The sequence below is a fragment of the Treponema saccharophilum DSM 2985 genome (assembly GCF_000255555.1).
GTDB classification, from domain to species: domain Bacteria; phylum Spirochaetota; class Spirochaetia; order Treponematales; family Treponemataceae; genus Treponema_D; species Treponema_D saccharophilum.
The window spans coordinates 1-97006 of the sequence record NZ_AGRW01000036.1; the positions used below are offsets into that span (position 1 = coordinate 1).

Consider the following 97006-nt stretch of genomic DNA (forward strand, 5'->3'; position numbering starts at 1 on the left):
ACAACAGAAAGGAATTATCCAAAGTATGTCCGTAAAGGAATGTCTTGATAACTCTGTGATGGAAAACTGGTTCGGAATAATGAAGTCTGAACTGCTATATCCAAATAAATATTCAGATGCTGAGGTTTTCAAAAGGGATTTAATCGATTACATTGATTATTATAACAACAGACGGATTAAGTTAAAATTAAAAGGACTCAGCCCTGTTGAATACAGAACTAAGTCCTTTAAGTCCGTTAGTTAAAGTGTCCAATAATTGGGGTACACTTCACCACGGATGAGTTTTTTTTCCAAGGGACGGGGTGTATATGAGTCGGTTCCGCACTGATTGCGCGGGCGGCTTTTTTTTCAGAGGGATGGATGGGCTAATTCAGCAAGTAGCCTGCGCCTGCGTTTTCTTCTGCATTCGTCTTCACCTCATCCGCTGTTACGGCGGTGTAGGTGTAGACATTCAGAGAGCTGAACAAAGCGGAATCGGCTGCAGATATATTACTTGTCGAAGAAACCTTTTCTCCGGAGTTTCCGCTCGCATGGAGAACTGGAGTAGAATCTCCGGACGCTGCATTGAACGAGTATTTGCAGCCGGAGCCGAAATAGTTGTTCTCCGCATACACAATCGCGTTCTTTCTAGCATTGACGCAAGACTGTGAAGAATATGGAGAGCCTGACGTTGTGTAATAGTTGTTCAAAACATGAATCTTTGTGTTTCTGACCATAGGCAGGCGCTGACCGCAGTTCTCGAAATAGTTTCCTATCAAAGAGACAAAACGCTTCGTGTTGTCTCCGTCCGAATCAGAAGAGCCGATGAGCATTGTCTTGTCGTGGTTCTTGAAGTGGCAGTTTGAGACGGTTATGTTTGTGGAATCACCCTTCATGTCGCAGAGACCGTCGAAAATCTGCCACTTCTCTTTAGTCGTGTTTGTCGTTTTTTCAAGAGTTATCGTGTCTTCAAAAGTACAGTGGTCAATCCAAATGTTCGAGCTACTTCCCTGAATGCAGATGCCGTCCCACTGGGCGTTGTAGCCGTCACCTGATTCATGGTGCGGGAACGGGTCGCATGGGTCTTGAATCGTAAGATTGCGGATTATGATGTTCTTCTTTCCGCTAATCTGAATCGAACCGCCTCGGATTCCACAGTTCTCGTCCTTTCCGATGAGTGTCGTTCCGTCTTTTGAAATCGTAACTTTAATGAGGTTTCCGTATGCTGCATTCAACGTCCTCAAATCATCGTACAAAGAACTATTTGCAGAACTTGATTTTCCATCTTCTGTAGTTGTAGAACATGCCTTTGTGTATTTATCAACCCAGTCGGCATAGTCAGAATATGCTGAAACAGTCGAGTGCACGAAAGAATCCAGCGCAGTTGGAGCCGTCGACATTGAAGTACTTCCGCTTTCCCACAGTTTCCCCTCGCTCATGTCAATCATGCCGTCGATGATGATGACTCCGCCATTCGAAAGGGCAGAAAGAAGCTCCTCGCGGGTCGTTACGGTGGTTCCGCCGGAAGTTGAGTAGTCTGTGCTAAGGCTGGCGTATCCCACAGGCTTGTCCGTCAACGAAAGTTTCGGTGCCGTCGAGAACGTCACCGTCTTCTCGCCTTTCACGGAGACGGTTCCCCATGTGGCGGTCACGGTCACTTTTACGCTGTCTCCTTCCGACGCGCTGTCGCGCACGGACAGCTCAACGCTCTCCCCTTTCGTCGCGCTTAGCGACGCGCAGATGTCCGACGAAAGGCTCCATGAATATGAGATTTCAGGTTTTCCTGTTTTTTTCGGTGCTGCGGTCAACGTCGCGCTTTGACCAATGAGGACTTTCTCGTTTCCGCTTATCGACACACCCGTAAGGGAATCGATGTCACTGTCGCTTGAATTATCCGAAGCACATCCGGCAAACACGAGCGCCGAAATCAAAGCGGCTTTCAAAGCCGTCCGCAAAAAAATACCCATAAAACCCTCCGTTCTTATCAAAAAGGCAGCTTCGGGAACCGCGGACGGAATGCCCGCGTCCATGCGTCCCAAAAAGAATTCTGACATTTTATAGAAAACGCCCGCACTCTCCTTTACCCATTTCATCCAAGAATTTGAAAAAAAGCGACCAAACGCGGAATATGAAATTCATTCTCAAATTTATTGACATTTTCCGTTCATATCGGTAATTTGATAACAGTTATCAAATTTAGGAAAGAGGAAAAATTCCATGATAAAGGCGGCGTACAAGACAAGGCAGCAGGAACTTCTGCTGTCGTTCCTTTCCGAGAGGAAGGGGCATTTCACGGCGGAAGATGTCCGGAACCATTTTGCCGGGAAGGAGACGCCGCTCGGAATCGCGACGATATACCGCCAGCTCGAGCGGCTTGTCGCGGACGGGACGCTCGTAAAATACTACATCGACGAGCATTCCGCGGCATGTTTCGAGTACACGGGCGAGAAAAACGACGAAGAAAGCCGGATGCATTTCCACATAAAGTGCGAGAAATGCGGCGCGCTCATCCACCTCGACTGTTCCGAGCTAGACCATCTGCAGAGCCACCTGAAGGAGCACCACGGGATAACGCTCAACCCGCTGAGGACGGTTTTCTACGGGACATGCGGAAAATGCATGGAGAGCGAGGAATGACTATTTTTAATAGAAGAAACTTCACGATTTTTGCGGCTGCCGTCGCGCTCGCATCGGTTCTTTCGATTCTGTCGCTCGAAATCGTCCACGCGAAGCACGACTGCTCGGGCGCCGGGTGCGGAATCTGCCTCGCGCTCAAAACGGCGAGGGCTTCGCTCCGCACGATGTGCGCATCCTCGTCGGCGGCTCTCCTGATTGCGGCACGATTCCGTCATGAGGAAAAAACGCGCACGGCGGAAAAAAACGCGCAGACGCGAACGCTCATCACGGAAAAAATCAAGCTCTCCGACTGAAAACAATCCGCAAGCGGAACATTTTCAGAAAAACCACGCCCCTGTCCGGAAAACGCGCCGGCATGCAAAATACATGTTTCGGCTTCGCTCGACAAGGCATCATTTTTTTGGATGCCCCCGGCGCTTTTTGCCAGCATTTCAGCGGACGGGGTCAAAATCAAAACGGAGAAAAAAATGAAGAAATCTCAGAAAAAGAAGCCCGTCGTCCTTATCACAGGATACCTCGGGTCGGGAAAGACGACGCTCCTCAACAACCTCCTCAGGCAGGAGAAAAGGCAGGTCGCGCTCATAGTGAACGACATGGGAAGCATCAACGTCGATGCGGAAATCCTCAAGAAGCAAGGGGCGGCGGTCGCGCAGGCCGCGATGTACGAGCTTCAGAACGGCTGCATCTGCTGCACGCTCCGCGACGAGTTCATCGAGCAGATGGAGAAGATTTCGCAGGCGAACACGGCGCAGGCGGTTTTCGTGGAGGCGTCGGGTATAAGCGACCCGGGCGCGATTGCGGCGAGTTTCCTTGCGTACGAGGACGAGAACCCCGACACGAACGTATATTTAAGCTCGATAATAACCGTCGTCGATGCCGACAGGATTCACCGCGAATTCCTCACGAACCTCGAAAAATACAGGAGCGACAGGAGCGGCGAGACTGACGAGAACGGGCTCGGCGCACAGGACATCACGACGCTGATTGTCGACCAGATTGAATTCTGCAACAGGATTGTCCTCAACAAGTGCGACCTCCTCGACGAGGAGAAAATCGCGGCGGTCGAGAAGGTAATCCGCGACTTCCAGCCGAAAGCCCCGATAATGCGCGCGGTGAACGGAACCGTGGAGCCTGACGACATCCTCACCGACGAGCCGTTCGACTTCGAGCAGGTGGACTCGTCATCGGCAATCCAGAAGGCGATAAACAGCCTCAACGGGACAAAAGGCTGCACCGACGAATACGGAATCTCCTCGTTCGTCTTCGAGGAGCGACGCCCGTTCAACAGGGAGAAATTTATGTCGTTCATCCGCGAGCGATATCCGGAGCAGCTCATCCGCGCGAAGGGATACATCTGGTTCAGCGACGCGGACGCGGACGTGCAGCTTTTCGAGCAGGCGGGAAGGAATTCGTCGGTCACGGAAGTCTCGTATTGGATTGACGCGCTTTCCGACGAGCAGAAAAAAGCCGTCCTCGAGGAGAATCCCGACGTCAGGGAAAACTGGGACGCGGAATTCGGCGACAGGGAAAACCAGATTGTGTTCATCGGAAAGGGATACGACCACGAGGCGATACGGAGCGCGCTCCTCGGCTGCCTCGACGGGAAAGAAAGCGCATAAATCAGGACGAACGGAAACAAAATGGCTCTGTCAGATTTTTCGGCGGACACACGATTTCCGGTGCCATCCCGAACTTGATTCGGAATCTGCGCGCGCCAGCCAAGCTTTCTCACGAAAGCCGCTCAGCGTGGCAAAATCCAAATCAACCGTTTTTTCAGGCAGAGAGAACAAAATAAGGAAGGTCAAAAAAATGAGAATAAACAAGGCATTCATCGCGGCGCTCATGTCGCTCGCGGCAGCAGCGGTTCCGGCATCGGCAAAGACGAAGGTCGTGACGACCATCTTCCCGGAATACGACTGGGCACGGCAAATTATCGGCGACAAGGAAAAGGAGTCGGAGCTCACGCTCCTTCTGTCGAACGGCTCCGACCTGCACAGCTACCAGCCGTCCGCGAAGGACATCGCGAAAATCTCCGACGCGGACGTGTTCGTGTACGTCGGCGGCGAGAGCGACGGATGGGTCAAGAACGCGCTCAGGAACGTGCGCAACAAGAACATGCAGGTGGTGAACCTGCTCGACGTCCTCGGCGACAAGGTAAAGGCGGAGGAAATCGTCGACGGAATGGAGCATGAGCACGAGCACGAGGAGCACGAGCACAGCCACGGAAAGGAAGTCTCGACGTTCGACGACAAGGACGTCAAGGACCGCGCGCTTTCCGACTGGGCAGGCGAATGGAAGTCCCCGTACAAATACCTTCTCGAAGGAAAGCTCGACGAGGCATGGGAGGAGAAGGCGGAATCCGGGAAAATGAGCGCGGAAGAGTACAAGGAATACTACAAGACCGGATACAAGACGGACATCGACTCAGTTTCGATAAGCGGCGACACGATAAAATACGTATACGACAACGGGAAAACCGCAAGCGCGAAATACAAATACGTCGGGTTCTACGTGCAGAACTGGTCGTCTGGAACGAAAGCGGCGATGTACCGGTTCGAGAGCACAGACAAAAAATCACCGGCGCCCGCGTTCGTCGAATTCAACGACCACATGATTGAGAGCGCGAAGGCGGAGCATTTCCACATCCGGATGAGCGACGAGAGCTTCGACGCAATCGAGGACCCGGAAAAATACTGGCCGACGTTCTTTCCCGCGGACATGGACGCCGAGGAAATCTGCGACCATCTTGCGGGACACGAGCATCATCATCATCACGACGAGGAGATGGACGAGCACGTATGGCTCTCGCTCAAGAACGCGGAGATTTTCTGCTCGGCAATTGCGGACGCGCTCTGCAAGGCGGACCCGAAAAACGCGCCGTCGTACAAGTCGAACCTCGCCGCGTACGAGAAGAATCTTTCCGCGCTCGACAAGAAATTCGAGGACGCAGTAAAGGGCGCGAAGACGAAAACGATTCTCTTCGGCGACCGCTTCCCGTTCCGCTATCTTGTTGACGACTACGGGCTTTCATACTATGCGGCGTTCACCGGCTGCTCGGCGGAATCAGAGGCGAGCTTCAAGACCATCGCGTTCCTTGCGGGAAAAGTCGACGAGCTGAACCTCGGCAGCGTCTGCCAGATTGAGAGCGGAAACGGAAAAATCGCGAGAACGATAATAAAAACAAGCAAGAACAAGAACGCAAAAATCCTCACGCTCGACTCTATGCAGTCGACGACAAAAAAGCAGATAAATAAGGGCGCGACATACCTCGGCGCGATGGAGGAAAACCTCAAAGTGCTAAAGGAAGCGCTCGGGAAATAAGGAGCAGACAGAGCTGAAACAAGTCCATGCGCGCGGCGGGAAACTGCCGCGCGTTTTTTTTCATCCGAGTATGCCGAGCTTCACAAGCCCGTCGTATATGAGCTGGATTGAGAGCGCGGCAAGGATAAGCCCCATTATCTTCTCCAGGACGAACATTCCCGTCGTCCCGATTCTGCGCACGAGCATCGCGCCGAATTTCATGACGAAATACTGTATCGCAAGGCAGAACGCGAGGGCGGCGAGAAGCATTGCCGCGCGCACGAACGAGAACACCCCGTTCGCCATGGTGAAAATGACGGTCGTTATCATTCCGGGCCCCGCTATCATCGGAATCGCGAGCGGAAAAACTGCGAGCATCATCGAATCCTGTGGTTCCGTTCCGGAAGCAGGCGTCGAGCGGCTTCTCGGCTTGCTCTGAATCATCTCGTACGAAATCGTGAAGAAGAGGATTCCGCCGGAAATGTAGAACGCGCCGGGCGTTATCCCGAAGAACGAAAGAAGGAACCTGCCGAAAATACCGAAAACGATGAGGACGAACGCGGCGACGAGAATCGCCTTCCGCAAAATGCCCAGGCGCATTCTGTCGTCAAGCCCGCCGGTGACGGAGCAGAACGCGGGGATGTTGCCGAGAGGATCCATGATGATGATGAACGTCAGGCACATCCGCAAAAATTCATTTATGTAAGACATGGGCGCGATTGTATACGATTTTCATGAAACATTCCATTTTGCCCGCTTCGAAAGACGCATGGGGCGGGAAAATCAGTCGCGGGTCGCGGCGGAGGAGCCCGTCACGGGAATCTGCTCGCCGAGGTAGACGGGCTTCGCGCGGGAAACGACGTCGATGACGGCTTTCACGCGGGCGAGGCTTTCACGAATTTCCCATACGATTTTTGCGCGGCGCGGAAGCCGGTTCAGTTCGGGAGCGACATACGCGACGGCATCAAGCCCGAGGGCGCGCGCGATGAAAACGCACCGCGCGGCATGGAACGGCTGGGTGACGATTACGGCATCGCGTACGCAGAAAACGTCTCGCGCGCGGTACATCGTGTCGTACGTGGAAAATCCCGCATGGTCGAGGAAAACGTCGCCGTCGGAAATTCCGTGGACTTTTTTCATGTACGAGAGGGCGGAATTCACCTCGTCGTAATCCTTCCTCCCGTGGTCGCCGGAGACGATGATTTTCTCCGCCCTCCCCGCCTCCATAAGCGAGACGGCGCCCTCAATCCTGTCCCGGAAAACGAACGAGACCCTTCCGTTTCTCGCGCCCGCACCGGGAACGACGGCAGTGTACTTCGGCGGGACATCGGCGACGGAACGGAACACAAACGGGCGCGCCGAAAGGACGACGAACGCGTTCGCAGCCGCAACAAAAAGGAAAGCCGCCGCGCACGCGGAAAAAAACGCGGCGAAAAAAGTCCTTGCCCTCATAATTTTTCTCCCCAACAAAAAAAATCCCGCCACCCCCGAAGTGCATTTCATCGCCCCATCAGAGGAAACGGCGGGAATTCGTCTTCAAAAGCGGGGAAGAATCCCCGCTCTGATGGAATCGCCTTTTTTCAGGACGAAACCTACTTCTCAAGCCTGCCGTACATCACGTACCAGTAGCCGTACGGAGAATGCCACGTGTTCTTGAGGTTCGTCTTCTGCATCCAGATTTCGTTGTAGTACGCAATCGGAGCCATCGCAGAATCGTTCAGGAGCACCTGCTCCGCCTGATGGAGGTAGTCGTAGTGCTTGGCGACATCAGTCGTCGATTTCGCGAGGGAGACGAGGCTGTCGAATTCGGCAGAAGAATACTTTCCGTCGTTGTTTCCGTTGTTCGTCTCAAGAAGGTTTATCATGTTCGACGGGTCGTCCCAGTCATACACCCATCCGTTCCGCGCGGTGTCGAAGTTTCCGGAGCGGCGGTCCGCGGTGACAGTCTTCCATTCCTGGATGTTGACGTTCATCGTCAGCCCAAGCTCGCGCCACGCCGCCTGGAGGTATTCCGCGACAGCCTTATGGTAGAGAGCGTCGTTCGTGAGGTACTCGAACGTCGGGAATCCCTCTCCGTTCGGATATCCGGCCTCGGCGAGGAGCGCCTTCGCCTTCGCAAGGTCAGACGCGTAATCGTCGATGTTGAACTTGTCGCCGTACTTCTGCCTCGTCACGTCCTCGAAAGAGGAGCCGGGCGTCGCGTCGGAGATTCCGGGTCCGACGAAGTTCTTCGCGGGCGCGTATGTCGACTGCATGATTGTCGTCGCGACGTGCTTGCGGTCGATTGCGAGGGAGAGCGCCTGGCGAACGCGCGGATCGTCGAACGGCTTCTTCTGCACGTTGAACGTGACGTAGTACGTTCCCATTATCGGCTCGACGAAGAATTCGGGGTTTCCGCGCAATGACGGAATCTCCTCTGTCGGAACGTCCTTTATGAGCTGGATTTCGTCCTGGTTGTAAGCGGTGAAAGAAGTGTTCGCGTCCTCGATGAGATGCCAGACAATCTTGTCGAACGTGATGTTCGCGGCGTCCCAATAGTAGGGGTTCTTCGAGAACACAATCTGCGCGCCGTCGGTGAATTCCGTCATGTAGTACGGTCCGTCCGTGACGTAGCTCTCGGGCTTGGTCGCCCAACCGTCTCCGGCAGCCTCGATTGTCTTCTTCTGCACGGGAACCAAAGTCGCGAACGCCGCAATCTTGTCGAAGTAGACGCAGGGGTTGACGAGCTTGATGACGAACGTCTGCGCGTCGGGGGCAGAAACGCCGAGCTTTTCGAGATCGCCCTTCGATGCTTCCTCGTAGCCGACGACGATGTTCATAAGGTCGTATCCGTACGGAGCCGCAGTCATCGGATCGACGACGCGCCTCCATGAGTAGACGAAATCCTCAGCCGTAAGCGGGCTTCCGTCAGACCACTTGAGCCCGTCGCGGAGATGGAACGTCCACGTAAGGCCGTCCTCGGACTGCTCCCATTTGTCGGCGAGGGCAGCGACGATGTTGTTGTCGCGGTCGAACTTAAGAAGCCCCTCGAACGCATGGATAATCATATTCGCGCCGTCAACCGCGCTGTTGAGCGCGGGGTCGATTGTCTCGGGTGACGGCCCAACCTGAATATGCAGGACGGACTCGTTCGAAGCCGCCTGCTCCTTCTTCTCGTTGCAGGAGAAAAGAACTCCAGACAACGCCAACGCAGAAACCAACAATGCCAGTTTCTTCATAATTATGAAAACTCCCCGGGAATGCAGAAGCATCCCCTGAAAAAGAATACCGAATCGGAACGCGCGCCCTAGTTGAGCTTGTCGAGATGGTGGCAGGCAGCCCAATGGCCGCTCGCCACTTCCTTGAACGCGGGCTTCTGCTCGGCGCATTGCGCGTCGGCATACGGGCACCTCGTCCTGAACGGGCATCCAGACGGCGGGTTCACGGGAGACGGAACGTCACCCTCAAGGATTATGCGCTTGTTCGCGCGGGCAGTTTTTGGGTCGGCGATTGGAACGGCGGAGATAAGCGAGCGCGTGTACGGATGGAGCGAGTGGAATATAAGCTCGTCGGCATCCGCCATCTCAACCATATGCCCGAGGTACATGACGCCAATCCTGCTCGATATGTGGTTGACGACGGAAAGGTCGTGCGCGATGAACAGATAGGTCAAATCGCGCTCCTTCTGCAAATCCTCGAACATGTTCACGACCTGCGCCTGAATCGAGACGTCGAGCGCGGACACCGGCTCGTCGCAGACAATGAATTTCGGGTTGACGGCAAGAGCGCGCGCGATTCCGATTCTCTGACGCTGGCCGCCCGAGAATTCGTGCGGGTAGCGGTTCGCGTGCTCGCTGTTCAGCCCCACCGTCGAAAGGAGCGAGATAATCTTCTCGCGCCGCTCCGCCTTGCTCGAATAGAGCTTGTGTATGTCGAGCGCCTCCCCGACGATGTCGCCGACGGTCATTCTCGGGTCGAGCGATGCGTACGGATCCTGGAACACAATCTGCATCTTCCTGCGGTACGGCCGCATGTCGGCGCGTATTCCCTTCTCGCTGTCGAAAATGACCTCGCCGTCATACGTTATCTTTCCGGCAGTCGGCTCCGTAAGGCGGAGAATCGAGCGTCCGGTCGTCGTCTTTCCGCATCCAGACTCGCCGACAAGACCGAACGTCTCGCCCTTCTTGATGAAGAAACTCACGTCATCGACGGCATGGACAACTTTCTTGCTTCCCGCCACGGGAAAATATTGCTTCAAATGCTCAATTTCGAGCAGGTTCTCGCTCATTGTTTCTCTCCTGCTGCATGCAAAACAAAAATGCAAAAGCAGCCTTTTGTACCTTTTTTATCGAATAATCAGTAGGCATGTCCGACAAATCCGCCGGTGCGCCCGGAACCGCAAAAGAAACTGAATCCCGGGCAGCGATTTTCGAGACGACATTCCCGAGCTGTCTTATTTTTCGGGATTTCCCGCCTCCACTTTCGCGTCCGCGCTTCCGAGCATAGCCGCCTTCTGCTCAAGCCAGCACCTGCCGTAGTGAACGTTCTCCCCGACGGCAGCACCGCCGAGAGACTCGTACTCGTTGCGCACGGGCGGGCGTTCAAGACAGATTTTCATGCAGTTCGCGCAGCGGGGCGCGAAGCAGCATCCCTTCGGGCGGTTGAGCAAATCGACGGGCTGCCCCTCAATCGGGACGAGCTTCGAATAATCCTTCTCGTGGAATTTCGGTATCGAGCGGAGAAGACCGCGCGTGTATTCGTGCTGGGGGTTGTAGAAAATATCGTCGGTCGTCCCGTACTCGACAATCTCGCCGGCATACATTACGGCGATGTGGTCGCACATGCTCGCGACGACACCGAGGTCGTGCGTAATCATGATGATTCCCATCCCGAGCTTCCGCTTCAGCTCCTGCATCAGCTCAAGAATCTGCGCCTGAATCGTAACGTCGAGCGCCGTCGTCGGCTCGTCGGCGATGAGAAGTTTCGGCTCGCACGCAAGGGCAATAGCAATCATCACGCGCTGCCTCATTCCGCCGGAAAGCTCGTGCGGGTACTGCTTGAGGCGCTTGTCCGGCTCGTTTATGCCGACGAGGGTGAGCAGCTCCCGGGCGCGGTCGGTCGCCTCGGCCCCCTTCTTGTCGGTGTGGAGCTTTATCGCCTCCTCAATCTGGTTTCCGATTGTCCAGACGGGGTTCAGGCTCGTCATCGGGTCCTGGAAGATGATGCTCACTTCCTTCCCGCGGATATGGCGGAGCTCCTTCTCGCTCATTTTGTCGATGCGGTGACCATTGAACGTGACCGTCCCGTCCATTATTCTTCCGTTCTCCGCCGTCAGCCCCATAATCGAATAGGCGGTCACGGATTTTCCGCTGCCGGACTCGCCGACTATGCCGAGCACCTCGCCCTCGCGCATGTGGAGGGTGACGTCGTTCAGCGCGCGAACCTCCCCCGCAGGAGTGAAGAAGGAAAGCTTCTCGTGCTGTATGTCAACCAGATAGTTTTTGTTTTCGTCTGCCATATGTTAATCCTATACGTTTTTTCTCGCCGCGAACGCGCGGCATCCGTCAGCTCTTGAGCTTCGGGTCGAACGCGTCGCGGAGACCGTCCCCGAGAAGGTTGAAGCTCAGGATGATGATGAAGATGAGGAAAGCCGGCGCAAAAAGCTTCTCCGGGAACGTGAGGAACCCGTTGAGAGCAGCCGACGCGAGAGAGCCGAGCGACGGCATCGGCGCCTGGACGCCAAGCCCGAGGAACGAGAGGAACGACTCCGTGAAAATCGACGACGGAATCTGGAGCGTCGTCGTGACGATGAGCGTTCCGATGCAGTTCGTGATGAGGTGCTTTCCGATTATGCGCCTCTTCCGCGCGCCGAGCGCCTTTGCCGCGGTGACGTACTCGTTCTGCTTGAGAATCATAATCTGCGAGCGGACGATTCGCGCCATGCCGACCCAATAAAGGAGCGCGAACACGATGAACATCGAGACCATGTTCGGGCCGAGAAGCTGAATCCAGCCGAAACCGGGCAGCGCGCCCAAAGAGCGGAGCGGGAATTTCAGCGTCTGCGCGAGCAGGATGATTATGAGGACATCGGGAACCGTATAGATGATGTCGACGATTCTCATCATCACCAAATCGATGATGCCGCCGAAATAGCCGGCAACCGCGCCGTAGAGCGAGCCAATCATGAGGATGAGTATCGACGCGACGATGCCGACCATGAGCGAGACCCGCCCGCCGACCATGACGCGGATAGCGTAGTCGCGCCCGTTCTGGTCGGTGCCGAGAAGATGCGGGAAGACGGACTCGCCCGCCTCAATCGCGGCAATCTCGGTCTTCGAATACTCCATCGGGCCGAGGCGCTCGCTTCCCTTGACCTGCTGCTCATACTTGTAGGGATAGAACATCGGCACGAAAAAGCAGAGCACGACGATGAAAAGCACGATCGCAAGCGCGGACATCGCAATCTTGTTCTTGCGGAACCTTCGTATCCCGTCCTTCCAGAAGCTGACGGACTCGCGCATGACGACGAGAGATTCCTTCTCCTCCGCCGAAGCCGGAACGAAATCGCTGACGTCCAGCTGGAGGCTCAGAATGTTCTTTTTGTTTTCCATAATTTTTGAGGCTCCTTACTTCAACTTGATTCTCGGGTCAACGACGGCATACGCGACATCGACGACGACGTTCATGAAAATGACGAAAACCGCGAGGAATATCGTCGTCCCCATTATCATCGGGTAGTCGCGGGACGTTATCGCGCCGACGAATTCGGAGCCGAGCCCCGGAATGTTGAAAATCTTTTCGATTATGAAACTGCCCGTCATGAGGGAAGCGAGAAGCGGGCCAAGGTATGTCACGACAGGAAGGATGGCGTTTCTGAGCGCGTGCTTGAAAATCGATTTGAAAGTGCTGACGCCCTTCGCGCGGGCCGTCCTCATGTAATCCTGCCCCATAACGTCGAGCATGGAGCTTCGCATGAGGCGCGCTATGTAGAACGTCGGGTAGAGCGCGAGCGCGACGACGGGCATTATGTAGCTCTGCGGATTGTTGAGCCCCAGCGACGGAAGCAGCTTGAGCTTCGTCGAAAAAACGTACATAAGAAGCGTCGAAGAAAGGAAGCTCGGGATTGCGATTCCGGCAGTCGAAAGGACGACGAGCGCGTTGTCTATCGCCTTACCGCGCTTGAACGCAGCAACCGCCCCCAGCGGAACGCCGACGAAAACCGCGAACACCATCGCAAGGCCGCCGAGGCGCGCGCTGACGGGGAATTTCGTGGAGATTATCTCGGAAACGGTGCGGCCGCGCTTCTTTAGCGACAGCCCAAGGTCCCCTTTCGCCAATCCCGTCATGTAGGTAATGTACTGTTTGCCAAGCGGCTTGTCCAAACCGTACTTTGCCTCCATAGCCGCCTGAGCTTGCGGCGTAACTGCTTTTTCCGAGAGGAACGGACCTCCGGGAACCATGTTCATGATAAAGAACGTGAGCGTTGCAACGAGATACGCCGTCACAATGGCGGTCAGCACCCGTTTCACTACATATTTTAGCATATGCTGTACCTCAAAAAAAAACGCGACAATCTGCTGTCGCGTCCTTGCTTTTTCGTTCTGAAATTATCTGTTTTATAACAAAATGTCAATATGTTTAATACAATAGACCTTCCCGCTCCGGACGGAAAAGCAAAGATTTTCTGATTTTTGGGAAATGCTGTGGTAGACTTATTCCTGCTTTACAAAAAACCGGCGCGCGGAACGGATTTCCGGCAGGCGTATGCTTTTTTATTAAGGAGGATTTTCCATGGATATTTCGGATTCGGTCAAGTATGTCGGCGTGGATGACAACTCAATAGACCTTTTCGAGGGGCAGTTCGAGGTTCCGCTCGGGATGTCGTACAACTCGTACGTCGTCATAGACGAGAAGACGGCGGTGATGGACAGCGTCGATGCGAATTTCGGGGAGGAATGGCTTTCGAAAGTGGAGTCGGCGCTTGGCGGAAGAAAAGCCGACTACCTTGTCGTCCAGCACATGGAGATGGACCACTCGTCGAACGTGCTCGCGTTCGCGGAAAAATACCCCGATGCAAAAATCGTCGCGTCGAAAGTCGCGTTCACGATGATGAAGAACATGTTCGGGACGGATTTTCCCGGACGGCAGATAGTCGCCGCGGAAGGCTCAGAGCTCAAGCTCGGAAAAAAGACGCTCGCATTCATAGCGGCGCCGAACGTCCACTGGCCGGAAGTCGTGATGACCGCGATAAAGGAGGACGGAATCCTGTTCAGCGCGGACGCGTTCGGGAAATTCGGCGCATACGGAGCCGAGGAGCCTGAAGGATGGTCATGCGAGGCGCGGCGGTACTACTTCGGCATCGTCGGAAAATTCGGCGCGAACGTCCAGTCCGTCATGGAAAAAATAAAGCCGCTCGGAATCGGCACGATTTGCCCGCTCCACGGCCCAGTCCTCACGGGGAACGATGCCGTGGAAGCCGTGCGGCTCTACGGGATATGGTCCAGCTACGAGGCGGAGAGCGACGGCGTTGCGGTTTTCTACACGTCCGTCTACGGGCACACGAAAAAAGCGGCCGAAAGCCTCGCGGAAAAGCTCCGCGCGCGCGGATGCCCGAAAGTCGCGCTGAACGACCTTGCGAGGGAGGACCCGTTCGAATGCGTCGAGGACGCCTTCCGGTACGGCAAGCTCGTCCTCGCATCGACGACATACAACGGAGGCGTGTTCCCCGCGATGAGGGAATTCATCGAGCGGCTGTGCGAGCGCGGGTTCAGGAACAGGACAATCGCATTTGTCGAGAACGGGAGCTGGGCGCCCGCAGCCGCGCGGACGATGGCCTCCCTCCTCGAAGGATGCAAGGACATCACGATAATCGGGGAGAAAGCGACGATAAAGATTTCCCCGACTGCGGAAACGGACTCGATGCTCGACGCAATCGCCGACGCGATGACGAAATGACGCGGCGCCCCCGCGGAGCGGACGACTCCCGGGGGCGATTCCACCCCGCAAGCTGCATTCGGAAGCGTCTTTTTTTTTCATTTTTCCGCCCATTTTGAGGCATTGTTTAAAATTATATTCATAAAAGGCTCACAAATTTCTGCGTTTTAGTGATATAATCATCAATCGTATTTCAACCTTTCACCAAGGAGCCTCACACATGCCAATGAAAAGCATAAAACTCAAGCTAGTCCTTGCAAATGTAGGACTTATCGTCTTTTCCGCACTTCTCATAACGCTGCCTATCATAATGATACAGTACAGCTCGAAGATGGAGGAGACGAACGACGACGCGGAGGACAAGATTCTTCAGGGGAACCTCAAGATATCGAATTTCCTGAACGAGCCTATAACGATAATAAACAACGTCAGCTGCTACCTGAAATCGCATGAAGACAACCAAGAATCCATCGAGAATTTCTTCGAATACCTTCTGAAGGGCAAAGACACGTTCTCGGAGCTTTATTATTCGGGCGCGGTTCCCGTAAAGGACGGCGGATTCTTCTGGGCGAACGACCGCTGGGCGCCGCCCTCCGATTACGACCAGACGACGCGCGCATGGTACAAGGCAGGACGGCAGACGGCGAACGGAAAAATCTCGATTTCCGACCCGTACCTCGACAGCGTGACGAATTCGATGGTCGCGGCGCTCTCGACAAGCATCAACAGGAACGGCGAATTCTGCGGGGTAGCCGCAATCGACATTCAGCTTGACGAGCTCAACGAGCTCGTCGCCCCGATAAAGCTCTCCCGCAGCGGAAAATCGTTCCTCCTCGACAGGTCGGGGAAATACGTCACGAACCCGGACACGAGCCTCCTCATGAAAGCGAATTTCTTCGAGGAATTCGACCTCCAGAAATTCCAGGGGAACATAACGGTCGGGAAAACGTTCTTCACCGCGAACGACGGGAAAGGGCGCTATTTCGCCGCGCGCGGAATTTCGGACGAGAGCGGATGGATTTTCGTGACGATTGGACCGAGGCACGAGCTTTTCGAGAATCTCCAGAAGAACATCATCGCAATACTCTTCCTCTCTCTTGTCTCTGTCGGCATCGGACTTCTCATCGCGTTCATCATCGCGCACACAATCGTAAGGCCTATCACCATCGTCAAGGACACGATAATCGGAATCGCGGAGGGAAACGCCGACCTCACCAAGAGAATCAAGTCCTCAAGCAACGACGAGATAGGAATCCTCGTCGCGGGATTCAACAAATTCTCCGAGAAGCTCCAGAACATCATCGGCGACGTCAAGCACTCGAAGGAATCTCTCATCGACGCGGGAAACGACCTCTCGGACAGCTCCCATGCGGCGGCAAGCGCGATAACGGAGATTCTCGCGAACATCGAAAGCATGCATTCCCAGATAAACAACCAGCACAACAGCGTCACGGAGACGGCGGGCGCGGTCAACGAGATTGCGTCAAACATCGAGTCGCTCGAGAGGATGATAGACAACCAGTCGCAGAGCGTCAGCCAGGCGAGCGCGGCAGTCGAGGAGATGATTGGGAACATCCGCTCGGTGAACAACTCCGTCGAGAAGATGGCGGACTCGTTCACGGAGCTTGAGGAGACGGCGCGCAACGGAATCTCGAAGCAGACGGCGATGAACCAGCGCATCGAGCAGATTGAGAGCCAGTCGCAGATGCTCCAGGAAGCGAACCAGGCGATAGCGTCAATCGCGGAGCAGACGAACCTCCTCGCGATGAACGCGGCAATCGAGGCGGCGCATGCAGGAGAGGCAGGAAAGGGCTTCAGCGTCGTCGCTGACGAAATCAGAAAGCTTTCCGAGACGTCGCAGGAGCAGTCGATGACAATCGGCGAGCAGCTCAACGCAATCCGCGAGTCGATAACGACGGTCGTAGGCGCATCGGAGCAGTCGAGCCAGGCGTTCGGCTCCGTGTCGGACAAAATCCAGGAGACGGACCAGCTCGTCAGGCAGATAAAGGCCGCGATGATTGAGCAGATGGAAGGCTCGCAGCAGATAAGCGACGCCCTCCACACGATGAACGACAGCACAATCGAAGTCCACTCGGCATCGGCGGAGATGAGCGAGGGCAACAAAGCAATTCTCGAGGAGGTCAAGAACCTCCAGAACGCGACGACCCTCATGAAGGGCAGCATGGAGGAGATGTCAATCGGAGCGCAGAAAATCAACGAGTGCGGAACGACGCTCGGCGATGTCTCCGGAAAGATGAGCGACTCCATAAAAGCAATCGGAAGCCAGATAGACCAGTTCAAAGTCTGAGCCTCATGCGGAAAGATGCGCGCGGGATTTTCCCGCGCGTTTTTTTTTCTGGGGAATTCTTAAAAAACGCGCGTTCCTGTATACTCTGCGGCTCAGGAGAAAAACATGGAAGATTTTTACAGGATGCTCTGCGCGAAGCTGTCCGCGCTTGTCGATGGGGAGAGAAATCCCGTTCCGAACATGGCAAACGCGGCCGCCCTCCTCTTCCAGGATTTGGAGCGGATAAACTGGGCGGGATTCTACACAATGACGGACGGGGGATACCTTCTTCTCGCCCCGTTCCAGGGGAAACCCGCATGCATACAGATTCCGTTCGGGAAAGGCGTGTGCGGAACCGCGGCAGAAACGGACTCGACGCAGCTTGTCGACGACGTCCACTCGTTCAGCGGGCACATCGCATGCGACGCGGCCTCCCGCTCAGAGATTGTAGTTCCCATACACGGCAGGGACGGGAGCGTCGTCGCAGTCCTCGACATCGACAGCCCCGAAACGGCGCGTTTCACCAAGGAAGACAAGGCGGGGCTTGAGGAAGTCGCCCGGATAATGGAAAAAGCCTGCGACTGGCACTAAATCCCGCGGAAAAACGGATTCGTCCGAGTTTATTTGTGATATAGTGTCACCATGAACGACATCAGCCATGTATTCACATTCTGGGAAGACCTTACGGAAAAGGAGCGCGCATCGCTTTCCGATGCGGTAAGGACCGAGCGATACGAGAAGGGAACCCTCATCCACCAGTCGGAAAACGGCTGCAAGGGCGTAATGGCAGTGACGAAAGGCTCGCTCAGGGTCTACTGCGTCTCCGACGAAGGAAGGGAAGTTACGCTCTACCGCGTGGAGGCGGGGGACATCTGCGTTCTTTCTGCGTCATGCCTCATGGAATCGATTGTGTTCGACGTGCTGATAGAAGCCGAGGACGACACCGAAGTCCTCGTCATCCCGCCGCACGCCCTCCACAAAATCGAGGAGCAGAACCCGCGCGCGAGCCTTTTCGTCTACAAGAACGCCACGGAAAAATTCTCGGAAGTGCTCTGGACGCTCCAGAGCCTGCTGTTCATGAAAATCGACCAGCGACTTGCCAGGTACATCCGCGACGAGGCGAAGCGGAAGGGCAGCAGCATAATCCAGACAACGCACGAGGAGCTTGCGAGGCAAATCGGAAGCGTCAGGGAAGTCGTGACGAAAACGCTGAAATACCTCGCGGACGAAGGCGCCGTGGCGCTCGGGCGGGGGAAAATCGAGATAACGGACGAGCAGAAGCTCCGCCGTTTCTGCTGACGCCCCCGCCTTTTTCACGAAGCACGAGGAAGTCTCAGTTCGCTGAGGGCGCGCCTTCCGAACCGCTTCCATCGTCCGCGAAGCTTCCGAGATATTTCTCGACGACGCGGCGCGCGAATTCGCTGTTCGCGGGAAGCGCTTTCTTTATCTCCGAATCGGGAACGAACATAAGGACATAGACCGTTCCGTCGTCGCCGATAAAACGGTCGGCGCGGATAATCCCCGCGATTTTCACCGACGCGACCGCCGACTGGAAATCCTTCAGCTCCTGCGAGCTTTCGCCGTCGGCGCCCGCCGCAACAGATTCCTGCTGGGCTATCGCGTTGACTTCCTGCTTTATGTAGAACGCAATCTGCGCCTTTCCGTCCAAATCAGCAGCAGTCGTCGATGATTTCACGTCGGCATACTTTGCCTCGCCGGAAGCGAAATACCCCTCCTCGTCGACAGGCCCCCTCCAGTAATAGCCGTTCTTGTTGTAGCGGCTCTTGAACTGCTGGCCTACCCAGCTCGGAAGCCCCATCTCCTCATTCTGCTTGAACGCGGCCGTATCGCGCGCATCCCCCGTCGGCTTCGTCGCGCAGCCGGCAAACGTCCCGAGCAGCACGGCGGAAAAAACTGCACCAATAATTTTTTTCATAAAACCCCCATATATTTTTCTCCAAAACCGGAAACGGAATTGGCTGTTGACCTAATTCATCTGGGCCATGGCGCCGACGACAGCCCCTCCAATCCATGTCAGCACGGAAACGGGAACCGTCACGACCGTCCCCACAAGCCCCGCGACGGCAGCGGTCGAGGCGGCATCGGCGGCGGCGGAACAGGAAACGGACATCTTGTTCCCGAACACCTGCGTCTCGACTGGAATTATCTCCTCGCCGTCGGCACGCGACAGGACAGAAACATCCCTGTCGAACCTGTCCACGGTAATGACGTTGCTCGTAAACGGAATGTGATATTCGGGATAATACTGAATTCTGTTCGCCTCCCGAGCCGCCGCCGCGGTCTCCTTCGCCTTCCTGTAATCGGGCATTTTCCAGTACGCGTTCCCGTACACCACGGCGCTGTATCCGCCGGAAAAATTGTACAGCGCGTAACCGGCGCATTTCAGTGCATTCCACGCGGAGGCCCCGGCGATGACGAACGGCTTGCCGAGAAACGAATAGAGAATGAACCCCACGTCGGGCGTGCTTTCCACCCTGACGCGCTCGGATTCCTTCACGGAACGGAAAAACTGACCGGGCGCGTTTTTTTCGGGAGCGAAACCCACGCGGCTCGCCACGGCGCCCGGCATTTCCGGCACGTCCTGGGCGGCGCACTCTTCGTCGTCTTCCTGCCGTTCCTCATCGAAAGCGGAGAACGACTCCTCGCTCAGCGTCTTTTCGTCGCGCATGAGGATATCCGTCCCCGACACGAGCCAGCCATCCCTGTACAGCCGGCTGCTCGCCTTCGTATACACGCGCGTGCTCGTGCAGGAGCACGCAACGACAGGAAAAAGGACGGCGAATGCAAAAATTTTCATGCGGTTCATGGCAATCTCCAAATAATGCGGCGCGCGTTCGGAAGCGAAGCCTCCGAAAAAGTGTAACACTTTTTCGCGCAATCAACAAATTGTCAGGGAACCGGACTTTCCTGCGACGGCGGAAAAAATTCCGCGTTGTGTGACTTAATCACATACGGCGAACAGAAAAAAAGCTAGAATCCCGAAGAAAACGAAAATCAATTCTGGAGGTTGAGCGATGGCGAACCGTAAAACGGCCTTCGTGGACGTCTCGCATTGCGCGGCATGCGGCGCATGCGCGGCAGTATGCCCGAGAGGGGCGATTTCAGTCATCGGAGGATGCTTCGCGCAGGTGGATTCGGAAAAATGCGTCGGGTGCGGTCTTTGCGCGAGGACATGCCCGGCAGGAACGATAACGGCATCATATGCGGGAGGCAGGTCGTGAAGCAGAAAAAATGGTACAGCAGGCTTTGGATATGGTCCATCGCGTATTTCGCGCTCGGGTTCTTCAACATACTCTTCGCGTGGCTCGGGCTTCTCGATTTTCTCATCCCGCTCGTCATCGCAGCGGCGGGCGGTGGAAAATGGTTCTGCAACAACATGTGCGGGCGCGGGCAGCTTTTCAACGTGCTCGGCTCGTCGCTCAAGATTTCCCGCGGGAAGCCGACGCCAAAAGCGATATCGTCGAGGGCATTCCGGCTCGCTTTCCTTGCGTTCTTCCTTACGATGTTCGCTGCGATGGTCTTCCAGACGTACCTTGTCGCAAGCGGAGCCGAATCGCTAAGGCAGGCGATAAAGCTGCTGTGGACGTTCCGCGTCCCGTGGTCTTTCGCATACCAGCCGGGAATTATTCCGGAAGGTTTCGAATGGATTGCGCAGTTCGCGTTCGGATTCTACAGCATGATGCTGACCTCCACGATAATCGGGCTTGTCTTCATGGCGGCGTACAGGCCGAGAAGCTGGTGCACGTTCTGCCCGATGGGAACGATGACGCAGGAAATATGCAGGCTGAAAGCAGGAGCGAAAAAGCCGCACGACGGCAAATAGACGGGAGAAGCCGGTTTTTCCCGACTTCCCCGTCAAAAAGGCGCGCCCTCCGGCCTAGCGGAGCTGGGTGCGGCCAATCTCGTTCTCCATGCGCCATTTTATGCATCGGTTGAGATAATCGACGTAATCGGCGTTGCGGCACATCCCCTTCCCCTCGATGTCCGATATCTTCGCGACATCCTGGCCGTTGCATTTGACGACCTTCATGACGATGTTGAGCGCGGGAACGTCCGTGTCGTTGGAAAGGAACGTCCCGATTCCGAACGCGACGCGGCAGCGTGAGCTGAATTTGTCGTGGAGCGCAGTCGCCCGCCCGAAGTCGAGGCTGTCGGAGAAAAGCAGCGTCTTCGTAATCGGGTCTATTCCGAGCTTCTCGTAATGGCGGAGCATCTTCTCGCCCCAAACGAACGGGTCGCCCGAGTCGTGCCTCACGCCCGAGAAGAGCGTCGCGTACGTGAGCTGGAAGTCGCGGAGGAAGCAGTCTGTCGTAATCGTGTCGGTAAGCGCGGTGCCGTTCAGGATTCCGTATTCCTTGACCCATGCGTCGAGCGCGTACCAGTTCGAGTATGCGGGATTGTGCTTGTGGTTCCCCTGACCCGCGCACATTATCCACTCGTGCGCCATCGTCCCGACGGGAGTCACGCCGTACTTCCGCGCAAGCTCGACGTTGCTCGTGCCGACGAAATGCGACTCGGCAAAGCGGGAATCGTTGTCGCGGAGCATCGACACGGCAAGCTCCTGAGCGCGCGCCGAAAGCCTTCTCCGCAACCCGAATTCGCTGAAATTCCCGAGCCGGAACGAGCCGTCGCAAAGCGCCCCGATTTTTTTTGAGAGCTTCCGCTCGAACTGCCCGAAAAGCTCGTCGGAATCGTACGCATAGCGGAAATAGACCTCGTTCACGATGGCGAGAATCGGAATCTCGTACATCGACGTGTTCAGCCACGTCCCGCTCGCCTCTATGCGGAGCCCGCACGGCGCGTTCCCGTCAATCGTGAAATCCTCGTAGCGCGCGTGCCAAAGCCTGAGAAAATCGACGTAGCTTCCCTTTATCCACCGTATTTTGTCGAGGTAGGCAAGCTCGTCCTCCGTGAAGCGCAGCTCGCAGAAGAGCCTGACCTGCCTCCTGATTTCCTCGACCATCTCCGGCGTGAACTTGACGTCGGAATTCCTGCAGCGGAAATCCCATGTCGTCTTGTAGTCGCTGAACTGATGGAAAATTGCCTGCCCCATCGAAAATTTGTAGGCATCCTCGCACAAAAGGCTCGTTACTACCTGTGATTTATCCAGCATATTGCCGTCCCCCTTTTTCCTTGTTATGTTCATTTTAACAATATCACAGTAAACGTCAAGCAAAATACGCGCGAAAACAAAAAAAAGACGCCGCGGAAAACGGCGTCCATAAAAACGCGGAGCCATCAAGCCCCGTGGCTCATTTCGAGTCCTGCGCACCGCCCTGAGCGTCCTTCTTCGAGGCCTCCTCGGCGGCAAGCTTCGCCTCCCAGTCGATGCCGAGGATTTTAGCGGCCTTTATCGCGTTGGCGTTCGACTTCTTCTTGTCCTTTCCCGCAAGGTCGGCGAGCTTCTGGACCTCCGGCGTCAGCGACGAATAGCGCCCCTTCGCGTAAATGTCCAGCCCGGTTCCCTGCGTCGAGACGTCCTTATTCCCCATGTAGAGCCTGCAGATTTCCTCGAATTCGCTCCTCCCGTACTTGGCGAATTCCTTGCCGAGGGCGTAGCGCAGGGGCTTCCGGTGGTCGTCCTTCAGCACTTCCTCGGCGAGGGCGATTATCTCCTTCGTGCCGGCATTGTTGAATTCGAGCAGCGCAGTCGCGACGCGCGCCTTGGTGTCGTCGCCGACCTTCTTCTTCTCGGTTATCTGCGACACGAGATACTCGTTTCCCTCCGGAGTGTTCAGCTCGGCGATTACGGGCCAGCACGCCTTCTTGACCGAATACTCGGGATCGTTCTTCGCCCTGTAGACGAGATACGGGACGGCGGAGGAAAGCCCCATCTTCTTGACGGAATCGACGGCCTCGAGCCTGACTTTCGGGTGGCTGTCCTTCAGCGCCTGGATTATGATGTCGCCGACATCGGACGGGGTGAAATTCGACAAACCCTTCACGACATACGTCCTGAGGTTCGGGTCGCGCGACTCGAACACGGACGAGAGTATGGAAAGCGAGTCCTCCCTGCGCGACGAATCGGACGCGCCGATTTGCCCGATAGCCTCCGACGCGTACATTCTGACGAACGTGTTCTCGTCATCGTCCTGCGCCATCTCCGAAAGCTTGTCGAACGTCTCCGATGCCTTCAGCAGGCCGAGCGTCTTAACGAGGTTCTGCTTCTGCGGAAGCGTCAGCTCCTCCCTGTCGAAATACTCGGCGAGGTACATCGCCTCGTCGCTGCCGCCGATTTTCCCGAGCGCCGTTATCGCCGAATCGTAGAATTTCTCGTTGTCGCCCTCAAGCAGGCTCTCGACGGCGGGAATCGCGGCGGTTGTCTTCATCTCGCCGAGGTACGCGAACGCCGCGTTGACGGTGGACGTCGGCTCGTCGAACGGGTCGTTCAGAATCATAACGGCGTAGTCCTCAAGGCACGGGTCTCCCATCGTCCTGAAGAATTCCATGATTTTCTCCTTGACGGCGCTGCTCTTCGACTCCTCGTAGAGGTCGTACGCCTCGTCGACGAACCTGACGTCCTTCTTCTCAGCCATCTTCCCTAGAAGCTCGACGACCTCGTCCTCAAGCCCGAATTTGAGGATGTCGGCATTTTTCTTGCGCCCGTCGGGATCGGTATTGTCAAGGTCGCGGATTTCGTCGGCGCTGCCCGCGCGCGGGCGTTTCTGCGCGGGAACGTCGCTCTCGCCCGCCTTTGAATACTGGGATTTCTCCTGCGTTTTCTCCTCCGCCGAATCATCGTCGGCAAAAAGATGTGCCGCCGGAAAAAGAAGGAGCGCCGCGAATGCGACCAGAACAGCTTTTCTCATCATGAACCTCGCTCGTGACTGTCAGATTATGTTGCCCGCATGGTAGCGGCGGAGGAAATCGGAGCGGTACTGCTCGAACCTGTCGCCGTCTATCGCTGCCCGTATCTCCGCGACCATGTTGTGGAGGAAATACAAGTTGTGGTAGCTCGCGAGCGTGCAGGAAAGAATCTCCTGCTCCTTGAACAGATGCCGGAGGTACGCGCGCGAGTACGTACGGCAGACCTTGCATCCGCACTCTTTATCTATCGGAGAAAAATCGCGCTCGAACCTCTTCTGTTTTATCGAAAGCGGCCCGTCGTGCGTGAAATAGCTTCCGTTGCGCGCGTTCCTCGTCGGAAGGACGCAGTCGAACATGTCGATGCCGGAATGGACGGCGTCGAGGATGTAGTCCGGCGTCCCGATTCCCATGACGTATTTCGCCTTCTCCTTCGGAAGGTGGCGCACGGTGAAGTCGAGCATCGACGCGAAGATTTCTGGCGGCTCGCCCACGGAAAGCCCGCCAATCGCTATCGCCGGCAAATCGAGCTTCGTGACGAATTCCGCAGAGCGTATCCTCAAATCCTCGAAGAAATTTCCCTGGACAATCGGGAGGAGGATTCCCTTGTATCCCTCGTCGCGCTTCTTGAGCCACTCCTCCTTCGCGCGCGCCGCCCAGTTCTCCGTCACGTCGAGCGCGCGCAATGCCTCGTCCTTGCCGATTCCCCAGCCCGTGCAGACGTCAAGCACCATCTGTATGTCGGAATTGAACTGCGTCTGAACGTCGACGACCTTCTCCGGCGTGAAAAGATGGCGCGAGCCGTCTATGTTGCTCTGGAATTCCGCGCCCTTCATCGTAATCTTCCGCAGCTTCGAGAGGCTCCAGACCTGGAACCCGCCCGAATCCGTGAGGAAATTCCGCTTCCACTGCGAGAACCCGTGCAGGCCGCCTGCCTGCTCGATGATGTCGCTGCCCGGGCGCAGATAGAGATGATAGGTGTTCGCGAGGATTATCTCGAAGCCGATTTCCTCAAGGTCGTCCTTCGTGAGCGCCTTCACCGTCGCGTTCGTCCCGACCGGCATGAACACCGGGGTCCTGACGTCGCCGTGAGGAAGGTGGAGCGTTCCGCGGCGGGCCATTCCGTCGGCGGACTCGTGATTGATGTCAAAAATGTTTTCCATAAAAAATCTCCTAAAAAAAAGCAAAAAATCCGCCGCCCGAAAAAGAATCGCCCCGCGGAACAATCCCTACGTGCGGGCGTATTTCAGGACGACGGCAGAAATCGCAACGAACAGAAAAACGGGGAACCACGCCCCCATGAGCGGCGTTATCGCGCCGAATTTCGCCATCAGCATCGTGACCATCTGTATGACGTAGAACAAGACGGACGCGCCGATGCACGAGCCGAGGCTTATGAGCATCACGTTCTTCCGAGACTTCCCGCTCAACCCTATCGAAAGGAACACCACGATGAACACGATGAACGGGAACGCGAACTTCTTGTAGTAGAGGCTCTGCGCCTCCGCGAACGGAAGCCCCGCACGCTGCAGATGCTCGATATACACGCGTGCGTCCGCCGAATTCACGCCCTCGACGCTGACCACGTTCTTGCGGAACGTCTGCGGCGGCTCGACGAGACGCGGGATGATATCGGAACCGATTCCGCCGGCGGAGATGCTCCTCGACTCCCCGTCATCGGAAAGCGAATACTGCACCCCGTTCGACAGGACCCAGTGCCCCGCCTCCGCATTCCACGACGCATTGTCGGCGCGAATCACGGCGCGGAGGCTCTTGTCCTCGTTCCTCACGACGACGATGATGCCGACGAGCTTCTGCGCCTTGTCGTCGTAGAATTCCGCCTTGTAGACGATGTTCCCGTTCTCGCCGATGACGACAATCTTGTCGTTGTTCTCGCTCTTCTCCTTGTTCAGCGCCGAATCCTGCTCCGCGACCTTCCTCGCGTACGTCGGGACGACCACCTTGTCGTCGAACAGGAAAAGCCCCACCGAAAGGAGGAACGCGAAAACGAGGAGCGGGAACGCGAATTTCCTCAGCGAGATTCCCGAGGCGAATATCGCGACAAGCTCGTTCGACGCGTACAAGTCCGAGAGCGTGTACGAGACCGCGAAGAGAATCGCTATCGGCGTCGAGTACCAGACCGTCTTCGGCAGGTAGAGCAGCATTATCCGCGCGACCCTCAGCCCGGAAACGCCGTTCGAGATGTAGTTCCACAAATTCATCATCATGTCGACGAGAAGGAGGATGAACGCGAAAAAGCAAAGCGCGCCGAAAAACAGCGGGACGACTTTCCTGAAAAGATACTCGACGATTTTCAACGCCCGACCTCACTTCCTCAAAAGCCTTATGTAGAACGCAAGCCCCACGAAACCTATGAGGATGTCCGGCGCCCACATCGTCGCGACGCCGTAAACGCCGCTTTTCGACGAGAAAATCTGCCCGACAATGCTCACCGACCAATAGAAGACCGAGATGAGAAGACCGATTATGAGCCCTATCGTCTGCCCGTTATGCTTCCCGAACAGAAGCGCAAGCGGAAGCGCGAGCATCGCGAAGAAAACCGAGCCGAACGGCATCGAGAATTTCTTGCTGAATTCGAGCTTGTGCTGGTTCATCTGCTTCCTCGTGACGCCCTCGTCATGCTTCATCTCCTTTATGCGCTTGTACAAATCGAACGAGGTCATCTCGCGCGGCGTCGTCCGCTTCGTCATGTTCCCGAGCGACGACTCGAAGATGTTCAGCTCCATATCGTCGGAAACCATGAAATCGTAGGTGCGCTTGTCGTTCCTGTCGAGGAAAAGCACCGACGAATTGTTCATCTGCAGTTTCATCAGCACGCCAGGCTCGGACGATTTTTTCACCACGGACGAGTCGGCGACGATGATGCGCTGCTTCCCGTCGGAGCCGGTGTCGAAGAAAATCAGGTCGCTCACGCTCTCGCCGTCAACCTGCCCGATGACGAGCGTCTTGTCGTTCGTCCGCTTCACCGAATTCGACTCAAGCTCGACTGCGGGGTTCGATGTCAGAATCGACCGGTAGAGCCTGTTGTATTTCAGCGTGCCGAGCGGGAGCAGGTAGTCGTTCACGAAAAACGAAGCCACGGAAATCACGATACCCAATATCAGCACGGGAACGAGGACGAGCCGGTAGCTCTGCCCCGACGCGCGCAATATCAAAATCTCGTTGTCGGTTGCGAGCCGCCCGAGGCACATTAGGAACCCGACGAGCGTCGCGAACGGAGCCGACTGCGCGATTACCATCGGAAGCGAATACGTTATCAGCCTCACGACGTCCATCACGGGAACGCGTTTCTTCAGGATGTTCTCCGCGACGAGCAGAATCTGGTTGACGAAGAAAACCATGAAGAAGAAAAGGAACGCTATGAAGAAATAAAGGAAAAGCTCCTTCAGTACATAGCGGACGAGGACGAACCTGTTCACGCCGACGCCGCCTTTCCCGTCATCCTCCTGCATCAGATAGCGCACCGATTCCGCCGCGTCCGTAAGCCCCGACGCGCCGAGAAGAAACGCGATTGCCGCGAAAAGGCTGTTCAGCGCGTTGAACCGGAACAAAACCTGCCACAGCGACCTGAAGAACGAGACGAGCCACGCGCGCGCCCTGCTGTAAAGCCACACGCGCCTGTAATAGCGGTAGAGCGTGCGGCTCCGCCTGACGAGCGGCCTTTCCTTCACGGATGAAACGAACGAGGAGAAAATCGCGGAGATGAAGTTTTCTTTTTCCATCGGCGAACCGAACAGCACCCGAAGCTATTTTCCCGTCGAGCCGAACCCGCCTTTTCCGCGCTCGGAATCAGAGAGGACGTCGACCCGGCAGAAATCGGCGACGGTGACGGGCGCGACGACAAGCTGCGCGATACGCGCACCGTTCTCGACCACGAACGGCTCGTCCCCCAGGTTCACGAGCAGCACCTTGAGCTCGCCGCGATAATCCGAATCTATAGTTCCCGGCGTATTGAGCACCGTGACGCCGTTCTTGAAAGCCAGCCCGGAGCGCGGGCGGACCTGAATCTCGTACCCGTCCGGAATCTCAAACGACAGCCCCGTCGGAATTAGGGCACGGCATCCGGGATTTATCACGACATCGCCGGAGACGAAGGCGCAGACATCGCAGCCGGCAGCACCGGCCGTCTTGTATTCGGGAATGACAGCCCCGTCGAGGGCAACGCATTTTATTTCTATTTTCATGCCGGAATTATAACGAAATCGGCCCTCCGTTGGTAGACGAAAAAAGCACGCCCGTTTTCCGGACGTGCTTTTGCCGCACCATCATAAATGACGCGCGATTACTTTCCTTCGATTGCGTCGATATAAGAAAGGTTCAGCCTTCCCATCTTGTCAACCTCAAGGAGCTTGACCGGAATCTGCTGTCCTTCCTTAAGCACATCCGTGACCTTCTCCACGCGCTGGCGCGAAAGCTTCGAGATGTGGCACAGCCCCTCTTTTCCGGGAAGAATCTCGACGAACGCGCCGAAATCCATAATGCGCTTTACCGTTCCGTTGTATATCGTTCCGACCTCGGGGTCTTCGCAGATTCCCTTGACGGCAAGCTTCGCTTCCTCGGCTGCCTTTCCGGTCTTTCCGTAAATCTGAACGGTTCCGTCGTCCTCCGTATTGATTGTGACGCCGTACTGCGCGCAAAGAGCCTTGATGTTCTTTCCGCCGGGACCGATGAGCGCACCAATCTTGTCGGGGGAAATCTTCATCGAAAGGATTTTCGGAGCGAACGGGCTTATCGGCTGCGGACGGTCGATGCACTTCTCCATGATTGAGAGGATGTGCAGCCTTCCGGCCTTTGCCTGAGCAAGCGCCTTCTTCATTATCTCGGTCGTGACGCCGGCAATCTTGATATCCATCTGGAATCCGGTGATGCCGTCTTTCGTTCCGGCAACCTTGAAGTCCATATCGCCCAAGTGGTCTTCCTCGCCGAGAATGTCGGAGAGAATCTGATACCTGCCGTACGGGTTGTCGCCTTCCTGCTCCGTGATGAGACCCATCGCGATTCCGGCGACCATCTTCTTCATCGGAACGCCCGCGGCCAAAAGCGCGAGACATCCGCCACATGTCGAAGCCTGAGAAGAGGAGCCGTTCGACTCCATGATTTCAGAAACGACGCGCACCGTGTACGGGAATTCCTCCATCGACGGAATCATCGGCGCCAGAGAGCGGCGGGCAAGGTTTCCGTGACCGATTTCGCGGCGACCCGTGGTGAGCCTGCCGACCTCGCCGACTGAATACGGCGGGAAATTGTAATGGAGGATGAAATTCTCGCTTCTCTCCCCGTCGATGTCGTCGAGAATCTGCGCGTCCATCGCAGTTCCGAGCGTACAGACGGCAAGCGACTGCGTCTCACCGCGCGTGAACAGGGCGCTTCCGTGCGGACGGGGAAGGACGTTGACCTCGCACGTTATCGGGCGAATCTCGTCGCATTTTCTTCCGTCGATGCGGATTCCCTTGTCGAGGATTGACTTCCGGAGAAGGTTGTACTGAATATCGTCGTAGCACTGGTCGAACAGCTTCTTCTGAACCTCGTCCGCGAACTGCTCCTTGTGGTTTTCGATAATCTGAGCCTTTGCAATTGCAATCGCGCGGCCGCGGTTCATCTTTCCGTCCTGGAAGCACGCCTTCTCGAGGAGCGGCGTCGCCTCGGCGATGAGCGCATCCCTGTTCTCAAGCTCCACATTCAGCGGGGCGAGCGGAAGCTTCTCCTTGCCGCACTTGGCGACAAGCTGCTCCTGAAGCTCGCACATGGCAGTGATGAAGCCCTGGGCCTTCTCGAGCGCGCCGAGCATTATCTCCTCGGAGACCTCGTTCGCGCCGCCCTCGACCATTGTGAAGCCGTCCTTTGTTCCGGCGACGACAATCTCAAGGTCGGCCTCTTCCTGCTGCTTGAACGTCGGATTGATGACGTAATCCCCATTCAGATAAGCAACACGAGCCGCGGCGACCGGTCCGTGGAACGGAATGTCAGAGATTGAAACAGCGGCGGATGAAGCAATCACCGCGAGAATGTCCGGCGGATTAACGCCATCGGAAGAAACGCACGTCGGGACAATCTGAATCTCGCGTCCGAACGACGGCTCAAAAAGCGGGCGCATCGGGCGGTCGATGAGGCGGGAAACCAAGATTTCCTTGTCCTTCGGCCTACCCTCGCGCTTTATGAATCCGCCGGGAATTTTGCCGGCAGCATAGTATTTTTCGTTGTATTCAACGGTAACGGGAACGAAGTCGAGTCCTTCTTTCACTTCTGACGAAGCGCAGACTGTCGCAACAACCGCAGCGCCGGCGAACTGCGCGTACACGCACCCGTTCGCCTGCTTTCCGATTTTGCCAGTCTCGAGAACCAATTCATCGTTTCCGATTTTGTAAGTTACTCGATTTATAGCCATTTTTTACTCTTTGCTTTACTTGCGGAGCCCAAGCTCCTTGATGAGTTCGCGGTATCCCTCGAGGTTTGTCCTCTGGAGGTACTTGAGGAGCGCGCGGCGCGCACCGACAACCTTGAGAAGACCGCGTTTAGCGCCTGAATCCTTCGGGAAGTTCTTTGTGTGCGCTGTGAGCTGCTTGATTCTCTCAGTGAGGATAGCAACCTGAACCCTTGTGTTTCCAGTGTCCGACTCATTAGCTCCGAATTTCACAACGAGTGACTTTGTTGTCTCTTTTGTAAGTGCCATTTTACTTACTCCTTAAAAAATATTTTCATCTGGACAGCCGAACTGAACTGCAAGAACACATCCGCCAATCAATTTATCGGAGAAGGAAAGGCGAAGGATTCCGTTCTCCAACATACAATCGGAACGATATGCACGTACATTCGCAGACGGCTGCTTTACTCCAGATTCTTCCTGCTTTTGGGATTTCCTGCCGTCACCAACCGCGACGACCGCGACGACATCGTAACGCCCGTCAGGAGGCAGCATCTGTATTCCGGATTTTCGCGCCGACAGGCAGACCTGCCCGCCCCCGCGCGACTCGCTCCACTCGAATCCTGTGCAATCGAGCGCGAAAGGGCGCTCCAGCATGAAACGGACGGAAGCGAAATCAGCACCAAGAATGCATTCTCTTACGCGCGAGGAGGAGACCCTCTGCCCCTGATACAGGACGGAATCTATTGTCGAAAGCGAAAAACCGCCGTCACGGCAGAACCCGGAAATCATCGCCATATCCGTGGAACCGTTGTACCCGCAATGAAAATCCTTTCCCTCGGAAAGGTGCCTCATCCCGCAAAGCTCCACGAGCGACCTCAAGAAATCAATGCCCTCAATTCTAGCAAAATCGGGAGAAAAGTCAATCACGATTGCAAAGCAGAACCCCTCGGACGCGAGGACGCCGAGCTTCTGCGGAAGAGAAGCGATGTCGCCCGGATAGACGGCAGGATTCTTCAGCGCGCGGAGCGATTTCGTGAACGTGACGACGCCGGGAACGAGCCCATCCGCCCGTTTTGAAAGCGCGGACGCGAAAAGCGCGTCATGCCCGATGTGCGGTCCGTCGAAGCTTCCGATGGTGAGCGACGTCCCCCTCGACCTGAAATCCGCGCTGAATTTCCCGCCGACGATATCGTCCCATGAATAGACGACAAAATCCCTGCGCGGCGGAACGACGAAACCGTACGAAAATTTCCCGCCCCGCTTCTCGATTACGCCGCCGAAAGCGCCCTTCGGATAGAAGACGGCAAGCTCGGCATCAGCCCCCGCCGTCATCCCCGACGAAGCGCGCGTACCCGCAGCCCTGAAAAACGCATCCATGACGCGCGCGTTGAGCGGGCGCCCGTTCGAATACGAATCGACAAAATACGGGGAAATCTCCACCGGGAACATTCCGCAATATTCCGCGAGAGACGGCTCCATGCCCTTCATCCCGCCGAGAATCTCCTTCCGGAGGGATTCCTCCGACTCCTCGTCCATGCGCCGCTCCGCCCCACCGCGCGGATGCTCAAGAAGCGAGGGAATCGTGAATTCGTCGAGGGCGGAAAACCCCGCGGCATCGCTGAGGCTGAACGGCCCCACGGCCGTTCTTCGGAGAGCGGCAAGATGGGCGCAGGTCCCGCAGCGGACGGCGATGTCGCGCGCGAGCGAGCGGATGTACGTCCCCTTCGAGCACCTAACCTCGAGGAGCGCGTATTTGTCCATGAAATCGACGATTTTTATCGAGTATATCGTTATCTTCCTCGCCGGCATCTCAACGGTCTTCCCGTCGCGCGCAATGTCGCTCGCGCGTTTTCCCCCTATATGGAGCGCGCTGAAAAGAGGCGGAACCTGCTCGATTTCGCCGACGAATTCCGGAATCACCGCCTCGACGTCGGCGCGCGACGGGACAAGCCCGCCCGACACGACGATTTTTCCGGTCGGGTCGAGCGTGTCCGTCTCGGAACCGAACTCGACGAGGGCGAGATACGTCTTGTCGAACCCCGTTATGTGGGGCACCAGCCGCGTAAGCCTGCCAGAAAGGACGACGAGAAGTCCGTCAGCGAACGAATCGAGCGTCCCCGTATGGCCGACCTTCCCCGTGCCAAGCGCGCGCTTGACCGAAGAAAGCGAAGCGAAACTCGTCCTCCCGAACTGCTTTGCGAGGAGGATTACGCCAGACTCAGGCTCCTTTTTATTTTCCGTTCTTCCCATCTCAAACCTCAAAAACAAAACAGCCCCGCACCGCAAGAAAAACCGGCGCGGGGCTGTCGTTCACTCAAACATTCTCCGACGGTTCCGCTGAGCCGCCGGACGAATCGGCCTCGCGGGAAGCCGCGTCAGCAGCCTCCTGCTTCTCAAGCCTCGTGAGCTTGTTGACCATCATGAAGCCTTCCTTCATGCCCTCGTCAACGACGAACGTGAGCTTCGGGAATTTGCGGATTGTCAGTTTGCGGGCGATTGACGACTGGATGAAACCGGCCGCGCTGTTCAGCCCGTCCACGCCGACCTTCAGCTGGCTGTCCGAAAGGAAGCTCGAAACATAGACCGTCGCATAAGCCAAATCCCTCGCGACCTCGACCCTGTTGACGCACAGGTGCGCCGAGACGCGCGGATCCTTCACCTGCTCCTTCGCGATGAGCATCGAAATCTCGTCGCGAATCTGGTTTCCCAGACGGAGCATCCTGAATTCACCCATATGCTACTCCTCCTCCGCTGATGCTGAAGCCGCCTTGAGCGCCTCCGCCTCCTTCTCCTTTGCCTGGGCGATGGAGTCGTTCAGCGTGCGCGTGACCTCGACATACTCGAAGACCTCAAGCGTATCGCCGACCTGAATGTCCTGCCAGTTCTCAAGCCCGATACCGCACTCGTAGCCGTACGTGACTTCCTTGGCGTCGTCCTTGAAGCGCTTGAGAGAAGAAATCTTGCCCGTGAATTTGACGATTCCGTCGCGGATAAGGTTCACGCTGCTCGAGCGCTTGACGACACCGTCCGTGACGTAGCATCCGGCGATGACCCCGACCTTCGGAACGCGGAACGTATTGCGTACCTCCACGCTTCCGGTAACCTCTTCCTTCGTATCCGGCTTGAGCATTCCCTCCATAGCGGCGGTGATTTCCTCGACGCATTTGTAGATGATGTTGTACTTGCGGATATCGACCTTCTCCTGCTCGGCGAGAAGCTTCGCCTTCGGAGTCGGGCGGACATTGAAGCCGATGATAATCGCGTTCTCGTCGGCAGCGGCGAGCGTGACATCGCTCTCGTTGATTGCGCCGGCTGACGAATGGATGACGACGAGGCGGATTTCCGGAGTCGAAAGCTTCTCGAGTGAAGCCTTGAGAGCCTCGGCGGAACCCTGCAGGTCGGCCTTGATGATGACCTTGAATTCCTTGACCTCGCTGGCAGCGATATCGGTAAGGAGCGTGTCAAGGGACGTCTTCTTGACTGCCTTCGCAGCCTCGAACCGCTTGAGCTCCTGCCTCTTGGCGGAAATGGAGCGGGCGTCCTTCTCGCTTTCCGTGACTTGAATCGGGTCGCCCGCGTTCGGCATCGCCTCGAGTCCGAGGACCTCGACCGGCATTGACGGGGTCGCTTCCTGAACGCGCTCTCCGCGGTCATTGAACATGGCGCGGACACGTCCCGAATAGATTCCCGCGACAATCGGGTCGCCCACCTTGAGCGTGCCTGACTGCACGACGACAGAAGCAACGACGCCGCGCCCCTGATCGACGCGCGACTCGATGACCTTTCCCTCCGCGCGCGTGTCATACGGCGCCTTGAGCTCGAGCACCTCCGCCTGGAGGAGAATCGCGTCGAGAAGGTCGTCGATTCCGAGCCCCTTGAGAGCAGAAATCTTGACGTACATCGTGTCTCCGCCCCATTCCTCGGGGGTAAGCCCCTGCTCGGAAAGCTGCGTCATGACGCGGTCGGGATTCGCATCCGGCTTGTCTATCTTGTTCACCGCGACGATTATCGGAACCTTCGCGTCTTTCGCATGGCTGAGCGCCTCGAGCGTCTGCGGCATCACGCCGTCATCGGCGGCGACGACGAGGACGACGAGGTCGGTAATCTGCGCACCGCGGGCGCGCATCATCGTGAACGCCTCGTGTCCCGGAGTATCGAGGAACGTGATTGTTCCCTTCTCCGTGTGAACCTGATAAGCACCGATTTTCTGCGTGATTCCGCCGGCCTCCCCAGCCGCGACGTTCGTCTTCCTGATTGCGTCGAGCGTCTTCGTCTTTCCGTGGTCGACGTGGCCCATGACCGTGACAATCGGCGGGCGCGCCTTGTGGTCCTCGACGTTGCCTGTATCGCTCTCGATTACCGTCTCATCGTAGAGGCTCACGAGATGGACGTCGCATCCGTATTCCGACGCGACGAGCGTCGCCGTGTCGGAATCTATCGACTGGTTTATCGTGACCATCATGCCCATTCCCATGAGCTTTCCGATGATGTCGCTCGCCTTGAGGTTCATCTTCTTGGCGAGGTCGGAGACCGATATCGTCTCCATTATATCGATTGTCTTCGGGACTACGCTTGTCTGGGCAGCCTGCTTCTTCTTGTAGAGCTCCTCCTCGTCGAAAAGCTCCTCCTTGTCCTTGCGCTGCTGTCCGTAAGCGGGCTTCTTCGCCTTGTTGAACTGCTTCTTGCCTGCCGGAACCGGAATGGGTGCGGGAGCCGCGCCGAAACCGGGACGGCCGCCGAAACTGGGACGACCGCCCTGACCACCGCGGTTGAACCCGCCCTGGCCGCCACGGTTGAACCCGCCGCCCTGGCCGCCCTGCCTGTTGCCGAACCCGCCCTGACCGCCGCGGTTGAACCCGCCGCCCTGGCCGCCCTGTCTGTTGCCGAATCCGCCCTGGCCGCCGCGGTTGAACCCGCCGCCCTGGCCGCCGTTCTGCCTGTTGTTGAGATAATTGTCGCGGGCTTTGTTCCCGTTGAATCCGCCGGAGCGCTCCCCGCCACGGCTTCCGCGGTATCCGCCGCGGCTTCCGCCCGAGAGGTTTCCCGCGCGCACGTCGGGGCGCGTGGAGACAAGCTCAAGCGTGCGCCTCGGCTTCTCTCCGCGAGAACCGTCTGAAGGCCTGCTCTCGGAGTTTTTTCCGTCGGCCACGCCCTCAGTCCGCTGCACGGGCTTCTTCTCCTCGTCGGAGGGAGCGTCCTTTCCCGGAAGGGGCTTTTTCACGACGCGAACCTTGTCGCGCTTCGCGGCATCGCCCGACGCCGAAGGACGCCTCACTATGATTTTCTTTCCGCGCGAACCATTGTCGCCAGAACCATCGGATGACGAATGAGAAGGCTTGCCTTCCTGTCCGTTGCCGCGCTTGTTAAGGATAAACTGCTTTTTTTCTGATTCTTCTGCCATATTCTCTCTCAATTTCCTGACTGTTTTCCACAAACCGGCCGTGCCGGTTTACTCCGCGTTGTAACGGACGAACGAGATGGGAACCCCGCACTTCGGACATTTCGTCATGTCGGGAGTCACTTCCGCGCCGCACTCCGGGCAAACGTGCTCTGCCTCGTCCTCCGCAGCCTCCTCTTCATCCTGCTCAGAATCGTCATCGACGATTTCGACGTAATTATGAATAATACCGAACAGATTTTCAATTTGCTCGCCCGTCAGCAAATTCGAATCCGCAAGCGTTCCGTCGTAATACGCGTCGACAAACGCCTGAAGGTCATCGAATTCCGACTTCCTGAGGATTGCCGCCACGTCGGCGTCGACTTCGGGAATATCCGACACGCGGGAGATATCGACGACCTCCTCGTTGTCCACGGCGTTCTCCGGAAGGTTGAACAAACCGTCCACAGCGCGCTTCGAGTAGACGCTCAAATCCATTTCGGCAGCATCGCTCTCCGTCTTGACGTCGATGCTCCAGTCGCAGAGCTTGTTCGCGAGGCGGACGTTCTGCCCCTGCCTTCCGATTGCGAGCGAGAACTGCGAGTCGGAGACGATTGCGAGGGCCTGCTTCTTGTCGGAGTCGGTTATGATTACCCGCTTCACCTCCGCCGGCGACAGCGCGTTCTTTATGAAGATTTCCGGGTTCTCGTCGTATTTGAGGACGTCGATTTTCTCGCCCTCGATTTCCTTGATGACGTTCTGAATCCTGACGCCCTTGAGCCCGACGCACGCGCCGACGGGATCGACGTCATCGCGGGTGGAGGCGACGGCAATCTTCGTGCGGTAGCCGGCAGTCCTGACGCACTTCTTTATCTCGACAATCTTGTCCTGAATCTCGGGAACCTCAAGCTCGAGGGCGGCCTGCACGAATTTCGGGTCGCTCCTGCTCAAGACAAGCTGGACGGAGGACGAGACGGGCTTCACGTCGACGACGAGAGCCTTGATTCTGTCGTTCTTGTTGTACTGCTCTATCGGGCTCTGGAATTTCTTCGGCAGGACGCCCTCGATTTTCCCGAGGTCGACGTAAATGTTGTCGTGATGCATCCGCTGGTAGTAGCCGATGATGATTTCCCCGACCTTCCCCCGGTACTCGTTGAGGAGCCTGTTCTTCACGGACTCGTTGAGTTCCTGATGCGCGGCCTGCTTTCCCGTCGATACGGCGGAGAGCGGCAGCTTCTTCGTGTCGATGATTATGTCAATCTCGTCGCCCAGCTCGCACTCGCTCGAAAGCTTGAGCGCGTCCTCCAGCTCTATCTCTATGACCGGGTCATACACCCCGTCGACTATCGTCTTCCTTGAATAGACGGCGACATCAGACATGTCGTCCTCGAATTTCACGACGCAGTTCTCCGCCGTCCCGAACGCCCTCTTGTAAGCCGCTTTCAGCGACATCTCGAGCATCTGCTTGATGGAGTCGATGGAAAGCCCCTTCTCCTGAACCAACTGCTGAATAGCCTCTGACATCTGTGACATTTTTCCGTACCCCCTGATTGAAATCCCGATTGATTTTTCTTTCCTACAGATGGATGAACTTCGCCTTCGCGATATCCTGATAATCCACGGTGCGAACCGTGCCGTCCTCAAGGCTAAGGGAAAGCCTCTCCGAATCGGACGAGACGAGGACACCGCCAATCCAATCGGACGCCGACTTGGAGAACACGCGGATTCTCCGCCCCGAGAAGAACTGGAATTCGGCGGCGTTCTTTATGTTCCGCTCCATTCCAGGCGACGAAAGCTCCATCGAGACGTTGTCCGTCCCGAGAATCTCCTCAAGCCGCTCAAGAAGGACGCGGTGCACCTTGGCGCAGTCGTTCACGCTTATGCTTTCCTCGGGATTCTTCCCCGAGACGACAGCCTGAATCTGGACAACCCCGCGCTGCGGCGAGACCTTCAGCTCGACGAGATTGTAGCCGAGACCGTCGACGACCTTCGCGCACTCATCGTAATGCTGGTACGAACCCAAGGGAATGTATTCCATGACCGACCTCCACTCTGCATTTCCAGAAAATAAAAAAGACCCGTCTGAGACGAGTCCATTCTAAATGACCTATTAAAATGTACTGTTGGATTCTAGCACCGCAGGAAAAACATGTCAACCGAAAAGGAAAACGCGGGGGAATCATTCGACGGAGAAGCGCTGTATCCCCATAATATCGTCCTTCACGCCGAGGAAGCGGACGGCTATCTCCCGCGCCTCGCGCGCCGGGTCGAACGACGGGTCAAGGGAAAGCGCGCGCTCCCATTCGAGGACGGCCTCCTCGATTCTGCCGGACGCATAGAGGGACACGCCCGCGATGTAATGAGAGTCGACCTTCTCGCGGAGGGCGGCGCGCCCGCGGTCGCCGAACCTCATCCGGGCGGAAAGGCTTATGTGGTTCACGGGATTCGCCGAGGAGGTCAAATCGAACGTGTAGTTGACGTTCACGACGGCGCGCATGACGGAAAAACCGCCGCCGAAGCTTATCCTCGGGTTCGCGCCCTGAAGGAGGAAGCCGAAATCGAAGGACAGCCTCTCCATGACGGAAAGCTCGACGCCCGCGGCGGCAGACCACAAGCCGCTCGACGAAAGCGACAGGAGGTTCACGGGCTGGCGGAATTCGGCGGAAATGAGGAGCGTCTTCGCCGCGCGCCACGAAAAACCGGCAGCCACCCGCGTCGGAAGCGCGTCGTCAACCTCCAGCGACGAGCCGAACCCCGTAACAGACAGGCCCGCGTTCATGACGGAAAAGCCGAGCGACAGGTTCGGGTTCCTGTCGCTGAAAAACTTCGCCGCGTTGAAGCGCACGATTGCCCCGAAATCGAGCATGAGGGCGGCGGCGGACTGCTCGAGCCCGGAGCCGGATATGACGGAATCGGTTTTGTTGTCCGTATAGTCGGGGACGTCGCGCCACGCGGCACGCGCCGATCCGCCCAAAGCGATGCCCCGGAAATTGTATCCCGCACGGAAGTTGTACGACACGTTGAGCGCGGCGGAAGTCTCGCTGTAATAGGAGCCGGCAACGCTGTCGCCGTAGAGGTTGTATTCGGTGAACGGGACGTAGAAGCACTTGAGCTGCGCGCCGTACCCGAGGTTCCCGTCACGGGCGGTGGCGGAGACGGTCTCCATCGCGGAATCGGCAATCCACGCGTTGTGGCACACGGAAACCTCCGTCCGCTCAAGTATGCAGCTCGCGGCCGGGTTGTAGTCGAAGAACGAGCTGTCGTCCCCGAGCGCGACGCATGCCGTCCCGAGGCTTTCCGCCCTTCCGCCTGATGGAATGTTGAGCGACCGGAAAACCGTGAGCCCCTCGTTCCCGTCGACGAAAGACGAGAAGACGTCAGACAGCCCGCCGGCAGTCCCGACAAGGTCGAGCGCGTACGGGCATGCAGAGAAAACACACGAGAAGACTGCGACTGCGATTTCCTTCCGGAACGCGCCCAAAACGCGCGGAGCCCGGACGATTCCTTTTCCTTTCATGCCACTTTTCCATCCATCACGCATCAGCGAACAATCAAAAACGCCCCCACACATCCGCAAGCGAACGCCCCGAAAAAAAACGCCCGGGGTCATGTTCAGGCGGACAACCATGTTATAGTAGACGTGTCAGGAAACGTCGTTCCCGGACACCTGTATTCTACATCAGAAAAAACACAAAATCCCGCCGCGGGCGGAAAAAACGGGCGGAACGCCGCACATACATTTTCGGAAAAATCGCTCCATTCGATTACGGAGCAAGCCGAAAATAGAAGATAAACGAAAAATGTCCTTCAAGAAATTCCGCATGGCGACATTCACATTCCTCACCGCGATTCTTGCGGCAACTGCGGAGAGCGGCGCGAAGCCGACTCTCGGCGGCATAGACGCGCTCATCGAGTCGAAGGACTACAACGCCGCGCTCATGATGGCGTCCGAATACATGAAATCGAACCCGCAGGACTTCGACAGGGCGCAGAAGAGAATCGAGCGGATAATGAAGGAGAGGCTCTCGTTCGACGAGAAGGCGGAGATGCTCGCCGACACGATGAAGAACGACAGCGAGAACGACGAGCACAAGATGGACCTGATTCTCGAGCTCGAGAACGCGGAGACGAACCAGACCGAACCGGCGCAGGAGCTTACGAGGCAGGCGCGGAAGACGCTCGCGCTCAAATTCTACATCGCGCGGTACAACTCCATAATGAAAAGCGGCTACGCCCTAGTGCGGGACGGGGACTACGGCGGCGCGACAGAGAAATTCCGGGAAGGATTCACCCTCAAGCCGAACGACACGGACAGGACGTTCGACGCGGAGCATCCCGACGGGGTTCCCGTCGTCTATGCCGACGACATAACGGTTCCCGTCGCCGAAACGATGGGGCGGATAGAGGAATCGCTTCCCGCGATGACGGACATAATCGAACGGTGCCAGCGCTCCTACGAATCGTTCATGGGCGCGATGAAGGCGGCGGATTTTGCCGCGGCGAAAAAAGCGCAGGGCGGCGTCGCCGAATCGTTCGGGGAGCTTGCAAAATGGAGGGAAAATCTCATCGAGGAGGTCGGGCGCCTGAAGGAAATCGACAAAACCGCGAACGAGAGGAACCCGCTCCTCGCGGGCTTCAGCTACATCACGTTCACGCTCGGCTTCGTGACGGGCGACGACAACGAGAAGTCCACGGGAATTCTCGGAACGCTCGACTCGTTCTGGAACACGCGCGTCGAGTCGATGAAGGACGAGGCGTATTCGCTCATCCGCGAGCGCTTCGCCTCCATCAAGGAAAACCTCCCCATCGGGCGGATACGGGAGCTGTCGCCGCTGATTGCGGAACAGAAGGAGCTCGCATCCTCCGTCCCCGTCCTCGCGGAAATCGGAAAGGAAATCCACGCGCTGCACTCGCTCGTGAAGACGGACGACGGAAGGGAAATCGGAAAGCTGTTCACGGAATACGGGAAGTCGCTCGACTTCGCCGTCCGATTCGCGGGAACGCTGTCGAAGATACTCGACGAGACGGAGATTCTGTCCGACGAGGAGCTTGTCAGGGACGCGGCGGACATCGAGGACGGGAATTTCGTCGAGGGGGACGAATTTTTCAGGCACCACGTCGGCTCGGCGCTCAGGTACGGGCAGTTCCTGGCGGCGGCGGACAAGGACGACGGCTATATCAAAACGGAGCAGGCGCGCGAGGACGGGTTCTTCGCGGAGACGGACACATCGCACCGCCAGAAAATCGGCAGGACGGCGGGCGCGCAGCTTTCCGACGACGTGCTCGACTTCAGGGACGCAATCGCGTACGGGCAGGAACTCCGGGCGCTGAACAACAAGGAGGCGGACGAGAACGAGAGGAAGCTCTGGCTCGGGCTTGCGGCGACGGCGGGAGCGACTTCGCAGTCGGCAGTCGACGACAGCATGATTCTCATAACGCGGGCGAAAACGCTGATGGATGGAATCGAGGTGAAGAGCGCGCGCATCACGAACGAGGACGGCGAGGAGGAGACGCTCACGAAGCGATACCCGTCGGAAGCGCGGACGACCCTCCTCCGCCTTCTTTCGGAGACGGAGGAGAAGAGCGGGCAGCTCAAGGAATGGCGGAAGCTGCTTTCGGACGGGGAGAAGGTCAGGCCGGAGATTACGAATTTCGGAAGCGGCGTAAAAGCGTTCGACGGCTCGATACGCGAGCTCGACGGGATAATCGCCGAAAGCCGGACTATATCATCCGCGGCAGAAAAGCAGATGATGCGCGCGGAGCAGGCACTCAACGAGGCGAAGCTGAACTACGAGAAGGCGGTCGGCGCGCTCGGCAAGGAGGATTTCACCGAGGCGCGGCGCAGGCTCGAATTCTCGCGGCAGAAATACACGGAAAGCCTCTCTCTGCAGGAATCCGCGACGATACGGAACGAGAGCGACGAGATTCTCGGCGCGCTCGGCGAGCGGATAGTCCGCGAGGAGAACGAATTCGTCATCAGGGAAGTGCGCGCGCTCAAGGACGGGGCGCAGGACTCGTTCTACGAGGGCGACTTCGAGCAGGCGGAAAAGAAACTCGTCCGGGCGCAGGCGCGCTGGGCGACGACGAACACGGAAAGCGACGCGGAAATCGAGAACCTCCTCGACATCGTGCGGACGGCAAGGACGATGCAGACGGGGCGGAAGCTTTCCCCGTCCGACCCGCTCTACTCCGACATGTCGCAGCTTCTCAGCGCGGCGACCCAGCTCTACGGCGAGGGCGAGAAGCTGCTGAAGAAAGGAAGGAAAACGGACGCGGATGAAAAGCTCTCGCTGGCGCAGGAGAAAATCCGGGCGATACAGCAGATATACGCGCTCAACGAGGACGCGGCGCTGCTCTCGCTCAGGATAGAGAAGCTCACCGACCCGAAGGCGTTCGGCGAGAATTTCCCGGCGAAAGTCAGGCAGGCGGAGGAGATGAAATCCGTAAGGGAACGGCTCGCGGCGCTCGAAAACCTCGAGAGCATAAACCCATCATACCCGGGGCTGTCGAAGAAGATTTACGACCTCAAGCTCTCGATAGGGATAATACGGAAACCCGTCACCGACACGACGAAAAAGGATTCCGACGACCTGTACAACCGCGCGCTCGCGATATTCAACAGCGCGGGGACGAACCAGGCGCGGCTCCGCGAGGCGACGGGGCTTCTCGACAGGGCAATCGCGCTCAACCCGTCGAACAGGAACGCCACGCGGCTCAAGGACCGCATACAAAGCAGGATAGGAGGAACGGCAGTCGCCGTGCTGACGTCGAACGACGAGCAGATGTACCAGCGCGCGGTAAACTTCTTCACCGCGGGAAACTATCTCATGGCGGACAGCATACTGAAAACGCTTTTGAAGAACCCGGCGGCGCAAAAATCCGCGAAGATAATGGATTTGCGTCGGCGCGTGGACAACAGGCTCTGAGGAAAATCACACAATGAAAGGAACGAACGAATCACGCGCGCGGAAAATCGCGTCGAAAATAGCAGCCGCTCTCGCGGCGCTCACAATCGCGGCGGCCCTCTCCGCCGACATCGCGGGAATCCCCGCAGGAAAACGGCAGCTCTACTGGGAAAAGCCCCGCGCGATAACGAAGGCGGACTCGCGCTTCCCGCAGGCAGTCTCGTGCGGCGGGAGAATGACGGTATTCTTCGAGGAAATCGACAGCGCGAACAACCGCATGTGGATTTCGGAAGTCTCGCGGAACGAGGGCGAGCTTTCATGGGGAGAGCCGAGGAGAATCTCCCCGCCGATACGATACGCGGGAGAGGTGCCCGACATACTTTCGGCGGCGGCGCGGGAGGACGGAACGGTCGCGCTCGCGGCGCAGTCATCCCCGGGCGAGATAACGGTCTACACGTCGGGCGGCGGGGATTTCACGGAATCGAAAATCGACTGCGGCGGGAAGGAATTCGCCGGCGGAAGGATTTTCGCGACGGCTCGGGGAACGTTCATGATTTTCGCGTCGCTCGGGGACAGCTCGGCACGGCGCGAGGACGGATTCTTCTCGATATACGCCGCGGAATCTGCCGACGGGAAAAAATGGTCGCCGCTCTCCCCGTTCGGCGCCGCAAGCGGAATCTCGAACCCGTTCGTCCCGACGCTCGCGCCGATAAAGCGGGACGGACGGAAAACGGACGCCGTCGTCTTCCAGGGAATCCCGTCGGGGGAGCTTACGGCAGGCTCCGTCTTCCAGCTCTTCTACGCAGAGAGGAAGGAAGACGGCTCGTGGGAGAACGCCGCGGCGATAACGTCCGGGGCAGGATACCGGAACCAGCGCCCCGCGCTCGCGTTCGAGGACGACGGAAAGGGCGGCGGGAACGTCCTCGTTTCATGGGAGCGGACGGAGACGACATCGGACAGCGCGCGGATTGTCGTCGCGGAGATTTCAGGCGGGATGATTTCCGACGCGGAGGAGCTTACGTCACGGGGGGACGCGCACCGCCCGACGTTCTTCGAAAACGGCGGAAAAACCGCCCTCGTCTGGTTCGACGACAGGAAGGGAACGGACGGAATCTACATGGCGACGAAAAACGGCTTCCTCTGGACGGAAGAGACGCTCTCCGAGACGAAGACGAATTCGCGGTTCGCCTTCCCCCTCGTCATGGAAAGCGAGATTGCGTTCGCGTGGGAAGACGACAGCGGGGAGCAGGGGCGCATAACGGTCCTCGAGACGGACAGAAGCTGCGGGAAACCGGAAATAATCGCGGAAAGCTTCAGAAAGGGAGAGAGGAGCACGTCTGAAAAAGCCGCCGCACGCGTCTCGCTTCCCGACGACTCGAGCGGGATAGCCGGGTTCACGTGGATATGGACGCAGGACGAGGACGAGGAGCCGCCGAAGGACGCGTCCAAGCTCGTCCTTCCGGGGAAAAAGCACATCACCTCATATGCGGGCGGCGACGGAATCTGGTTCTTCAAGGCGCGCGCGCTCGACAACGCGGGGAACTGGTCGGAGCCGGCGTCGCTCAGGTATTGGCGCGACCTCACGCCGCCGCTTCAGCCCGTCATAAAGGAAGTCGCGGAAGACGAATTCGGGTTCGCGCAATCGAACGACTTCACCATCGAATGGGAGGACGACGAGCGGGACGACGACATCGCGGGATACTCGTGGAACATCACGCCCATCGGGGTGCTCGACAAAACGCTCATGGTCAACAAGACGCACCCGCTGAGGGTTCCCGGCGCGACGGTCGAGAAGCGCGTCTCCGACATGGTTCTGCGGTACACGAAGGAGCGGGAGCTTCAGAAATGGGACAAAAAGTCGAGGCCGCCGCGAAAAATGATGGGGCAGCGGAAATCAGCGTCGTTCAGGAACCACGAGAACGGGCTTTTCATCTTCTCCGTCTGCGCCATAGACAAGGTCGGGAACATCGGGGAGCCGGCCGACTATCTCATCATACTCAACAAGTACCAGCCGCAGACAAAGATTCTGGGCGTCACCCAAAAGACGGACGAATTCGGCACGGTCTCGATTGCGATAACGGGCGAGGGATTCCTCTACGACGGGACGATTTCGGAAGTCGCGCTCGAGTCGGAAGGCAGGTCCTACCGGTTCACCAAAAAAAACGGGCTCGTAGTCGCGTCGGACTCGCGCATCGAGGGAATCTCGCTCCCCGACATGAAGGCGGGAACGTACAGGATAACGGTCACGCACACCGACCGCGGGAAATCGACATGGAAGTCGAGGCTCGTCGTGACGAAATCCGGGATAATAAAGCACGGCAACCGGTATTTCTTCGAGGCGGAATGGAAGAAGGCGGATGAAAGCGCTGGCGGAATCGGATTCGGAGACCTCGCGCTCGTCCTCGTCGCCTCGCTCCTCGTCATGTCCACCATAGCGGCGGCGAGGGGGCTTACGGGCACGGTCAGGCAGATGGCGGAAATAAAAGGCGCGATAACGGCGATAATGGGAGGAGAGAAAATGCCAATCGAAAAGAAAGAGGAACTCAGGCAGGCGTTCGGGCGGAGGGGAATCAGCCTCAAGGCGAAGCTCTTCCTTTTCACCACAATCCTCGTCATATCGATTGTATCGCTCGTCGCGGTCTCGCTCGGGCGCAGGCTTTCCGACACGCAGGAAATGACGCTCGCGAAAGGGCTTCAGGAACGCGTGGACGTCGTCATGGAGAGCATCTCAAGCGGCGTCAGGACATACCTTCCCGAGGGGCTCGAAAAAAGCACCGACATCGCGACGCTGCCGAACCAGACGGCATATTTCAGCGAGGCTGATTTCGCGACGGTCACGGGCCTTCCCAATTCGGGAGAGAACACGAACATCGACTACGTCTGGGCGTCGAACGACCCCGGCATACTCTCGAAAATCGACTCGAAGGAGCTGAACCAGGGCTCGTCACGGCTGTCGAATCCCGACGAGCGGATTTTCTCCATAATCGGGGGGCTGAACAAGGAGGCGGTCTCGCAGGTCAGCGACATCTCCGCGGGAATCGCAATCCTGCGCGCGGAAATGGCGGACGAGAAGACGACGGACGGGCGGCGCGAGGAGATTTCGAGGACGACGACGGAGCTTTACCGCGAGATTGAGCGGAAACTCAACGAGCTGTCGTCTGACGCGAGCGGCTCCGTTCCCCCTTTCAGCACGCAGAAGCTCGACCGCTCGCAGCGGACGTACACGTTCTACAAGCCGGTCCTCTACCGGCAGAGCGGCGACGAGGAGACGTTCGTGCGCGCGCTCGTCATGATGCAGGTCTCGACGGAGGAGCTCATCGAATCCGTGGACAGGGCGCGGCGCGACATCTTCATCATCGCGGTCGTCATCGCAATCATCGCGATAATCATCGGCGACATCGCGGCGTTCGCGCTCGCATCGGTCATCGTCAACCCGATAAGGCGGCTCGTCCTCCACGTCAAGAAAATCGGCGAGACGGCGGACAAGGAGGAGCTTGACGGCGAGGAAATCGAAATAAAAAGCCGCGACGAGATTCGGACGCTCGGCGACGCGGTGAACGACATGACGCGCGGGCTCGTGAAGGCTGCGAAGGACGAGAAAATCGCCGCGAAAATCCGCGAGGAGAACATCAGGACGCGTGAGGAGGCGGCGCGGGCGCAGGCGGAGGCGGCGGAAGCGCAGGCGCGCGTCCTCGAGGAACAGGAGAAGGCGCTCGAGGCGCAGAAGATGAACATGGACGGAAAAGCCGTTCAGAACGCCCTGATTCCGCTGAACGCCGGAAGGGACAACAAGCAGACGACGGCAAGCTACCGCGACAAGGAAATCGACCTCTTCTGCTATTACGAAGGCTCGGACGACGTTTCCGGGGATTTCTTCGACTACAAAAAGCTCGACGACAGATGGTACGCCGTCATAAAGTGCGACGTCTCCGGCCACGGAATCCCAGCCGCGCTGCTCGTCGCCGTCATCGCCACGATTTTCCGCGAGTATTTCTCGGACTGGAGCTTCAAGAAGAACGGGACGCGCATAAACGAGCTTGCCGGAAAGCTCAACGAATTCATCGGAAACCTCGGGCTGCGCGGAAAATTCGCGACGCTTCTCATAGGGCTGTTCGACTCGAAGAACGACGACGTGTACCTCTGCCACGCCGGAGACAGGATTGTGCGCGTGTTCGACGCGGAGAAAAAGCAGCAGAAGACAATCGAGCTTGACAGCGCGACGAGCGGAATGCCTGCCGCCGGTCAGATAGAGCAATGGATGGTGGACATGAAGGGCGGATATCAGGTCCGCAAATTCAAGCTCAGGAAGAACGACATCCTCTTCCTCTACACCGACGGCATCGAGGAGGCGCAGAGCTATTTCAAGGACGAGCATTTCAGGAACAGGAAATGCGGCGAGAAAGTCCACCTCGACAAGGACGGGAAGCACATAAACCACATGCCCGACGAGGAATACGAGGAATTCGGCAACGACAGGATAAAGGAAATCGTCGAGTGCGTTTTCAACAGGCGGAAATACACGCTCAAAAGATGCCACCCGCAGAACCCGTCGGAGTCGCTCGAATTCGATTTGTCCGCCTGCACGGGAAGCACCGAGGACATGATTCTCGCGCTCGCATCAATCGAGAAGGTGTTCCGCATGTACAAGAAGCCGGACGCCCGCGGAAATGTGACGAAGGACGACAAGGGAAACATCCGCATCGACGGCGACGGAATCCGCGTCGACAGAAAAATCGACGAATTCCTGTCGCGGACGTTCAGCGGCTACGATTTCTACTGCCGCGACAAGATGGACATGGGCGAGCAGAACTACCTCTACTACATCAACGTCAACGAGGACAAACAAGCCGACGACCTGACAATATACGCGATAAAAAACCTTTAAGGGGCAGGCGCACGCATTGTTTAGCGCGCGTTTTTCTTTATTACATGGAGCGTGCGCACGCAGCTCCCCGCGTTGCGGGGAGTGCGCCATGTCGGGCGATTTCGTGTCGATTAGCAATTCGGCGGTTTTAGCAAACGTTGCATTTCCGCCACGGGCAGGCACGCATTATTTAACGCGCGTTTTTCTTTATTATTCCGAGCGTGCGCACGCAGCTCCCCGCGTTGCGGGGAGTGCGCCTTGATGGGGGCTTTCGTGTCGATTTGCAATTCGTCGGTTTTAGCAAACATCGCATTTCCGCACCGGGCAGGCACGCATTGTTTAGCGCGCGTTTCTCTTTATTACATGGAGCGTGCGCACGCAGCTCCCCGCGTTGCGGGGAGTGCGCCTTGATGGGGGCTTTCGCGTTGATTAACGATTTTCCGTGTTAAGCAAATATCTCAATCTCATCACAGGTAGGCACGCGCTCCGCGCGTGCCGGAGAACGCCCGTTCCAACTCATAACGCTTAGGACGCGCAACGGTTCACGGGGCGCACGTGCCGGTGAACGCCCGTTCCAACGCATAGCGACAAGGACGCGTCAAGAATTCACGGGGCGCACTATCGAGCGGACGAACGAGAGGGATGCGGGGACATCCACGACGCCTTCGAATATGAGGAGGGCGTCGGGACATTCCGCTTTTATCCGCGGGAGGAAATCCTTCCAGCCCATAATTCCCTGACCGAGGGGAGCGAATTCGAGGTTCCCGTCGCGGACTACGTAATCCTTCAGGTGGAAGCCCGCGATTTTTCCGCGGAACAATTTCATGCACCGGTCGAATATATCGGCGCGCTCCTCGTGGTTTCCGATGTGGAGGTAATTGTAGATGTCGACGATGAAGCGGAAATGCTCCAGCCCAGGGTCAATTTCGTCGGCAAGGCGGCGGAGAAGCTCGGGTTTGTACATGCAATGCCCCCACGCGCCCTCGAGCGCCATGCACACTCCGCTTTCCGCGGCGATTTTCGGCATCGGGGAGAAAACCTTCTTTACCGCCTGGAACGCCTCCTCCGTCTGGTTTCTCGGATTGTATGTCCATTTGTCGTCGTTGTAGCTTCCCGTCTCGCTGGCGACGAATTTTGCCCCGAACGCGGCGGCGTGCCTCAGGTGGTCGGCATATTTTTCCGCACCGGCGCGGACTTTTTTCTCGTCGGAATGTACTGGATTGAAATACGCGCCGAGAAGGGGAATCTCGACGCCGTGAGAATTGAACCCATTGCGGATTTCCGACACGACGTCATCGGTGAGCGTCCCCGGATTCCCGCTCTGCCCCTCGACAGCCTTCGCAATCGCCAGCTGGACGCCGTCGAACCCCCATTCATGCGCGGTCGAGCCGAGCCAGTCGGCGCTCCCCTTCCCGATATCGTGCGGTCTTATCAGAATTTTCATAAACGAACTCCTTCAAAAAAAAGTAAGCGGCGGAAAGCATGAAACGGACAGCCCGCCGCACCTTCGAAAAACCGATTCTACCACATCGGCGCGCGAGAACCACGTGCAAGTCCCGCCGACTTTGCGCACGATTCCGTCAACGGAACCAGAACGACGAGACTGGATTCAGGTCGTTCGCGCGGAGGAGCGCGACCGTGTCGGAATACCCGAGCTCGATGAGCGAGGCTATTTTCTCCTCGCTGAAATTCGCCGTCCCCTCCCAGAAATTACCGAGCGCGACGGAGGGAACTATGTCGATGAAATCGACGGGACTTCCTTCAGACGGGCGGCGCAGCGCGGAATGGCGCGACGACGAGCCGACATCCTTGAGGTAGACGACGAACGCCTTCCCCACCCTGCCGGCGTTCTCCTCGACAGGCGCGACGGGCGTATTGTCGCCGCCGATGTGCTGCTGGCCGCCGTCAGAATAATAATTCCCGTCGGAAAGCTTCACGGGCTTCATGACGAGCGGGAACGCCGACGTCGCGAGGAGCTTCTTCCGTATCTCGTCGGAATCGACCTCCTCGTTCAGCAGGAAACGGTATGAATACGAGCCGATTTCCGACGTCACGAGCTTCAGGAGTTTTTTCGGGAGAGAATCGTTCCTCACCGCGGTGACGAACACTTTCGGATACGAAAGCGTCTTGATTTTCTCGACGCCGATTTCCCCGATTATCGAATCGAGCCCTGCCTGCGAAATCAGGCTCCCGTCCCCCTGAAGCCGCCCCGGAACTTCCTTGAGCCATATCGACTCGGCCTCGGCGGGCGTGACGCACGCGAAAAGAGCCGCGTTCAGTCCGCCGACGCTCGTCCCGGAAATGAGCGTCGTCTTCTGCGCGATGCCGAATTCCGAGAGCGCCTTCCAGACGCCGACCTCGTAGGCGCCCTTGCCGCCCCCGCCGGAAAGGACGAGCGCATATTCCTCGCAGGAAACCGCGCGGACGGCAAGGAAAAGCAACGCAGCGAGCCGGAGAAAAAACTGTCTGGCAATCATTCCTTCCTCCTCAGGACGCCGGAACCGAACGACGAGAAGTCGATGTCGGGAACGCGGTCCGAGCCGAGCGTCATTATCCCGAAAACGGCGAGGCTTTCCCCGTCAATCTGAAAATTCGAAAGGTTGTCCTCCGCGACCGCCGCCGGAACGAGGTGCGTGAGCGAATAGAAGACGCGGTTTTCCCCGCCGACGTTCCGCCTCGCCATCACGATTCCCACCTGAACGCCCCTGGAATCCGCCTTGGGATATCCGTCGGCGAGCGCGAACCGGCGCTGCCACATCGCCTCGAAATCGTAGGCAATCCCCTCATCGGCGCATATCTTCTTCCATTCGCCCGTCGCATCGAACGGAACGTCCGAAACCCTGAGGAACCGCGTCCCGTCCGCGACGACGGGAAATTCGACGACGCGCCCCCCGTCCCCGAGCCAGACGCCCTCAATCTCAGAAATCGAGCCGACATCGCGGAAATGCGGCGCGTCGGCTTTTCCACCGGCATCGACGGACGCGCACCCGGCAAGAGAAAGCGCCGCCAAAAAACCAAAAACGAAAAAAGAAACGAACATAAAAGGGAGTTTAGCACAGGGCGCCCGTCTTGTTTCAAGCGGGGTTATTCATCTTTCGGAACGGGCGCGGGCGCAACAAAAGCTGCGCCTTTTTCGGGGAAATTTTTTTCCGGCGGGGAAAACTTCTTTCTGAAAAGGACACCACCGTTTTGTTTCAAGCGGGGTTATTCACCTTTCGGAACGGGCGCGGGCGCAACAAAGCTGCGACCTTTTCGGGGAAGTCTTTTTTCCGGCGGGGAAACATTCTTTGCGGGGATTCTGCTTATGGGAAAGGTTCGGAAGATTGTTTATAATCGGGGGCATGGATATGAAAATTGAGAAGGCGCTGTTTCTTGTTCCGGTGCCGATGGCCGGGGAGTTTTCGGAGGGGGAGAACGGGAAGGTTCTGCCGGAGCGGAACGCGAGAATCGTGGCGGGAATAAGGAATTTTATCGTGGAAAGCAGGAAATCGGCGGTGCGGTTTCTCATCTCGCTCGACAAAAATTTCCCAATCGACGAATGCACGTTCACGGAGCTGAGCGAGCACACAGCGGCGGGAGCGGATTTGTCGCACCTGCTCGACCCGATTGAGAAGGAAGGAAAGCCGATGGGCGTGATTTCCGACGCGGGATGCCCGGCCGTGGGCGACCCCGGAAGCCGCGCGGTAGAGCTCGCGCACCGCAAGAACATCCGCGTCGTTCCCCTCGTCGGCCCGAATTCAATGATACTGGCGCTGATGGCGTCGGGGTTCAACGGGCAGAATTTTGCGTTCAACGGATACCTTCCGGTGAAGGGCGGAGAGCGCGAGTCGAAGCTGCGGCAGCTCGAATCGCGCGCGATAAAGGAGGACCAGACGCAGCTTTTCATCGAGGCGCCGTACAGGAACGCGAAGATGTTCGAGGCAATCATCAAGACGTGCGCGGACGGGACTCGGCTCTGCGTTGCCGCGGGAATAACGGGCGACGGGGAATTCATCAAGACGCGCACAATCCGCGAGTGGAAGAAATGCGAGCCTCCTGAAATCGACAAGGTCCCCGCGATTTTCCTCATTTACAAAGGGACGGAAAACGCGAGGGGAAGCGGAAAAAACGCGCAGAAAAGATAAGGCTCTGCCATGATTTATCGTCATTCCGAACGGATTTCACGGAAATCATGTTTCGGAATCCACGTACGCCGATATATGGATGCCGAAACAAGTTCAGCATGACAAATTTCCAGACAGAGCGATGATAAAAAAACCGCCCCGAAAAACGGGACGGTCTCTTTCCTACCTCCGTTTTCCGAATATGCGGAGGACTGCGAGGAACAGGTTTATGAAATCGAGGTAAAGCTCAAGCGCGGCGAGGATCGAAATTTTCTGGTAATCGTCGCTGCCGTTCGCGCTCTCGGCTATGCGGAAGAGCTTCTGCGTGTCGTATGCCGTAAGCCCGGTGAAAACCGCGACGCTCGCGACCGAGATGATGAAGTTGAGGAACGTCATCGGGTTTCCCGTCACGAGGTGGATTACGAACTGAACCACATTCGCGATGATGATTCCGATTAAGGCCATAATCAGGTACTTTCCGAAAGACGAGAGATTTTTCTTCGTCGTCGCCCCGTACCAGCTCATGATTGCGAACATGGCGGCGCTGCCGAAGAACGCGGACGCTATCGAGCTTATCCGGTAGACGATGAATATCGTCGAGAGCGTTATCCCGTTCAGGACGGCGTAAACGAAAAACCCGATTGCCGCCGTTCCGAAAGAAATCTTCCTTATCATGGAAGAAAGCCACATCACCACGACAAATTCAGCGATGGCGAGCACCCAGAACCCAATCATTCCGTTGCCGAAAAGCACCATGCCGAAGCGCGACAACCGCCCGTCCGCACCGAACACAGCGTTCGCGGCAAAGAAAGAAACAAACGCGCTCACAAAAAGAGCGAGCGACATCCAGCCGTATGTCTTTCCGATAAAGGAAGAACGTTCCTGCGCGGAAAGCTGGACTCCAGAATTGAACCCGACCATTTTCACCTCCAAGATGATAAGCGAGATATCCGGAAACACCCCGTTCCCGGCACGGCGAATGATAGCAGAGTTCGCGACAATAAAAAAGAAGCACGCGCCGCCATCATTGTTCGCGATATAAAATTGTAATTATTACACTTTTATTGTAGAATCAATTCCATTATGATGGAAAAGAATTTTTCTCAGGCAATTGCCGCAAAAGGAATCAGACCCTCGATGCAGAGGACCGCAATCTACGAATATCTCTGCACGCACCCGACACATCCGACGGTGGATGCCGTCTACCGCTCGCTTTCGGCGACGCATCCGACGCTCTCCCGCACCACGGTCTACAGCACGCTGCGGCTTCTCGCGGAGCACGGGCTTGTCCAGGCGATAACGATAGAGGACGACGAGCTCAGGTACGACGCGGAGACGAAGCCGCATATCCATTTCAAATGCCGGAAATGCGGGCGAATCGACGACGTTTTCATCGGCGGGAAAATCGTCGAATTCAACTCGACGTGCGCATCGTCCGTCGGGAACGGCTGCAAGGTGGACGCGATACAGACGAACGTGTGGGGGCTGTGCGCGGAATGCGCCGCAAAAAGCGCGTCATCATAAGAAAAGCAGGCGCGCAAACGCGTTTATCAACATGGCGCAATGCTCCGATAATCTAAGGAAATCCGTTCAGCCGGAACAGCGCCGGGATTTTTTTGAGGAACATCCCGGCTCGGGCTGCCGATTTTTTTCCAAACAGATTTTCAGGAGAACAGAATGAAACTAACCGTCAAGAACGTTTTGCTCGCCGCGGGAATTCCTGCCGCGACGCTCGCGCTGCTTATGGCATCATGCGCCTCATCCCCGAAAAACGTCACGATACAGGAGCTTATCAGGGAGGGGAGGTTCGACGAGGCGAAACAGCTGTTCGCGACGCAGGACGTGAACGAGACGGACTCCGAAGGGAACACCGCCCTGCACATCGCCGCGCAGATGGACGAATCGGACCTCGTCAACTTCCTTATAATAAAGGGCGCCGACCAGCAGATAAAAAACAAATTCGGCGACACGCCGCTCCACGCGGCCGTCAAGAACAACGCCGTCCATTCCGGCGCGACGCTCACGCTCTACCGCGCAAACATTTTCGAGAAGGACGCCTCGGGGAACACGCCGCTTGAGATTTCGCTGTCGAAGGGCGACGAGTGGTACAACATAATGATAAACCACCAGACGGGAAAGCTCCGCGACATAAACGGAGAATCGATCGTCCATTATTTCGTGAGGACGCGGAACGAGAAGGCAATCGACTGCTGCATCGAGCAGGGGCTCGAGCTTTCCGTGGAGGACGACAGCGGAACGACGCCGCTCAAGCTCGCTTACAAATCCCCGAACGACTACAGCGCGATGAGGATTGCCGCGAAGCTCATCCTTGCCGGAACGCCGAGAGCGGGGGGCGACTTCGACTACTTCGAGAAGGCGGTCTCAAGCCACAACCCGCTCTACCGGTTCGACGACGGGCAGACGCCGCTCCACATCGCCACGCTCTCCGACCACACGGGAATTGTCGAGTACATCCTCAAGGAGCCTACGACAATCCCGATGGCAAGCCTTCTCTCGGCGCAGGACATTTCCGGCGCGACGCCGCTTCACGAGGCGGTACGGTGGGGCAAGGTGCAGACGGCAAGCGCGCTCATCAGCGCCGGGGCGAACGTCGATGCGCGCGACAACCTCGGGAACACGCCGATTCTGCTGACGATGCCGGACGGCGTCCAGAACGACCTCTACCAGCTTCTCATCAGAAGCCGCGCGAACGTGAACCAGAAGGACATGTTCGGAGACTGCGTCCTCCACAAGGCGACGATGAACAGGACGTCGACGGAAATCCTCGCGCTCCTCATCGACTCGGGCGCGCAGGTGAACGAGCGCAACAAGCAGGGCGTGACCCCGCTTGCGCTGGCAATCGACAACGGCGTCACGGAGCACATCGATTTCTACGCGAAGCACGGCGCCGACATATACGCGGAGGACATGAACGGGCTCACCCCGATAAGCCGCGCGATGAAAACGGACTCGTTCGAGATTCTCAAAAGCCTAATCTCCAGCAAGAACGTGAACACGAAGGATTCGGGCGGAAACACGCCGCTCCACCTCGCGATAAACGAGAACTGCTCGAACGAATTCCTCGAATACCTCATCGGGGAAGGCGCCGACTCCAACGCGCGCAATTCAAGCGGCGACTCGGTGCTGTTCCTCGCGACGCAGAAGAACAGGAAGACGGCAGGCGAGCTTCTCCTCGCGAACGGCGCGGATATTTTCGCGACGAACACGAAGAACAACTCGCCCCTCCGCGTCGCGCTGACGAACGAGAAAGTCCAGGACTGGTTCATCAATTCTGAGACGCTGCTCATGAGGGACGGAAGCGGGAATTCGCCGCTCCATTACGCCGCCGAATGGAAATACGACAAGGCGACGAAAATGCTCATCGAGCGCGGCTCCGACGTAAACGCCGTAAACGCGAACGGCGAGACGGCCGTATTCTCCGCGGTGAAGAACAACGGGGCATCGATAATCGACATACTCGTGAAGAACGGGGCAATAGTCGATTCCCGCGACGAGAAGGCGCGCGACAATCTCGGCAACACGCCCCTCCACGCGTGCGTGAAATGGGACGCCACGAACGCCGCAAAGAAGCTCATCTCCTACGGCGTCGACGTCGACGCGCAGAACCTGAGCGGGCGGACGGCGCTCAGCGAGACGTGCAGGACGGGCAGAAAGGACATGGCTGTCCTCCTCATCGACTCGGGCGCGAACGTGAACGCGACGGACACGCTCGGACGGACGGTCCTGATGGACGCGGTCCAGGGGCAGAATCTCGACATGGTGAAGCTTCTTCTGAACAACGGCGCGAATGCCGGCGTCCAGGACATGAACGGGCGGAGCGCATACCACGACGCCGCGCAGACGGGAAAAATCGAAATCATAAACGCGATACGCGATGTCGGCGGGAACCCGCTCTCGCGCGCAGCGAACGGGGACACTCCCCTCTCGCTCGTGTTCGGAAGCGACGAGCAGGTGATAAAGGCCGTGCTCGGGACGAACACCACGATTGTCGACAGCGACGGAAACACGCCCGTCCACATCGCGGTCGAAAAGCACGCAAGCCAGAAAATACTCAAGATGCTGCTCGGCTCCGGATACCCCGTCAGCCAGAGGAACGGAAAGGGCGTCACCGCGCTGCACATCGCAGTCACGGAAAATCTCCGCACGCTCGCGCTGATTCTCCTCGAAAACGGCGCAGACCCGTTCCTCGCGACGAACGACGGGCAGAATCCGATAACGCAGGTTTTCAAGACGAAGAACACGTACATCCTCGACGCGATTGTCAAATACAACGCGAAGAAAACGGACGCGCAGGGAGACTCGATTCTCCACTACGCCGCCAGAAGCGCGGACGAGGAGACGGCGAAGCACCTCGTGGAGCTGGCGCTCAGCAAAACGCAGCGGAACATCTCGGGCGAGACGCCCGCACAGATGGCGGCGCGCTGGGGACGCCCGGAAATCGCGGAAATTCTGAAATAAAGCAAACCGGGCGGAATATTATCGGGGGTGCGGAGTTCGTTCCGCGCCCCGTTTTTTTTCGGGACGGAGAATGCGAGGAATCCGCCCGGCAACCATCACTCGATTTCGCGCCACCATTTCTGCCGGAACATGGAAAGGTCGTCCTTCGTCAAATCGACAGTCTCGCCTATTTTCGGGGTGATGAACCGGAGTCCGGTCTCCTCCGCATGAGATACGAAGCGCTCGACGGAATCGTCCCACGCATGGTCGGAAAGGACGAACGCGCCCCAATGGACGGGCATCGCGAGTTTCGCCCCCACCGCCGCCATCGCGTCCGCCCCCTCCTCCGGGAACGAATGAATGCGCGCCCATCTCGTGCTGTATTGCCCACATTCCATCAGCGCGAAATCTGAATCCCCGTATTTCTCGCGGATTTTTCCGTAATGGGTGGAGAACCCGGAATCCCCGTTGTAGAAAACCTGCCTTCCGCCCGCCTGTATGACCCAGCTCGCCCACAGCGTCCCGTTCCTGCCGGTAAGCCATCTTCCAGAAAAATGCTGGGCAGGCGTGCACGCGACCGTCACCCCGTCATCCCCGGCGCTCTCCTCCCACCACGCGAGGTTCTCGACTTTCGCCATGTCGAACTTCCATTTCCTGAGGTGCGCCTCGACGCCGAGGGGAACGATTACCCGCCGGACTTTCGGGGAAATCGCCTTCATCACCGAGTAGTCGAGATGGTCGTAGTGGTCGTGCGAGATAATCATCACGTCGATTTGGGGAAGGCTGTCCACGGTGACGGGGCATTTCGTGAAGCGCTTCACCCCTATCCACGAAACGGGCGAGAGCTTCTCGCTGAAAACGGGGTCGATAAGGATGTTCTTTCCCGCGACCTGAACCAAGACGGAAGAATGCCCGAACCACGTCACCGTGAACTCGCCGTCTGAAGGCGCGGCACTGAACGAAGGCTCGGCAAGAGGAAGCGCAGTCTTCGGGCGCGCGCCCTTCGTCGAGGCGTGATTTCCCCCGGCGGAGGAATCGTCCGTCATGAGCCTGACATCATCCTCGTTGCGGAAGGATTTTCCGTCGTAGTTGGCGGCGCGGCGGGCATAGTCCTCGCGGTCCGATTTCGACGGCTTCCCGCCGACGCCGGGCAGGAAAAGGACAGCATACACCGGCACCACAAGCACAAAAAGAACGGCTGCAATCAGAACCATACATCTCCTCATCTTCACCTCCCATCAGCAGGATAGAAATGTACGGGAACTTCGGGAATAAGGCAAGGATTCCGCGCCCCAAACATAAGGAATCGCTCATGTCAGGGAAATTTTACAATTCCGCGGTGGCTTCAGAATTTCCGCGGTGGTACAGTTACCCGTCCCGAACCGAGGCGCATGCCGCACACTCGGGACACGTCCATAAAAACGAAGGGCATCCCCAAATCCGTACCGGTTTTTGCGGGCGCCCTTCAAAATCCATGCGTTTTTTCAGGGAGGCGCCCATGAACGAGAGGAAAAGAGGAACGAAGGCTGCCGCAGCAATAGCAGTGGCAATCCCGCTCGCAGCAGGCGGGCTGTCGGCGCTCATAAGCTCTGACGCGATGAGACAGTATGCGAGCATGCCAAAACCGCCGCTCTCGCCGCCGCCATGGGTTTTCCCGCTTGCATGGACAATCCTCTACGCGCTGATGGGCGCCGCAAGCTTCCTGATATACGCGTCATCGGAGGAAAAAAAGGAAGGCGCACGGAAAAAGGCGCTCGCGCTCTATGCGCTCCAGCTTTTCCTGAATTTCATATGGTCGCCCCTCTTCTTCAACGGGGGAATGGCGCGTCTCTCGCTCGCCGTCCTCATCCTCCTGTGGATGTCCGTCGCGGCGCTGATATTCTTCGCGGGAAAAACGGGGAAGGCTCCGGCGGCGCTTCTTATTCCGTACCTCGCATGGCTCACGTTCGCGGGATATCTGAACGCGGCCGTCGCCATCGCACAATGACGAGGGATGACAGGGCAGTATTTCACGGAAATTCCGCTCCGTCATTCCTCGTGCATTAATTCGGAACGGACGTTTTTCGGCTCCATTTCGAGTTTCTGCTATCCGCAACAGCGCATAACTAGACCTGCCCGGTGACTTCGTTATCGCCCAGGTCGACGAGTTCAAATACGTGCAGACAGCACTTTTTTTTGAACATCGCATTTTCAGGCAACCTGTTCTGAAACCGAGGTTTCAGAACAGGTTTTCTTTTTTATTCATGAAAGGACAAACGCGCCCGTGTAGAGCTGCCAGTATCGTCCGCGGCGCGCGAGAAGCTCTTCGTGAGTGCCGCTTTCGATTACGGCGCCGCGCTCGAACACGACGATGACATCCGCGTTCCTGACCGTCGAAAGCCGGTGCGCTATCACGAAAACGGTGCGTCCCTTCATGAGCCTGTCCATCCCCTGCTGGATGAGGCGCTCCGTCCTCGTGTCTATCGAGCTCGTCGCCTCGTCAAGGATGAGCACCGGCGGGTCGGCTACGGCGGCGCGCGCAATCGACAGGAGCTGTCTCTGCCCCTGCGATATTTCCGAGCCGCCGCCCGTCAGAACCGTGTCGTATCCGTCGGAAAGCTTTCTGATGAACGAATCGGCGTTCGCGAGCTTTGCGGCAGCCTCGACCTGCGCGTCGGACGCGTCGAGATTCCCGTAGCGGATGTTATCCCTGACCGACGCCGTAAAAAGGTGCGTGTCCTGCAGTACCATGCCGAGCGCGCGGCGAAGGCTTCCCTTCCGTATGTCCTTCACCGGAATTCCGTCGAACAGGATTTCGCCGTGACCGTCACCGACATCGTAGAATCGCGCGATGAGGTTCGCGACGGTTGTCTTCCCCGACCCCGTCGAGCCGACAAGCGCGATTCTCTGCCCTGCCGCCGCCTTTATCGAAACGTTCCGCAAAACGGGGGTCCCCTCGACGTAGCTGAAATCGACATTGCCAATCGAGACGTCGCCGCGGAGCCTTTTGAGCTGCCCCGTCCCGGAATCCTTCCACGCCCATTCGCCGGTACGCGCGAAGCTCTCGGAAACATGAGTCCATCCGAGCGAATCCATGAATTCGGACGCGTTGACGAGCGACACATCGCCGTCGTCGACCTCGGCCTTCTCATCGATGACGGCAAAAATCCGCTCGGCACCCGCAAGCGCGTTCAGAATCGAGTTGAACTGCTGGCTCATCTGCGAAAGCGGGCGCGAGAAATTCCTGAGCGACTGGAGGAAGCTGGCGACAGTTCCTATGTCCATGCGCCCGAGGATTACGAGGAACGCCCCTGCTATCGCGCAGAGCGCATACTGCGCGTGGCTCATGTTGTTCATGAGCGGCCCGAGTATCGAGGCGTAGGTGTTCGCACTTGTGCCGGACTCGCAGAGCATGTCGTTCAGCCCGGCGAACTGCTCGCACGACTTTTTCTCCCTCCCGAAGACCGTGACGACCTTCTGCCCCTCGACAAGCTCCTCGATAAAGCCGTTCACCTTCGCGATGTTCGCCTGCTGGCTCCTGAACGCCGCCGCCGAGCGCTTCCCAATCCGAGAGACGACGAGCATTATGACGGCTACCGTCGCGACGACGAGAACGGCAAGCGGGACGCTCAGCACTAGCATCATGACGAAAATTCCTGACACCTGGAAAAGCGCGGTAAAGAGCTGCGGGACGGTCTGGCTGAACATGTCGCGGAGCGTGTCTGTGTCGTTCGTGAAAAGCGACATCGTCTCGCCGTGCGTCCTCGAATCGTGGAAGCGGACGGGAAGCTCCTGAAGCCGGCAAAAAAGGTCGCGCCTGACAGCAAGCAGCGTCCCGGTCGATATTTTCAGCAGGATGCGCGCGGACAAAAAAGAGCAGAGCGCGCCGCAGACGTATATTCCCGCCATGACGGAGACGATGCGCAGGAGCCCCGCCATATCCGCGCCTTTTTTCCCGACAAGCGGGATTATGTAGTCGTTTATGGCAGGCTTGAGCAGGTATGCGCCGGCAACCTCGGAAAAGGCAGACACGACGACGCATACAAAAACGACAGGCCAAAGCGCCCTGAATTTTCCCATGTAGGAAAGAAGGCGGAGGATTGTCCTCGCCGCGTTCCTCGGTTTCTGCGTCCCCCTCATTTTTACTGGTGGCATCGTACATTCCCCCCAACAAGACGTTTCTTGCCGCGCATTCCTATTCCCCCGACATCTGGCTTTCGTAAACCTCGCGGTATATCGCGCAGCCCGCGAGAAGCTCCTCATGGGTTCCGATTCCGCACACGCGCCCCCCGTCCATCACGACGATGAAATCGGAATCAGCGACGGACGCGATTCTCTGGGCTATGATTATCTTCGTCGCGCCGGGCAGCGCCGAGCGGAGCGCGCCCCTTATGCGCAAGTCGGTCGCGGTATCGACGGCGCTCGTCGAGTCGTCGAGAATCAGCACGGCGGGCTTCTTGAGGAGGGCGCGCGCTATGCAAAGACGCTGCCGCTGCCCGCCCGACAAATTCACGCCGCCCTGCCCAATCACCGTCCCGTATCCGTCGGGAAGCGCCGACACGAACGAATGCGCGTCGCTCGCTGCGCACGCCTCCTCAATCTCGGAATCCGTCGCGTCCTCGTTCCCCCAGCGCATGTTCTCCGCAATAGTCCCCGAAAAAAGGACGCTCTTCTGGAGGACGACGGCGACGTTTTTGCGGAGGGAGCCGAGGCGCCAGTCCCTGACGTCAATCCCGCCGACGCGGACGGAACCCGAGGAGACGTCGTAGAGGCGCGGGATGAGCTGGACGAGCGTCGACTTCGAGCTTCCAGTCCCGCCGATAATCCCGACAGTCGCCCCCGCGGGAATCGAAACGCTTATGCCTGAAAGCACCTCCTTTCCCGCGCCTTCCGAATAGCTGAACGAGACGTCGTCGAATTCGACGGAAAGCCCGCCTGCCGCGCGAGCAGCTTCCGAGGCTCCCCCGTTCTCCATGACGGCAGGAACCTCGTCGAGCACCTCGCATATCCTCGAAACGGAGGCGCGGCTCAGTATGAACTGGACGAACATCATCGAGAGCATCATCAGGCTCATCAGAATCTGCGTTATGTACGAGAGGAAACTTATGAGGCCGCCCGTCGTCATAGAGCCGGAGACGACCATATTGCCGCCGAACCACAGCGCCGAGACGATGCACGAATAGATGACAATCTGCATAACGGGAACGTTCAGTATCACGATTTTCTCGGCGCGGACCTGCGCATCCCTCAGCGACACCGCGACGGAATCGAACTTCTCACGCTCGAAATCCCCGCGGACGAACGACTTCACGACGCGCATCGCGATAAGGTTCTCCTGCACGATTGTGTTCAGCCTGTCGTATTTCCCGAACAAAACGCGGAAACGCGGGTACGCGGCGGACGCGATGACGGAAAGGATGACGGCAAGGACGGGAATGACGGCGAAGAAGATGCACGCCAGCCGGAGGTTCACGACGCACGCCATGACCGTTCCGAAGACGAGCATGAGCGGGGCGCGCACCGCAGTCCTGATAAGCCCCTGGTATATGTTCTGCACGTTCGTGACATCGGTCGTGAGCCTCGTGACGAGCGCGCCAGTCCCGAATTTGTCTATGTTCCTGAAAGAGAACGACTGCACCTTCCCGAACAGCATGCGCCTCAAATTCCGCGAGAAGCCGAATGCCGCCAGCGACGACAGCCTTCCGCATCCGACACCGCACGCAAGCGAGAACAGCGCCATCGAAACCATGAGCGCGCCGTACATCGCGACTGCCCGGACATTTCTTCCGCCCACTCCGACATCGACAATCCGCGCCATGACGAGCGGAATCGTCGTCTCCATAAGAACCTCGCCGACCATCGCGAACGGGGAGAGAATCGTGAAGAGCCTGTATTTTCGCTCAAGTCCGGAGGTGAGCTTTTCCACGACATTCATAGGCTACAAGTCTATTCAAACAAATCGTGAAAATCCAATGAATTTATTGTTATGGTTGCCCGCATAAAAAAATCCCCCGCGAAAATCCACGGGGGAAAGATATTCGGGAAAACGGAATCAAAAAAACTCCGCGTCACACCTTCCGCGCTGGCAACGTCACAAACGGAACGTCAGAATTCGTCGCCGCCGTACGGTTTCCTGTATGACGACGAGCCGCGCCGCTCGGTGGGAGTATGGACGCGCGGGCGCGATTTCTCCGGCCTGCCGCGCTGGCCTTCCTGCCTGCGGAACCCTCCGCGCTGACCGCCGAACGAGCGCCGCCCGCCATCGGAATACCCGCGCCCCTCCGAGCGGAACCCGCGTCCGCCGCCGTTCGAGCGCGTGTCGATGTGGATATGCGGAATCGACGAGTCGCGGCGGCTCATCTCGATAACCCTGTCGGCGGCATCGCGCGGAAGCGTTATGAGCGAGAACGACTCCGTGACGTCAATCCTGTCGACCTGCCTTCCGGGAATGTGGAGAAGCCCGCTGAAATACGCCGCAATCTCCTTCGCGTTGAAGCCGTCCCTGCGCCCAAGTTGGACGAAAAGCCTGCGGGAATCCCTTCCGCCGCGCATCCGTCCGTTCCTGTCCTGGCTTCCGACATCGGAGACGTTCCCGTAATGGGACTCGTCAAGCGCGCTTCCGTACATCGCGGCAAGGACGCCGGCAAGGACGCCGACAGGATCGGCATCGGCGCAGAGCCCCTTCGCCATCTCGACGAAAACGCCGTCAGCCTCCTTGAGGCACGGTTTCGCCGCTTCGTCACGCGCAGGAGCGCCCTCGGGAAGCGGGACGACCTCGTCGCTTTCGAATGCAGAGGAATCGCAGGCGGCATCATCCCGCACGAGCCCGAGCTTTTTCTTGAGCGAGTCGAGGAGATGCGCCCGCTTCACGTCGAGGACAGCCTTGACGGACGGGACAGGCTCCCATTTCATCTCACCCTTCGCAGCCTTGCGTACGGTATTCCTCAAAAATTCAAGTTTTCTCCGCTCCTCGGGACGCACGAACGTCACCGCGACGCCCGACGTTCCAGCGCGGCCCGTGCGCCCGATTCTGTGGACGTAGGTCGCGCCGTCAAAAGGAAGCGAATAGTTCACGACATGGGAAAGGCCGCTGATGTCGATTCCGCGGGCGGCAACATCCGTCGCGACGAGGACGCGCGTCTTCCTTCTTCTGAACCGAGCGAGGATTTTCTCGCGCTGGTTCTGCGGGACGTCGCCGTGGAGCGCCGCCGCATCGTACCCGCGCTCGTCGAGGAGCTTCGTCACCGTGTCGGCGTCGTTCTTCGTCTGCGTGAAGACAAGCCCGTAAAAGTCGGGGCTCATGTCGATGAGACGGACGAGCGCCTCGATTTTCTCATGCTCGCGGACAAACCAGTATTTCTGCTCGATAAGGAGCGGCTCCTCAACGAACCCCTCCTCCTCGCAGACCTCGTACTCGCCCATGAACTGCTCGGCGATGCGGAGAATCGGCCTCGGCATCGTCGCGCTGAAAAGCAGCTTCCGCGCGTCCGGGTTCGCCGTCGCGAAAATAGACTCGATGTCGTCGACGAATCCCATGTCGAGCATCTCGTCGCCCTCGTCGAGTATGAAGTAGTCGATTTTGTCCAGTTTGAGCGTGCCGCGCTCGATGTGGTCTTTTATGCGCCCCGGCGTTCCGACGACAATCTCGACGCCCCTCCTGAGCGAGCGGATTTGCTCCCCGTACGGAGCGCCGCCGTAAAGGACGGCAACGCGGGGATATTTCGTCGTCGAGAAAGACTGAAGTTCCGTGCAAGTCTGCATGGCAAGCTCGCGCGTCGGCTCAAGGACGAGGGCGCGGACGTGGTCGCTCTCTTCGTGGATGCGCTGGACAATCGGAAGCCCGAACGCGGCAGTTTTTCCCGTTCCTGTGCGTGCTTTCGCTATGATGTTCGCGTCGCCGTTCAGAAGGCGCGGAATCGCCAGAACCTGTATCGGCGACGGCGTCTTGAATCCTTTTTTCTCTATCGCAGACAGGATGAACTCGTCGAGCCCCAAATCGGCGAACGACATCTCGCCGTCGTCCTCTGCCTCACCATCCGTCTCGTCGACTTCGACAATCTCCCGGGCATCATCATCCTGAATTTCCCGCACGCCTTCAAAAACGCTGTCCGCCGCGGCATTGCCGTCAGCGACCTGCTCCTCAACCGCGCTCTCCGCGCATTCAATCTCCTGATTTTCCATTGGCTATTCCCCTGTAAATATTTGAAATTCCGTAATTCCGAAAATTACGACGACACACCGGGAAGGATGTTCCCCGGAATGTCCCACAATGGCGTGAAAACACCCTCGAAATCGCCACAAAAAAATCTGAATGAAGTTCATTAAACCTGCTGTAGGACAGGTCGATTAGCTGACCCCGGCACCCGGAATCACCCTCAACTGATTGAATTGGAGCAGTAGAGCCGCCCGAAAATCCGGATGGTCCATATTGCGAATTTGAAAACGTCTGCACGCGCCGAAATGAGAATAGCACTATAAGTGAATTAACGGAATGTTTCAAGCAAATCCCGCATCTGATTGAAAACTTTGACATACATTGCAAATACATTGAAACCGATATCAAAAACCGGCAAGACCGCGCAAAAAAAACTAATGCACAACAGCGCGCAATTCGGCATAATCAAGGCATAGCCGCGCCTGTCCGGAAAATCCGGGCAAACGGAGAAGCAGGTTGAAATCACCTCACGGTCCCGCCACTGTACAGTCAGATCGCCGGGCGCGGCAAAGCAAAATATCACGATGCATGGAATTTTGGAAAAATGAAAAAACTTCTCATACTTGCCGCGGCTTTCGCAATCGCCGCGCATATTCACGCATGGGGCGCCGGGGCGGAATCGTTCACCGACGACGCAGGCCGAAAAATCACCGTAACATCCGAAGACACAAAAAAAACGGCAGTCCTTCAGGGAAGCATCCTCTCGCTCTGGCTTCTTTCCGGCGGGGAAGCGATGGCAGCGACGGACGACTGCTTCTCCGAGCCGCCTGAGATGACGGAAAAGCAGGCGGCAGAGGCGAATTCCGAATGGGAGACAGACTCGTTCAGCGCGCACAAGAAAGGCGTCTTCGCGATGCACGGGAAAACCGGCAACGCGGCGAACGTCGGGACGATGATGCACCCGAACGCGGAGCTTCTGATATCGTCGGGCGCGAGATTCGCGCTGCTTTCGGCGAACATCCAGTCGCACCGGAGCATCGCGCGGATTCTTGAGGGAGCCGGAATAAAATGCGCGTTCTTCGACTATGACGGGTTCGGCTCGTACATGCGCATCCTTAAGATTTTCTGCGCGCTCAACGGAAGGCAGGACTTGTTCGAGCGATTCGGCAGCGCGCAGCAGTCGAGGGTCGCCGCCGCAGAATCGCGGAAGCCGGGAAGCGGGAAAACGTTCATAATGATACGGGCCTCCTCGGCATCCGTATCCGCGAAGGCGAGCGACTCGGTTCCCGCAGCGCTCATGATAAAGCAGCTCGGCGCGTCAAACATCGCGGACACGGACTCGCTCCTCACCGAGAACCTCAGCGTCGAGAAAATTATGAAGGACGACCCCGATTTCATATTCGTAATCACGATGGGAGCGGACGAACGCAAGGCGCTCGAATCGGTCAGGCGCACATTGTCGTCGAACCCGGCATGGGCTTCACTCTCCGCGACGAAAAACGGCAGGTTCATCGTCCTTCCGAGGGAGCTTTTCCACTTCAAGCCGGGCGCGCGATGGGCGGAAAGCTACGAAATCCTCGAAAGAATCCTCGGAAACTGAAATTCCGGCACAAAAATCGCAATCATTTTTTATTCAAGGAGAAATAAAATGAAAAAAATCAGCAGGCTTGCCGCCACAGTGCTCGCGGCAGCAGTCGCGCTCACGTCGTGCGCATCGACAAAAACGGAGGCGGCGAAACCCGCGGAGATTTCCGGGAAGACGACGTCGATTATCCTCGTCAGCTTCGGAACGAGCTTCGAGGAATCGCGCAAGGCGACGTGCGTTGCGGTCGAGGACGAGGTGAAGGCAGCGTTCCCGGACTTCTACGTGACGTCGGCGTACACGAGCTCGCTAATCAGGAACAAGCTCAGGAAGAACGGCATCGAGATTTTCTCGGTGGACGAGGCGCTCAAGGACGCGCAGTCGAAAGGATTCCGCAACGTCATAGTCCAGCCGACGCACATGATGTACGGGCTCGAATACAACGAGATGCAGGAGCTTGCCGAACCGTACAAGAGCCGGATGCACATCGTATTCGGAAAGCCGCTTCTCGCGACGAAAGACGAGATAAGCGCGGTTCTCGCGACGCTCGCAAAAAATGTCGCCGGAACGAAACGCGCGCTCGTTCTGATGGGGCACGGAACGGACTATTTCTCGAATTTCCTCTATGCCGCCGCCGATTACCAGGCGAAGGCGGAGGGACATCCCGAGATTTTCGTCGGCACGGTCGAGGCGTATCCCGACTGCGCGACGGTAATCGAGCTTGCGAAAAAAGCGGGATACCGCTCCGTGCTTCTTGAGCCGCTCATGCTCGTCGCGGGCGACCACGCGAACAACGACATGGCGGGCGACGAGGACGACAGCTGGAAAAGCCAGTTCACGGCGGCGGGATTCGAGGTCGAGACGCTCATCAAAGGCCTCGGCGAATATCCCGAAGTCAGGGCAATCTACATCGACCACATAAAAGAGGCGATGGCATCCCCTGAAAACGCAGAGTAGCCGCAGGAACAAAAACAGACCTGAACGCCCCGAAGGTGCCGGACAGGTACACTGACGACGGAAGCCGCTTCAAAACTGGAGCGGCTTTTTTTTTCGATGCCCGAAAAAGCGCGATGTGGTAGGATTTTCGGAAACGGAGCGGAAAAATGGAAAAGGAAGATGAAAAAGAACGGAAAATCGCGACGGAGCAGTTCGTCAACTGCGGCGGAAAGATGATGAGATGCGGATTCACGACGGGAAGCGCGGCGGCGATGGCGGCGATGGCGGCGGCACGGGCGGCCGCAACGGGAACATTCCCCGATTACGCGCGGATTGGGACGCCGAAAGGATGGGACGCAGTCGCCGAGATAAAAAAACGCGCGATTACCGGAAAGATGGAGGCGCAGTGCTCCGTAAAAAAAGACGCGGGCGACGACCCGGACGCGACAGACGGAATCGAAATTTCCGCGAAAGTCAGGCTCATACCGGAAGAACGAGCCGGCATCTCCGTCGAGATAACGGGCGGGCGCGGAATCGGAATCGTGACGAAGCCCGGGCTTGAGCAGGAAGTCGGGTCGCCAGCCATAAATTCCGTCCCGCGCGCGATGATAGAGGAAAACGTCGCCCGAGTCTGCGCCGAATCCTCCTTCACCGGAAAAGCGGAGGTCGAAATCAGCGCGGAAGGCGGCGAGGAAATCGCGAAAAAAACGTTCAACCCGCACATCGGGATAATCGGCGGAATCTCGATTCTCGGCACTAGCGGCGTCGTCGAGCCGATGAGCGAACGCGCGCTCGTCGAGTCAATCGGCGTGGAGATGGGCGTCGCACTTTCGGAAGCAGAATCGCGCGGGCTGGGACGGCACATCGTCGTCACGCCGGGAAACTACGGAGAGGACTTCCTCAAAAAACGCCCCGAATTCGGCGGGATTCCCGTCGTGAAGTGCTCGAATTTCATAGGGAAGGCAATCGATTTTGCGGTCGAGAAAAAAGCTGAGCGCGTCACCTTCGTCGGACATGCGGGGAAATTCGTCAAGGTTGCGGGCGGGATTATGGACACGCACTCGCACACGGCAGACTGCCGCATGGAAATCATCGCATCCCACGCGGCGCTCACATCATTCGACGCGCTCGACAAAAGCGACATGGCGCGGATTCTCTCGTGCGCGACGACGGACGCGGCATTCGACATCCTCGACGAGACAGGCGCAACGGGCGCGACATGCCGGAGCATCATACGAGCCGCAAAAAAACACATAGCGAGGAGAAGCGGGGGCGCGTTCAGGTTCGATTTCCTCATGTTCACGACGACGAGGGGGCTGCTTTAAAAAAAAAGAACGGCTCCATACGAAACGATGCGAATCACCAACAGAAGGCAAACTCCTCCTTTGCACCATTTTCGTACACAGCCAAAAAATTGCGGAAAACTTTAAATAATGTGAACATATTACACGTTCGCGCAAATTTGTTCTATGACAAGCAAAGAAATTTTTCAGTTTTTTTAAACGATTTTTTGCACCCGAGAAAAAATCCCGACGGCAGGAAAGGCCCCCTGGCGCGACGGGATTTTTCGGAATCCTACATTCTGACGGGGATTCCCGATGCGCGAAGGTCTTCCTTGATTCCGCCGACGGTGTATCCCATAGAGTGCACCATGCTCGCGACGAGGGCCGCATCCGCCATGCCGCCGCACGGCCCGTCGGAAAGCACGTCGGCCAGATGCTGCGGCGTCCCGCCGCCGCCGGAAGCGATGACGGGAACGGGAACGGATTCCGCAATCATGCGCGTCAAAGGAATCTCAAAACCGTTCCGCACGCCGTCGGCATCTATCGAGTTCAGCACAATCTCGCCCGCGCCGAGGGAGACGGCCTTTTTCGCCCACTCAAGCGCGTCGAGCCCAGTCGCGACCCGCCCGCCGTTTATGAAAACGCTGTATCCGGACGGAGCGCCGGCATCCCTCGCCGCGTCCATCCCCAAAACGATGCACTGGTTCCCGAAAACGCGCGCGCCCTCGGTTATGAGCGACGGATTTTTGACCGCCTGGCTGTTGAGGCTTATCTTCTCCGCGCCCGCAAGAATCGTCGAACGGATATCCTCGATGGAGCCGATTCCGCCGCCGACGCAGAACGGAATGAAAACGCGCTCGGCAACGCGGGAAATAAGGTCGAGTATTGGCCCGCGACCGCGCGCGCTCGCCATTATGTCGTAGAACACAAGCTCGTCGACGCCCTGAGCATAGTATTCGGCAGCCATATCGACGGGGTCGCCGATATCCACGTTGTTCTGGAACTTCACACCCTTCGTCGTCCGTCCGTCCTTCACGTCAAGGCAGACTATTATCCTTTTCTTCAGCATCATCTCCTCCCGTCGGCACAGCCGACACAAAATCCGCGAGCATCCATCACACGCCATCCCCGCCCAAGTCGTCGCGCACGAAATTACGCAGGATGCGGAGCCCGGCGCGCCCGGATTTTTCGGGATGGAACTGGAATGCAGTGACGCTCCCCTTCGAGACGCAGGCGGGAACGTCGCAGCCGTAATCGGCAGTCGCCTTCACGACGGAAGGCTCCGCCGGCTGTATTATGTAGGAATGCACGAAATAGAAGTCGGAATGCTCGGGAACGCCGTCCAGAAGCGGGCTTCCTCCGTTCCGGTACGTCAAATCGCTCCAGCCGATTGCGGGAACCTTGAGCAGTTCCGCGCTTTTTCCGCTGTCGCGCCACACGGAAGAGAAATGGCGTATCGTTCCGGGAATGAGCCCGAGGCAGTCGACGTCGCCCTCCTCCGAATGCTCGAATATTATCTGCGAGCCGAGGCAGATTCCGACCAAGGGCTTTCCGCTTTTCGCCCAGTCCTTGAGAAAGGAGTCGAACCCCGTCGCGCGGAGCTGCTCCATGGCGTACTTCGCCTCGCCGACACCCGGAAAAAGGAGCCTGTCGCACCCCTCAAGGTCGCGCGGGTTCCTGGAAAGGACATAGGGCGCCTTGAGGAACGCCAACGCGCGCTCCACGCTCCGTATGTTTCCAGCATTGTAGTCAACTATTCCTGTCATCATTCCTCCATCCCGCGGGGCTGAAAACGCCGAACGCAGGATGAGCGATTATCGCAATTGAAAAAAACGTAGTCAATCATCAAAACGGCACGCGAATTCTCCGAAAATATTCACATGAGCATTCCAGAAATGATTCCACTGATAAAGGGCGTCCTGACGGAGCCGAAGGTCATCATAACGACGGTCATCATTTTCCTGTACATAGACATAGTCGCGAAAATCGTCAGGTACCGGAAGAAGAAAAAGCAAATCAAGAAGCGCCCCACGGTCGTCTCCGCCCCCGCGCCCGCCGCACCTGCCGCCGAAAGCGAAGAAGGCGGCGAGTAACCGAGAAACGGGCGAGCGCTTTCGACAGGCGCGGGACGGCAGCATACAAAAAGCCGCACCGCGCATCGACAAGCTCCTTCCCGAAAACGCGCCTTGTTTTGACAAGCCCGCGCGCGGACAAATGCGCGAGGACGACCTTCGTGTCGGCGTCATCCCATACATTCACGCCGAGCGTTTTCCGCAAGAGGCCGTTGAGCGAGCGGGAGACGATTTCCGAGATTCCGTCAGCGGAAAGCATCATGCGACGACGCCGTATGAGAGGCAACGCCCGCGCAGAATCCTCCTCGACGGGCGGAATCGGCGCCGCATTGCCGCAGACATCGCATCCGGAGCAGACGGTCTCCGTCGAATCCGTCCCGCAGAGATACCGCAAAATCGCCTCCCGCCTGCACGATTTCCCGCACGCGAATTCCCAAAGCGCCCGCCCCCGCGAGCCGACCGGAAGAGAGCGGAAGCGGCGCCCGTCATCGTCGTTCCACAGAAGAACAGAAGCGGCGGGATTTCCGTCACGCCCGGCCCGGCCCGATTCCTGGCAGAACGCCTCGAGCGTCGGAGGAACGTCAAGGTGGATGACGGAGCGGATGTTCCCCTTGTCCATGCCCATCCCGTACGCGCATGTAGCGGCGAGAATTCCGTCCTCGCACGAAAAGAACCATTTTTCGATTTCCGACTTCGACGAATCGTCAAGCCCCGCATGATAGAACCTGACCGAATTCCTCCCGTGAATCTCCGAAAGAAGCCGCGCCGCCATCTCCGTGCGCGCGCGGGTACCGCAGAAAACGACCATCGGCCGCTCCATCTCGGCGGAAAGGGCAAGCAGAAGCTTCTCCTTCACCGCGGCGCACCTGACCGAATAGCGGATGTTCGGGCGGTCGCAATCCCCGCGCACGAGATGGAATTTCCCGCCGAAAAGAATCTCGCCCACGCGGGCAAGCACAGCGGGGGATGCCGTAGCGGTAAACGCCGTGACGACTTTAGCGCCGATTCTTGCGACAGCGTTCCCGAGTGAAAGGTATGACGGGCGGAACGTGTCGCCCCATTCGCTCACGCAGTGAGCCTCGTCTATCGCGATGTGCGAGAAGCCGCAGCCGGAAAGCCCGTCAAGAAGGAAGCCGTCGGAAAGGACTTCCGGGTTCGCGATGGCGACCTTTGCCGAGCCGGAGCGGATGGCGGCAATGTTCTCCGCCCACACGCCCCTTCCCTGCCCGCCCCTGAAGACGACGCACGGAATTCCCGCCTCGTCCATCCGCCTTTTCTGGTCCGCCATAAGGGCGAGCAGCGGATACACGACGAGCGTCGCGCCACGAAGGAGGATGGCTGGGACGAGGAAGCACATCGATTTTCCCGCCCCCGTCGGAAGTATGACAATCTGACGCCCCATGACGGGCTCGACGAAGGAGCGGGACGCGTCCAAAATGTTCGCAATGACGAGCCGCTGCCACGGGAAAAGGAACCTGACCCCGAAAGCGTTCCGCGCGCCGACGGAATCCTCCCCGAAATCATCCTCCTCGCCGACGAAAACAGGCTCAGCATCGGCACACGCGCATGCGTAGAAGGAGCCGCTTTCCTTCCGCCAGTCGAGGAACGATTTCCACGAGCGGAATTCATCCTCGCCGACGATATCGTCGAAACCGTCGTTTTCCTTTCCTTCGTAATAGGAATCATCCGCGCCGGAAGCAAAATCCATGCCGCTCAAAATCCCGCCTCCCACGCCCCCATCCCGAACGGATCCCGCCATACGTTCCCGCCGTCGTATTCGATTTTCCGCACATGAACGAAATCGACGGAGAACGGCGCGCCGGAAAAATCGGAAAGGAACTGCGACAGCGGAACGGAAACTATCGCGCCGGAATGAGGCGGGACATCGCATTCGACCGATGCCGACGCGGAGTCAAGCGGATAAAAGGCGCACACGCCGTCGCAGTCGGACAGGGAAAATTCAACGAAAAACGAGCGCACCGGCATACCCGCCGCATTCTCGAAGACGAACGAAAGCTCAGGTTCGCTGTCACCGGAAACGGAAAAGCCGACAGACGGTCCGTCTATCCCGAACGGCGGAGACGCGCACGAAACGACAAGCACCGAAAACGCGAGCAGCAGCTGAAAAAAGCCCCGGAAAAAGAAGAGACGAGACACACGCATGAATTCCTCCTGACAAAACAAAAATCTGCCCGAGGCAAACGCCCCGGAACACGCATCACCGCAAAATCGCGAAATGCGCGCACTATTCCGAAAGGGCGCGCGCGGACGAAGCCGCCACAAAAACTGGCGAGCCGTCCCCAAAACGGCGCGAAACCGCAGCCGATACGCGCGCCATTTTCCCGCAGGAAGACGGCGGGAACCGGACGGAAACAGAAAGCGCGCCCCATCCGCAAAGGGAAAGCACCCCGGACAAGGCGATGAGGGACTGCGGGACGTCGGCAACGGGGACGGACGACGAGAGCCTCGCGGGAAAACCCGAGCGGAGGCTGACGCTCCAGCCGAAGGAAAGGACGCGCGACAGAAGAAAAAGCGGCGGGGATGCGGACAGCCGTTCAGGAATGCGCGGAGGGAAGCGGAACTGAGCGCACCGCGTTCCGGCAAGGGAGAAAAAGCGTATTCCGTTCACGACAGAGACAGAGCAGCAGAACCCGCCGACAGCTTTTTCCGGGCACGGGGACGAGAATATCACCGTCGCAGAGCCGAGCCCGACGCAGAACGCGCCGACAACGGCACCCCGCGAGCGGATTGACGCGAGTACGGAGGAAAGCGACTCTGGAGGAACAAAAAAGCACGACGTCATGGAAGCGCTCACCGGAAAACCTCCCGCGACGAAACGAAAAACGAGAACGGCCCGGGCGACGAAACGACGAACGGGACTCCGCCGGGACAGCGGACATCGTAGCGGAATTCGTTTCCCCACGCGTCGCGCGTGATTTCCTCAAACGCATACGGCCCGCCCCATCCGGGCACAGGCGGCACCGGCTCCCGCACAAGCGCCGAAAGCCCCTGCGCCGGCGACGGAAATGAGCCGCAGTCGACGTAATACGCCTGAAGCGCGCCGACAACGCGGGAAATCCGAGCGCGCGAGACGAGCGCCGGAACGAGAAAAACGGCAGCCGTGACAGAAAGAAAACACGCGCCGGCGATAAATGAGCTTCTCCGCATGTGCAGCCTCCCTGAAAAGGAAATCAGCGCGGAACGTAGTTTTTTTTCAAAAAAAGCCCGATAATTTTTTGTTATGGAACAATAAAACATGTCCGGGAACCACAGTTTTCGGGCAGGGCTATTTTTCTCGGGGAACGGCAACAACTAAGACGTTTTCAATGTGAACGATTCCGACTTTATGGTACAATCGTCGAAATCGAGATGCGGGGTGAACAATGATTCGATATTGGCAACAAGACGAAGGAATGCTGCAGAACGTAAAGAAGGAAGAAATCGCGCCTGACAAAAGACTTTGGATAGACGCCCGCAATGTCACGCAGTCCGAGATAAAGACGCTTCAGGACGAATACGGCCTGGACCCCGATTTGCTCATGGACGTCATCGACCCGGACGAATTGTCGCGGATAGAATCATGGGACGGATACAACCTCGCCATCATGAGGCTTCCCGTCTTCACGCCCAATTCAGACGTGAGCTACACGACGACGCCGATTGGTGCCGTCATCTTCCCCGAGAAGATAATCACGATATGCTGGACGGACTGCGAGGTTCTCCGGGACATCAGCGAGAACAGGATAAAGGGTCTGACGCTCAACGACTTTCCCGCGTTCGTAATCAGGATTCTGTCGCGGGCGGACATCATGTTCCTGCGGTACCTGAAGGAGATAAACAGGAGGACGAATTCCATCCAGAACGAGCTGCACGACGAAATCGAGAACGCGGAGCTCATCCAGCTTCTCAACATCCAGAAGTCGCTCACGTTCTTCACGACATCGCTCAAGGCGAACCAGCTCCTCCTCGAGAAAATCAGGAAGACGCGGATTCTGGTGCTCGACTCGGACGACCAGGAATGGCTCGACGACGTGGAGGTCGACAACAGGCAGGCTATGGAGATGGCGGACTCGTACAGCCAGATAACGGCGGGAATAATGGACGCGTTCTCATCAGTAATCTCAAACAACATGAACGTCGTCATGCAGAAGCTCACGGTAATATCGCTCGTGCTGATGATTGTGTCCGCGATAACAAGCTTCTGGGGAATGAACATACGGCTTCCGTTCAGCACGGGCACCGACTGGACGGGGCTTCTTTTCATAACGTCGCTGTGCGCAGTCTCCGCGACGCTCGCGTACCTCGTGATGAATTTCAACCCGTTCAGGCGCCTCGGGAAAAGGATGAGAAGGCGCCACTAAGCGTTTTTTCCGGAAAGAAGAATGGTAGACAAAATGAAGAAAATGAAAAATCTCCTGACGGCGTCGGTTCTCCTGACGGCGGCGCAGATGCAGCCGGGGGCGCAGGCGTTCCTCAACATGGCGGACATGAGAAGCCCGGAGCCGCGGACGAAGGCGGAGGTTTCCGTCGAGCGGAATTTCGAGCTGAACGCCGATTTTTCCCCGATAGACATGATAGAGCTTCCGAACGTTCCCGGCGTAAAATTCGAGGAATACACAATCGGCGAGGGAAGCCAGTCATACACGGCAAAAAGATGGATACGCCCGTTCAGGATGAACAGGTACGAGACGACGTACGGGCTCTGGTACTACACGAAGAGCGTCGCCGAGCAAATCGGATACAAATTCCTCAAGAAGGGCCGCGGCGGCTCGGACGGGAAAACGGGCGCGGAGCCGACTCCGGAGACGGAGAACAAGCCCGTCACGTTCATAAGCTGGTACGATGCCGTCGTCTGGTGCAACGCGCTTTCGGAGCTGCACGGGCTCGAACCGTGCTACAAAATCGACGGGGAGAACGGGGAGATGGAAACGGCGCGGGACGCCACCGACTCGGCGCGTCTTGACCTTGCCGAATGCGATTTCAGCGCGGACGGATACCGGCTCCCGACCGAAGCGGAATGGGAATACGCCGCGCGAAAGGTCATAGACGGATTCACGGGAGGCGACATACTGAGCGGGCAGGCATACACCGCCGACACGCCAGCCGAGGAGCGAATCGGCGAGGACACCGTCGCATGGACGATGACGAACGCAAGCTGCGCGCACGTAGTCGGGACGGCGGGAACATCGTCGTCCGTCCCCGGAACTGGAAACCCGAACTCGTACGGGATTTTCGACTTGAGCGGGAACGTCCTCGAATTCTGCTGGGACTGGTTCGAGCAGAACTATTCGGAGTCGGAACCGTTCGCCCCCGCATCAGGAGCGCCGTACGGAATCGACAGGGTCTGCCGTGGAGGAAGCTTCAGCGGGCTGACGCTTTTCTCGGCAGTCGGCGACCGCTACCACTACGACCCGAACGAATTCTTCGACTTCATCGGATTCCGCGTAGTCCGCTCGGCAGCGCAGTAGTTTCTCGATGACGAAGAAACGCCCGCCGCCGGTCGATTTCAACCTCAACCAGCACATCGAGAATCTGCCCCGAGCCGTATCGAGCGGAAAGCGCAAAGACAACTTTTTTTTTCAGCACGGAGGCAGCTTTTCAGTACGATTGAAGGCGCATTCCCGGAACCTTTTTTTTCCGGAAATGCGCCTTTTTGCCTTTACAAATCCCCGAGCCTGCCTTATAGCGTGAAATTATAACCGGTTACAATTTCATTAAAAGCGAGGATTCTATGAACAAGGAAAAGCCTTTCGGACTTGTGGACAAAATAGGCTATGCCTTCGGAGATTTGGCGAACAACATCACGTTCGTCATCTCGGCAGTATTCCTGCTCAAATTCTATACGGACGTTATGGGCGTTTCGGCGAAGCTCGTCGGACTCATGATGATGCTCGGAAAAATAGTCGACGCTTTCACGGACGTCACGATGGGGCAGATCGTCGACAGGAGCACCCCGACGGATTCAAGGTGAGTTGGTCGGAGAAATGCGGCGGCTGGGTGCCGGTCCTCCGGGACAGACAGACGCAGAACTACAACTTCGCGAATTCGCTCGGCGAGGGCGTCTTCCATTACACGGAGCGGAACAAGGGCGAGCTCGTCTACGGGCTCGGCGAGAAAGCCGGGAACATGTAACGGACGGGACGCTCGTTCACGATGAAAAGCCTCGACCCGATGGGATACGACGCGGAAAGCTCCGACCCGCTCTACAAGCACTGGCCGTTCTACATAACGAGGAGCGCGGAAAGCGGAGCTTTCCGCGGTCGGAATCGAATAGCGCCCGACCGAAGCTTCACAAAAAATGCTGCCGGCATTTCACGCACGAAATGCCGGCTTTTTTATTGGCTCCACCGAAAATTCAGGCACAGCCGATTTTTTTTGCGGAGAATTCGCGCGGAGGGCCGTCACCGCTCCAGGACTGACTGGCGGAGCTCGAGCTGGACATCGCAGAGTATGTGCGGCTGCGCGATGCTCTCCTTCCGTATCGCCGAAAAAAGGAGCCCCACCGCCGCCGCCGCCTTGTTCCCCAAATCCTGCGAGACGGAAGTCAGCTTCGGCGTCACGATCTGCGCCACGGAAAGGTTGTCAAACCCGACGACGGACAAATCGCGCGGGACGATGCATCCGTTCCTCCGCGCGCCTTCCATTATCCCGATCGCGAGCAAATCAGCCGTCGCGAATACTGCCGTCACGTCGAACTCGTGGTTCGCTATCGCCCCGCCGAAATACAGCCCCGCCTCGTACGTCGTCACGGTGTGCAGAACGACCGCATCATTCTCGCAAAACCCGAATTCAGCGAGCGCGGCAACGTATCCGGCGTAACGCGCCTGCACGATGCTGCTCGCCTTGTCATAGAAACCGGCAATACCAATCTTGCGGTGCCCCGCTTCAAGCAGATACTTCGCCGCGATGAACCCGCCCTTGAATTCGTTTATTCCGACCGTCAGCGTCGTCTCGTCATCGTCGGCGCTGTCCACGAAAACCATCGGGACGGCGCACTCCGCCTTCAGCTGGCGGATTTTCTCCGGCGACACTGGCGAGAGGAATACGGCGCCGTCAGCCTTCCATTTCTTGAGGAGCGTCGCCGCGTTCTCAATCTCGTCTATTGTCTGGATAAGCACGTAATACCCGTTCTGCCGTATGAGGCTCTCAATTTCCCCGAAGAATTCGGCGAGATACGGGTCCTTGAAAACATTCTCGTGCGAGACGAACGTGCTCACGAAGACGACGATTGTCTGCGACGTGCTCTTCACGAGCGTGCGCGCGTTCAGGTTCGGAACGTAATTGCATTCCTTTATGAGCGCCTGTATGCGCCCGAGCGTCTCCTTCGACACTTTCTCCGTCTTCCCGTTCACCACGTTCGAGACGGTCATCATGCTGACGCCTGCTTTCTGGGCGATTTCCTTCAGAGTTGCCATTTTAGTTTATTAAACTAACTTTTTTGAAAAATGTAAAGCACCTTGAAAAAGCTGATTTTTCGCACTCTTTTCCCCGAAAAACCTGCAAATTCCCGCCTTTTTGAAAAAAAACGCCACGCGGAAAAAATTTTGTTGACAAATGGAAAAGGCGTTCCTATACTTTTTATAGTTTAACGTTAAACCAAACAGTGAAGATGAAAGGAGAACCTATGAAAAAAATTCTTGCTGCATACTCCGCCCTTCTTGCCGCATCAGCGGCGGCGGCAGATGTCCGCGCGGGAAACGTCCAGGACGGAACAGCCGAGCTGATTTTCTCGTATGAAAATCCGGAGGCGGAGAAAGTCTCACTTGTTGGGGATTTCAACGGATGGAACATGGAAGCCGATGCGATGGAGAACGACGGCGGAACGTGGACGCTCTCGCTGAGAATACCGGCAGGCTCCTCCGTGACGTACAAATTCGTTGCCGACGGAAACTGGATTTCCGACCCGAACGCGCCCGACTCGTCCGATGACGGGTTCGGCGGAAAGAACGGCGTCGTCACCGTCACCGCGGACGGAAAAATCGGAAAGCCGCTTCCAAAAGCAAAGCCGCGCGAGCAGCACGTCGAATTCCACACATGGACGAATATCGGATTCCAGAACTGCTGGACGACCGCAAAAAACGGCGGAGAGGAATACAGCGGCGATTTTTCCGAGGATTCGGCGGGGCTCGGATTCAAGTCGTACTGGAAATTCACCGGAAACGCAACGCCTTCCGTCCCGATTTTCCTCGAGCTTGCGACGGCAGAGAACGAGTCGTTTTCGAACATCTATGAGAAGGGCTCGCTTTCCTGGGGCGACGGATTCCGCGATTTCGCGCTGGGATTGTTCAGCCCCATCTCATACGCGAACGACGGAACGAGCGCGGACTTGGACGACGACGACGGCGACCTTTCATATCTCGGGCACCTCAAATTCGGCATCTCGTCCCCGTATGTGAAGTACACGATGGGATGGAAATATGCGGGGCTTCCCGGGCACACGAGCGCGAACTGGACGACGGTCGATCCAGAATGGGAGGCGGGATACGAGGCGACGGGCGGATTCGGGCATCTTGAGACGGGGGAAAAGCTCGGCTCGATTATTGCGGACGCGACGGGCGGAGCCGTCAAAGTCACCGCGGCGCTTTCGCTGAACAGGAGCGCGGACAGGAAGGGGCGGAGGTTCGGTCTCTACTCGTGGATTTCGGCGGACATCCTCGGAAAGCACTCCGTCGACTTTCAGTACAACGGCGCGTACGGCGACACGAACGAGCGCGCGTTCGACGACATCGTGGAGGCCGATTTGATTGCCGGATACAAAGGCGCGTTCGGCCCGCTCACCGTAAAGGCAAACGCCCTCGCGAATTTCTACGGGAATTCAAAAAGCACGGGCGAAAGCGGCAAAGTCGTCCGCTACGACCCCGACTCGCCCGATGTCGGCGGCGTGGAGTGGAATCCGGACAACAAGCTCGACAACCTCGCGGCGAACGCGAACGCAAGCCTCGACTGGGCGCCGTTCCGCATCGTCATGGGCGGGCGTTTCCGCGGATACCAGGCGCACATGCTCTACGTCAAGGAAGGATACCAGGAGGAGGAGCAGGAAAACCAGCTGAGCCGCCAGCTCGGGCCGGTGAACACGCAGCGGTATTTCGCGGACATCGGCTGCTCCGTGTCCGACGCGCTCTCGCTCGGAATCGCGCCGTACATGCAGATGAATTTGACGAAGGACGAGGGGCATTCGTTCTACAAGGACACAGGAAACATCGAATTCGTCGTTAGACCGCGATTTTTCTACGACTTGTCGAAAACGCTCGGCAGGAAATCGTCGGTCGACGGATACATCGAAGGCTCGTTCATGAGCGCGGACGACGACAGATACGCGCGCGGAAACGAATCGAGAAGCGCAATCATAAGCGAGGCGGGGCTCCGCTTCATACCGAGGAGCGGCATCACGCTGATGTACGGATTCAACGGGAACCCGACGCACGGAGTCTACTACGACGCGAAAGTTCAGGACTACGCGCTGCATTCCCTGCTCGCCTCGCTCGACGTCCCGCTCGGAATCACGGTCATGGCGGGCGCGGGAATCAGGCAGGCATACAGCGGGGTCGGAGATTTCTCGGAAACGGGAATATCGCCGTGGGGATTCGCGTTCGGCGCGAGAAAAGTCATCGACAGGACGTGGAACGTGACGCTTCACGGCGAATTCAGCTACAACTTCGACCCGTTCGCGGGATTCGGCTCGATGTCCGGCAAATTCTTCCTCCGCGACTACGTCCTCGACAGGGACAACGATTGGGCGGCAAACCTCGCAAAGCTAAGAATCGGCGTGAACATCGATTTCTAGCGCGGGACAAAAATTCCAGGAGAAAAAAATGAGAACATTCGGAAAAAAAATCGCGGGCATCCTTTCGCCCTTTGTTTTTGCGGCGCTCCTCGCATCGTGCACGACACAATACAGCGGCGAGGTCGAAGGCGAGTACAAGAGCGACGGGACGGCGACGGAAATCGCGCTCGACTCGTCCGCCGGAACCTGCGCGGGCTGGGGCGCATTCTACGCGTACGCGTACGTCGCCGGCGGGAACGGGGAGCCGCTCGGAAGCTGGCCGGGAACGATGATGGAGCAATCGCCCGACGAGAACGGCATCTACTATGCGGAAATCGGCGCGCTCGGAGACGGCCTAACGTACACGCTCATCTACAACGACAATTCGGGAAATCAGTTCGACGCGGGAACATTCCGGAAAGGCGACTCGAAAATCTGGAACGCGAGCGGGGAATGGACGGACTGGCATTGGGAACGGGACGAGCAGCAGCCGGAGCTGCCGGAAGGAGAAGCCGGCGGCACGGAAGACGACGAATCCGAGGCGGATGGAGAATCCAAGCAGGATGGAGAATCCAAGCAGGATGGAGAATCCGTGGCGGAGGCCATTCTTCCCGGGTTCATTCGAGGGGGCGACGGAATCGGCGGGGACGCGCAGGCGCTTTCGTTCGAGAAAACGGACGGGGAGAAGACGGCGGTCTACGAATGGACGGCGCATCAAAGCAGCTGGGGAGCCGGCGACGGGAACATCGCATTCAAGCTCACGGAATTCGGCGACTGGAACCAGCACGGGGACACGACGGCCGCGGGCGGAACGACATGGAGCGGGAATTCGAGCAGGATGGAGATTGCGGTCGGCTCGGGCTTCGCAGAACTCAAAAAATGCACGACGGACGAGGAGGCATCGCTCGCGGACAACATAATCGCGACGGGCATCACCGCCGGAAACGCGTACAGGCTCACGGTAAAAGCCGCCCAGGACGGGACGGTATCGGTAAAAATTGAGGAAATTCTTTAATACGGGGTGCTTATGAAAAAAGCGGATTTCATCACGGCAGCGGTTCTCGCGTCGCTTCTCGCGTCGCTTCTCGCGGGATGCAGCACGGCAGGAAACATCGGAAAAAGCGCGGAAAGCGAGGCCGAGCTTTTCGAATTCACGGGCGACAGGAATTACACGAGCGCGAAAAACGCCGTTCCAGCCGACGCGAAAAACCAGTCTGCGGGGCTTTCGGAAAACTGGTGGAAGGAATCGTCTTTCTACCACATCTGGGTAAAAAGCTTCGCAGACTCGGACGGGGACGGATGCGGGGACTTGAACGGGATCGCGCAGAAGCTCGGCTACATACAGGAAACGCTCGGATGCGACAGCATATGGCTCTCCCCGATTTTCGACTGCGCGGGGAAGGGAACGGCGAACAGCACGAACATGCACGGCTACGACACGACCGACTACTACAGCCTGAACAGGCTCTTCGGCACGGAGCGCGATTTGGACGAGCTCATCTCCGAATGCCACCGGCGCGGGATGAAAATCATATTCGATTTCGTCCCGAACCACACGTCGTCATCGCATCCGTGGTTCAAGGACGCGCAGCAAGGCGGGACGCGGCGCGACTGGTACATGTGGAGCCGCGAGAAGTTGTCCTGGGCTCCGATGGGGAATTCCGAGACATGGTTCGAAAACAGGGGCGCGTACTATTACGGCGCGTTCGGCGGCGGAATGCCCGACCTCAACTACCGGAACTACGAGGTGCGCGAGGAAATGAAGAACGTCGCGCGGTACTGGCTCAACAGGGGATTCGACGGCATGAGGATAGACGCGGCGATTTACCTCGTCGAGGAAAAGGGAAAGTACTCGAACAGCGCGGAGACGCACGCGTGGTTCAGGGAGCTGCGCGCGGAGCTCGACAAGTACGAAAGCCCCAAATTCATGGTCGGGGAGACATGGCTCAGCAACGACAGGGACGCGCTTGACGAATATTTCGGCGGCGGAAGCGAATTCCATGCCGTCCTCGATTTCGACCAGGGGCTTCCGGTCATCGACAGCGTAGCGCGCGAGAAAGACAGCCTCGCATCGACGATCCGCGCGAATCCGGCGGAAAACGAGGGCTACGGCACGTTCCTCGGAAACCATGACGAATACGCGGGAAGGTTCGCCACGACGCTCGGGGCAGACAGGAAAAAGATAAACCTCGCGACGGCGCTCTCCCTCCTTCGCCCGACGGTTCCGTTCATCTATTACGGAAACGAAATCGGGCAGAAAGAATCGAGCATGGGAGGGGATTTGCGTCTCCGCGGCCCGTTCCTCTGGGACATGGCGGAGGAAGAGTCGTCGCAGCCGAACTCCACGCTCAGCCTGAACAGGACGCTGCTCGAACTGAGGAAGCGCTTCCCGTCAGTCTTCTCAAGAGGGACGGTGCGGAAGCTTTCCTCGCGCGATAAGGCGCTGGCGGCATACGAGCTTTCCGGAAGCGAAGGCTCGCTCCTGTGCGTGTACAACTTCTCTTCCGCCGCGGTTCCGTCCGCACAATTCGACGGCGCGAGTGATGAACGGAACGTATCGCTCCTTGTCGGCGACAGCGAATCCCCCCTCCCCTCGTTCGGCGGGAATTCGGTCGTCGTCAGGAACATCGCGCCGCTCGCGTTCCGCGTCTATTTTCTCGGGAAGGCGGGGATGGAGAACGTCTACGACGACGAGGAATACGTCGAGGGTGAGAAATACGACGCGGAAGACGACAAAAGCCCTGTCTACATTCCCGCCGAGTCGATGTACCTCCGCGGAAGCATGAACGGCTGGGGCGGGACGAAAATGCGGCGCACCGAGGACAAAAAAACGGGCGACGTCATCTGGCTCTGCACGTTCACGTTCGAGACCCCCGGCAACATCGAATTCAAGTTCTGCATAACGGACGGTCCTGTCTGGGGCGCGAACTGGGGAACGGCGACGGGCGCGAACATTGCGGCAACGGTCGAGAAAGGAACATACCTGTTCCAGTTCAACGAGAAGAAGCAGACGCATTCCGTCTCGAAAATGTAAGGAAACGGGGCGCCGGTACTGCCGGCGTTCCCCCAATGGAGAAGTATCATGAAAAACAAAGACGGGGGCGCAAAAAGAATCGCCGCCCTCAAAAAAAGCATCCCCCTCTACGCGCTGCTCGCGCCGGCGGTCGTCCTGCTTTTCTGCTTCGCGTACCTCCCGCTCGGAGGTCTTGTCATGGCGTTCAAGAATTACTCGCCCTCGCTCGGAATCATAAAAAGCCCCTGGGTCGGGCTCAGGCATTTCGTGCAGTTCTTCCACTCGTACCAGTTCCTCATAACGATCAGGAACACGCTCGGGATAAGCATCTACAGCATACTCGTCGGGTTCCCGCTGGCGATTATGCTCGCGCTCATGTGCAACGCGCTCCGCGAGGGGCTGCTCAAGCGGACGTTCCAGGTAGTGACATACCTCCCGCATTTCATCAGCACGATGGTCATGTGCGGAATCGTGCTGATTTTCCTCTCACCGAGCCACGGGCTTTTCGCGAACGTCGCGCATCTTTTCGGGCGCCAGTTCCCGAACGTCATGGCAAGCCCCGGAGCGTTCAAGCACATCTACGTGTGGAGCGACATCTGGCAGCATCTGGGGTGGGACAGCATCATCTACCTTGCCGCGCTTTCGGGAATCGACCCCACGTATTACGAGGCGGCTACGATAGACGGAGCCTCGTCGATGCAGAAGATAATCCACATCGACATACCGCTCATCCTTCCCACCGCAATGATTCTGCTGATTATGCGCGCGGGAAGCATTCTCGGGCTGGGATTCGAGAAAGTATATCTCCTCCAGAACGTGCAGAACATCATGGCGAGCGAGACAATCTCGACGTATGTGTACAAGCTCGGCCTGCAGAGCGCGCAGTACAGCCTTTCGACCGCGGTGGGGCTGTTCAACACGGTGGTGAACGTCACGGTGCTGCTCCTCGTCAACTTCCTGTCGAAAAAGACGACGCAGTCAAGCCTTTTCTAGGAAACGAAGGAGAAAAATCAAAATGCAGGACAAAATCAAACGCTCCGGCTCCGACATCCGGCTCGACATAATCTTCAAGGCGATCGCGTTCCTCATGGTTCTCGCGGTCATCTACCCGCTCTGGTTCGTGATCGTCGCCTCGTTCAGCAACCCGCAGGAAATAGCGAACGGCGAGGTCTGGCTTTTTCCCGCGCAATGGGATTTTTCCGGATACCGCGAGCTTTTCAGGCAGAAGCAAATCTGGACGAGCTACCTGAACACGATAATCTACACGCTCGTCGGCACGTTCATCGCGCTGGCGGTGAACATCCCCGCGGGATACGCGATGTCGCGGCGCGATTTGGCGGGAAGCCGCTTCATAAACGCGTTTCTCCTCGTCCCGATGTTCGTCAGCGGGGGGCTCATCCCGACATATTTCGTCGTCAAGGCGTTCGGGCTGCTCGACTCGTTCTGGGTCATGGTGCTCCCGTTCTCCGTCTCGACGTACAACATCATCGTGGCGCGGACGTTCTTCAAGTCGTCGCTTCCCGAGACGCTGTGGGAGGCGGCGCAGATAGACGGCTGCGGGACAATCCGCTATTTCTTCCAGTTCGTCATTCCGCTCTCGAAATCGGTCCTCGCCGTCATCGGGCTTTGGACGGCAGTCGGATTGTGGAATTCATGGTTCAACGCGCTCATCTACATCGACCGCGAGGAACTCCAGCCGCTGCAGCTTCTTCTGAGGCGGATACTGATAACGAACCAGTCGCTGCTCGGAGCCGCCACGGGAAGCATGGCGCAGGAGCTCCGGAGGCTTTCGGACATGATGAAATACGCGGCAATCGTCATCTCGACGCTGCCGATTATGCTGCTCTACCCGTTCCTCCAGAAATACTTCAACCAGGGCGTCATGCTCGGCTCGATAAAGGAATAGGTTCCGCACCGGAAAAAGGGAAAACAGAATCAAAACGCTGATCCGAAAAACGATTTTCGGGCAGGCTCAATAAAAGGAGAAAAATTATGGGAAACACGAAGAACACCATCGCGGCGGCATCGCTTGCCGTCATCGCGCTCACTCTTGCCGGATGCGCAGGAAAGGAGACGAAAAGCGCGAAAAAGGAGAACGAATTCGAGGTCGCGACCGTACGGTGGGCGGACTGGGGAGAGGCGTACCACACGGGATTTCCGGACGAAGCCGCGAAGTCAGTCGGAATCGAAATAAAGTGGAAGACAATCCTCAACTCGGACTGGGGAGACAGGCGCGCCGTCATGCTCGCCGGGGGCGATTTGCCGGACGCGTTCGTCGGCTCAATCTGCTTCAGCGAATCGGACATCATGGGCAACGCGGGGACGTTCATCCCGCTCGAATCGTATATCGACGAGCACATGCCGAATCTCAAAAAGATACTCGGCGAGGACCCGAACATGCGCGCGCTCGCCACATCCTCGGACGGGCACATCTACGGGCTTCCCTCCAAAAAGCCGTGCCGCCCCGTCGTCGCGAACCAGCTTTTCATCAACAAGACATGGCTCGACAACCTCGGGCTGAAAATGCCGGAGACGTACCGTGAATTCGAGGACGTTCTGCGGGCGTTCAAGGAAAAGGACGCGAACGGGAACGGGAATCCGAACGACGAGATTCCCTACGGGCGCGGGTATGCCGACCCCGTCATGTTCTTCACGCTTCCGTTCGGGACGAATGTCGGCGCGGACGGGACGTACCTGATGGCGCTCAAGGACGGCAAGCCCGAATGGCTTCCCGTTTCCGAGGGATACAAGAACGGCATACGGTGGATGCACGAATGCTTCGAGGCGGGACTGATAGACGCGGAGCTTTTCACGCAGGACGAGTCGATGCGCGACGCGAAGCTCATGGGCTCCACCGCAGTCGTCGGTGTTGCCGCGGGATGGACGGCAGACGCGACGTTCGGCTCGAACGCGGGACAGTACGTTCCCCTTCCGCCGCTCGCAGGCCCCGACGGGAAAAAATACATCTCGTCGGATCCCGCGCACTGGAACTACTCGCGCTACGAATTCGTCGTCACGTCGTCATGCAAAAATCCCGGCGCGCTCCTCTCGTGGATAGACACATTCTACACGGAGGACGCCTCGATACAGAATTTCTACGGCTCGTTCGGAACGGGAACGCGGAAAAACGATGACGGAACGTACTCAGTCCTCCCGCCAAAGGACGGGCAGTCGGCGGACACATACGCATGGGTGAATTCCCTGCGCGACTTCGGCCCCAAATACGTCGGGGACGGATTCAACGCGCGCGTCTCCTACGAGGCGGAGAACGGGGATGCCGCGAAACTCGCGCTCGACTCCTCGTTCAGCTCGTACGCGCGGGAGGCATATCCGAACGTAAGCTACACGCCGGAGCAGATAAATTCGCTGTCGCTCCTCTACACGGATTTGGGCGCGTTCGTCTCCACGAACCAGGCAGGCTGGGTCACGAAAGGCGGAATCGACGGGCAGTGGGACGCGTACGTCTCGACACTCAAGGCGATGGGGCTAGACACGTTCCTGAAAATCGAGGAAGACGCGTTCGCGACATACGAGGCGAATTCGGGAAAAAGCGGGAAGAAAAGCTGAGGAAAACGATGAAAGGCATATACCGAATTGAAACGCGCGGCGCAAGAAGCGGGAACACCATCGCGCTCGGGAATCTCCGCGTCACGGTAATCGCGCCGGCGCTCATCCGCCTAGAATGGAGCGAAAAGGGAATTTTCACCGACAAGGCGACGCAGAAAATATGGAACCGCGATTTGGGCGCCGTCGAATTCATCAGGAAGGATTACGACGACGAATGCGAAATCGGAACGACACGGCTCACCATCCGCTGCAGGAAGGTGGGGGATGGCGGGAACGTCAGCCTGCGAAGCGCGGTCGAGGTCATCATAAAAAATCCCGTCGGAACGAGGACATGGCGTCACGGCGACAAAACCGAAACGCTCAAAGGGACTGCGCGCACGCTCGACAACGCGGACGGGGCAATTCCGCTCGGCGAAGGAATTATTTCAAGAAGCGGCATCGCAATCCTTGACGACAGCAGAAGCTGCCTCATCAACGACGACGGAACGATTTCCGCGCGCGAGGACAAAAACTGCACGGACGTCTACCTGTTCGCCTACGGGCACGACTACAAGGACGCGCTGCGCGACTTCCTCCTCATAACGGGGCGTCCGCCGCTTCTTCCGAGATGGGCGCTGGGGAACTGGTGGAGCCGCTACCACCGCTACACGCAGGAAGAATACCTCGCTTTGATGGACGAATTCGCGCGGAGAAAAATCCCGCTTTCCGTCGCGATGATTGACATGGACTGGCACATAACGAAGATAGACAGCAGCATCGGGACGGGATGGACCGGCTACACATGGAACCGGGAGCTTTTTCCCGACCCCAAACAATTCCTTTCCGAGCTGCACAAGCGGAACCTCACGGTGTCGCTGAACATCCATCCCGCGGAGGGAGTCGGACGTCACGAGGAGGATTACGGGGCGATGAGGAAATCGCTCAAGCGGGCGGACGACGGGGAGACGATTCCGTTCGACATGACGAGCCCCGATTTCGTCGAGGCGTATTTCAGCTGCCTCCACCATCCGAAGGAAAAGGACGGCGTCGATTTCTGGTGGATTGACTGGCAGCAGGGCGAGAAGACGAAGCTCGCGGACCTCGATCCGCTCTGGCTCCTGAACCACTACCATTTTCTCGACAACAAAAAATCGGGGAAGGACGCGCTCATCCTGTCGCGGTATTCAGGCGAGGGAAGCCACCGCTACCCCGTCGGATTTTCCGGCGACACCGTCATATCGTGGAAGTCGCTCGATTTCCAGCCGTTCTTCACCGCGACGGCGAGCAACATCGGCTACTGCTGGTGGAGCCACGACATCGGCGGGCACATGCTCGGGACGTACGACGAGGAGCTTCAGGTGCGATGGGTGCAGCTCGGGGTGTTCTCGCCGATAATGCGCCTCCACAGCTCGTCGAGCGAATTCAACCACAAGGAGCCGTGGCTTTTCGGCGCGGGCGAAAGCGCGGCAATAACGGAATTCCTCAGGATGCGGCACGCCCTCATCCCGTATCTCAACACGATGAACGCGCGTTTCTCGCGCGACCTCGTTCCGCCGATACGGCCGCTCTACCACGAATTCCCCGAGGAAAACGAGGCGTACGATTTCCCGAACGAATATTTTTTCGGGACGGAGCTGATAGCCTGCCCCATAACGAGCCCCGCGAAAAAGGATTTGCGCATGGCGCCCGTCCGCGCGTGGATTCCGGAAGGCTTGTACACGGACATTTTCACGGGAATGACATACGAAGGGAAAAAGACGGTGGTGATGTACCGCCCGCTCGAAAGCTTCCCGCTCCTCCTGAAAGCCGGCGGAATCCTCCCGCTCGAAAGCGAGGTTTTTGTCTCGCTCGGCGCGGAGGGAAAATTTGTGCAGGAAGATTGCGGCGCGGGAGAAGGAAGCGATTTTTACCGGACGGAATTCGAAATTTCCGGGGAAGGTGTTTTTTTTATACGCGCGCCGAAGGGAAAAAGCGCGGAATACAACATCCATTTCCTCAACTGCGACGAGGTTCTCTCGGCGGAATCGGAAATTTGCGGGCAAAAACGCCCTTCCGATTTCAGGTACGACCCGCTCATGAGGAAAGCCTCCGTGCGCGTCTCCGTCCCCGCGTCGGGCGAGGCGGCAATCCGCCTTTCGACGAGGAAAAATGAGGAGCTTGGGCGGAAAATGGTTCTGTCGCGCTGCTTCTCGCTTCTAGACAAGGCGGAAATCGATTTTGTGCGGAAAGAGCGGCTATTCTCCGCCGTAAAAAAAGGCGGGGACACCGCATCGGTGTGCGGGGAAATTCTGGCGGAAGAAACGGATTGCGATTTTGTTTCCGCCCTTTTTGAGAGGATATGCAGCAGATGAAAAATCAAAGAATTACGAAAAGCTGGCTGAAAAGCGTCCAGAGCGACGCGACCGCCCAATTTGTGAGCAACCCGCTCCCGAAACGGGGCGAGACCGTCACGTTCTCCATACGGATGATGAAAAACCGCGACATACGGCACGTGTTCCTCCGCTCGAAGGAATTCGGTGTCGAGGCATTGCACGAGATGAGGGAAACCGTCCGCGAAGGCCCGCTCGTATACTATTCGGCGGAGATTCCCGTACGGGACGCGAAATTCCGCTACCAGTTCTATCTGCAGGCGGAAAGCGGAATCTACTACTACACGCAGTTCAGAATCACGGACTACATCCCCGACGATTCCGCGGATTTCGCGCTCCTTTCCGACTACGACTCGCCCGAGTGGGTGCGCGACACCGTCTTCTACCAGATTTTTCCCGACAGGTTCAGGAACGGCAACGACAAAATCGGCGTCAGGGAAGGCGAATATTCGTATCAGGGATTCGAGGCGCGGCCCGCCGCAAAATGGGACGAGGACGCGAAAAAATACGAGGAGGGGCGGAACCTCGACTTCCACAACGGGGACTTGTACGGGATAATCGAAAAGCTCGACTACCTCGAGGAGCTCGGCATAAACGGCATATACCTCAACCCGATTTTCGTCTCGCCGTCAACGCACAAATACGACGCGCTCGATTATTTCCACATCGACCCGCATCTCGGCGGCGACGAGGCGCTCGCGGAACTTACGGCGGAGATGCACCGGCGCGGGATGCGGCTCCTCCTCGACATTTCGATAAACCACACGAGCAGCAGCGCGCGCTGGTTCAACAAAGGCGCGGAATTCTTCCCGGAAAGCGAGGGCGCGTTCAACAATCCGGCTTCGCCCGAGCGGAAATTCTATTTCTTCGGCGAGGAAAATTCATACAGCGCATGGTTCGGGGTGGAGACGATGCCGCAGCTCAACTACACCTCCGCGGAACTGAGGAACATCATCTACCGCGACGGGAATTCCGCCCTCAAAAAATGGCTCAAAAGTCCCTACCGCATAGACGGCTGGCGGTTCGACGTCGCAGACTGCCTCGCCCGGAACGACAAGGCGGACGTCCACGAAGAGGTAATCCGCGAAATCAGGAAAGAGCTGAAAGGAGAGAGCAGGGAAACGTATCTCGTGGCGGAGGAATGGGGCGACTGCACGGCGGACCTGCAGGGGGACGCATGGGACGCCACGATGAATTACGCCGCCTGCGCCAGAGTGGTGAGGAATTTCTGCGGCGCGGGGGATTTGCTCCACGAGCGGAACGAAATTCTCCGTGCGGCGGGGAAAAAGATGACGGCGCTGCAGCTCAAGGAACGGATATGCCAGTTCTACGCGCGCATTCCCGGGGCGCTGCAGCAGGTGCAGTTCAACATGATTGACAGCCACGACGTCATCCGCCTGCACAATATCCCGTCAGTGGGAACGGAAAGCGTGATGTCGGCAGCCGTGCTGCAGTTCACGCTGCCCGGAAGCCCGAGCATCTATTACGGCGACGAAATCCTCCTTTCGGGAAGCGACGAATCGGTCGAGGAATGCCGCTATCCGTTCGACTGGAACTGGGAGAAAAAGGAGAAGTCGGTGAAATTTCGGGAATTCTACAAAAAGCTCGTCGCCCTCCGCCGCACGGAAGAGCCTCTCCGCTCGGGAAGCTTCGCGTTCGTAAGCGCGGACGACTATGTCATCGCGCTCGCGCGCTTCACGCGCAAGGAAGTCGTCTTCACCGTCGTCTCGTCGGACACCGAGAAGCGGACGATAAAGATTCCCCTCGCCCACTTCAACGCGCTCCCCCGCCCCGTCAAGGAAGACCTTCTCGGAAACGAAGTCAGGAGCATCCTCCACGGAAAGACCCTCGCCCTTCAGGTTCCCCCGCACGCAAGCTACATGATAAAACTGCCTTGCGCCACCTGACACTCCGCCAAAAAAAACACGCGTTCCCTCCATCAAAGCCGATTTCTCGGAAAGATTTTCACCATTTCCGAAAAATCCCCTCCCGGAGGGAACGCGCTTTCTTCACCGACGCAAATCTCATAACGAAAAACACAAAAGCAAGCGCAAGCACTAGGTAGATTCCCGTTCCACCAAATCGTAATCGGAATAGAAGGCTTTCGCCTCCGTCACGATTCCGTTTCCGATGCTCACGAAAAGGTTCGCGGCCTGCTCGCCGAGGCTTCTCATGTGCTGGTCGACGGTCGTGAGCGCGGGGGTGACGAGAGAACTTATGCTGATGTCGGAAAAGCCGAGGACGCCCACATCGTTTCCCACGGAAAGCCCGCTTCCGACAAATTCCTTCAGCGCGCCGAGCGCAATCTGGTCGGAGACGCAGAAAACGAGGCACGGGAAGACGGGATTTCCGGCGATGAACGCGCGGGCGGCTTCCCTACCCGCCTCAAGCGTGTGGGGGCAGGCAATGACGGAGCAGTTTCCGAACGGAATCCCGTTCTCCGACGCGAATTCCTCGGCGGCACGGATTTTGTCCGCGGTCGTCCGCCACACCCTGTCGCCGAAGACGTACAGCCGCTTGTATGATTTTTTCGAGAAAAGGACGGAAAGCGCGTTTTTGGAAGCTTTTTTTTCGTCGACGAGGACGGAATAGAGTTTTTTTCCGCCGTCTATGCGCGAATTCACCATGACGACGGGATGGACCTCGCTGATTTTGCGGAGGACGCCCTCGTTCGTGTCGTCAACGGGACGGCTTCCGCAGATTATGAACCCGTCGACCTGCTTCTGGAGCATCATCTCAAGCTCCGTGCGCTCCTTGTCCATGTCGTTGTTCGTTATGCAGAGGATTATGCGGTAGTCGTATCTCCGGCACGTCTCCTCGATTCCCTTTACGATGTCCGCGAAGAACGGGTTCGCGATGTCCGAGATGAGAACGGCGATTATGCGCGTCGCCATCTTGTTCATCCCGCGCGCGAACGCGTTCGGCGTGAAGTTGTGCTCTTTTATCGCCTTCTGAACTTTCTCGCGCGTCCTCGCGCTGACCGCCGGGCTTCCGTTAATCACGCGCGAAATCGTCGCGACGGAAACGCCGCAGTCGCGCGCCAAATCGTAAATGGTATAGTTTTCGGTCATATCCCTGCCTGAATCGAAGTTTCCGGCGCGAAAAACGGCACATCCGCGCCGGAAACCCGAATTTATCCTACGTATTTGTGCAATGTGGCACGGACGGCGCCTTTTCCGGAAAGCTCCTCCCTGAACATGCCCTCAATCTTTTCGCCAAGCCCCGCCTTGTAGAGGTCGGAGCCGAAGATGTTCGCGTTCGAGAGGATGGGCTTGAGTTTTCCCTCCGCGCTCTCCGGTTTCCCCAACTCGACGCCGGACAGTTTCCCGCGGAGCTCGTCGAGCATCGGGTCGGGCGAAAGCTCGAACCCGTTCCCGTCGTCGTCCACCGCAAGAAGATAGCGGAGCCAGCCCGCAATTGCAAGCGGGATTGCGGTGAGTTTTTCGGCGCTGCCGTCCCGGGCGACATAGCTTTTTATCGTCTCGCCGAAGCGGATTCCGACTTTCTGAGACGTGTCGCAGGCGATTCTCTGCGGCGTGTCCGGCATGAACGGATTCGGGAGGCGCACATTGATTACCTCGTCGACGAACGCTTTCGGAGAGAGGATTTTCGGGTCGGTGACGACGGGCATTCCCTCGACTGGCCCGATTTTCGTGACGAGGGCGGACAAATCGGCGTCCCTCATCTCGTCCGCGATGAGCGTGTAGCCGAGAAGGCATCCGTAGACCGCGAGCGACGTGTGGAGCGGGTTCAGGCATGTCGTGACCTTCATGCGCTCGACGTTGTTCACCGTGTCGCGGTCCGTGAAGTACACGCCAGCCTTCTCGAGCGCGGGACGTCCGTTGGGAAAGCGGTCCTCGATGACGAGATACTGCGGCCCCTCTGCGTTGACGAACGGCGCGATGTACGTCTTGTGCGCGGAGACGAACGGCTTCATCTTCTCGATTCCCGCCTCCTCAAGCTTCCTTCCGATTTCCTCGCTCGGGCGCGGCGTGATTTTGTCTATCATCGACCACGGAAACGAGACGTTCCCCTCGTCGGAAAGCCACGCGACGAATTCGGCGCTGACCATCCCGCGTTCCTGCCATTTCCCCGCCATCGTGGTGACCGACGCGCGGAGCTTCTCCCCGTTGTGCGAGCAGTTGTCCATGCTGACGACGGCGACGGGCGCTCCCCCGCTCAAGAAACGGTGGAAAAGGAGCGCGGCGACCTGCCCCATGGCAGTCTTCGGCGCGGCAGGTCCCGAGGCGATGTCCGCGGAAGCGGCAGGAAGGAGCGAGCCGTCGGAACCGTAGAGCGCGTACCCTTTTTCCGTAATCGTGAAGCTCACCATCTGAAGCGACCGTGCGGCAAAAATCTCCTTCATGCGCCTCCAGCCGTCAGTGTCGCCGGAAACCGACTTGATTCCCTCGGCGAGCGACCCGATGACACGCTTTCCGACGCTCCCGTCCGGCCTGAGCGTGACGCCGAGGACGAGGTTGTCGTACGGGACATACACCTCGTCGATGATGTCGAACCCGAACGTCTCGGCGGCGATGATTCCCTTGTCGGAAAGCCCCCCGTTCAGGAGAGTGTCCTGCAATCCGCCGATGAACATGCGGAAAATGTTGCCCGCGCCGAAGTGCACCCAGACGGGCTCCTTCCGCGTGCGCTCCTGCATAGCCGCGACATCATACGACGGAATCGTGACGCCGGCTTTCTTCCATGATTCAGTATCCTTAAGACCTTCAATTGTAAGTTTCATACCTTGTTTCCTCGCAAAATTTCCCTGCCGGAAGCCGAAGTTTCCGAACGGTTTCATAAAATCGGAATGCTATTTCCTCGTCTGGCTTTTCTCGATTGCTTCCCACAGCCCGTTGAGATAAGAGGCGCCGAGCGCGCGGTCGTAAAGCCCGTAGCCCGGCATCGCCTTCTCCCCCCAAATCATGCGGCCGTGGTCGGGGCGGACTGGGCCGTCGAAGCCGATGTCGTAGAGCGCCTTCATAATCTCGTACATGTCGAAATTCCCGTCCGCGGAAAGGTGGCATGCCTCCTCGAAATCCGGCTTGCCCTTCCTGATTTTCTCTCCCGTCCACGAGGTGACGGCGCTTCCGTCGGGGCGCTCGAACGCGTTGAAGCGGAGGTTCCTCACATGAGCGAAATGGATGCGCCCCTTGAGGCTCCGAATCATCTCGGGCAGGTTGTTCTCCGGGTTCGTGCCGTAGCTTCCCGAGCAGAACGTGACGCCGTTGTGCGGGTTGTCAACCATCTTCATCATGCGGCTGATGTTCGCCTGGTTCGTGATGATTCTCGGAAGCCCGAAAACGCTCCACGCGGGGTCGTCCGGATGGATTGCCATGTTGATGTCGTATTCGTCGCAGACGGGCATGATTTTCTCGAGGAAATACTTGAGGTTCTCGAACAGCTTCTCCTCGTCGATGTCCTTGTAGAGCGCGAAAAGCTCCTTCACCTTTGACATGCGCTCCGGCTCCCAGCCCGGCATGACCGTCCCGTTCATGTCCCCGGAAATCGACGAGAACATTTCCTCAGGCTTTATCGCGTCGACAGCCTCCTGCGTGTACGCAAGCACAGTCGAGCCGTCCTCGCGCACGCGGGCAAGCTCCGTCCTCGTCCAGTCGAACACGGGCATGAAATTGTAGCAGACCATGCGGATGCCTTCCTCGCCAAGGTTTTTGAGCGTCTCGATGTACGCCCCGATGTCCTTGTCGCGGTCGGCGGAGCCCGTCTTTATCGCGTCCGAAACATTGACGCTCTCGATTCCGGCAATCCTCAATCCGGCGGCGGCAACCTCGTCCTTGAGCGCGCGAATCCGCTCGCGGCTCCACACCTCGCCCGGCTTCGTGTCGTAAAGCGTCGTTATCACTCCCTTGACGCCGGGAATCTGGCGGATTTGTTCAAGTGTCACGGTGTCGAATTTCGAGCCGTACCAGCGCAATGTCATTTCCATAGAGTGTCCTCCGAACCGGCATAAAAATATTGTAACCGGTTACATTTTTCATAGTACGCCATTTCACCGCGATTGTAAAGCCGGAATCCGCTTTTTCGGCCGCAAAAAAATCCGACGCCATATTGACAGCATTTTCCCGATTCATTAGACTCCGGCGCATCAAAAGCAAAGGAGCTCATGCATCGCGCATGGGCTCTTTTTTTGGACGAAGGCGTTTCAAGCGGGCACAGCCCCCTCCGAAGCGCCTTTTTTGATGCCGTTCCGGAAATATCGATTCAAAAAACTAAGGAGAAGAAAAAATGGAAGCAGTGCAAAAAATCGCAGCAGGAAGCGTTCCCGGCGCGGAACCGTGGAAAATCCTTGAGCGGCGGAACGGCCGTCGGGAAGCGGCTTTCCGAAAAAAACGGAGACGGAATATTTCGACCGCGATTTCATCGACCAGACTATAGAGCGCGCCATAGACGGCGCGATACCATTTTCAATCATGAACAGGAGGTGCACTATGACGGAATTCAGCTATTTTCTGCCCGCGAACATTCTTTTCGGTATCGGGCGAGTCGCGGAGACGGGGATTCACGCAAAAAGATTCGGAAGGAAAGCGCTTATCGTGACGGGAACATCGAGCGCGAAGAAAAGCGGGCTTTACGACAAAGTGAGGAAAAGCCTTGAGGACGAGGGAATCGCCACGGTTCTTTTCGACAAGGTTCAGCAGAACCCGCTGACGACGACGGCCGAGGAAGGGGCAGCCCTCGCCGTCTCGGAAAAATGCGACGTCGTCGTGGCTGCCGGCGGCGGCTCGATAATCGACTGCGCGAAGGGAATCGCGTTCCTCGCGGTGAACGACGGGGACATCAGCGACTACATCTTCGGGCGCAGGGAAAGCGGGAACGCTCTCCCCGTCATCGCAATCCCCACGACATGCGGGACGGGAAGCGAGGGGAACGGGTTCGCGGTGCTCACGAATCCGGAGAACGGAGACAAAAAAAGCCTGCGCTGCCCCGCCATTCTCCCGAAAGTCTCAATCGTCGACCCGTCGTGCATGATGACAATGCCGCCGAGCGTCCTTTCTTCGGTCGGATTCGACGCGCTGTGCCATTGCATCGAATCATACACCGCGAAAAAATCACAGCCGTTCTGCGACGCGCTTTCATCCCGCGCGATTTCTCTCCTCGCGGAACACCTTCCCGCCCTGTACAGGCACATAAAAGCAGGCGCGGCTGCGACAGACGAAAGCCTGCTCGAATCGTGGGAAGCCGTGAGCCTCGCCTCGACAATCGGAGGAATGTCCATCGGCATTTGCGGCGTGACGCTCTCTCACGGAATGGAGCATCCCGCAAGCGGGCTCCGCAACATCGTGCACGGCAGGGGACTGTCCGCCATCACCCCGTCCGTCACCGACTTCACGGTCAGGAAACTGGCGGAGGAGCGCGGGAAAAATCCGGCAAAGGAAAAATTTGCCCGCGTCTCGAGCCTTCTCGGCGGCGGCGGCATCCTTGACTGCGCGCAGAAAATCCGCGAATTCATCGAGTCGCTCGACCTTCCCGAAAACCTCGGCGCGCTCGGCATCGAAAAGGCGGACATTCCCTGGATGACGGAAAACTGCCTCAAAGTCTCCGCCGGCAATCTCGCGAACATGTGCGTGGACGTGAAAAAAGACGACATCGCGCGGATTTACGTGGAGGCGGTCGGATGAGCGGGCTCGAGCTTCGGAAAGCGTCTGTCGAGGATTTTCACCTCGTCTTCCCGCTGATAAAATCGCTGTGGTCGTACAACGAGTACGAGGAGAACGCGACGAAAGCCGTTTTCAGCGAGATTGTCGGAGGAAAGAGCACCTTCGCCGTCGTCGCCGAAAGAGGCGGCGAAATCGTCGGTTTCTGCCACGGGGATTTTTTCAGCACGCTCTGGATGTGCGGAAAAACATGCTACCTTTCGGGAATCATCACGAAGGAAAGCGAGCGCGGAAAAGGAATCGGCAAAAAGATGCTCAATTATATAGAAGGAATCGCAAAATCCGCCGGCTGCCGCGCGATTATCCTCGAGTCGGGTATCCCGCGCACCGCCGCGCACCGCTTCTACGAGAGCAACGGCTTCGAGAAAAGCTGCTACGGCTTCGAGAAAATCCTCTCCTAGCCATCAGGACTTTCCAAAAACAACCGGAAGGCTGCGTCCCCGAATCGCCGGCTTACTACCACCGCACCGGCGCCACGGGCACGGCCTTCCTTTTTTCACGCCTTTTCCAAATTTTTTACCATTGTGTACGCGCGAGCGCTTGCTCCGACACAGCCTGACTCAGAACGTGAAAATGAACCGCAGGCGCGAAATCCCATC

The 97006-nt window shown here is 57.7% G+C and carries 77 protein-coding genes and 1 pseudogene; 36 read left to right on the forward strand and 42 right to left on the reverse strand.

The genetic code is table 11. The features are described from left to right. A partial coding sequence (locus TRESADRAFT_RS02885; protein ID WP_040842195.1) for an IS3 family transposase occupies positions 1-244 on the forward strand: 244 nt, incomplete at its 5' end. Between the two features lie 121 nt (positions 245-365). Here TRESADRAFT_RS02885 and TRESADRAFT_RS14890 read toward each other — a convergent pair. Then, positions 366-1946, reverse strand: a complete 1581-nt coding sequence (locus tag TRESADRAFT_RS14890; protein ID WP_002702673.1) for a pectate lyase family protein — start codon at positions 1944-1946, stop codon at positions 366-368. 250 nt (positions 1947-2196) lie between these two features. Here TRESADRAFT_RS14890 and TRESADRAFT_RS02895 point away from each other — a divergent pair, with 250 nt between their 5' ends. The 4 genes from TRESADRAFT_RS02895 (at position 2197) to TRESADRAFT_RS02910 (ending at position 5937) form a co-directional block, all read left to right on the forward strand. Further along, a complete protein-coding gene (locus tag TRESADRAFT_RS02895) occupies positions 2197-2616 on the forward strand; it encodes a Fur family transcriptional regulator (RefSeq protein ID WP_002702675.1) in 420 nt (139 codons plus the stop codon). After that, on the forward strand, positions 2613-2909 hold the full coding sequence (locus tag TRESADRAFT_RS02900) for a hypothetical protein (RefSeq protein WP_002702677.1): 297 nt from the start codon (positions 2613-2615) through the stop codon (positions 2907-2909). Before TRESADRAFT_RS02895 ends, TRESADRAFT_RS02900 begins: the two co-directional genes overlap by 4 nt. A 174-nt stretch (positions 2910-3083) precedes the next feature. Continuing rightward, positions 3084-4235 (forward strand): CobW family GTP-binding protein, encoded by a 1152-nt coding sequence (locus TRESADRAFT_RS02905; protein ID WP_002702679.1) that lies wholly within the window; start codon positions 3084-3086, stop codon positions 4233-4235. Positions 4236-4425: 190 nt separating this feature from the next. Continuing rightward, positions 4426-5937 carry a metal ABC transporter solute-binding protein, Zn/Mn family gene (locus TRESADRAFT_RS02910; protein WP_002702681.1) on the forward strand — a complete coding sequence of 504 codons (1512 nt, stop codon included), beginning with the start codon at positions 4426-4428 and terminating at the stop codon, positions 5935-5937. A 60-nt stretch (positions 5938-5997) separates the two neighbouring features. Here the strand turns inward: TRESADRAFT_RS02910 and TRESADRAFT_RS02915 are convergent, their stop codons facing one another. The 7 genes from TRESADRAFT_RS02915 to TRESADRAFT_RS02945 form a co-directional block, all read right to left on the reverse strand. Then, the gene (locus tag TRESADRAFT_RS02915) at positions 5998-6627 is read right to left on the reverse strand and encodes a MarC family protein (RefSeq protein WP_002702683.1); all 630 of its coding nucleotides are present in this window, start codon (positions 6625-6627) and stop codon (positions 5998-6000) included. 72 nt (positions 6628-6699) lie between these two features. Then, positions 6700-7368, reverse strand: a complete 669-nt coding sequence (locus tag TRESADRAFT_RS02920; protein WP_002702685.1) for a SanA/YdcF family protein — start codon at positions 7366-7368, stop codon at positions 6700-6702. A 140-nt stretch (positions 7369-7508) separates the two neighbouring features. Beyond that, positions 7509-9134 carry a peptide ABC transporter substrate-binding protein gene (locus TRESADRAFT_RS02925; RefSeq protein ID WP_002702687.1) on the reverse strand — a complete coding sequence of 542 codons (1626 nt, stop codon included), beginning with the start codon at positions 9132-9134 and terminating at the stop codon, positions 7509-7511. A gap of 68 nt (positions 9135-9202) precedes the next feature. Then, complete coding sequence (locus tag TRESADRAFT_RS02930; protein ID WP_002702689.1) at positions 9203-10183, reverse strand: ABC transporter ATP-binding protein; 981 nt, start codon at positions 10181-10183, stop codon at positions 9203-9205. 165 nt (positions 10184-10348) lie between these two features. Then, positions 10349-11413, reverse strand: a complete 1065-nt coding sequence (locus TRESADRAFT_RS02935) for an ABC transporter ATP-binding protein (protein WP_002702691.1) — start codon at positions 11411-11413, stop codon at positions 10349-10351. Between the two features lie 46 nt (positions 11414-11459). Continuing rightward, the gene (locus TRESADRAFT_RS02940) at positions 11460-12506 is read right to left on the reverse strand and encodes an ABC transporter permease (protein ID WP_002702694.1); all 1047 of its coding nucleotides are present in this window, start codon (positions 12504-12506) and stop codon (positions 11460-11462) included. Between the two features lie 15 nt (positions 12507-12521). Then, entirely contained in the window at positions 12522-13439 is a 918-nt protein-coding gene (locus tag TRESADRAFT_RS02945; protein WP_002702696.1) for an ABC transporter permease, read from the reverse strand. A gap of 247 nt (positions 13440-13686) precedes the next feature. On the opposite strand from TRESADRAFT_RS02945, the gene TRESADRAFT_RS02950 reads away from it, so the two are divergent. The 4 genes from TRESADRAFT_RS02950 (at position 13687) to TRESADRAFT_RS02965 (ending at position 18415) form a co-directional block, all read left to right on the forward strand. Beyond that, positions 13687-14850 (forward strand): FprA family A-type flavoprotein, encoded by a 1164-nt coding sequence (locus TRESADRAFT_RS02950; RefSeq protein ID WP_002702698.1) that lies wholly within the window; start codon positions 13687-13689, stop codon positions 14848-14850. A 199-nt stretch (positions 14851-15049) separates the two neighbouring features. Beyond that, on the forward strand, positions 15050-17137 hold the full coding sequence (locus tag TRESADRAFT_RS02955; protein ID WP_002702700.1) for a methyl-accepting chemotaxis protein: 2088 nt from the start codon (positions 15050-15052) through the stop codon (positions 17135-17137). A gap of 105 nt (positions 17138-17242) precedes the next feature. Continuing rightward, positions 17243-17707 carry a GAF domain-containing protein gene (locus TRESADRAFT_RS02960; RefSeq protein ID WP_002702702.1) on the forward strand — a complete coding sequence of 155 codons (465 nt, stop codon included), beginning with the start codon at positions 17243-17245 and terminating at the stop codon, positions 17705-17707. Between the two features lie 51 nt (positions 17708-17758). Continuing rightward, positions 17759-18415 carry a Crp/Fnr family transcriptional regulator gene (locus tag TRESADRAFT_RS02965; RefSeq protein WP_002702704.1) on the forward strand — a complete coding sequence of 219 codons (657 nt, stop codon included), beginning with the start codon at positions 17759-17761 and terminating at the stop codon, positions 18413-18415. Positions 18416-18449: 34 nt separating this feature from the next. On the opposite strand, the gene TRESADRAFT_RS02970 is transcribed toward TRESADRAFT_RS02965, so the two are convergent. Continuing rightward, positions 18450-19052, reverse strand: coding sequence for a hypothetical protein (locus tag TRESADRAFT_RS02970; RefSeq protein WP_002702706.1), 603 nt, complete (start codon positions 19050-19052; stop codon positions 18450-18452). Between the two features lie 51 nt (positions 19053-19103). Continuing rightward, positions 19104-19943: a hypothetical protein gene (locus tag TRESADRAFT_RS02975; RefSeq protein WP_002702707.1), complete on the reverse strand. Its 840-nt coding sequence runs from the start codon at positions 19941-19943 to the stop codon at positions 19104-19106. A 208-nt stretch (positions 19944-20151) separates the two neighbouring features. Here TRESADRAFT_RS02975 and TRESADRAFT_RS15575 point away from each other — a divergent pair, with 208 nt between their 5' ends. Both TRESADRAFT_RS15575 and TRESADRAFT_RS02980 read left to right on the forward strand, forming a co-directional pair. Then, complete coding sequence (locus tag TRESADRAFT_RS15575) at positions 20152-20358, forward strand: ATP-binding protein (RefSeq protein ID WP_002702709.1); 207 nt, start codon at positions 20152-20154, stop codon at positions 20356-20358. Then, positions 20355-20960, forward strand: coding sequence for a 4Fe-4S binding protein (locus TRESADRAFT_RS02980; protein ID WP_040842204.1), 606 nt, complete (start codon positions 20355-20357; stop codon positions 20958-20960). Before TRESADRAFT_RS15575 ends, TRESADRAFT_RS02980 begins: the two co-directional genes overlap by 4 nt. 54 nt (positions 20961-21014) lie before the next feature. Here TRESADRAFT_RS02980 and pncB read toward each other — a convergent pair whose 3' ends face one another. The 14 genes from pncB to TRESADRAFT_RS03050 form a co-directional block, all read right to left on the reverse strand. Beyond that, positions 21015-22250, reverse strand: a complete 1236-nt coding sequence (pncB, locus tag TRESADRAFT_RS02985) for a nicotinate phosphoribosyltransferase (protein ID WP_002702711.1) — start codon at positions 22248-22250, stop codon at positions 21015-21017. A gap of 139 nt (positions 22251-22389) precedes the next feature. Next, entirely contained in the window at positions 22390-23949 is a 1560-nt protein-coding gene (locus tag TRESADRAFT_RS02990) for a HEAT repeat domain-containing protein (protein WP_081478469.1), read from the reverse strand. Between the two features lie 18 nt (positions 23950-23967). Continuing rightward, positions 23968-25104 carry a tRNA guanosine(34) transglycosylase Tgt gene (gene tgt / locus TRESADRAFT_RS02995; RefSeq protein ID WP_002702714.1) on the reverse strand — a complete coding sequence of 379 codons (1137 nt, stop codon included), beginning with the start codon at positions 25102-25104 and terminating at the stop codon, positions 23968-23970. 66 nt (positions 25105-25170) lie between these two features. Next, positions 25171-26259 (reverse strand): LptF/LptG family permease, encoded by a 1089-nt coding sequence (locus tag TRESADRAFT_RS03000; protein ID WP_002702717.1) that lies wholly within the window; start codon positions 26257-26259, stop codon positions 25171-25173. Positions 26260-26268: 9 nt separating this feature from the next. Next, complete coding sequence (locus TRESADRAFT_RS03005; RefSeq protein WP_002702719.1) at positions 26269-27684, reverse strand: LptF/LptG family permease; 1416 nt, start codon at positions 27682-27684, stop codon at positions 26269-26271. A 24-nt stretch (positions 27685-27708) separates the two neighbouring features. Beyond that, on the reverse strand, positions 27709-28146 hold the full coding sequence (dut, locus tag TRESADRAFT_RS03010; protein WP_002702721.1) for a dUTP diphosphatase: 438 nt from the start codon (positions 28144-28146) through the stop codon (positions 27709-27711). Positions 28147-28244: 98 nt separating this feature from the next. Next, on the reverse strand, positions 28245-30347 hold the full coding sequence (gene pnp / locus TRESADRAFT_RS03015; protein WP_002702723.1) for a polyribonucleotide nucleotidyltransferase: 2103 nt from the start codon (positions 30345-30347) through the stop codon (positions 28245-28247). A 15-nt stretch (positions 30348-30362) separates the two neighbouring features. Continuing rightward, the gene (gene rpsO / locus TRESADRAFT_RS03020) at positions 30363-30632 is read right to left on the reverse strand and encodes a 30S ribosomal protein S15 (RefSeq protein ID WP_002702725.1); all 270 of its coding nucleotides are present in this window, start codon (positions 30630-30632) and stop codon (positions 30363-30365) included. A gap of 12 nt (positions 30633-30644) precedes the next feature. Beyond that, complete coding sequence (gene truB / locus TRESADRAFT_RS14895; RefSeq protein WP_002702727.1) at positions 30645-32576, reverse strand: tRNA pseudouridine(55) synthase TruB; 1932 nt, start codon at positions 32574-32576, stop codon at positions 30645-30647. Positions 32577-32640: 64 nt separating this feature from the next. Then, positions 32641-33060: a 30S ribosome-binding factor RbfA gene (gene rbfA / locus TRESADRAFT_RS03030; protein WP_002702729.1), complete on the reverse strand. Its 420-nt coding sequence runs from the start codon at positions 33058-33060 to the stop codon at positions 32641-32643. Positions 33061-33063: 3 nt separating this feature from the next. Continuing rightward, positions 33064-35727, reverse strand: a complete 2664-nt coding sequence (gene infB, locus TRESADRAFT_RS03035; protein ID WP_002702731.1) for a translation initiation factor IF-2 — start codon at positions 35725-35727, stop codon at positions 33064-33066. A 48-nt stretch (positions 35728-35775) separates the two neighbouring features. Further along, the gene (gene nusA, locus TRESADRAFT_RS03040) at positions 35776-37236 is read right to left on the reverse strand and encodes a transcription termination factor NusA (protein ID WP_002702733.1); all 1461 of its coding nucleotides are present in this window, start codon (positions 37234-37236) and stop codon (positions 35776-35778) included. A gap of 43 nt (positions 37237-37279) precedes the next feature. Next, a complete protein-coding gene (locus TRESADRAFT_RS03045) occupies positions 37280-37741 on the reverse strand; it encodes an LSm family protein (protein WP_002702735.1) in 462 nt (153 codons plus the stop codon). Between the two features lie 141 nt (positions 37742-37882). Then, entirely contained in the window at positions 37883-39220 is a 1338-nt protein-coding gene (locus TRESADRAFT_RS03050; RefSeq protein ID WP_002702736.1) for a UPF0164 family protein, read from the reverse strand. A 283-nt stretch (positions 39221-39503) separates the two neighbouring features. Between TRESADRAFT_RS03050 and TRESADRAFT_RS03055 the strand changes: the two genes are divergently transcribed. Then, the gene (locus tag TRESADRAFT_RS03055; protein WP_002702739.1) at positions 39504-42629 is read left to right on the forward strand and encodes a hypothetical protein; all 3126 of its coding nucleotides are present in this window, start codon (positions 39504-39506) and stop codon (positions 42627-42629) included. A gap of 13 nt (positions 42630-42642) precedes the next feature. Next, on the forward strand, positions 42643-47493 hold the full coding sequence (locus TRESADRAFT_RS03060; protein ID WP_002702740.1) for a PP2C family protein-serine/threonine phosphatase: 4851 nt from the start codon (positions 42643-42645) through the stop codon (positions 47491-47493). Positions 47494-48070: 577 nt separating this feature from the next. Here TRESADRAFT_RS03060 and TRESADRAFT_RS03065 read toward each other — a convergent pair. From TRESADRAFT_RS03065 to TRESADRAFT_RS03075, 3 genes are all read right to left on the reverse strand, one after another. Next, entirely contained in the window at positions 48071-48916 is an 846-nt protein-coding gene (locus tag TRESADRAFT_RS03065; RefSeq protein ID WP_002702741.1) for a sugar phosphate isomerase/epimerase family protein, read from the reverse strand. 136 nt (positions 48917-49052) lie between these two features. After that, positions 49053-49949 carry a patatin-like phospholipase family protein gene (locus TRESADRAFT_RS03070; RefSeq protein WP_002702742.1) on the reverse strand — a complete coding sequence of 299 codons (897 nt, stop codon included), beginning with the start codon at positions 49947-49949 and terminating at the stop codon, positions 49053-49055. Beyond that, entirely contained in the window at positions 49946-50512 is a 567-nt protein-coding gene (locus TRESADRAFT_RS03075; protein ID WP_002702743.1) for a hypothetical protein, read from the reverse strand. Before TRESADRAFT_RS03075 ends, TRESADRAFT_RS03070 begins: the two co-directional genes overlap by 4 nt. Positions 50513-50813: 301 nt before the next feature. Here TRESADRAFT_RS03075 and TRESADRAFT_RS03080 point away from each other — a divergent pair, with 301 nt between their 5' ends. Further along, positions 50814-51596, forward strand: coding sequence for an SAM-dependent methyltransferase (locus TRESADRAFT_RS03080; protein WP_217169653.1), 783 nt, complete (start codon positions 50814-50816; stop codon positions 51594-51596). A gap of 162 nt (positions 51597-51758) precedes the next feature. Here TRESADRAFT_RS03080 and TRESADRAFT_RS03085 read toward each other — a convergent pair whose 3' ends face one another. Continuing rightward, a complete protein-coding gene (locus tag TRESADRAFT_RS03085) occupies positions 51759-52496 on the reverse strand; it encodes a Bax inhibitor-1/YccA family protein (protein ID WP_002702745.1) in 738 nt (245 codons plus the stop codon). Positions 52497-52658: 162 nt separating this feature from the next. Here TRESADRAFT_RS03085 and TRESADRAFT_RS03090 point away from each other — a divergent pair, with 162 nt between their 5' ends. Next, positions 52659-53099, forward strand: a complete 441-nt coding sequence (locus TRESADRAFT_RS03090) for a Fur family transcriptional regulator (RefSeq protein ID WP_002702753.1) — start codon at positions 52659-52661, stop codon at positions 53097-53099. 153 nt (positions 53100-53252) lie between these two features. Then, entirely contained in the window at positions 53253-56054 is a 2802-nt protein-coding gene (locus tag TRESADRAFT_RS03095; RefSeq protein WP_002702755.1) for an ankyrin repeat domain-containing protein, read from the forward strand. Between the two features lie 95 nt (positions 56055-56149). Here TRESADRAFT_RS03095 and TRESADRAFT_RS03100 read toward each other — a convergent pair whose 3' ends face one another. After that, positions 56150-57259, reverse strand: coding sequence for an MBL fold metallo-hydrolase (locus TRESADRAFT_RS03100; RefSeq protein ID WP_002702757.1), 1110 nt, complete (start codon positions 57257-57259; stop codon positions 56150-56152). A 272-nt stretch (positions 57260-57531) separates the two neighbouring features. On the opposite strand from TRESADRAFT_RS03100, the gene TRESADRAFT_RS03105 reads away from it, so the two are divergent. Next, positions 57532-58020, forward strand: coding sequence for a TspO/MBR family protein (locus TRESADRAFT_RS03105; protein ID WP_002702759.1), 489 nt, complete (start codon positions 57532-57534; stop codon positions 58018-58020). A 254-nt stretch (positions 58021-58274) separates the two neighbouring features. On the opposite strand, the gene TRESADRAFT_RS03110 is transcribed toward TRESADRAFT_RS03105, so the two are convergent. From TRESADRAFT_RS03110 to TRESADRAFT_RS03120, 3 genes are all read right to left on the reverse strand, one after another. Next, positions 58275-60167, reverse strand: a complete 1893-nt coding sequence (locus tag TRESADRAFT_RS03110) for an ABC transporter ATP-binding protein (RefSeq protein ID WP_002702761.1) — start codon at positions 60165-60167, stop codon at positions 58275-58277. A gap of 40 nt (positions 60168-60207) precedes the next feature. Continuing rightward, positions 60208-61947 (reverse strand): ABC transporter ATP-binding protein, encoded by a 1740-nt coding sequence (locus TRESADRAFT_RS03115; protein ID WP_002702763.1) that lies wholly within the window; start codon positions 61945-61947, stop codon positions 60208-60210. A gap of 170 nt (positions 61948-62117) precedes the next feature. After that, positions 62118-64022 (reverse strand): DEAD/DEAH box helicase, encoded by a 1905-nt coding sequence (locus TRESADRAFT_RS03120; protein ID WP_141607084.1) that lies wholly within the window; start codon positions 64020-64022, stop codon positions 62118-62120. A gap of 749 nt (positions 64023-64771) precedes the next feature. On the opposite strand from TRESADRAFT_RS03120, the gene TRESADRAFT_RS03125 reads away from it, so the two are divergent. The 3 genes from TRESADRAFT_RS03125 (at position 64772) to cbiD (ending at position 68010) form a co-directional block, all read left to right on the forward strand. Further along, positions 64772-65767, forward strand: coding sequence for an ABC transporter substrate-binding protein (locus TRESADRAFT_RS03125; RefSeq protein WP_002702767.1), 996 nt, complete (start codon positions 64772-64774; stop codon positions 65765-65767). A gap of 48 nt (positions 65768-65815) precedes the next feature. After that, entirely contained in the window at positions 65816-66706 is an 891-nt protein-coding gene (locus TRESADRAFT_RS03130) for a sirohydrochlorin cobaltochelatase (RefSeq protein WP_002702769.1), read from the forward strand. Between the two features lie 146 nt (positions 66707-66852). Next, positions 66853-68010: a cobalt-precorrin-5B (C(1))-methyltransferase CbiD gene (gene cbiD / locus TRESADRAFT_RS03135; protein ID WP_002702771.1), complete on the forward strand. Its 1158-nt coding sequence runs from the start codon at positions 66853-66855 to the stop codon at positions 68008-68010. A 250-nt stretch (positions 68011-68260) separates the two neighbouring features. Here the strand turns inward: cbiD and hisF are convergent, their stop codons facing one another. Continuing rightward, complete coding sequence (hisF, locus tag TRESADRAFT_RS03140; protein WP_002702773.1) at positions 68261-69037, reverse strand: imidazole glycerol phosphate synthase subunit HisF; 777 nt, start codon at positions 69035-69037, stop codon at positions 68261-68263. 46 nt (positions 69038-69083) lie between these two features. Then, positions 69084-69734: an imidazole glycerol phosphate synthase subunit HisH gene (gene hisH / locus TRESADRAFT_RS03145; protein WP_002702775.1), complete on the reverse strand. Its 651-nt coding sequence runs from the start codon at positions 69732-69734 to the stop codon at positions 69084-69086. Positions 69735-69848: 114 nt separating this feature from the next. Here hisH and TRESADRAFT_RS15580 point away from each other — a divergent pair, with 114 nt between their 5' ends. Then, positions 69849-70061 carry a hypothetical protein gene (locus TRESADRAFT_RS15580; RefSeq protein ID WP_040842198.1) on the forward strand — a complete coding sequence of 71 codons (213 nt, stop codon included), beginning with the start codon at positions 69849-69851 and terminating at the stop codon, positions 70059-70061. On the opposite strand, the gene TRESADRAFT_RS03155 is transcribed toward TRESADRAFT_RS15580, so the two are convergent. The 4 genes from TRESADRAFT_RS03155 to TRESADRAFT_RS14905 form a co-directional block, all read right to left on the reverse strand. Beyond that, positions 69985-71748 carry a RecQ family ATP-dependent DNA helicase gene (locus tag TRESADRAFT_RS03155; RefSeq protein ID WP_245534324.1) on the reverse strand — a complete coding sequence of 588 codons (1764 nt, stop codon included), beginning with the start codon at positions 71746-71748 and terminating at the stop codon, positions 69985-69987. The two genes, TRESADRAFT_RS15580 and TRESADRAFT_RS03155, sit on opposite strands and share 77 nt — an antisense overlap. 5 nt (positions 71749-71753) lie before the next feature. Beyond that, on the reverse strand, positions 71754-72203 hold the full coding sequence (locus TRESADRAFT_RS16185; RefSeq protein WP_002702779.1) for a hypothetical protein: 450 nt from the start codon (positions 72201-72203) through the stop codon (positions 71754-71756). Positions 72204-72285: 82 nt separating this feature from the next. Further along, positions 72286-72855, reverse strand: coding sequence for a hypothetical protein (locus TRESADRAFT_RS14900; protein WP_002702780.1), 570 nt, complete (start codon positions 72853-72855; stop codon positions 72286-72288). Then, positions 72852-73208, reverse strand: coding sequence for a type II secretion system protein GspG (locus TRESADRAFT_RS14905; RefSeq protein ID WP_002702781.1), 357 nt, complete (start codon positions 73206-73208; stop codon positions 72852-72854). Before TRESADRAFT_RS14905 ends, TRESADRAFT_RS14900 begins: the two co-directional genes overlap by 4 nt. Positions 73209-73423: 215 nt before the next feature. Between TRESADRAFT_RS14905 and TRESADRAFT_RS03175 the strand changes: the two genes are divergently transcribed. From TRESADRAFT_RS03175 to TRESADRAFT_RS16785, 5 genes and pseudogenes are all read left to right on the forward strand, one after another. Next, on the forward strand, positions 73424-74401 hold the full coding sequence (locus TRESADRAFT_RS03175) for a magnesium transporter CorA family protein (protein ID WP_050985012.1): 978 nt from the start codon (positions 73424-73426) through the stop codon (positions 74399-74401). A 21-nt stretch (positions 74402-74422) separates the two neighbouring features. Beyond that, complete coding sequence (locus TRESADRAFT_RS03180; RefSeq protein WP_002702783.1) at positions 74423-75508, forward strand: formylglycine-generating enzyme family protein; 1086 nt, start codon at positions 74423-74425, stop codon at positions 75506-75508. A 263-nt stretch (positions 75509-75771) separates the two neighbouring features. Next, positions 75772-76011, forward strand: coding sequence for an MFS transporter (locus TRESADRAFT_RS03185; protein ID WP_002702784.1), 240 nt, complete (start codon positions 75772-75774; stop codon positions 76009-76011). Further along, entirely contained in the window at positions 76008-76172 is a 165-nt protein-coding gene (locus tag TRESADRAFT_RS16405) for a hypothetical protein (protein ID WP_002702786.1), read from the forward strand. Before TRESADRAFT_RS03185 ends, TRESADRAFT_RS16405 begins: the two co-directional genes overlap by 4 nt. Before the next feature lie 12 nt (positions 76173-76184). Continuing rightward, positions 76185-76271, forward strand: a pseudogene (locus tag TRESADRAFT_RS16785) (hypothetical protein); the annotation flags it as partial. A 170-nt stretch (positions 76272-76441) separates the two neighbouring features. On the opposite strand, the gene TRESADRAFT_RS03190 reads toward TRESADRAFT_RS16785, so the two are convergent. Further along, the gene (locus TRESADRAFT_RS03190; RefSeq protein WP_002702788.1) at positions 76442-77455 is read right to left on the reverse strand and encodes a LacI family DNA-binding transcriptional regulator; all 1014 of its coding nucleotides are present in this window, start codon (positions 77453-77455) and stop codon (positions 76442-76444) included. Positions 77456-77664: 209 nt separating this feature from the next. Here TRESADRAFT_RS03190 and TRESADRAFT_RS03195 point away from each other — a divergent pair, with 209 nt between their 5' ends. The 8 genes from TRESADRAFT_RS03195 to TRESADRAFT_RS03230 all read left to right on the forward strand — a co-directional run bounded on the left by TRESADRAFT_RS03195 (position 77665) and on the right by TRESADRAFT_RS03230 (position 90638). After that, positions 77665-79824, forward strand: coding sequence for an isoamylase early set domain-containing protein (locus tag TRESADRAFT_RS03195; RefSeq protein ID WP_002702790.1), 2160 nt, complete (start codon positions 77665-77667; stop codon positions 79822-79824). A 28-nt stretch (positions 79825-79852) separates the two neighbouring features. Continuing rightward, complete coding sequence (locus TRESADRAFT_RS03200) at positions 79853-80818, forward strand: starch-binding protein (RefSeq protein WP_002702793.1); 966 nt, start codon at positions 79853-79855, stop codon at positions 80816-80818. Between the two features lie 12 nt (positions 80819-80830). Continuing rightward, positions 80831-82837, forward strand: coding sequence for an alpha-amylase family glycosyl hydrolase (locus TRESADRAFT_RS03205; protein WP_002702801.1), 2007 nt, complete (start codon positions 80831-80833; stop codon positions 82835-82837). 48 nt (positions 82838-82885) lie between these two features. Next, positions 82886-83809, forward strand: coding sequence for an ABC transporter permease (locus TRESADRAFT_RS03210; RefSeq protein ID WP_002702803.1), 924 nt, complete (start codon positions 82886-82888; stop codon positions 83807-83809). 22 nt (positions 83810-83831) lie between these two features. Beyond that, positions 83832-84722, forward strand: coding sequence for a carbohydrate ABC transporter permease (locus TRESADRAFT_RS03215; RefSeq protein WP_002702805.1), 891 nt, complete (start codon positions 83832-83834; stop codon positions 84720-84722). Between the two features lie 86 nt (positions 84723-84808). After that, a complete protein-coding gene (locus TRESADRAFT_RS03220) occupies positions 84809-86383 on the forward strand; it encodes a type 2 periplasmic-binding domain-containing protein (RefSeq protein WP_002702807.1) in 1575 nt (524 codons plus the stop codon). A gap of 8 nt (positions 86384-86391) precedes the next feature. Further along, the gene (locus TRESADRAFT_RS03225) at positions 86392-88713 is read left to right on the forward strand and encodes a glycoside hydrolase family 31 protein (RefSeq protein ID WP_002702809.1); all 2322 of its coding nucleotides are present in this window, start codon (positions 86392-86394) and stop codon (positions 88711-88713) included. Beyond that, on the forward strand, positions 88710-90638 hold the full coding sequence (locus tag TRESADRAFT_RS03230) for a glycoside hydrolase family 13 protein (RefSeq protein WP_002702811.1): 1929 nt from the start codon (positions 88710-88712) through the stop codon (positions 90636-90638). Before TRESADRAFT_RS03225 ends, TRESADRAFT_RS03230 begins: the two co-directional genes overlap by 4 nt. Positions 90639-90788: 150 nt before the next feature. Here the strand turns inward: TRESADRAFT_RS03230 and TRESADRAFT_RS03235 are convergent, their stop codons facing one another. The 3 genes from TRESADRAFT_RS03235 to uxuA all read right to left on the reverse strand — a co-directional run bounded on the left by TRESADRAFT_RS03235 (position 90789) and on the right by uxuA (position 94678). Further along, the gene (locus TRESADRAFT_RS03235; protein WP_002702821.1) at positions 90789-91802 is read right to left on the reverse strand and encodes a LacI family DNA-binding transcriptional regulator; all 1014 of its coding nucleotides are present in this window, start codon (positions 91800-91802) and stop codon (positions 90789-90791) included. Between the two features lie 62 nt (positions 91803-91864). Further along, the gene (locus TRESADRAFT_RS03240) at positions 91865-93475 is read right to left on the reverse strand and encodes a mannitol dehydrogenase family protein (protein WP_002702823.1); all 1611 of its coding nucleotides are present in this window, start codon (positions 93473-93475) and stop codon (positions 91865-91867) included. A gap of 69 nt (positions 93476-93544) precedes the next feature. Then, the gene (uxuA, locus tag TRESADRAFT_RS03245) at positions 93545-94678 is read right to left on the reverse strand and encodes a mannonate dehydratase (protein WP_002702824.1); all 1134 of its coding nucleotides are present in this window, start codon (positions 94676-94678) and stop codon (positions 93545-93547) included. Positions 94679-95180: 502 nt separating this feature from the next. Here uxuA and TRESADRAFT_RS03255 point away from each other — a divergent pair. Beyond that, positions 95181-96371 (forward strand): iron-containing alcohol dehydrogenase, encoded by a 1191-nt coding sequence (locus tag TRESADRAFT_RS03255; RefSeq protein WP_002702825.1) that lies wholly within the window; start codon positions 95181-95183, stop codon positions 96369-96371. Beyond that, entirely contained in the window at positions 96368-96808 is a 441-nt protein-coding gene (locus tag TRESADRAFT_RS03260; protein WP_002702826.1) for a GNAT family N-acetyltransferase, read from the forward strand. The genes TRESADRAFT_RS03255 and TRESADRAFT_RS03260 overlap by 4 nt, the downstream gene beginning before the upstream one ends. Positions 96809-97006: the final 198 nt, after the last annotated feature.

Bases quoted from the DNA above. Each gene is read 5' to 3' on its own strand.
- TRESADRAFT_RS03085 (WP_002702745.1), bottom strand. From the start codon at position 52,496: ATGGTCGGGTTCAATTCTGGAGTCCAGCTTTCCGCGCAGGAACGTTCT.
- TRESADRAFT_RS02895 (WP_002702675.1), top strand. From the start codon at position 2,197: ATGATAAAGGCGGCGTACAAGACAAGGCAGCAGGAACTTCTGCTGTCG.
- TRESADRAFT_RS03230 (WP_002702811.1), top strand. From the start codon at position 88,710: ATGAAAAATCAAAGAATTACGAAAAGCTGGCTGAAAAGCGTCCAGAGC.
- TRESADRAFT_RS02930 (WP_002702689.1), bottom strand. From the start codon at position 10,183: ATGAGCGAGAACCTGCTCGAAATTGAGCATTTGAAGCAATATTTTCCC.
- TRESADRAFT_RS03205 (WP_002702801.1), top strand. From the start codon at position 80,831: ATGAAAAAAGCGGATTTCATCACGGCAGCGGTTCTCGCGTCGCTTCTC.
- rbfA (WP_002702729.1), bottom strand. From the start codon at position 33,060: ATGGGTGAATTCAGGATGCTCCGTCTGGGAAACCAGATTCGCGACGAG.
- TRESADRAFT_RS03235 (WP_002702821.1), bottom strand. From the start codon at position 91,802: ATGACCGAAAACTATACCATTTACGATTTGGCGCGCGACTGCGGCGTT.
- TRESADRAFT_RS03110 (WP_002702761.1), bottom strand. From the start codon at position 60,167: ATGCCACCAGTAAAAATGAGGGGGACGCAGAAACCGAGGAACGCGGCG.
- TRESADRAFT_RS02905 (WP_002702679.1), top strand. From the start codon at position 3,084: ATGAAGAAATCTCAGAAAAAGAAGCCCGTCGTCCTTATCACAGGATAC.
- TRESADRAFT_RS02925 (WP_002702687.1), bottom strand. From the start codon at position 9,134: ATGAAGAAACTGGCATTGTTGGTTTCTGCGTTGGCGTTGTCTGGAGTT.
- dut (WP_002702721.1), bottom strand. From the start codon at position 28,146: ATGAAAATAGAAATAAAATGCGTTGCCCTCGACGGGGCTGTCATTCCC.
- TRESADRAFT_RS03210 (WP_002702803.1), top strand. From the start codon at position 82,886: ATGAAAAACAAAGACGGGGGCGCAAAAAGAATCGCCGCCCTCAAAAAA.
- TRESADRAFT_RS03095 (WP_002702755.1), top strand. From the start codon at position 53,253: ATGAAACTAACCGTCAAGAACGTTTTGCTCGCCGCGGGAATTCCTGCC.
- TRESADRAFT_RS03240 (WP_002702823.1), bottom strand. From the start codon at position 93,475: ATGAAACTTACAATTGAAGGTCTTAAGGATACTGAATCATGGAAGAAA.
- TRESADRAFT_RS03195 (WP_002702790.1), top strand. From the start codon at position 77,665: ATGAAAAAAATTCTTGCTGCATACTCCGCCCTTCTTGCCGCATCAGCG.
- TRESADRAFT_RS02910 (WP_002702681.1), top strand. From the start codon at position 4,426: ATGAGAATAAACAAGGCATTCATCGCGGCGCTCATGTCGCTCGCGGCA.
- TRESADRAFT_RS15580 (WP_040842198.1), top strand. From the start codon at position 69,849: ATGAGCATTCCAGAAATGATTCCACTGATAAAGGGCGTCCTGACGGAG.
- nusA (WP_002702733.1), bottom strand. From the start codon at position 37,236: ATGTCACAGATGTCAGAGGCTATTCAGCAGTTGGTTCAGGAGAAGGGG.
- TRESADRAFT_RS16185 (WP_002702779.1), bottom strand. From the start codon at position 72,203: ATGCGTGTGTCTCGTCTCTTCTTTTTCCGGGGCTTTTTTCAGCTGCTG.
- TRESADRAFT_RS03115 (WP_002702763.1), bottom strand. From the start codon at position 61,947: ATGAATGTCGTGGAAAAGCTCACCTCCGGACTTGAGCGAAAATACAGG.
- TRESADRAFT_RS03075 (WP_002702743.1), bottom strand. From the start codon at position 50,512: ATGTTCGTTTCTTTTTTCGTTTTTGGTTTTTTGGCGGCGCTTTCTCTT.
- TRESADRAFT_RS02945 (WP_002702696.1), bottom strand. From the start codon at position 13,439: ATGCTAAAATATGTAGTGAAACGGGTGCTGACCGCCATTGTGACGGCG.
- truB (WP_002702727.1), bottom strand. From the start codon at position 32,576: ATGGGAAGAACGGAAAATAAAAAGGAGCCTGAGTCTGGCGTAATCCTC.
- TRESADRAFT_RS03105 (WP_002702759.1), top strand. From the start codon at position 57,532: ATGAACGAGAGGAAAAGAGGAACGAAGGCTGCCGCAGCAATAGCAGTG.
- TRESADRAFT_RS02900 (WP_002702677.1), top strand. From the start codon at position 2,613: ATGACTATTTTTAATAGAAGAAACTTCACGATTTTTGCGGCTGCCGTC.
- uxuA (WP_002702824.1), bottom strand. From the start codon at position 94,678: ATGGAAATGACATTGCGCTGGTACGGCTCGAAATTCGACACCGTGACA.
- TRESADRAFT_RS03005 (WP_002702719.1), bottom strand. From the start codon at position 27,684: ATGGAAAAAGAAAACTTCATCTCCGCGATTTTCTCCTCGTTCGTTTCA.
- TRESADRAFT_RS03100 (WP_002702757.1), bottom strand. From the start codon at position 57,259: ATGAGGAGATGTATGGTTCTGATTGCAGCCGTTCTTTTTGTGCTTGTG.
- TRESADRAFT_RS03055 (WP_002702739.1), top strand. From the start codon at position 39,504: ATGTCCTTCAAGAAATTCCGCATGGCGACATTCACATTCCTCACCGCG.
- TRESADRAFT_RS03050 (WP_002702736.1), bottom strand. From the start codon at position 39,220: ATGAAAGGAAAAGGAATCGTCCGGGCTCCGCGCGTTTTGGGCGCGTTC.
- TRESADRAFT_RS02990 (WP_081478469.1), bottom strand. From the start codon at position 23,949: ATGATGAGAAAAGCTGTTCTGGTCGCATTCGCGGCGCTCCTTCTTTTT.
- TRESADRAFT_RS14905 (WP_002702781.1), bottom strand. From the start codon at position 73,208: ATGCGGAGAAGCTCATTTATCGCCGGCGCGTGTTTTCTTTCTGTCACG.
- TRESADRAFT_RS03190 (WP_002702788.1), bottom strand. From the start codon at position 77,455: ATGGCAACTCTGAAGGAAATCGCCCAGAAAGCAGGCGTCAGCATGATG.
- TRESADRAFT_RS02915 (WP_002702683.1), bottom strand. From the start codon at position 6,627: ATGTCTTACATAAATGAATTTTTGCGGATGTGCCTGACGTTCATCATC.
- infB (WP_002702731.1), bottom strand. From the start codon at position 35,727: ATGGCAGAAGAATCAGAAAAAAAGCAGTTTATCCTTAACAAGCGCGGC.
- TRESADRAFT_RS03090 (WP_002702753.1), top strand. From the start codon at position 52,659: ATGATGGAAAAGAATTTTTCTCAGGCAATTGCCGCAAAAGGAATCAGA.
- TRESADRAFT_RS03215 (WP_002702805.1), top strand. From the start codon at position 83,832: ATGCAGGACAAAATCAAACGCTCCGGCTCCGACATCCGGCTCGACATA.
- TRESADRAFT_RS03185 (WP_002702784.1), top strand. From the start codon at position 75,772: ATGAACAAGGAAAAGCCTTTCGGACTTGTGGACAAAATAGGCTATGCC.
- TRESADRAFT_RS03045 (WP_002702735.1), bottom strand. From the start codon at position 37,741: ATGGAATACATTCCCTTGGGTTCGTACCAGCATTACGATGAGTGCGCG.
- TRESADRAFT_RS03125 (WP_002702767.1), top strand. From the start codon at position 64,772: ATGAAAAAACTTCTCATACTTGCCGCGGCTTTCGCAATCGCCGCGCAT.
- pnp (WP_002702723.1), bottom strand. From the start codon at position 30,347: ATGGCTATAAATCGAGTAACTTACAAAATCGGAAACGATGAATTGGTT.
- hisH (WP_002702775.1), bottom strand. From the start codon at position 69,734: ATGACAGGAATAGTTGACTACAATGCTGGAAACATACGGAGCGTGGAG.
- TRESADRAFT_RS03120 (WP_141607084.1), bottom strand. From the start codon at position 64,022: ATGTCGTTCGCCGATTTGGGGCTCGACGAGTTCATCCTGTCTGCGATA.
- cbiD (WP_002702771.1), top strand. From the start codon at position 66,853: ATGGAAAAGGAAGATGAAAAAGAACGGAAAATCGCGACGGAGCAGTTC.
- TRESADRAFT_RS02955 (WP_002702700.1), top strand. From the start codon at position 15,050: ATGCCAATGAAAAGCATAAAACTCAAGCTAGTCCTTGCAAATGTAGGA.
- TRESADRAFT_RS03065 (WP_002702741.1), bottom strand. From the start codon at position 48,916: ATGAAAATTCTGATAAGACCGCACGATATCGGGAAGGGGAGCGCCGAC.
- TRESADRAFT_RS02965 (WP_002702704.1), top strand. From the start codon at position 17,759: ATGAACGACATCAGCCATGTATTCACATTCTGGGAAGACCTTACGGAA.
- TRESADRAFT_RS03155 (WP_245534324.1), bottom strand. From the start codon at position 71,748: ATGGATTTTGCTTCCGGCGCGGATGATTCCTATTACGAAGGAAAGGAA.
- TRESADRAFT_RS03220 (WP_002702807.1), top strand. From the start codon at position 84,809: ATGGGAAACACGAAGAACACCATCGCGGCGGCATCGCTTGCCGTCATC.
- TRESADRAFT_RS02975 (WP_002702707.1), bottom strand. From the start codon at position 19,943: ATGAACCGCATGAAAATTTTTGCATTCGCCGTCCTTTTTCCTGTCGTT.
- TRESADRAFT_RS03225 (WP_002702809.1), top strand. From the start codon at position 86,392: ATGAAAGGCATATACCGAATTGAAACGCGCGGCGCAAGAAGCGGGAAC.
- TRESADRAFT_RS02940 (WP_002702694.1), bottom strand. From the start codon at position 12,506: ATGGAAAACAAAAAGAACATTCTGAGCCTCCAGCTGGACGTCAGCGAT.
- pncB (WP_002702711.1), bottom strand. From the start codon at position 22,250: ATGCTGGATAAATCACAGGTAGTAACGAGCCTTTTGTGCGAGGATGCC.
- TRESADRAFT_RS03255 (WP_002702825.1), top strand. From the start codon at position 95,181: ATGACGGAATTCAGCTATTTTCTGCCCGCGAACATTCTTTTCGGTATC.
- TRESADRAFT_RS03080 (WP_217169653.1), top strand. From the start codon at position 50,814: ATGGATATGAAAATTGAGAAGGCGCTGTTTCTTGTTCCGGTGCCGATG.
- TRESADRAFT_RS03060 (WP_002702740.1), top strand. From the start codon at position 42,643: ATGAAAGGAACGAACGAATCACGCGCGCGGAAAATCGCGTCGAAAATA.
- TRESADRAFT_RS02935 (WP_002702691.1), bottom strand. From the start codon at position 11,413: ATGGCAGACGAAAACAAAAACTATCTGGTTGACATACAGCACGAGAAG.
- TRESADRAFT_RS03200 (WP_002702793.1), top strand. From the start codon at position 79,853: ATGAGAACATTCGGAAAAAAAATCGCGGGCATCCTTTCGCCCTTTGTT.
- TRESADRAFT_RS02950 (WP_002702698.1), top strand. From the start codon at position 13,687: ATGGATATTTCGGATTCGGTCAAGTATGTCGGCGTGGATGACAACTCA.
- TRESADRAFT_RS03260 (WP_002702826.1), top strand. From the start codon at position 96,368: ATGAGCGGGCTCGAGCTTCGGAAAGCGTCTGTCGAGGATTTTCACCTC.
- hisF (WP_002702773.1), bottom strand. From the start codon at position 69,037: ATGCTGAAGAAAAGGATAATAGTCTGCCTTGACGTGAAGGACGGACGG.
- TRESADRAFT_RS03180 (WP_002702783.1), top strand. From the start codon at position 74,423: ATGGTAGACAAAATGAAGAAAATGAAAAATCTCCTGACGGCGTCGGTT.
- TRESADRAFT_RS15575 (WP_002702709.1), top strand. From the start codon at position 20,152: ATGGCGAACCGTAAAACGGCCTTCGTGGACGTCTCGCATTGCGCGGCA.
- TRESADRAFT_RS03175 (WP_050985012.1), top strand. From the start codon at position 73,424: ATGATTCGATATTGGCAACAAGACGAAGGAATGCTGCAGAACGTAAAG.
- rpsO (WP_002702725.1), bottom strand. From the start codon at position 30,632: ATGGCACTTACAAAAGAGACAACAAAGTCACTCGTTGTGAAATTCGGA.
- TRESADRAFT_RS03130 (WP_002702769.1), top strand. From the start codon at position 65,816: ATGAAAAAAATCAGCAGGCTTGCCGCCACAGTGCTCGCGGCAGCAGTC.
- TRESADRAFT_RS02960 (WP_002702702.1), top strand. From the start codon at position 17,243: ATGGAAGATTTTTACAGGATGCTCTGCGCGAAGCTGTCCGCGCTTGTC.
- TRESADRAFT_RS14890 (WP_002702673.1), bottom strand. From the start codon at position 1,946: ATGGGTATTTTTTTGCGGACGGCTTTGAAAGCCGCTTTGATTTCGGCG.
- TRESADRAFT_RS02920 (WP_002702685.1), bottom strand. From the start codon at position 7,368: ATGAGGGCAAGGACTTTTTTCGCCGCGTTTTTTTCCGCGTGCGCGGCG.
- TRESADRAFT_RS02970 (WP_002702706.1), bottom strand. From the start codon at position 19,052: ATGAAAAAAATTATTGGTGCAGTTTTTTCCGCCGTGCTGCTCGGGACG.
- TRESADRAFT_RS03070 (WP_002702742.1), bottom strand. From the start codon at position 49,949: ATGATTGCCAGACAGTTTTTTCTCCGGCTCGCTGCGTTGCTTTTCCTT.
- tgt (WP_002702714.1), bottom strand. From the start codon at position 25,104: ATGGAAAACATTTTTGACATCAATCACGAGTCCGCCGACGGAATGGCC.